The organism is Parabacteroides sp. MSK.9.14 (assembly GCF_019041495.1).
GTDB lineage: Bacteria > Bacteroidota > Bacteroidia > Bacteroidales > Tannerellaceae > Parabacteroides > Parabacteroides merdae.
The window spans coordinates 1-112,016 of sequence record NZ_JAHPXO010000016.1; the positions used below are offsets into that span (position 1 = coordinate 1).

The following is a 112,016-nucleotide window of genomic DNA, read 5'->3' on the forward strand; positions in this document are numbered from 1 at the left end:
TCTACACTTCTGCAAATGGAGAATAACAGGTAGCCGTATACGCCTTATTGTTTTTTCATCGTCTCCATTAATGGATTGAAACTTCTACACATCTGTAAATGGAGAATAACAGGTAGCCGTATACGCCTTATTGTTTTTCTTCATCGTCTCCATTAATGGATTGATATTTATACACTTCTGCAAATGGAGATTTTGAGATATCTATATCCGGAAGGATGCGTGCTCCCTTCGCTCCCGGCTATCCCTATTTTGATATCCGGCTATATCGCAATTCTGTGATAGCATTATCCGGATAGCGTATCATATGGCTATATACAAATATGGCTACACTATAATTCATGGTTGTGATGGAGATGGCTTTTCCTATCCGGTAACAGACCATGATGCCACGAGGAAAAAAGCGACAGCCGCAGAGAAAAAACGGATGGCAGGAACCATTATGGAATCTGGTAAATAGAAAATCCGGTACATGCGAATTCAGGCGATCATCCCGGATGGTAACCTGTCAAAGAGGCTTTTGAGACATTTGAAATACCGATAATAAAAAAAACGAGATCAGGTATTTTGGCGGATGGCGGCAGGATTGCCGCCTCCGGCCCTTCCGAGTTTGTACGCGTCCTGCGTGAGCGCAGCTGGTTTGACAGCGGGTGCACCGACGGGGAGTACATGGTGAATTTCTCCGGGCGGTACAGGGAACTGCACGGGGTGACGGTGAGGACCGACACGCCGGAGCATTTCATGGACGACCTGAAAAAGTACGGTTACATCAAGGGCTGAACAGTCCGTTCCTTTATTATTACACTCCCTGCCGGTTTGGGGTCGCTTCACTTCCGGTGGGGATTTTTCTTTTTTCATCGCCGTGACGCACCCGTCCTTCAGGTTTTCCAAAGGGGGGCGTGAAAACCGACCGGCTACGGAGTATTTTTCCTTCCCATATGACAAAAACCGACTATCCATGACTATTCCTGCCAGTGTACCGGTCGCGCTTGCCTCTCATGGTTTCTTCCCTTATATTCGCACTGACATTTAAACAAGTTGAAAAATATGGAAATATGCTACATCGAGGCCGGTGTCCTTGAGAGGATGCTGGCACGCGCCGAGAACCTGTCCGCACATGTGGACAGACTGTATGAGAGAAACCGCTGTAAGGAACCCGGAGAGTGACTGGACGGCCAGGATGTCTGCCTGCGCCTTGACATCTCGCCACGTACCCTGCAGACACTCCGCGATACCGGACGGCTGGCGTTCACCCGCCTCCAGCGCAAGTTCTATTACAAGCCAGAGGATGTGGAGAAGCTGATGGCCTACGTCGGCATCAGACGCAAGGAGAAGGCAATGAGAGAAGGAAGGAAGAACGGAAACCTTTAAAGAGCGGAAGAGATGGAAGGCATTATCGACAAGGAGAACGAACGTGTCCGCAGGTTCTTTGCCCTGCTGGACAACATGGAGAAAAAAGTGGAGCGTCTTGCCCGTGACAACCGTCCTCCCTTCAACGGGGAACGGTTCCTGACTGACAGGGAGCTTTCTGGAACGTTGAGGATCAGCCGCAGGTGCCTGCAGGATTACAGGGACCAAGGGCGGATTCCCTATATCCAGCTTGGCGGGAAGATCCTGTACAGGCAGTCGGACATCGAGAAGCTGTTGGAGGAGAACTATCACGCAGCATTGGTATAATATCGTATTCAAGTTTAAGGATTGCCGCCGGAATCGTAAATACAATTCCGGCGGCAATTTTTTTATTTAGCCTGCGGCTTCCTTGTCGGCCGCAGGCTTTCTTCTTTCCATCAGCCGGTCCATGTCCGAGGATATCTTCCGGTCGGTGACCTGGGCGTAGACCTGCGTGCTGTCGATATTCGTATGGCCCATTATCCTGGCGATGCTCTCTATCGGAATGCCCGCGGTCAGTGTCAGGGTCCCGAACGAATGCCGGGCCATGTGGTAGGACAGGTTCTCTTTCATGCCTAATGCCACGCCCATTCCATGTACCTCGTACCAGAGGACATCGCGGACCGGCAGCGGGAATACCGGCCTGTCGTCATCCGTGGTGTTGTAAAGATCCAGTATCTGTCCGGCTATGGGATGCAGCGGGATGAACGCCTCCACGTCCGTTTTGGCGCGGCGGATGCGGATATACCTTCTTCCTTCCGAGGTCGTTCCGATGTGACGGGGATGGAGAGCCCTCGTATCCGCGTAGGCCAGACCGGTCAGCGAGGAGAAGATGAACGTCCTGCGCGCCAGCTCCATCATCGGGTCGGGCAGCGGGGTTTCCATCATCCGCTTCAGTTCACTGCGGCTGATATGCCTTAGTTTAGGTGCTTCTTTCCTCTCGTATGCCACGTCCTCTATCGGGTTGGCACGCAATACTTCCCGGTCCACGGCGATGTAGATGAGCCGGTTGAGCCAGCACAGGCAGTGGTTCACGTGTCCGTTCCTGTGTCCCAGCTCCTTCTTGAGAAAGACCTTGAACGATTCGGCGAACTCTTCGGTGATGTCCGAAAAGGCGATGTCCTTCATCCCGCGGGATTCGATGAACTGCCTGAGGTTAAGCTGCGTGGTCTTCGACTGGCGGTAGGTGGAGGTGGAATTGATCTCCTTGGAGCGGACCCTGAGCCGTTCGCGTTCCACCTCTCCGGCCTGCAGGAGGTATTCCGGCACGGAATTGGCACCGGATACGGTGGTCTTGAGCAGCTCGGCCGTGACCACTCCCTGGTTCCTTAGCAGGTTCCCGTACGCCTCTTCCAGCCGGCTTCGGAAGGCGGCAAGGCGGTTGTTCTCCCTGGCTGTTTTGATTTCACACTTCTTGCTGTCCCAGTCTCCGGGTTTGCAATAGATGCCTGTCGTGACAGCCGATTTCTTTCCGTCGATGCTGATCCGGCAGAGGACGGCGGTCGTGCCGTCCGATTTTACCTTGTTACGGTTGATGTAGAATAAAAGCTTGAATGTACTGCGCATGATAATGATTGTTTAAGGATTAAAGAATAAGTTTCAAATCGCGGGTTGCCTCGACGAACCTGTCCATGTCCTCGAACAGTCGCTTCGGGGTTACACGCGCGTATATCTGGGTGGTCTTTATGTTGGAGTGTCCCAGCATCTTGCTGATGGTCTCGATCGGCACCCCTTCCTCGAGCGTGACCAATGAGGCGAAAGAATGCCTTCCCATGTGGTAGACAAGGTCCTGGCTCAGCCCCGCCATCAGGCGCAGGGATTTCATGTTTGCCCTGAGCGTGTGGTAGTCCTGCGGCGGGAAGAGGGTAGTGCGGGTATCGTCACGGTACTTCTCGATCAACGCGAGTGCTTCCGGCAGCAGCTTGACGCGTCCGAGGTAGTCAGTCTTCTTTCGCAGGTATTTCAGCCAGAGGCTGCCCTCGTCATCCCGGAAGAGGTTCTCCCGGGTGATGCTTACCGCATCAGCATAGGCGGTGCCGGTGTAACAGGCGAAAAGGAAGAGGTCCCGGGTGATGACATGTGACCTGCGTTTTTCCGGTATCTCCAGATCACGCAGCTTCTCGAAATTCTCACGGCTGAGTGCTTTCGGTGTTGTCTCCTTCTGCTTGGGCAGCTTGAAGTGGCAGAAATGGTATTTCTCCGAGTGCCCCTCCTTGTAGGCGATGCGGCAGATCTTTTTCAGGATGGACAGGTAATGGCGCACCGTCTCCATCGCCAGTCTCTTCTTTTCCAGGCAGAAATCCTGATAGTCACGGATGAACTGCTCGTTGAGCTGTCCGAAGGCGAGGTCCGAGACCTTGAATTCCGTTTTGATGAATTCGGCAAGAGTGCGCCGGGTGTACACGTAGGTCGACATTGTCGTCGGCGCACGGTCCACGCCGACACGGGTCTTCATCTCCTCGTTGTGCCGGTCGAGAAGTTTGAGCAGGGTCATCTGCATGCCCGCGTTACCCTGGAACATGTCCCTGACCGCGGCGGCATCGAAATCCTTTTTCCTTTCCATGAGGGAATTGAAGGCCGAGTGTACGGCAAGCAGCAGCCTCTCTATCTTTTCATTGGTCTCCACCGCTTCCCGGCTCTTGCCATTCAATCGGCTCTCACGCGCGTTCCATAGCCCGGGGGTACAGGAAAGCTTGCAGCTGAACTGCACCATCGTGCGGTTGAGGGTGATCCGTCCCATGATCGGGGCCTTGCCGGTCTTGTCCGGCTCGCTCTTTTTCAGGTAGAGCAGCACCTTGAATTTTTCCACTTTCATAACGCTCTTTTTTAGGTTGTAAAAATACTCCTTTGAAAAGCGTCCTTTGGCATGCAAAACATTGATAAACAGTGAATACAAATCCGCTTTGTTCCTATCGGTAAAAATTCGGTTACCTGCCGTTGTTTCCGAAACAGGCGGCTAACAGTCTGGTAACTGAAACGTCGCAATATTTTGTTGTCTTTTGCAGGTATGTCTGTTCTGCAATTCTTGCAAAATACTTAATTATAAAAGTTTTACGTTTAATTCTCGTCATTCTGTTTTTTATTGCATTTCTAAATATTACTTACTGTGCCCGTCATAGCTATGCCACAAGCATTTGCCTTGCAAATGGCGTGAGTATGGAGAATGTTGCTAAGATGTTAGGTTATGCAGATACAAGCGTAACAAAACACTATGCAAGGGTATTGGATCAGAATATTTTCAAGGATATGCAAAAAGTAAATAGCTGCCTGTCGGAATTGGCTATATAATAAAAATAGTAGCTAATATTGAAAAAGGATTGGGAAGAATGAATTTCATTTTCTCAATCCTTTTCTTTTATAGTAAGTTTTCCAGAACTCAATATGAAGCATTGGCAAAGGTAAGTTCCGTATTTAGCTTGTTCAAGTCCGAGCCTTCGGTTTAGATGAAAATCTTCCTCTCACTATGTTCGAGCGTATTTTCATCTAAAGACTTGCACAGACTAAATACTTCACTGGAAAAGTCAATGATTCAAATTAAATTCCGAAAAACAATGTTTTTGGGCTTGGCAGGTTACTCTTTCCAACTTTCAAAGTAGTGCTTTTGAAGCAGTTTATCAATATCGATTTGGCGATAGATGATTTTACCTTTTATCTGGATAAAGGGGATTAGTCCTGTATCTCACCACACCTGCAAGGTTCGCAAACTGACATTCAGTTTCTTGGAAACCTCATTATTAAAAAGAAAACGTTCCCCGTTAAGGTGGGGCTTGTAATGCTTGACAATAGATTCAATGCTGTCCAGCATCGAATCGAGCGAAGAAATAAATTCTTTGACTTGTGGGGTATCTTTATTTATTAGTTCCATGATTGAAAGATTGTTTTATTGAAATATTGATTTCAAGATGGCTAGATGGCTGATTAGTTGCGCAGATAGTCACCCAACGATGAAATACTAAGTATATCTTTTGCCGAATCATAATCTATATAGAGCCGTTTAGACGCAATGGCAATAAAATACTGGCTACCATCTTGCTGTATCTCATAAGTAGCGGGTGAAGCCTGTTTGGTAGTTTCCGATACATATATAATAGAAAAGAGATACTCTTTGTCGCTCCGATAGATGATAACCGTGGGATTCAGATTAACACTTTCCCATGTGCCGACAATGGAAAATAGGTTGAAAGACGAGTAATCTTCTTTAGTTCTTTTCATAAGGCATAATTTGTTTGGGTGATTGATTTTGTGTTTCACTGTTCGCAATAATTCTTTCAATATCGGAAGACTTATAATATATTTTGCTGCCGATTTGAGAATAAGCCAGCCGTCCACTACTACGATAATATTGCAGTGTTCGTTTACTAAAGCCCAACAACAGACACACTTCCTGACTATCCAGCCAGTTTTCTACTTTCTGGATATGAGTGCTGCACAAACTTTCTATTGCAAACTCGGTAAATCGTTCGCAGACATACGAAAAGGTTCTCTTTTCAATGGTTACTACTTCCATACTTTTAATTTTTAATGGTTTATAAAACGTGTTGATTCTATTTTCATCGGCAAATGAAAATAGAATCAACACGTTTTATAAACTGTCTGAAAGTGGTATATCCTGTCTATCTCTGGCTCAATTCATTTAGAATATACTCATAGGATATTCGTTTTTTGAACGCATTTATTTAGAAAGTCAAAAGGAAATAGAGATACAAAAAGATTTATCGCTTATCTCTGCCGCATGACTACCAATAAGATAACTCCCGAAGAATTATGGGCAAGACAGCAGATCAGCCCGCTGGATGTGGACTATAATTTGTGGAATGAACGCAGAGCACCTATGGAGCGAATCAAGCGGACGGTTATTAATCGGAAGACGGGTGAGATACTTGCATCGGCAGTTGTTCCGGCAGACCAACAATTAACCAAGCGGGAAAAGGAAATACTCTTACTAATCCGACAGGGCTTTTTGAGCAAGGAGATTGCATCTAAACTGAACCTTAGTATTTACACGGTGCACAATCACCGCAAGAATATATTGGCAAAACTGAATGTCGATAATGTGATCGAAGCTATCAACCGGGCAGAAAGTTTTGGTATTCTCTATTGATTACGGCAGCCAATCCAAGCTATTTGTCAGCGGATTGGTTTTTCTCCATTGTTCCAGTTCTTCGTAATTGCGAACTCCACCCACGAAAACAGCATGATAGATTTCTATGCCGGGAATCTGTATCCCGTCCGGCACATCGAATTTTATTTGAAGGATGGTATTCTTGATTTCAGGAGTAAGTTGGTTCGTAATGGCAGCAGTTACTTTTTCAACCACACCATCATATTTTGAGCCTTTGCGAATATGAATCATATCAAACTTCCATGTATTCATGTCCTCATCTTCGTAAATGGCGTGCCATTCGATGCACTCTTCTTCTGTCTGAATCAGATTCTTAAATTGGACTTCCTTTAAAGATAGCCGTTCGGCAAGTTCCTGCATCACAGAAAAGCTGGCTGCAATATTTAGTGTATCGGTATAGATATGTAGGTCTATATCCCTACTCTTTGCCAGCAGACCGGATTTAAGCGAGCCTACCAGATGAACAGTTGCCCCAATACGTTCCCATGCCGGTATAATACCGGTATGTTCCAGTATATTCCAAGCGGTTTGCTGATTATGTAGGGCAAGTTCAAGAATATCCATATCGTTCATTTTGAGCATGCAAAGATACAAAACTTATGGATATATAGCTATAAATAGCCATTTCCTATCCTACTCGATTGCAGTAATTTTGCGCACCGTTTTGACTCTATTTTCATCCTTTAGCAATAAATTACTATGGTATTCAATCAAACAGAGAAGCAAGAAAGAAGCTATTTGCAGCAAATAATCAATCGGTTGAAGCAGATAATCAGCCATACAGATGTGTCCGTGAAAGACCATGTAGATACATTGGCGGAGTACAAAGACTACCTTTGGAGCAGTAAAGATATTGATCCGCATGAGATACGCTCCATGCGTGAAAGCATCCTGAATCATTTTGCCATAGGCGAAAGTGTAATTGACAAACGCCGACGGTTTGCCAAAATAGTGGATATTCCCTACTTTGGACGAATCGATTTTCAAGAGAAGAGCGAGAACTGTACGGTAATCCCTGTTTACATCGGCATCCACACATTTCACGATTCGGAAAGCCGAACAACCCTGATTTATGATTGGCGGGCACCTATTTCGAGTATGTTCTACGATTACGAATTGGGTGAAGCATCTTATCAATCCCCATCGGAAGAGATAAAAGGAGATATTTCATTGAAACGCCAATACCGGATTCGGGCTGGAAAGATGGAATTCATGATCGAAAGTGCGCTGACCGTCCACGATGATATTCTGCAAAAGGAACTGAGTGCTAATGCAGATGATAAGATGAAGAACATCGTTGCCACCATCCAGCGGGAGCAGAACCGGATTATCCGTAATGAGGAAGCCCGGACGCTCATCATTCAGGGTGTAGCGGGTTCGGGTAAAACTTCTATTGCCCTGCACCGCATCGCCTACTTGCTGTATGCTTTTCAGGGCAGTATCTCTTCAAAAGACATCTTGATTATTTCTCCGAACAAGGTGTTTGCCGATTACATCTCTAACGTGCTGCCCGAACTGGGCGAAGAAACCGTACCGGAATCCAGCATGGAACAGATACTTTCCGAAGTACTGAATCACAAATACAAATACCTTAGTTTTTTTGAGCAGGTGAATGAACTACTGACAAAACCAACACCGGACTTTATTGAGCGAATCGAATATAAATCATCTTTCTACTTCATCGCCAGTCTGGATCGCTTTATTCTGCACATCGAAAACCACTACTTTAGAGCAGAGGATGTGAAGCTAACTAAACATATCACCGTCCCGGCTGAATTTATCGAAGAGCAATTCCACCGCTTCAACCGCTACCCCATGCGCCAACGGTTCGAGGCAATGACGGATTATATTCTCGACATGATGAAAGTACAATATACTTTCACGGTGACGACTGCCGAACGGAATTTCCTTAAAAAAGAGATGAAGCGAATGTTTGCCGGAAACAATGATCTGCAAGTCTATAAAGATTTCTTCGCATGGATGGATAAGCCGGAACTGTTTAAAATGCGGAAGAACCGCACACTTGAATATGCCGACTTAGCACCATTGGCATATCTGCATATCGCTTTGGAAGGTGGTACAAAGAACTATGTTAAACATTTGCTGATAGATGAAATGCAAGATTATTCTCCAATCCAGTATAAGGTAATGCAAAAGCTATTCCCTTGTCGGAAAACGGTGTTGGGCGATGCCAGCCAGTCGGTTAATCCTTACGGTTCGTCTACTGCAGATATGATTCAGAAAGCTCTTGTCACAGGTGAAGTGATGAAGCTATTCAAAAGTTATCGTTCTACTTATGAGATCACTGATTTTGCACAGAAAATACGGACAAATACCGATCTTGAACCAGTCGCACGGCATGGAGAGAAACCGAAAGTATTACAATTTAATAATGAGAAAGAAGAACTATCTGCTATTAAAGAATTAATTGCCACTTATCAGGCATCCGCCTATAAATCGCTGGGGATTATCTGCAAAACCGAATCGCAAGCCCGTGAGATGGCAGATAAATTACAAATTCCTGATATTAATTTCCTATCAAGCCAAAGTTCGGCTTTTGTGCAGGGTATTGTTATCATCTCTGCCCACATGGCAAAGGGTTTGGAATTCGATGAGGTGATTATACCACAGGTGGATGATAGGAATTATCATTCGGAAATCGACCGGAGTATGCTATATGTGGCGGTAACAAGGGCAATGCACCGTTTAACGCTGACATATAGCGGAACAAAACACACGCCATTCATCTAAATTTTCGGCTTACTTTATTGTCATGCGGGAATTAACCTCTATATTTACCGCCATGCGCATAGCAGATTAACGAAATAACGATGAGAGAAAGCAAGATTTTATATCCGTCACCTGTACTTTCCCAATACATTAAATACTATTGGGCGTTAAAGACCGATGAAGTAGAGCCAGTATGATACAGACTATTCCATCGGGGTGAGAATCTAAATATCCAATCAAAAGGTTTACAGCCAAAGAATTTCATCCAGGGACAGTTCTCAACTTATGGAAGTTTGATTTCAGAGGGCAATATTGATATGATTGCCGTTATATTTCATCCTCTGGGGCTAAATCCATTTGTGCGGTGTTCTATGAGTGAGCTTTACAACCATTATATAGATGTAGAAGATTTGGAAGATATTGAACTGAATCACCTGAAACGAAATATTTCTGCCGAACCAGCCGTTGAAACCTGCATCCGGTTGATTGAACGCTTCTTTATGCAACGGTTGGTCGATGCAAATTGTAACTACCAAAGAACTCATCACGCTATCCGTCAAATCATCAATCAACCGCAAATTGACGTGAATACCCTTGCTGAAAGTGCTTGTTTGGGATATAGGCAATTCAAGCGAGTATTTTCCAACTATGTAGGAATGAGCCCTAAAGAATATTATCGGGTAGTTCGCTTTCAGCGGGCACTGTATCTGTTGCAGAATCATCCGGGAATGGAGTTCGTAGATTTGGCTTATTCTTGTGGCTTTTACGATCCTTCGCACTTGGTGAAAGACTTTAAAGAGTTTACAGGCTGTTCGCCTACTCAATATCTATCTTCCCGTTCTCCGTATTCTACATTCTTTTCCGAAGATTGTAGGCTGAATGTTATTAAATCGCATAGTCGTGCGTAGTCATCTGTGATAAAGTCAGTTTTTTACAAGTGGATGATAGGCAAAGAACTTACTTTTGCAGAAGTATTTAAAATTAGAAAGTTATGCAAGAAAGTAATTTTATACATATAACCGCTAGCATTGCACAGGTTATTGAAGCAGAAGAGAAATTGTTAAGTAGTCTGCCCGTAGAGGTTATCACACAAAGACGAAATGCGCAGAATCGCACCATCAAGCAGATTCTCGGTCACTTGATTGATTCGGCATCCAACAATCATCAACGCATGGTTCGGTTGCAATATAGCAAAGACCTACTTTTCTTCCCTGATTACACACAGGATAATAACTTGTGGATAGCTCTGCAAGATTATCAGAATGAAGACTGGGCTAACTTAATCCAGTTGTGGAAGTGTTACAATCTGCACATCATCCAAATAATTAACTCGGTAGATAAGAACAGGCTGGATAGTTACTGGTGCGACTTTACAGGAGTAAAGGTAACACTACAAGAAATGATAGAGGGATATTTGGGACATTTGCACTTGCATATAAAAGAAATCCATGAATTGATAGATTGAATTTATTAATTTTTCATACATTTGCGCTATATCAACTCACAAATAGTATTCACTTCTTATGAAACTCTGTATATAGCTACGCTCCTGCGAATAGCCCCATTCAAGAAAGCTATTCAGCTATTTGACAAATAACGATTTATTTGCCACAGAGATTTTATATCCTTTTATTTATGAATTTACGAGCTGGCAGACTATATGATGCAGTCTGCTCGTGTCGTGCTATTTTGCAGTTGAGCAATGAATTATACATATAAACAAATCTGGCTTATCAACTTTCCGGTAATGATGAGCATCTTAATGGAGCAGTTAATCAATATAACGGATGCTGTCTTTTTAGGTCACGTAGGCGAGGTGGAGTTGGGAGCATCCGCTATTGCCGGAATTTATTATCTGGCAGTCTATATGTTGGGCTTTGGGTTTAGCATCGGATTGCAAGTAATGATTGCCCGAAGAAACGGGGAGCTGAATTATAAGGCAACCGGAAAGACTTTCTTTCAGGGGCTATTCTTTTTATCGGGATTAGCCGTTTTGCTTTGCCTATTGATTCATGCCGTTTCTCCTTATCTATTGAAACGATTAATTTCCTCGCCGGAGATTTATCAAGCGGTAGTCCGCTATTTAGACTGGCGCAGCTTCGGGCTGTTGTTCTCATTTCCTTTTCTGGCTATCCGGTCTTTCTTCGTTGGAATAACGCACACGAAAGCCTTATCGTGGTCGGCTGTTACTGCGGTGGCGATTAATATCCCGCTGAATTACTTCTTAATATTCACACTGGAATTAGGTATTTCGGGAGCAGCCATCGCTCCATCTTTAGCAGAAATGGGTTCTTTGATTGTGCTTTGTCTCTACACAAAAGCGAAGATTGACAAAGAAAAATACGGATTGAAGCCCGTGTATGATGGACAGTTACTTATCAAAGTCCTGAATCTGTCTGTGTGGAGTATGCTCCATGCTTTTATCAGCGTAGTTCCTTGGTTTCTATTTTTCGTGGCAATCGAACATTTAGGGAAAACAGAGTTGGCTATTTCCAATATAACCCGAAGCGTATCAGCAATATTTTTCGTAATTGCCAATTCCTTTGCTGTCACTACAGGTTCATTAGTAAGTAATGCTATTGGAGCCAGGGCGAGAAATGAACTTTTCCCGATCTGCCACAAGGTTCTGAAATTAGGTTATGCCGTTGGCATCCCATTCGTAGTAGTAGCTTTACTCTGTAACCGTTGGATTGTCAGTTTCTACACCGATAATGAGCTATTGATAGAATTAGCATTTGCTCCTTTCGTGGTGATGCTATTGAATTACACGTTTGCACTACCCGGTTATGTATATCTCAATGCGGTCGGAGGAACGGGGAAAACCAAAATCACCTTTCTGTTTCAGGTAACAACCACCTGTGTGTATTTAGTGTACCTCTATTGGTTGAGCTTCTGTATAAAAGCATCTTTATCCCTCTACTTGACGGCAGAATACCTGTTTGTGATTCTGCTGGCACTTCAATCTATCATTCATCTAAAAAGTAAACACTATTAAAGCGAATCAAGTTATGATGACAAAAATATATCCTCGCACCGGAGATCAGCAAACAGTCTATCTGAATGCCGTGATTAAAGATCCACAAATTGAGGTAGGTGATTATACTATTTACAATGACTTTATAGCTGATCCCTTGCTGTTTGAGAAGAACAATGTGCTTTATCATTATCCCATCCATCGGGAGAAGTTAATCATTGGCAAGTTCTGTTCTATTGCCTGTGGCACGAAGTTTCTGTTTAATTGTGCGAATCATACATTGAAATCTCTGTCTACCTATACCTTCCCTCTATTCTATGAAGAATGGGAATTGGAAAAGTCGAATATTACTACTGCATGGGACAACAAAGGCAATATTGTAATCGGCAATGACGTATGGATCGGCTACGAAGCTGTGATTATGGCAGGGGTTCATATCGGTGACGGTGCTATTATTGCCGCACGTGCCGTAGTGACCAAAGATGTTCCGCCTTATACGATTGTGGGTGGAACTCCTGCCAAAGAAATACGAAAACGCTTCGATGCAGAGGTAATCGAACAACTGCTAATACAGAAATGGTGGGATTGGTCTACCGATAAGATACATCAGTGTTTGCCATATATTGCAGAGGGTAAACTAGATGAATTACTTGCCATGAAGAAATATAGATTATGAACTATATAAAGAAACGATTGACAAGGATTGATGCAAGTTTCAGTTCTTCTATATAGCTACATTTCGCTATTTTAGAACTCATGCCAGTGGATTATATTTGTAAGAAGCAGGAATTTGAAGTTCACCATTTCTGGAATTGCGACCAATAAGGCTGAATACCCCTTGAATCATTCTGATTAGCAGAGGAACTACAAACAAAACAAAAAATCATTCAGCATACAAAGCTAGTGCTTTGATATATATAATTTATTCACAATTAAATTTTATGCCTATGAATGATTTATTGAGAACGAGTTTTTTTCATCTTACTGGCTGATACCTCACAAGAAGTTATTAACACAGAAATGCAAGATGCTTATGAAGATTTTGTGAAGCAAATAGTAACAATTAGCCATTCGGAAGACTATACTCATGTCTTCCGGATGCTTAATCTCACCCGTATTGAGATAGCCCCTTTAAAGGGTTGTATCAGGATGGGCTGGGGGGGAAATACGCTTAAAAATCTATACATTCATAAAGCATTATCCTTAATTGGTGCAGAATTAGAGTTACTCAATCTGAAAACTACCCATCCCGAACAGTTTAATTCACCTGTGTCTACCGAGTTCAAGTCAGACCTATATGTACTCCCAAAGTCTAAAGAATTGGGGATTATAGGTATTGCTGAAATTGTACTAGCTCTGTTTCTACTGGGAAAAATCGTTGGGGAAAATGGAACGCCAGTCCCAAAAATTCAGTTGGCTCGTGGCTTTGAGCAGCTTTTCAATCTGAAATTTGGTAGTATCTACGATAAGATCGGTAAAGTGTTTACTCGTAAACCGTACAATCTTACTAAAACTTTGGACGCTTTGCGAAATACTATTACCAGAGAAGACCGTAAACGCAAGAACAAATAAAGATTAGAAAAGATAATTTTGCAAATCGTTTATTTATAGCAGTTTATAAACCATTTTTCGGGGAGTAGTTACCTACTCCTCTTTTTTTGCAACCTTGTTTTGTAAAACTTTGCTTCATCAATCGATTGAAAACAATAATGTTGAACTAAAAATTGAAGTAAAATGTATATAGACAACGAAAACTTCGAGAAGTGGATGGAGAAGCTATCCAAGAAACTCACCGAGATCGGGCAAGACTTGAAATCTCTTATTAGTACTGATACTGTATTCGATGAAAACGAAAGGCTGTTGGATAATCAAGACTTAGCCTTTCTGTTGAAAGCATCTTTCAGAACCCTACAACGCTCAACGCTATCGGGCGAAAAACGTATTATAAAGCCAGCGATATCCGGGCTTTTGTTCGTGAATAGGCCGATTCTCAAACCTACAAACAGTTCGAAAAAGCAAATCAGTTTGCTTCACCTATCGATTTAGCGTGTTACAAGAACACGCTATAATGACACCTGTAATAAGCATTTCCTTTTCAATGCTTATTATCAGGTATTGATCTGTTCATATTTCTATAAAAAAGTAATTACCGTGCCAAACAGCAGTCGAAAAACGATATTCACTACCATTTCCATAGACAAGGAAACGGTAGCTTTGGTAGAGAAGATATGCAAACGCTATTCCCAGAAAAAGAGAAAGTTGTAAAGTTGGCGTTCAGATATATAGATAAGGTACATATCAACCCATCCGAAGCCCCTAAATCCGTAAAATCGGAACTGGCGAAAATAAATAAGGGACAGGATGATATTATCCGATTCATCCGTCACTATGAGGAAGAACAACTGAATCCCATGATACGGGTAACAAATTCTATCGCTTTGCGTTTCGATGTCATCGGTAAAACTTTGGAAACTCTTATGGATAAGCAATTGATGAAAACGACTGTAAATGACGAGTTATCCTCCGAGAAAAATATGCCGGAAAGAAAAAGCGTTTTGAGACAGGAAAATTACTTAATAATCCCTTTGAAAACGTTTTTTGGAGACACTCTGGGGGGAGGATATGCATTTGCGTTTTGCAGTAAGCCGATACATAACAAGTAATCATGCCCCTTAAGATTGCAGACGAAGGAACGCAAGAAAGATAAAAATACACGCTATTTTCATCCGGACATATATAAACTATGAAGATATTTATGTAAGTTTGTCCACGAAGAAAAATGATCATATAAATACACACAATTTGAAACATGGCAGACGACAAGAAAATTATTTTCTCGATGGTAGGCGTGAGTAAAGTCTTTCCGCCTCAAAAACAAGTATTGAAAAATATTTACCTGTCCTTTTTCTATGGAGCAAAGATCGGGATCATTGGTTTGAATGGTTCTGGTAAATCTACATTGCTAAAAATTATTGCCGGCGTCGAAAAAGAATACCAAGGAGAAGTAGTATTCTCACCCGGATATTCCGTCGGATATCTAGAGCAGGAACCGAAACTGGAACCGGGCAAAACAGTAAAGGAAGTCGTACAGGAAGGCGTACAAAATATTGTGGACACCCTCAAAGAATATGAAGAAGTAAACGAAAAATTCGGCGATCCCGAAATACTCGAAGATCCAGACAAAATGGACGCACTGATCAACCGGCAGGCCGAATTACAAGATAAGATAGATGCAACTGATGCATGGAACCTCGACAGCCGCCTAGAAAGAGCGATGGACGCTTTACGCTGTCCTCCTGAAGATCAGGTGGTCGATACGCTGTCGGGAGGCGAACGCCGCCGTGTGGCTCTCTGCCGTTTGCTGTTACAACAGCCGGACATCCTATTGCTGGACGAACCGACCAACCACTTGGATGCTGAGTCGATCGACTGGTTGGAGCAACATCTACAACAATATACGGGTACGGTTATCTGCATCACGCACGACCGTTACTTCCTCGACCATGTGGCCGGATGGATTCTGGAACTGGATCGCGGAGAAGGTATTCCCTGGAAAGGAAACTACTCTTCTTGGCTGGATCAAAAGACCAAACGTATGGCACAGGAGGAGAAACAAGCAAGTAAACGCCGTAAGACACTGGAACGCGAACTAGAATGGATCAACATGGCCCCGAAAGCTCGTCAGGCAAAAGGTAAGGCCCGTCTGAATTCGTATGAAGCCCTTTTGAACGAAGACCAGAAAGAACGCGAAGCCAAACTGGAAATCTTTATCCCGAACGGTCCGCGCTTAGGGAACAAGGTGATCGAGGCCCAGCATGTAGCAAAAGCATTTGGCGACAAACTGTTGTTTGATGACCTAAATTTCATGTTGCCGCCGAACGGAATCGTCGGCGTGATCGGTCCGAACGGAGCAGGTAAGACTACACTGTTCAAGATGATCATGGGAATGGAAAGTATCGACAAAGGTTCTTTTGAAGTGGGCGAAACGGTAAAGGTCGGTTATGCAGACCAGACACATAAAGATATCGACCCGAAGAAGACCGTTTATCAGGTTGTTTCCGGCGGACAGGAGTTCATCCGCGTAGGCGGCAAGGAAGTCAACTCCCGCGCTTACCTCTCCAAATTCAATTTTGCGGGAGCCGACCAGGAAAAACTTTGCGGCGTACTCTCCGGTGGTGAACGGAATCGCCTGCATCTGGCTCTAACGCTGAAGGCCGAGGCGAATGTGTTGCTGCTCGACGAACCGACCAACGATATTGATGTGAACACACTCCGGGCACTCGAAGAAGGATTGGAGAACTTCGCCGGTTGTGCGGTCGTCGTTTCTCACGACCGTTGGTTCCTCGACCGTATCTGTACGCATATCCTTTCGTTCGAAGGGGATTCAAATGTCGTGTTCTACGAAGGTTCCTATTCGGAGTATGAAGAGTACAAGCGCAAATTATTGGGCGACGTGGAACCAAAACGTGTCCGTTACCGTAAACTTATTGTTGATTAATCGTATAAATAATTAATATTATAAGACCATGAAAAAAAGAATGTTATCGATGGCAGTAGTAGCTGCCGCCTTTTTGTGTTTCGGAAGTGACGCGAGTGCACAGAAAACAACCAAGCTGTTCAACGGAAAAGACCTTTCCGGCTGGAACTTCGTTGTCGATAAGAACTCCGTCCCAGCCGAACAGGTATATTCCGTGAAAGACGGTGTCATCAACATCACAGGACAGCCATTCGGATACATGTACACGAAAGAAAAATACGGAGATTATAAACTGCATGTAGAATATCGCTGGCCAAACGGCAAGGAAAAGGCGAACAGCGGTATCTTCCTGCTAATTGAAGAGCCGAAAAACCCGTTTCCGAACGGTATCGAATGCAACCTGATGCTTGATAATGCCGGCGATTTCGTCCTGCTCGGCGGTTCGGATCTGGCTGAATACCAGAATAAGCCAGGCCAACCCCGCCCCTCTTTCCCGAAAATCCAGAAGGCGAATCAAGACAGCGAGAAGCCTGCCGGTGAATGGAATGAAGCTAATATCTTCGTAAAAAACGGTGTCATCACGGTCTATATCAACGGCGTTTACCAGAACACCGGGACAAACAAGGTAAAGGAAGGTTACATCGGACTGCAAAGCGAAGGCAAGGAAGTACAATTCCGTAATGTGACAATCACTCCGTGGTAAACAACTATACTTATTTTAAAACACCTATGTTTTGCATTCAAAGCATAGGTGTTTTGCATTCAAATCATATATGTTTTGGAAAGGTGTTTCTTGGGTTTCCATAAAAACATATCGTTTCTTTGCTATCTTTACAACATTCTCACGGATATTCCGGTTCTTTTTTAAATTATATCACTATGGATAATCGTTTCTTGGACCTTATAGAGAGAAGCATAAAGGAGCATTGGGACCTCCCCGCCTTCTCCGATTACAATGGACATACCTTCCATTTCAAAGACGTCGCACGGCGGATAGAAAAGTTTCACATCCTACTGGAACATGCCGGTATCAAGAAAGGCGACAAAGTGGCCATCGTCGGACGCAACTCCTCCAACTGGGCAATCTGCTTTTTCGGAATATTGGCTTACGGGGCTGTTGCCGTGCCGATCCTGCACGAGTTCAAACCCGACAATATCCATCACATCGTCAACCATTCGGGAGCAAAAGCCGTACTGGCAGGCTCCAGCAACTGGGAGAACATGAACGAAAAGATGATGCCGGATGTCAAGCTATTCATGATGCTGGACAACTTCTCCATTATCGATTGCAAAAATAAGGAGGTACGCACCATACGCGATCGCATCAACGAATATTTTGGCAAGAAATATCCCCGTTCTTTCACCGCCAACGATGTGAAATATCATATCGAAGACCCGGAGGAATTGGCTGTTTTGAACTATACGTCCGGCACGACCAGCTTCTCGAAAGGAGTCATGATCCCCTACCGCAGTTTGTGGAGCAACACACAGTTCGCCTACGACCGTCTTCCTTTCATACATCCAGGAGACAACATCGTCTGTATGTTACCGATGGCGCACATGTACGGGTTAGCGTTCGAAGTGCTGAACTCCGTCAACAAAGGCTGCCACGTTCATTTCCTGACACGCACGCCGAGTCCAAAAATCATCGCAGAGGCATTTGCGACGGTTCGACCGGCGCTGATCCTTGCCGTGCCACTCATTATCGAGAAGATCATCAAGAACAAGGTCTTTCCCGAACTGGAAAAGCCATTGATCAAATTGCTGTTGAAAGTGCCATACATCGACCAAAAGGTACGCGAGAAGATCGCCCAAAAGCTGGAAGCCTCTTTCGGTGGGAACTTCAGCGAAATCGTGATTGGTGGTGCAGCCATCAATAAAGAGGTAGAGACGTTTCTCAAATCCATCGACTTCCGTTATACGGTTGGCTATGGGATGACGGAATGCGGCCCACTGGTTTCCTACGAACAGTGGGACACGTTCAAGCAAGGCTCGGTGGGCCGTGTCGTCGACCGCATGGAAATCCGGATCGACTCGAACGATCCGGAAAACGAAGTAGGCGAAATCCTGGTTCGCGGCATGAACGTGATGTTAGGCTACTACAAGAATCCAGAGGCAACAAAGGCTGTGATGCTACCCGACGGCTGGCTACGGACAGGTGACTTGGGAACACTTGACAAAGACGGTTTCCTTTACATCCGCGGACGAAGCAAAAGTATGATCCTAAGCTCCAACGGACAGAATATCTATCCCGAAGAGATCGAAGACCGCCTAAACAATATGCTGTACGTGGCGGAGTCGTTGATCATTTCTCAGGGAGGTAAACTGGTCGCCCTGATCTATCCGGACTGGGAACAAGTGGACAAGGCAGGCATCCAACACTCCGAAATCGAAGAGCTGATGCAGCAGAACATCGACCAACTGAACACTGAAATGCCCGCCTACAGCAAAGTATCTTGCTTCAAGCTTTATCAGGAAGAATTCGAAAAGACACCGAAACGGAGTATTAAACGATATTTATATCAACCCGCAGAGGAAAACTAAATAAATAAATCGTACCTTTGTTTTCTGTTAATTTACAAACAGCTCATATGAACAAAGGGAAAATTACTGTTGTCGGCATTGGACCGGGAAATCGCGATGACATAACGCCTGCGGCATTATCAGCCATCAGGCAGTCGGATGTGATCATCGGATATAACTATTATTTCCAGTTTATACAGGATATAATTCACCCGGATACCCAATGTATCGATACTGGGATGAAGCGCGAGAAAATACGTGCCGAAGAGGCCTACAAATACGCTTCGGAAGGTAAAACAGTGACAGTGATCAGTTCTGGTGATGCCGGAATCTACGGGATGGCCCCGTTGATATATGAAATGCGGACGATGAAAGAGGCGCCGCAAGTGGAGATCGAGGTAGTGCCCGGTATCAGTGCGTTCCAAAAGGCGGCTTCGCTTCTAGGGGCACCTATCGGGCATGATCTCTGTATCATCTCCCTCTCCGACCTGATGACTCCCTGGCTACGGATCGAAAAACGCATACGGGCCGCCGCTATCGGCGACTTCGTGACAGCCATCTACAATCCGAAAAGCGAAGAGCGCTACTGGCAGTTGCATCGTCTCAAGGAGCTGTTCCTCGAAGAACGTGCACCCGAAACACCGGTCGGCTATGTCCGTCAGGCCGGACGCGAAGAGCAGGTCGTCAACCTGACCACGCTGGCAGAGTTCGACCCTGAGCAGGTCGACATGTTCACTGTCATCCTGATCGGGAACTCGCAGTCATATGAGGCCGACGGTAAATTCATCACACCACGCGGCTATTACGGGGAGATCAAGATGAAAACAGATGTCGGGATCGGCCAGGACATCATGATCCGCAGCTTTCGCACCATCGAGAAAGAACTCAAGAACAAAGAAATACCGCTCGACAAGAAATGGGCTTTGCTCCATGCCATCCACACGACAGCCGATTTCGATATGGAAAATATCCTACGGATCGACGATCACGCGGTGGCTTCCCTTTACGGAAAATTCAGCCGGGGGGAGGTGCGCACCATCATCACAGACGTCACAATGGCTGCTTCCGGCATCCGCAAAGGAGCTTTGCAGCGTATGGGGATCGAGGTGAAATGCTATTTGCAAGACGAGCGCACCGTACAACTTGCAACAGAAAAAGGGATCACCCGCACACAAGCTGGCATCCGGCTTGCCGTACAGGAACATCCCAGCGCTTTATATGTATTCGGCAATGCGCCGACCGCATTAATGGAACTTTGTGACCTGATAAGGAAAGGGAAAGCCATTCCCGCCGGCATTATTGCCGCTCCTGTCGGTTTCGTACACGTACAGGAATCCAAACACATGGTAAAGCCGTTTGTCTCTATTCCTAAACTCATCATCGAAGGACGGAAAGGTGGTAGCAACCTCGCCGCGACTTTGGTAAATGCGATTTTATGCTACAATGATGCAAAACAATTAAAACCAGGTAGAGACGTATGAGAACTCAAGAAATTGTAGAAGCTTACGGCAAAACGCACATCTATATGATCGGGATGGACGACAATCCACAGCCTAAGCATATAGAAGTCATTATCAAAAATGTCAAACACGACAACATCTTCTCCGGAGGGAAGCGGCATTACGAAATTGTGAAACCATTCCTACCCGCCGATGCGGTATGGATCGAAATCAAGGCTCCAATAAATGCCGTCCTTGCGGAATACAGCCGGTTGATCCAGGAAGGCAAAGTGATCGTCTCCTTCGTTTCGGGAGACCCGTTCTTTTTCGGCTTCGCTTCCACCATCCGGAAAAACCTTTTAGGAGTAGGCATGAAAGTGTTTCCCTACTTCAACTCATTGCAGATGTTCGCACACCATGAACAAATTCCGTATGAGAACATGCACGCCGTGTCCGTTACCGGACGACCATGGCACGAACTCGACCGGGCGTTGCTGGAATACCGACCGCTGATCGGTGTGCTAACCGACCGTGTCCATACGCCCAGGGCTATAGCCAAGAGGATGATGGAATATCATCTGGACAGGGATTACACCATGTGGGTAGCCGAACATTTAGGCAACCCGAAGAAAGAGAAAATCTATAAAATCTACTCGATCGAGGAAATCAGCGAAATGAGTTTCACCAATCCGAACTGTGTTCTGCTAATGAAGGCTCCGAACTGCGCATTACAACGACCAGCCTTAGGCATACCTGACACGAAATTTATCTTGCTGAATGACCGGACAAAAATGATTACCAAAGCACCGATACGAGTGATAGACCTAAGCCTGTTAGAACTGCATAACAGCCGCTACTTCTGGGATATCGGCGCCTGTACCGGCTCGGTTTCAATCGAAGCGCGGCGCCAGTATCCTCATCTAGATATCCAAGCTTTTGAAGTGCGGAAAGAGTGCGAGAACATCATCCGGGCAAACACACGGCTGCACAGCGCTCCAGGCATAGACCTGCGTATTGGTAACTTCCTCAATCTGTCAATCGAAAAGAACACGATTGTCGATGCAGTCTTTATCGGCGGTCATGGTGGCAAGCTGAAAGAAATCATCCGCAAGGTAGCTTCCCATTTGAACAGTCTGAACGGCAAGATCGTTTTTAACTCCGTTTCAGAAGAAAGCAGCAAGCTGTTCCGGGAGGCGGTTGCAGAAAACGGTCTGAAACTACATTCAGAAATAAACATTACGCTCGATTCCAATAATCCTATTACAATCCTTTGCGCAACGGGTAAAAATTATGTCTAAAAATACACTGAACATTCTTGTGGTTTCGGCAAGTAGTCTGTCGTTAGCACGCAAAATCCGGGACGAATATCCGGGCAAAACTGTCATCTATTGTAGAGAAGCAGATAACGACATCGAACCAGTCACCTCTTTCAAAGAGCTGACTGGCAATCTTTTCGATAAATCGGAAACGATTGTGTTTATCGGGGCGATGGGTATCTGCGTACGGAGTATCGCTCCCTACATCAAGAGCAAGTACACGGACCCGGCAGTCATCTGCCTCGACAGTACCGGCAAATATGTCGTATCGGTACTATCCGGTCATATCGGTGGGGCGAACGAACTGACACATGAATTGGCCCGCATACTGGACGCCGAAGCGGTTGTCACGACACAGAGTGACAACCAGGGACTTTGGGCACTGGACACCTTCGCGAAACAATATGGCTGGGAACAGGATGTCTACAACCCACAAGAAGGCATAATCAGTTTCTTCCAAACCGATTTCGAGAAGATAGACGAGGAAACGTTCAATGCATCGAGGGAAAAGGCCATGAACGAATGTGTCGCCCGTTTCGTCAACTGTCGACCGACCGCCCTCCTGCTCGATATTCGCACGAAGGAGACGGACTATATGAAGGAAACCTGTCCCCCGCACGTCGATGTCTTTTATAAATATAAAGATATCGACCTCGAAAAATACGAGCTGCTGATCACGGTCAGTCCCACTTACTACCACAAATCCCCTATCCCCTGCCTATCATTCTTCCCGAAAGTGCTTCACTTAGGTATCGGATGTAAAAAGGGATTGACAGACATGAAGTCCGTCCTCACGGACCTGTATATCTGCTCCATTTTCTACAGGTTCAACCTGAAGAGCATAGCCAACGTCTCCTCCATCGACCTAAAGAAAGAAGAACCGATATTAAAGGAACTGGCAGACACCTACCTGCGCAGCCCGTTCAAGACCTATCCGGCAGAGGTACTGGACAAAGTCCCCGTACCCCATCCTTCTTCCACAGTAAAGAAAGCCACCGGGTCGGGAAGCGTCGCGGAGGCAGCGGCCATCCTGAGTGCGGAAGGAGGCCCATTATTGGTGGGAAAACAAAAGGGGCAGACGAAAGACTTCACTTATGCGATAGCCATCAGCAAATCGGCAATACAGGACGAAGAAGATAGTCAGCAAAAAGGGAAACAGGGACATGGACATATCGAAATTGTCGGAGCCGGACCGGGCGATCCAGAACTGATCTCCATCCGGGGCCGGCGGATGCTGGAAAATGCAGACCTGATCCTCTATGCCGGAAGCCTCGTCCCCAAAGAACTCACCCTATGCGCCAAGAAAGGATCGACGATTCGCAGTTCTGCCGACATGAACCTGGAAGAACAATTCGCCCTTATAAAAAAGTTCTATGACAAAGGGAAGTTCATCGTACGCTTGCACACAGGTGACCCCTGCATCTATGGGGCGATACAAGAACAGATGGCATTCTTCGACCGCTATGGCATGAGTTACCATATCACACCGGGAATCTCCTCGTTCCAAGCTGCTGCTGCAGCTCTCCGTTCCCAGTTCACTATTCCTGAAAAGGTGCAAACCATCATCCTGACGCGTGGTGAAGGACGTACCCCCATGCCGGAGAAAGAGCAGCTGCATAAACTAGCCGCCAGCCAAAGCACAATGTGCATCTTCCTGAGCGCCGGCATTGCCGGACAAGTCCAGAAAGAACTTCTGGAACATTACCCGCCAACGACACCGGTAGCCGCCTGCTACAAGTTGACCTGGAAAGACGAACGCATCTACCGAGGCGAATTGAAAGACCTGGAACAGATCGTAAAAGAAAACAATCTGACACTGACGACCTTGTTAGTCGTCGGTGATGCCATAGACAACCGTACGGGGGTATCACGTCTCTACGCCGAGGAGTTCAAGCATCTGTACCGCCGTTAGCGAGGGACCACCTCCTACCTATGAGGCATGAAACCTCATAGCTGCCAGGCAAGTACTCACCAGAGAGGATGCCCCCCTGCGATATTACCGGTAAAGACAAGAGAACAACAGAAGCATTATGATACTGATCTTAGGAGGAACAACCGAAGGCCGCAAGGCTGTACAAGTCGTCGAGAGCGCTGGCAAACCCTACTACTACTCGACGGTCGGCAACGAACAGGCGATAGAAGCCGTTCATGCCATTCGCCTCACCGGTGGTATGGACGAAGAAGAGATGGCACAATTCTGCCGCGAGAAAAAAATCTCGTTGCTAGTCGATGCCGCCCACCCTTTCGCCATCCGGTTGCATCGGACGCTTGCAAAGGTTTCCTCCCGTCTCCGGATTCCGGTCGTCCGGTTGGAAAGGCAATACCCCGCACATGACAAGCGGTTGATATGGTGCACGGATTATGCCGCCGCCATCGACCGCCTACGTGCGGACGGGATCTGCAACCTATTGGCCCTGACAGGCGTCAAGACCATTGCGAAACTGCGTCCTTACTGGGAGCAGACGCCCTGCTGGTTCCGTATCCTGAACCGGAAAGAGTCTCTTTCGCTGGCTGAATCCGACGGATTCCCAAAGGAACGGATTATTTTTTTCCATGAAGGAGAAGACGAGAAGAAGCTGCTGGACCAGCTTCATCCAGATGCCGTACTGACAAAGGAAAGTGGGGAAAGCGGATATTTCAAGGAAAAGGTCGAAGCAGCACAAGCCTGCGGCATTCCCGTTTATGTCATACAACGCCCTCCCCTGCCTGACAGTTTCACTTTTGTGCAAGGCATGGAAGGACTTCGTAAAGCCATCGAACGCCTCGCTCCCGGCTTCTTCCCGCTCCGGAGCGGTTTCACGACCGGCACATGTGCTACGGCTGCCGCCAAAGCCGCCTTAGTCGCCCTCCTGAACCGAACGGAACAAACCGTTAGTTGCATCACGCTCCCTTCCGGGGAAAAGATCATGCTCCCTGTCGCCGCTACCGAATGGGCGGACAACGCCGCCCTATGCACGGTTATAAAGGACTCCGGCGACGATCCGGACGTGACAAACGGCTGTTCCGTTATCGCCCGTATCGAGTTACAGGCTGGGCAATCCCCTACCCCCGCCTTCCTGTTCCGGGCTGGTGAAGGAGTAGGAACGGTGACGCTTCCCGGCCTCGGCCTCGAAATTGGAGGACCAGCCATCAACGCCACTCCCCGCCGTCTGATTACTGGAGAATTGACAACAATACTGGAGGAAAACGGCCTGTCCGGCAAGATAAAGGAGGTGGTCGTCACGATCTCCGTTCCGGGAGGGAAAGAGTTAGCTGCCCGGACATTCAATCCGAAGTTGGGAATCATCGGCGGAATCTCGATCATCGGGACATCCGGCATCGTACGCCCTTTCTCGAACGATGCCTTTCTCGCCTCGATCCGGAAAGAAGCCGAAGTAGCAAAAGCAATAGGATGTTCTCGCCTCGTCATCAACTCAGGAGCGAAAAGTGAACGTTTCCTGAAAGGCTACCTGTCGGAACGGCTGTCGGAAGAACTTCCTCCGCAAATGTTTGTGCACTACGGGAACTTCATCGGAAAGACACTGAAAATAGCTGCCGAACTGCAATTTGACGAAGTCGTCATGGGAATCATGATTGGCAAAGCCGTCAAACTAGCGGAAGGAGCACTGGATACGCACAGCAAAAAGGTCGTCATGAACAAAGCCTTTCTGAAAGAATTGGCTGCAAAGGCGGGTTGCAAACCAGAGTCCGTACAAAAAATAGATTCCCTGACGCTGGCCAGAGAACTATGGGAACTGTTCAGCAAGACCGAACAACAAAGTTTCTTCCCACTTCTGTTACAGAAATGCCGAGAGCATTGTACCCCCTTGCTTCCCAACGGGAAACTATCCGTTCTGCTGATTTCGGAAAGTGGGAAAATAACCTTTCAAGCGTGATTATTCAAATGTAACATCCTTGTTCTGCACGTAGGAGACATCGATTTTTCCTCCCGCATCACCGTTGCTCTCCTGTAAAGGAAGTTCTCTGACACGGCTCAAGAACAGGGTTCCTTTGGTGGCAGAAGTCGGATTCGTAAAGTTTAGCGTGATGGAGGTCGCGCCTTCCTGCGTATTGTTGATATCATAAACACCGCCGCTGTAGGTCAGGTGCACCTGGACATACTCGTCCTTCCCGATCGGCTTTCCTACCCAAGTGATAATGGTTGCGCCATTGCCTTTGACGGATGTCAGGGATTCGGGAAGAGCGATTGGATCGACATCGTCGATAGAGGCCTTGTTTGTATAGACCTGGTCTTTCCAACGGGAAAAGGTGAACGTGACCGGGTCCAGCCCGGATTCCGACAGCATATACATATAAGCTCCCATTCCTAAAAAGTCCGGCACTTTTCCGTTAAAGAGAATACCTTTGGCCGGCAGGCGCAGATTGGCCCCTTCGCTGTTATATTTATTGAAATTTGCTCCTATATGGGTATGGTTCTGCGTAACATTATATTCGACACCCAAATTCTGATAAAAAGGGATCGAGGGGTCGATCCCGTCCGAATCATCGTTATCGCAAGCGGTAAACACGCCAGCGAACAACAGGCAAGCATAAAGGAAATACTTTCTCATATCATTTAATTTTATCCGAGTTACGGAAAGTATAGGATAATTTACCAATTGCTTCTCCGAGGACTCTATTATTCTTCTTTGATAGAAATAACAAATGAAGTGGGAAAAGTTTTTCCTTTTAGGCTTTTTTGTCAAACAGAAAGCTCCTGCAAGAGAGATTCTATGGTATCGGCCGCCAGCGTACGTCCGTCAAGATGGTGGATCAGGAATGCGGAACCGACAGACAGATCGCCCGTCTCGATCCATACAGGCGACTCCACATGCCGATCGGCACGTATACCGTTCCGCTGGAGTGCCTTGCGGACCATCGCATATTTCTGTCCATGCCCGATCAGGCGTATTTCTTTCGAATACCGGTTATCGATGCGGAACAAGCCGGTCTCCGTGTCGAACACGATTCCCTTGCGGGCGAAGAAACCGCTCAAGTGGCCGCTCAGGGCGAGGTCTTCGGGCGTACCAGGCGTAATCCCGTTCGTCCGGTCCATCAGCCAAATCTTGTCGGCGATCTGGAGCGCCAGTTCGAGATCGTGCGTGGAGAGGAAAATCGTCTTGTTCGTGCTTCGCGTCAGATGGTGGAGCAATTGCATGATCTCCACCTTGCTCGGAAAATCGAGGAAAGCGGTCGGCTCGTCCAGAAAGATAACAGGTGTTTCCTGAGCCAGTGCCTTGGCGATCATAACCTTCTGCCGTTCTCCGTCCGACAGGGTGTACACCATGCGGGAGGCCAGGTTCTCAATCCGTACCAAGGCGATCGATTCTTCCACGACCTGCTTGTCCTCCTTGTCCAACCGTCCCCAGAAACCGGTGTAGGGACTGCGTCCCATCTCGACCAATTCCCGCACGGACATATTCCGGATGTCACACTTCTCCGTCAGGACCACACCGATCGTCGTGCTCAGTTCCTTGTCCGAATAACTGTCCATATCACGTCCCAAGACGGCGATCTCGCCTCCCAGCTTCTGCTGGAAAGCCGACAGCGTGCGCAGAAGCGTCGACTTCCCGACTCCGTTCGCCCCTAAGAGGCAGGTTAATTCTCCGCTATAAATCCGGGCTTGTATATGACTCGCCACCAACTTGGTATCGTTTTTTGTCCGATAACCGATAGAGAGATCGTTTATATGAATCGTATCTTGTCTCATCATTCGTTCAGTTCGTTTTTACGTTTACGGAATAGAACGGAGGCCACTACCGGAGCACCGATTAGGGCAGTCACCGAATTGACCGGCAAAGCCCCTTCGAAGCCGGGCATCCGGGCAACCAGGTTGCAGACGAGTGCCAATGCGGCACCGGCAAACAGGACGGCAGGCATCAGGACCCTATGGTCGGATGTTTGAAAAATGGCCCGGCACAGGTGCGGGACGGCCAGGCCAAGAAAGATGACCGGTCCACAATAGGCCGTCACGATCGCCGTCAGCACTCCTGCCGAGGTGATCACCAAAAGACGTGCCCGCTTGATGTTCAATCCCAAGTTACGGGCATAGCCGTCGCCAAGCAGCATCAGGTTCAACGTCTTGATCAACAGGAACGACAAAGGGATCAGAATCGCCATGATCGCAACAAACAGCATCATCTGGTTGCCGGAAACACGTGAGAAGCTGCCTAACCCCCAGATCACATAGGCGCGAATATCCTCCTCCACGCTGAAGAACTTCAGCACGCCGATCACCGCATTCGCCACGTAGCCGATCATCACGCCGATAATCAGCAGCGTCACGTTCCCCTTCACCTTCTGCGACACATATACGATCAACGCCATCACCGAGAGCGAACCGATCACGGCTGCTATCGAAAGCGCAATTTCTCCCATAAACCCCAATTTACTAAGCGCAACCCCTCCGAGGCTACCGCTCAGCAGTACCACAAAGGCCACGCCCATGCTCGCACCAGAGCTGATCCCCAGCACAGAAGGTCCCGCCAGTGGATTCCGGAAAACAGTCTGCATCTGCAAGCCGCTTATCGCCAGGCCCGCTCCCGCCACCAAAGCAGTCAATGCCTGCGGAAGACGTGATTTCCAGACGATATTCTGCCAGGTCACCGGCTCGTCTCCCAGTCCGCAAATAATGTTCCAGACAGACTTCAACGGGATAGACACCGATCCTAACACCAAATTCAGGAACATCAGGACCAGGATAGACGCTACGATGAGCGACATCAGAAAAGTAGTGGAATGTCTCATTCGTGCAGCCTATTTGAGCCGTGCATAATAAACAGGTGTATGATCGGGCAGCAGGTCCGGATGGAATATATGCAGCAGGTCGGCCAGTACGACTTCCGGCTCGGTCGGCATACTTTCGTAAAAAGGCGTATCTTTCATGTTGCAATAGATGATCCCTTTCTCTCTGAAGGCACGGAAATCGGCATAACGCGGGTCCTGCTCCTTCAATGCCTCATAGCTGAACGTACCCGGATAGCTGTTCACAATGCGCCAGTAATCGGCTTCGTCACCCTGGTTGTAGACAGTTTCGAAATCAAGTGTCACACCTCCCGAACGTTTGTCGTTTTTGAGGAAATAGTCAGCACCGGCGTCCTTGAAAAGTTGGGCGAGAAAGCTCTCCCCTCCTACGGCATACCAGTTACCGCCCCGCATCTCGCCGCTCAACACAACTGGACGTTTCTTCACTTTTCCCTCCGCCGTCAGCTCCTTCAATTCATTGTAACGGGCCGCGATGGCGTCGAATATCTCGTTTGCCTTTTGCTCCTGTCCCACCAACAGGCCGACGAACTTCACCCATTCCGCCTGTCCCAACGGCGTCATCTCCTTATAGCCTAAATGTGGGATCAATGGGATACCGACATCCTTCAAGGTCTCATATCCGCCCCGTTTAAAAGGCGAAACAAGGATCAGGTCTGGGTTCATACTCATGATCACCTCGTTGTCGAAATTCCCTTCTATGCCGATTTTGGCGGTCTTCCCACTCTTGAGACGTTCGTTCATCTCCCTATTGAACAGATGCCGGGTACTGGTCACCCCTACGACCTTGTCCAGTTCGCCCATCTCGATAAAATTGGACAACTGCAAAGATGTCATACAGATAACACTTCTGATGGGTGTCTCGATCACAGTATACGATCCAGGGATGCCGGCCGGTTTCGTTCCTCTCCTGACAAGCGCATAATGAAAAGTCGTACTTTCCTCATTCTGCGGGTCCTGGATATCCAGCAAGACATACCCGCTCCGATAGGATAATTCGAAACCACGGGCATACTCGGGTACAATATGGACACCGGAAAACGCGCTTTCTTCCGTCGTTTCCACCTTATCGGTCCATTGATTGTTTTTGATCGTACACGAGGATGCGACACACAACGACATAAGCAGGCAGCACCCTGCCAGGCATTTTTTCATATTCAATATTATTTTATTATAACCGAGCGAGCGTTGTCCACCCCACGAGGACGAGACTCTTCAAAACCGAAACGGCAGGTCTTCTGACTTACTTCCATCCCCGGACACCTTCCCGATCCCCCGATCAGTGGCATTGAGTATTGCCGGTATGTTACCGAAGTTTCACAGCAGCGTGGTCTGTCCGGGATTCCCACCCGGTTCCCTTTTCATCCCTGTCCTGTAAGGAGGACAGGGAAACCTGTTTCAAAGGGCAAATATAATAATATTACTTTTTCTTTCAAGAGAAAAGTGGCAGACAAATCAGTTTTTCTTACGAACCGCCAGATATTCGTCTTCCGGCATGACTTTCAGCACATGGCCGCTTTCGTCGAAAGCGACAACCAGATTCCGCTGGTCAGTCGTCTCGAGAGAGACCTTATACTGGATAGGGCTGCCGCTACCATTCGACTTGTACACCTCTTTGATCAAGCAATTTTCATAAGCGTCGTAAATCGCTTCCTGTGCGGCAAGGTCCACATCGACGATATCGATCGCATAGAAATTTTTCATACTCAACATATCGATATCCGTATTCCCATCCCGTCCAGTCTGCGCATGACTGTTTTGAGCCATACAGACACACGAAACCACCATAGCCACCATCAATACAAACTTCTTCATAACCTAAAATCTTAAACAATCTATTTACCTTTTTCTAATCGTTCCATCAAGTACAAATTGCATGCCAAAGAATAAAAAGCGGGCTGTGGAAAAGGCAGTGTGGAAATTATCCCCACAATTGTGGAATGCAGATTTGGAAAGTTCCGCAATTTTCCTCACTTTTGCGCACCAAATAATTCTAACGCACATGTCGTACCCCATCTGCTTCGTATCGCTCGGTCCGGGAGACCCCGAACTGATCACCTTGAAAGGCTTGAAAAAACTCCGACAGGCCGATATCATCTATTGCCCCGCCACCATAAGCAAAAGCGGACAACTACTCTCCCGTGCGGCCCGTATTATCGAAGAACTGGAAATCGAGAAATCTGTAGTCCAGTTCTTCACGCTCCCGATGAGCAAAGACCGGACCGAAGTCTGGAAAGTCTACGATACCTTGTATGAAAAGGCCATATCCGCCAGGGATAAAGAGAAAAAGGTGGTCATTGTGGCGGAAGGCGATGCAGGGTTCTATTCTTCCATACAGTATATATACGACAAATTCAAAGAGAACCGCATCGAAGTGGAACGAACCGCCGGAATACCAGCTTTCATTGCAGCGGGTGCTTTAGCCGGCTTGCATATTGTCAAGCAGGAAGAACAAATCATCGTCATACCCGGAATGCTGACGGCGGAAGAATTGTCGAAAAAGATCAAGACCGGTAATGTGATCGTCATCATGAAGCTGTCCCAATGTGTGGAGGCCGTCCATACCTGCATCCGGTTGCATCCGGAAACGAACTTCCATTATTTTGAGAATGTCGGGACCGGAGAAGAGTTTTACACCTCCGACCGGAAACAAATCCAGAGGAAAATATTCCCATACTTTTCCCTTATGATCATCCAATAGTATCTAAACTACCAGACTTTTCATTTTGTTATTATACAAAAATATATTTACTTTTGTTTTCCACTTAAACTCACATAAGACATGAAATCAGACATAGAAATTGCAAGAGAGGTTTCTCTGCGCAAGATAAAAGAAATCGCGACCGGATTAGGTATCCCTCGTGAAGAAGTTCAGAATTACGGCAGATACATCGCCAAGATACCTATCCATCTGATCGACGAAGAGAAGATCAGACAACACAATCTTATCCTGGTTACAGCCATCACTCCTACGAAAGCGGGTATCGGTAAGACGACCGTTTCAATCGGGCTGGCTTTAGGATTGAACAAAATCGGTAAAAAGGCGGTCGTTGCCTTGCGCGAACCATCATTGGGTCCATGCTTCGGCATGAAGGGCGGAGCTGCCGGAGGCGGATACTCGCAGGTGTTGCCGATGGAAAACATCAACCTGCATTTTACGGGGGATTTCCATGCGGTTACTTCTGCCCACAATATGATCACGGCATTGCTGGACAATTACATCTACCAGACGCGTAATACCTGTGAAGGTCTGAAAGAAATCAAATGGAAACGCGTACTAGACGTGAACGACCGCAGCCTGCGCAACATTGTTTCCGGCTTGGGCGGATCGGCCAACGGTGTACCGACGGAGACAGGTTTTGACATCACACCCGCTTCGGAAATCATGGCGATCCTTTGCCTGGCAACGGACATCGAAGACTTGAAACGCCGTATCGGCAACATCCTGTTGGGATATACGAACGATGACAAGCCTTTCACTGTAAACGATCTCGGTGTGGCCGGAGCGATCACGGTATTGCTGAAAGACGCTCTCCTGCCCAACCTGGTGCAAACAACCGAAAACACGGCCGCATTCGTACACGGAGGCCCATTCGCCAACATCGCACACGGCTGCAACTCCGTTCTGGCGACCAAGATGGCGCTGACGTATGGCGATTACGTCATTACAGAGGCTGGCTTCGGTGCCGACCTAGGAGCTGAAAAGTTCTTCGACATCAAATGCCGCAAAGCCGGACTGACACCGAAACTGACAGTTATCGTGGCGACAGCCCAGAGCTTGAAGCTGCATGGAGGCGTACCGGAAAACAAGATCAAGGAACAGAATATCGAAGGGATGAAAAACGGTTTCGAGAATCTGGACAAACATGTCGAGAACATGAAACGCTTCGGCCAGGAAGTGATCGTGACTTTCAACAGGTACGCATCCGATACGGACGAGGAAATCGCACTGGTCGCAGAACATTGCCGCGAGATCGGTGTTGGTTTCTGTATGAACAACGTATTTGCTGCCGGTGGCGAAGGAGGTGCCGAACTCGCGAAACTGGTGGTCGACACGATCGAAAAGAAACCTTCCACCCCGCTAAAATACATCTACGAGGACGACGAACCTATCCGTAGCAAGATAAAAAAGGTGTCCGAACAGATCTATGGAGCAGCCTCTGTTGTCTATACGACATTGGCGGACAAGAAAATCAAGCAGATCGAAAGTCTCGGAATCTCCCACTATCCGATCTGCATCGCCAAGACGCAGTATTCGTTCTCTTCCGATCCGAAAGCCTACGGGGTAGCCAAGAATTTCGAGTTGAAAGTGCGCGATATCATCATCAACAACGGTGCAGAGATGATCGTTGTCATCATGGGCGAGATCATGCGCATGCCGGGACTGCCGAAAGACCCGCAGGCAAAACGTATCGACATCGTGGACGGCGTGATTGAAGGGTTGAGCTAAAAGACAAGCCACCATATCCCTATATATGCAAAACACCGGTGTTTTGAAAACGAATCACCGGTGTTTTGATACTAGGCTATACCAGCCTAATTCTTTCCCTTGTTTTTATCGAAAAATTTCTTAAAGAACAGGATTTGGTAGTCGATCGAGTTCTTCCAGTATTCACCGTTATGTGATCCAGGACGAACAAGGAAATCATGGTCGATCTTATATTTCAGCAGCTTCTTATGGAAGTCGTTATTCACTTCGAAAAAGAAATCGCTGTAACCGCAATCGAAGATAATAGCCAGTTCACCGTTCTTGATACGGTCAATTTGCATGATTGCCGTATGAGTGTTCCAAACCTCCTGATTGTCGCTCTCGTTTCCGAGCAGCTTGTTCATCTCCCAATTATTGGGGAACGGTCGGATATCGACTCCGCCACTCGTACTACCGGCCGCACCAAACACATCCTTATGACGAAAAGATAGCCACATGGCTCCGTGTCCGCCCATGCTCAACCCAGTAATAGCACGACCGGAACGATCTTTCACTGTCGAATATTCAGAATCGATATATTTGACTAATTCGGAGGAAACGAATGTCTCATAACGGTAGGACGGATCTTTCGGGCTGTCCCAATACCAACTATTCTTGCCATCGGGACAGACAAAGATCAGGCCGTCGCGATCTGCAATATCTTTCAACTCCGGCTTCATGGAAAGCCAGGTTTTCGCATTTCCTCCATATCCGTGCAACAGGTAGACAACCGGTTTCGGCACATGATTATTCTCCGGAGAAACGACAACGACTTGGACATTCTTTTTCATCGCCTCACTGTAAACGGCCAACGTATCGACAACTGCCCCCTTCACCGATATGGCAACCAGGATAAAAAGAGCTAAAATGGATAATTTAAGTTTCATGGTATCAGACTCTATAAACGCTATTTTTTGTTCTTTTCCATTTTAAGTATATCGCTGTCGAGGAGCTTGTCAACTCCGTTCTTCAAATTCGAAAGTCCTCTACGGGTTACATAGGTTGCTTTCAGTTTGGTAATCTCTATCTGCTCATCTATTGTCAGTTCGGAACTGAACTTCTCATAACGGTCACCAGTAAAAGTTTCGAACTTTTCATCGGCTTTCTTCCAGTCTTCTTCTGTATAATCGCTTCCGGCTGCTTCCACCTTTTCGATAAACTTCTTGAAATCTTTCACATACGATTCTTTGGAATCGCTGCAACCATTAAAAACAAACAAGGCGATAACCGCCACAAACATCATCAATCTTGTTTTCATATCTTTTTTATTTTTATTACAATGATAGCAAATATACGAATAAATCTTACACTATACAGCAGGACTTCAGGGCAACTGCACCAAAATCACAATCAACAATCTTCTATCGGCAGCCTTGCAAACAACAATTTACTTTTTCAGAATAACAGGTCATCTTTTTCTTCGCTTTTCATCGCTGCCATGGCATATGGAGACAAGTCAACTTTTCAAATGGACGTCATCTCCTTCCATCGATTACCAAAACTTGTTATTCTCTTGGCTATACTCGAATCCTGCACTCTTCAGTTTCTGGACAAGCATCTCTTTTTGAAGATGCATATCGTCACACAGTTCATCAAGAGAAGAATAATTATCACGTAATTTCATATTGATGAAGCTGAAAAGCATCATCGGATCTTCCGGAAGTGTCATAGTTCATCATTTTTTCTAAATCAGGTGCAAAGATAATGGCTTATTCCATAATCTCGCCTTCCCGATTTAAAAAAACAGACATTTGTATCCGACTTTCTTTTGAAAGCAACTAATCCGGAAATCACCAGATGGAACACTGTACAGGAGGTTCAAAAGAAATTAAATTCAATATCACCTATCGTGATAAGTTGTTCCGCGAAAACATCACCAGAACCGTCCTGCAAAAAGAGGACAGCCACTCGGACGACAAGACGGAAAAACAGCAAACCCCGACTGCCGCATGGAAAATGGGCTGTCGGGGTCATTATCATAATCAGGGGAATTGCGGAGTTCGCAGGCCCAACCGGTATTAGCGGTCTGCAATAGGGAGATACGACTGCTCTTCGAGGACGTTCTTGTAGGCCGGACGGATGATGCGCTTGCCATCGAAGTTCAACTCTTCGATGCGGTGGGCGGTCCATCCGACGATACGTGCCATCGCGAACAGAGGTGTATAGATTTCCTGCGGCAATCCGATCATTTCATACACGAAACCGGAATAGAAATCAACGTTCGAGGAAACGCGTTTCTTCGTCCCTTTATGCTTGGCGAAACACTCGATGGCACGTGATTCGAGCAATTCGAGGAAAGCAAATTCCTCTTCACGCCCTTTTTCTTTCGCGAGATCACGTGCCAGTTCTTTCAAGACGACGGCGCGGGGATCGGAAATCGTATAGACAGCGTGTCCGATACCGTAGATCAGGCCGGTCTTGTTATAGGCTTCCTTGTTCAGCATCCGCATGAAATAGGTATCTATCTCGTCTACATTTTTCCAGTCGGCTATGTTTTCTTTCAGATGATGGAACATATCAACCACCTGGATATTGGCTCCCCCGTGCAACGGACCTTTCAGCGAACCGATACCGGCGGCTATGGAAGAATAGGTATCCGTACCGGTCGAGCTGGTCACGCGGACTGTGAACGTCGAGTTGTTACCTCCTCCATGTTCGGCCTGGAGAACAAGCAGTAAGTCAAGCGTACGAGCTTCCAGATCGGTAAAATCTTTTTTCAGCATATGAAGGAAGTTTTCGGCGATCGAAAGATTTTCATGCGGGTGGCGGATATGCAGCGAACGACCTTGCTGGCTATGTCGGTAAATGTTGTAAGCATAGGCGATGATGGTCGGGAAACGTGAGATCAGCTCGATCGACTGGCGCATCAAGTTGTCGCGAGAGGTATCATCGGGGTTCGGATCGAACGTGTACATTTCGAGGACGCTACGGGCCAGGATGTTCATGATGTTCTGTCCCTCCAGATCCAGGATGTTCATCTTCGTCTTCTGTTCGAGCGGCATATTGTCGCAGATCAGTTCCTTGAAACCTGCCAGTTCTTCTTTATCTGGCAATTTACCGGACAAAAGCAGGTAAGCGACCTCTTCGAAACCGAAACGTTTCTCCTTGATCAACCCGTGTGCGATGTCTTCCACATCGTATCCGCGGTAAAACAGTTTTCCAGGGATCGCTTTCAGTCCGCCTTCAGGCAGACGCTCGTAACCCACCACGTTACCAACCTTCGTCAGTCCGACCAACACTCCTGTACCGTCTTCGTTACGAAGCCCACGCTTCACATTATACATTGGGAACAGTTCGTTGTCGATCTTGCATGCTTCTTTGGATGCATCGGACAATTTATAAATAATATATTCTTTTTTCATGACAGTAAATTTTAATTTATTCAACTCCTATGCCGTTACAAGATCGACATGACATATTCACCAAACTCCTTAGTGCCGAGAGGCTGTCCATTCTGCATAAAGCGGGCCAAGTCACGAGTGGCCTTCCCTTCGGAGAAAGCGTGTTCGAGTGCGGCGGTTATCAGCCGACCGGCCTCGTTCCATCCCATATATTCGAGCATCATGACGGAAGAAAGTAAAAGCGAGCAGGGATTCACGACGTTCTTGCCGGCAATGTTGGGTGCCGTCCCATGTGTCGCCTCGAAGATCGCATAGCCGCTGTCGTAGTTGATGTTGGCTCCCGGCGCGATACCGATACCGCCAACCATAGCCGCCAACTGGTCGGAGACATAATCACCATTGAGATTCAGCGTGGCAATCACCGAATATTCTTCCGGCACAAGGAGGGTGTTCTGAAGGAAAGCGTCGGCAATCACATCTTTGATGACGACCTTTCCGGCAGCTTCGGCATCCAACAGAGCGGTAGCGGCGGCATCCTCTCCTTTTTCCTTTTTGATCTTCTCATACTGGGGCCACGTAAAAGTCTTATCGGGGAATTCACGTTCGGCCAACGCATATCCCCACAGTTTGAAGCCGCCTTCCGTAAACTTCATGATGTTTCCCTTATGCACCAACGTGACACTGGGCAAGCGGTTAGCCAAAGCAAATTCGATGGCAGCGCGAACGAGACGTTCCGTACCTTCGACCGAAACGGGTTTCACGCCGAAGGATGAAGTTTCGGGAAAACGCACCTTCGTCACACCCATCTCTTCCGTCAGGAACTTGAGGAATTTGCGAGCTTCGGACGTCCCTTGCTGCCATTCGATGCCGGCATAGATATCTTCAGTATTCTCGCGGAAGATATACATATCAACTTTTTCCGGCTCTTTGACAGGTGTCACAACTCCACGGAACCAACGTACCGGACGGAGGCAGACATAGAGGTCGAGGGTCTGCCTGAGTGCGACGTTCAACGAACGGATGCCACCGCCGATAGGCGTTGTCAGCGGGCCTTTGATCCCGATCATATATTCGCGGAAAGCCTCCATCGTCTCGTCGGGCAACCAACTGCCGGTCTGCTTGAAGGCTTTTTCGCCTGCCAATACTTCCTTCCATTCGATCACTCGCTGGCCGCCATACGCCCTGCCTACCGCTTCATCGACAATACGCTGGCAAACTGGTGTAATCTCCGCACCTACTCCATCTCCCTCTATAAAGGGAATGACGACTTTATCGGGGACAAGGAGGGTCCCGTTTTGTTTTGTTATCTTATTCATAATCTTATTCTTTATTTTTACAAATGATGATTTAACAGCCTTGTTCCCGCGTCAAGTGCGGGAACAGGACAGTTTTAATTCGCCCATAAATCAATAATTTATCATCGGGCTGCATTCAACGCTGCTCCCGCTTTAAACCATTTTATCTGCAACTCATTATAGGTATGATTCACCGCGAACGATTCTTCTGTGCCGTCGGCATGGTAAAGGATTGCCGTCAGCGGCTTTCCGGGGGCGAACTCTTTCAAGCCGACAATCGAAATCTTGTCTTCCTCGCGTACTTTCTTATAATCATCCTTATCGGCAAAAGTGAGGGCAAGCATACCCTGCTTTTTCAGGTTCGTTTCATGGATGCGGGCGAAGCTTTTGGCAAGGATCACTTTTACATTCAGGAAACGAGGCTCCATAGCGGCATGTTCGCGAGACGATCCCTCACCATAATTTTCTTCTGCTACGACGATAGATGAAATTCCCTTTGCCTTATACTGTTTGGCGACGGCTGACACAGCCTCATACTTGCCGTTCAGCTGGTTCAATATGCTGTTTGTCTTGCCGTTGAAAGCATTCACAGCCCCCATCAACATATTGTCCGAAATATTCTCCAAATGGCCGCGGAAGCGAAGCCACGGACCAGCCATCGAGATATGGTCGGTCGTACATTTGCCTTCAGCCTTCAGCAACAGCGGCATTTCGATCAGCTCTTTGCCGTCCCAAGCGGCGAAAGGCTTCAAGACCTGTAAACGGTTGGAGCCGGGATTGATTACCACTTCGGCGTCCTTCCCCGTCGGGGCAACATACCCGTTGTCTTTCACTTCGAATCCTTTCGGCGGGAAGTCGGTGCCTTCCGGTTCTTTCAGTTTCACTTCGCGGCCGTCGGCGGTTTTCAGTGTATCAGTCAGTGGGTTGAAACAAAGGTCTCCGGCGATGGTCAGCGCGAGCGTCAGTTCCGGGGAAGCAACAAAGGCATGCGTGTTCGGATTGCCGTCTGCTCGTTTGGCGAAATTACGGTTAAAGGAGGTAACAATGGAGTTTTTGCGCGTATTGTCGTCGGTATGCCGTTTCCATTGCCCGATACACGGACCGCAGGCGTTGGCCATAACTGTCGCGCCAATTTGCTCGAAATCTCCGAGGATACCGTCCCGTTCGGCCGTATAGCGTATCTGTTCGGAGCCGGGGTTGATAATCAGCGGAGCTGCCACCGGTATCTTGTCTTCGGCTGCCTGGCGGGCAATTGAAGCGGCACGGCTCAAATCCTGGTAGGACGAGTTCGTACAAGAACCGATCAGTCCAACTTCCATCTTGCGGGGCCAACCATTCTCCTTCACTTTGGTAGCAAATTCGGAAATAGGCGTTGCCGCATCCGGCGTGAACGGGCCATTGATATGCGGTTCCAATTCGGACAAATTGATTACAATCACACGGTCATAAAAAGAATCCGGTTGAGCCTGCACGTCCATATCGGCTGCCAAATAGTCGGAAACGGCTGTTGCCCACTCGGCCACATCATCACGTCCCGTAGCACGCAAATAAGTGGCCATGTTCAGATCGAACGGGAAAAGGGAAGTCGTGGCACCCACCTCGGCTCCCATATTACAGATCGTCGCTTTCCCCGTCGCAGACAAGGATGCGGCACCGGGACCGAAATATTCGATGATGGCATTCGTCCCACCCTTCACAGTGAGGATTCCTGCCAGTTTCAAGATCACGTCCTTCGGAGATGCCCATCCGCTCAGGCTACCAGTCAGTTTTACACCTATCAGTTTCGGCATTTTCAACTCCCATTCCATACCTGTCATCACATCCACAGCGTCAGCGCCGCCTACACCGATGGCAATCATCCCCAGACCACCCGCATTTGGCGTATGCGAGTCCGTACCAATCATCATACCGCCGGGAAAAGCATAGTTCTCAAGCACTACCTGATGGATAATGCCGGCTCCCGGTTTCCAGAAACCGATACCGTACTTGTCGGAAACGGATTTTAGGAAATCATAGACCTCGCTATTGCTCTGCGTAGCTGTTGCGATATCCGTCTTAGCTCCCATATTCGCTTGGATCAAGTGATCGCAATGCACGGTGGCAGGAACGGCCGATTTGGATTTTCCTGCATTCATGAACTGAAGCAACGCCATCTGCGCGGTCGCATCCTGCATCGCGACACGGTCAGGACGGAAATTCACATAATCTTCACCACGGCGAAAAGGACAGATGTCCGATTCTTCATACAAATGTGCATATAATATTTTTTCAGCCAGGGTCAACGGACGGCCAACCTGTTCGCGAGCTGCATCCACCCGCTTCGGGAAATTAGAATAAAAGCTTCTCAGCATGTCAATGTCGTACACCATATCTATTCTTTTTATTAGTTAGCAATGTAGGATGGGATAAAAATAGTATTTATATAAATACCTTTTATTCAATAATTTCTATCGGCTGATAAAGGGTATCTATGAGAACGGGTCCCTATACGTTCAATAATAGAACGTAGCGGGAGCCCGTTTTGTTCAAAGGCTTTGTTTATTCCTTCAACGATTCTTTCCATTTATCCGCATAGCTGTGCAAAATGGAAGCGATTCCTTCTCCGATACGGACATAATCTTCACGTTTCAGATTGGCTAGCGAACAGCGGATGGACCACTCTGGCGCATCGAATCCGCCACCGTTGAGCAATACCAGTGAAGTTTCTTGTGCCAGGCGGAACACGACGTCTACCGGCTCGTAATTTTCCTGTAAGTAGACAACGAAATCATCTCCGTAAAATTTCTTCGCCCAGACCAACATATCAATCTCGCTATAGTAGCCGGCACGCAACGGATCGTCGAGCAATGTGAAACCGGTGCTTTCCCAAAGCGTATGAAGGCGGTCGTGAATGATCTGCTGCATCTTCGCCTTATAAGCATTCTCGCGATCCAGCAGGGAGAAGGAGGCAAAGAGCGCCATTTGCGTCTGTTGCGGCAGCGAAAGCCCGGCGGTATGGTTCAAGGCGACCTGACGGCTGTCGGCAACCATACGGTCGATGAAACGGATTTCCTCTGGATGGAGCGAAATACTGCTATAGCGTTCGTTCAACTGCTCTTTCCGCTCTGCCGGCAATTCCTTCAGCATCCGGTCGTATATATTCTCTTCGTGCAACGCGACAACGGCCAGGCGCCAGCCTGTCGCTCCGAAATATTTGGAGAAGGAATAGACGCAGAGGGTGTTCTCCGGCAATTCCGCCATGATCGAACGGAAATGGGGAATGTAGGTCGCATAGACATCATCGGTAATGATCATCAGGTTCGGATTGTCATTACGTACGATATCTACAATACGTTTCATCAAACCATCTGTCAAACCGTACGAAGGCGGATTGCTCGGATTGACGATAAAGGCGGCCTTGACAGAAGGGTCTTTCAGAATGTCCAGGTCTTCTTCCTTGTACTGCCAGGTATGATAGCCGTCTTTTGTCATTTTACAAGCGTGGATTTCGGTTACATCGAACAAGTAGCGGGCTTGTTCCGGTATCTCTATATAAGGAGTGAATACCGGGGCGAACAGGACGATCTTGTCACCTTTACCAAGAAGGAAATTTTGTTGCAGAGAATCGAATATATAGCACATCGCGGCGGTTCCCCCTTCGGTAGCAAAGAGATCGAACTTCCCTTTGGGCGGGCGGTTGTCGCACAATTCCTGCTTCAGGTAGTCTTCGACCAATACTTCCGTATATTTCAGGATGCGGTCGGGAACGGGATACTGGTCCCCGATGACGCCTTCCGCCCATTCGTATACGAGGTCGTTCTCATCGACTCCTTTCTCATTCACAAGATAATCGTAGGTGTCTTTCAGCAGTGCCATACCGGGAGAGCCGGCGTGCTTCATCAGGAATTGCGTGAAACGGGTGGCGATACGTTTCTTTTCGGGGATACCGGCCAGTCCGACCATTTCCTCGCCATATTCGGAGGAACGGGCGCATTCTTCCAGTCCGAACTGGCCGAGCAGGAAAAAGGCTTCGCGGGGTACAGTACTGATCCAGTTCGGATTGCCACGCCCTGCGTTCAGCATGATATGCGTACTCTTACGGGCGCTTTCGTCCGCAAGGTCTATCAGGATATTTTTCAGTTCGAAAGGACTGATTTCTGACATTTTCTTTTCGTATTCACGAGTGATTTTGTGTGTCATAGAGAAATAACTTAATTGAATATAATGAGTATATAAAAACAATGCTTCCAATACCCTTCAGGTCATCAAGAGGACGATCACGACTCCCCAAATGATCAACAGGGTATTACCGACCGCGTATGTCACCGTATAGCCTAATGCGGGTGTCTGGCTCTCAACGGCATCTTCCACAGCACCCAAAGCTGCTGTGGTCGTACGCGCTCCGGATGTACAGCCCAACGTAATGGCCGGGTGGAACTTAAAGACATATCTTCCCAACAGCACACCGACGATCAATGGGATAGCGGTAGCCAACGCACCGATGAAGAAGAGGCTGACGCCGACCTCCTTCAAGCCGGTGACAAAGCTCGGTCCGGCCGTAATACCGACAACGGCGATGAACATGTTCAACCCGACGTTGTTCAACACCCAAAGGGATGGTTCCGGAATTCGTCCGAAAGTCGGATGCTTGGAACGCAACCAGCCGAAGACCAATCCAGCAATCAATGCCCCTCCACTCGTACTCAAGCTGATAGGTACACCTCCTAAATGGATCGCTAAGGCCCCCACGACACCTCCGAGAAAAATTCCGAGGCCGACGAAAATCATATCCGTCTGGTTCGTCGGGCGGTCGGCATAGCCTAATGTATCGGCAGCCGCATTCACCTCCAATTTTGTACCAACCAACTCCAACATGTCGCCGGGATCGATCGTCGTCGCGGCTAAAACCGGAATGTTGATACCAGCACGTTTGATGCTCTTGATACTGACACCGTGCATAACTGGTAATTTGCGTAGTTTAGCGACTGTCATGCCTGCATATTCTTTGCGGGAGATCAATACGGGCAGGGTTTCGGCCGGAAAGTCCAACAATTCGATATCATTTACTTCATCGCCGATCCAGTCCTCCTCTCCGATCACAAATTCACGACGTCCGCTGAGCACGACTTCGTTTCCTTTCAAAAGCATTTGGTCGGATTTCGCATCCCGAATCACACCATCGATACGGACCCGTTCGACGAAAAGGCGTCTTCCTTGTCCCTCCAAATAATCTTCCAGCTCTTTCACGGTCTTTCCCGCGCCGAACCAGCCATTGTTAATCTTGTAGGCGCGGAACGTGATCGGACGGGCGGCAGGCATGAAGCCGGGTTGCTCGCTTTCGTCGTCCGAACCCATTTTGGCTTCCAGTTCGCGACAGGCTTTCTTGACCGATTCGATCCCTCCCAACAGACGGGGAGCAATATCACTCATGATCCAAGCGGAACCAGCCGTACCGAAAATATAAGAGACGGCATAGGCTACCGGCATGACATTGATCATATCCGTTTTATCTGCCACCGGTATTCCTAATTGGTTAATCGTATCTTCAGCCACACCGAGTACGGCTGATATCGTCTGCGAACCTGCCAACAGACCGGCTGCCTCTCCGGCAGAATAGCCCATGATCTTTGCCAGCACAAACGGGGCCAACAGGCAGAACAGGCACATCACGACGGCAAACAATACCTGTGGCAATCCCTCTTTTTTCAATCCTCGGAAGAATTGCGGACCGACACTATACCCTACGGCAAACAAGAACATCAGAAAAAATACCGATTTCAACGGAGCTCCGATATCGATATGCAATTGTCCGATCAATACACCGACCAGCAAGACGCTGGTTACCGTTCCTAACGTGAACTTTTTAATCTTGAATTTACCGATCCAGAAGCCGAAAGCCAGCGTGAGAAAGATAGCAAGCTCCGGGTAATGCCGGAGCAAATTGGCAAACCATTCCATATATCTATTTTTTTGGCGTTAATAAAATTGATAATGAAACACGGCAGACGAAAGAGTTGTTGTGTTAAACCGACTGAAACCGGAGTTAAATTTATAGTTGGTATATCAAAACATATTATCCATCTTTTAGGACAACCGCATCAAAATTTTCCAAGGTTGTGATCTTCATACGAAGTTTTCTACAAATCCTCTATCACTCTATCACTAAGAAGGTTGTAGCTATTAACATTCAAGCGTTAGAGGAGTGATACAGGACGTTTTCCTGTATCACTCCTCTATCACTTCTGAAACATGGCATTTTTGTTTATGAAACAAGCACATAATTCCGTAAACACCCCCATGTTGCCATCCTTTACATCCGGGTGTAGGGAGCCGGTACACCCGGATGTAAAGGATGGCAACATGGGGATGTCCGGCAACTAAAGTACCTTGCCGAGCAATGAAAACCACCCGGTTTTACCTATTTTATAGCCGTTTTTACATAAAATAATCGAGTGATTTGTAGGGATGGGAATAGGGTGTTTATCGTTTATATCATTTATAATATACTTATATACAGACACATACAAGCAAAGCACCTATTATTTATCTGAATTGCCAGTGATAGGGTAGTGATAGAGAAAACAGGCATATATCACAAATAAAACAAGCTGAATATCAATTGATAAAAAGGAATCAGTGATACAGTGACAGAGGAAATAAAAGACCTTCAATTATCCCCCGATCGTCGTTTCGATCCCGTAGCAGGCGAATATCTCCCGGCAACGTCCGAGTGTCTCGTCCGAAGGGGCGGCGAAAGCATATCGATCCGGATTGTAGACCGTACCTAACTTCTCGTGTTTGCTCTTGCCGATGTCATGATACGGGAGCAGGTTCACAATCCGGTGCTCCCACGGCAACGAAGCCAGGAAAGCGGCACTGCGTGTTATATTTTCTTCATCGGCATTCACGCCTTCGATCAAGGGAATACGAAGATAGAAATCGTGTCTGGCTTCTGCAACCATCCGGAGATTGGACAGGATCAATTCGTTCGGGACACCGCAATATTTCGCATGCTTGGCCGAATCCATCTGCTTCAAATCGACAAGGAAAAGCTCGCAATTATCCATCACGTCGCGTACGATCTCCGGCCGGGCGAACAGCGTCGTATCGACAGCCCGATGTATCCCCCGTTCCCCGCAACGGCGTAACAAGTCCAGTAACGGTCCGGGATGCAACAACGGCTCTCCTCCGCAAAACGTCACACCTCCCTCCGAACGATCCATGAAAACGATCTCCTTCTCAATCTCCTTCATCAAGGCTTCAGCCGAATACTCCGTGCCCGATATCTCCATCGCCAAAGCCGGACACACCTCGGCACAGATTCCGCACAGGGTACAACGCGCCCCATCCGTCACGATCCCCTCCGGCGTGAGTGTCAATGCCTGCTCAGGACAAGCCTCGACGCATGTCCGGCAACCGATGCATTTCTTTTTCGTATAGAGTTTTTGCTTCCGGCTGGAAATTCCTTCCGGATTATGGCACCATACGCACGACAGGGGGCATCCTTTCATAAAGATCGTAATCCGGATACCCGGCCCGTCGTTGATGGCATATCGTTTTATATCGAAAACAAACATCTTTTTTCAATTGCTAAAACGTTTCCTGTTCCGTCCGCATGATCACGTCCGCCTGCAGATCGGCATTCATGTCATTGAAATAATCGCTGTAACCGGCTACGCGGACCAGAAGGTCGCGATAATCTTCCGGACATTTCTGAGCAGCATAAAGCGTCTCCATATCGACGATATTGAACTGGATGTGATGTCCGCCCAAAGCGAAATAGCTGCGGATCAACGAAGACAACTTGGAGATATCCTCCTCACGCTTCAGCAGGCTCGGCAGGAAACGCTGGTTCAGCAATGTCCCCCCGCTCTTCACCTGGTCAAGCTTGCCAAGCGACTTGATGACGGCAGACGGCCCGTGCGTATCGGCACCATGAGACGGAGATGTGCCGTCCGAGATGGCACGCCCGGCCAAGCGTCCGTTAGGAGTCGCCCCCATCACCTTGCCGAAATATACGTGACAGGTGGTAGACAGCATATTCAGATGGAAACATTCGCCTTTCGTATTCGGCTTTCCTTCGATCGTATCATAGAGATCGTCGAACACCTTCACAGCAATACTGTCGGCATATTCGTCATCGTTTCCGAAGAATGGCGTGCGGTTCAGGATCGTCTGTCTCATCGCCTCGGCTCCTTCGAAATTATCGGCCATCGCTTTCAACAGTTCGTCCATCGACCAGCGTTTATCTTCGAATATATGTTTTTTCAGCGTTGCCAGGCTGTCGGTAATCGTACCGAGCCCCGTACACTGGATATAGGTCGTATTATAGCGCGGACCGCAGTTGTAATAATCCCGTCCTTTCGCTATGCAATCGTCGATGAAGAGAGACAGGAAGGTGGCCGGTGCATACTTGGCAAACATACGGTCGATATAGTTGCTGACACGCACCTTCATATCCACAAAGTAGCGGACCTGCTTCATAAAAGCGGCATATAGTTCGTCATAATTGCCGAAACCGCGCGGATCACCCGTTTCCAGTCCGACCTTACGTCCGGAAACCGGATCGACACCGTTGTTAAGCGTCACTTCCAAAATTTTCGGCACATTCAGGTAACCGGTCAATACGTATGCCTCCTTGCCGAACGCTCCGACCTCGATGCAACCGCTGCAACCGCCTTCACGTGCATCCTGCAAAGATTTTCCCTGGCGCATCAACTCCTGGATATACACATCCGGATTGAAAACAGACGGATAGCCATGCCCCTGGCGGATCACCTTGCAGCCGGCACGCAGGAAACGTTCCGGTGTACGGGCACTGATATGGATAGCACTGCCGGGTTGCAGGATATGCAGTTCTTCGATCGTTTCGAGCATGACGTAGGAGACCTCGCTCACCCCGTCGCTGCCATCGGCTTTTACACCGCCGATATTCAGGTTCGTAAAATCATTATACGTACCGCTTTCCTTAGCCGTGATGCCGACTTTGGGAGGAGCCGTGTGGTTGTTCACTTTGATGAAGAAACAGGACATCAATTCTTTTGCCTCGTCGCGTGTCAACGTACCGTCGGCAATCCCCTTTTCGTAGAACGGAGCCAGATGCTGGTCGAAATGGCCGGGATTCATCGCGTCCCAACCGTTCAGTTCGGTGATCGTTCCTAAGTGGACGAACCAATACATCTGGATCGCCTCCCAATAGTCTCGGGGAGCATGTGCCGGAACCCAACGGCAAACTTCGGCGATACGGCGCAACTCGGCCGCCCGTTTCGGATCTTTTTCCGTCAGCGACATTTCATCGGCGAGATCCGCATGTCGTTCGGCAAACAGGATGGCGGCGTCGCACGAGACGGACATGGCAGTCAGCTCCTCCTGCTTGTCGGTCGCTTCGGGATCGTTCATGAAATCGAGCCCGTCCAGTTCTTTCCGGATACGTTCTTTCAAATCCAATAATCCGTACTTATACACCTTTCCGTCCAAAGCGGTATGTCCCGGAGCACGTTGTTCCATAAATTCGGTAAACATCCCCACCTCATAGGCCTCCTTCCACTCCTGAGGCACATGGCTGAAGATACGTTCTCGCTGGGTACGCCCTTTCCAATAAGGGATCACTTCGCGTTCATAGGTGTCGATGTCTTCCTGGCTGATCGTATAACGCTGCAATTCACGTGTGTTCAAGACATGCAGGTCCTCCACACTATGGCAGGTCAGTTCCGGGAAAGTCGGCACACATTTCGGTTTCGGTCCGCGTTCGCCCACGATCAGTTCGTCCTTGCCGATATAGATCGTCTTCTGCTTGCAGATCTCATAAAAATTCATGGCCCGAAGAATCGGAATCGGATATTTTCCGTAGTTTTCCTTGTAGAAACGAGTTTCTATCAAAGCGCGTTCAATAGACAGGGAGGGCTCGGCTTCGAACGTCTCTTGTCGAAGACGTTTGATCCGGTCATTCATTCCATAGGCATTTGCCTCTACTGTGGGGGCGAAATTAGATGCACTGTGCGGTGCACGCTGAGCTGTGATTATAGTCATATTATATAAAAGGCTATTTTTATTCAATTATTTTAATCTGATAAATTCCGGACAAAATGATGCAGAGATAAAACCACCGACCCAAGCCAATGACTTCAGATACTAATGCAAACCGAAAGAGCTCTTACCCGAAAACGGTAAAAGAGAAAAGGGAAGAACACCTGTCAAGAAATCAGGCAATTGAATAGTCGTCTATAAGATTTAACGAACATATCGTAACAATTTAAAATCAACACTCGAAATTAAGTGTATGATTGCAGCAAATATAGACATTTTTCCATAAAAACAAAAGAAATCATATTTATTTAATAGAAACCAAGCCCCCTATCTTGTAAAAAGATCAAGCAATCCCATACGCTTTCAACTTATTATAAAGCGTTTTGCGATCAATACCCAACAGTTGGGCTGCTCTGGTCTTATTGTTACCGGCTTCTTGCAGGGCACGTTTGATCATTTCGCATTCGTGCGATTCGTTTTTCAACTGGATATTGACCGGAGCGGAAATCGGGTCGGCAGTCAGTTCTTCTGGAAGCTCGTTAGGGGTAATATAGCGACCGGTCGCTAACAGGGTAGCATACTTGATGGCGTTCTTCATCTGACGCAAGTTACCCGGCCACGAATAAGACTGGAAAATCCGGATCACGTCATTATCAAAGCCAATAATATCTTTCTGCAATTCTATATTGGCTTGATCCAGGAAGTTGTTGGCAAACAGCAAAAGGTCTTCTTTCCGCTCCTTCAGATCAGGGATACGGACGGTAAACTCGTTGATACGATGATATAAATCTTCACGGAAATCTCCCTTATCAATCGCAGAACGCAAGTTCTCGTTTGTCGCGGAGACAAGACGGACATTGATCGCGATCTCCTGATTGCTACCGATCGGTTTTACTTTCCGCTCCTGCAAGGCACGAAGAAGCTGTACCTGTACCTCATAGGACAAGTTGCCGATCTCATCCAAAAAAATCGTACCACCTTGGGCGGCAACAAAAGCACCTTCTTTATTATCGATAGCTCCGGTAAACGAACCTTTCACATGCCCGAAAAATTCGGATGCGGCCAAGTCTTTCGGGATCGCTCCGCAGTCAACAGCAATAAAAGGGGCTTTCTTACGATTGCTCTGTTCGTGAATACGGCGAGCAACATACTCTTTCCCTGTACCGCTCGAACCGGTAATCAACACAGACATATCTGTCGGAGCAACCAGACGTACATGCTCGTAGAGCTGGCGGGCAGCTTGGCTCTGTCCCTCCACATACTGGCTACGCGTTCCTCCCGACGGTTCGGGACGTTTGGCTGAACGCGTAGGGCGTTCCAGTTCGGTGGCAGAAGCAACCGAACCTGTTTCCGTCTTTATCACATCCTTGATTTTGCCTAAAAGTTCTTCCGGGTTCAACGGTTTGGCAATATAATCGGACGCTCCTAACTTGATGGCTTGCACGGCGGTTTGTATCTCCGCATAGCTGGTCATCATAATCAGGGGAATTACAAAATTATTTTCTTTTATCCATTTCAACAGATCGATTCCATCCCCGTCCGGCAAACGCAAATCAGACAAGATCAAATCGAAAGAGGCATCCTCTATCCGGCTTCGTGCATCCGAAACCGATGATACCGAACTGACTTCGAAGCCTTTCCTTCCCAGCCAGGTTTTCAGCATCAACGAGAATGTTATATCATCTTCTAAAATCAGGATAGACGGCATATTATTCTTTTTTGTTTCGTACACAAAGATAACTAAGAATTGATAATTGACAATGGACAATGGACAATTAAATACCGCTTGCCGCAATTATCAATTGTCCATTGTCAATTCAAAATGCCCAAGTTGCCTTTTTCCACGCCCCCTCGAACGGACCTTGCTTGAATTTCTTCAACCACCAATGGCAGAAACCTAACTGGAGGATGAACAACAGGACGCCGACTCCAAAGCTGGCTGTCGTGCCTAAAACATTATAAAGTGACAAACCGTAACCGAAATAGATAAACGATCCTATAATAGACTGTGTCAAATAGTTAGTTAAACTCATCTTTCCATACGGCACCAAACCGTGCAGCATTTTATGGGTCGAAACTTGTTGCCACAGGAAGACAAAACAAGCGACCAACACACACATGAAAGAGAAATTGCGGAAAGAGGAAACCACCGTGTTCATCGGAGTCAGCATCGCCTTGTTGGAGATCATATCCGGAAGGGAAGCCGTAATGAAATACAACGGGACAAAGCAAACCGCACCGATAACCAGCGTCCGCATCCAGAAAACCCGATGTTCGGACAGGTTGGCAAACAACTGTCTGCGTCCCATCAGCATACCCAACAGGAACAAAGAGGCAGTCTGGAAAAAACGTCCATACCCCCATGCCCACAACAGGCTGAACAACTGGCCGTCCCAAAGGTTGGACTTAACCATCGCCCAGAAATCCGGCTGCGAAAGGAACGGATACATACGTTGGCTATGAACACGCCAAACGCCGGCTGCCGGCACATAGTCAGGATTTATCATCGCATAGAAAAACTTGCCGAGTTCGAGAGGCTGGAGCATCAGGATAATAGCGGCAATGAGGATCGCTCGGTCGCTCCATCTGCAGACTAACACGAGCACCACGCCAATTATAGAATAAAGGACTAATATGTCGCCGGGGAAAAACGCCCCGTTGAAACAGCCGATAATGAACAAAAGGAAAAGCCGCCACAGGAAACGCAGACGGAAGTCTTTACCTTTCTTCGCCTGATTGTTATATTGAATAAAAAAGCTGAATCCGAACAGCAGGGAGAAAATCGCGTAAGCTTTCCCGGAAAAGAGGAAAAACAATGTTTCCCATATTCCTTTATCCATCGCCTCCATAAAAGCCGAAGAAGCTGTCGGGAAGTCATAAAAATTAAAATGTTCGATGTTGTGTAGTAACATAATAGCCATAACGGCAAAACCGCGTAATGCATCCACCACCTCGATACGAGGCGACTTAGCCAAAAGTCCATGCTCCATTGATAATGATTTAGATTTTTAATTTATGATTTTACAAAAGACAAAAGTAGATAAAGAAGTCATATAAAACAAAAAAAGCACCATTTAGGCGCTCTTTTTGTTTGCAGACTTAAAATAGATACTCGAACATACTTTAAAACGGTTTTTTTAATGTAGAAACGTCCACTTCCGCTTCTTGCTATAAAAGAAGCGAATATCGTGCCAAACTCAGCCTGACACACAGCCTGTTTTTGTAAACTCTTCTATTCTAACAGAGAAGTCGCCCAGAATGTTTTACTGAAGCTATTTATTACAACGTCACGAATGGGGAATTGTGGACATATATGGGGAATTTTTCTACAGATACCGTTCCACAGCCTGGCCCACAACAACACCCGCCTGCCGGATCACTTCAAATAAAAGCCGCTTCCAACCTTCGTCTGTCAGTGCCTCGTCGTTCTTCTCAAGGATTCTCAGTTGGGCTACCAAATCGGAAGCTCCCAACATGGTGAAAAGCGGGATTAGCTTATGGGAGATTTTGGCAGCCTGTGCACGGTCGGTCTTCTCCAAAGCTTGTTGTAGCAACGAAACGCTCTTGTTCGTCTCCTCGGCAAAAGTCCGGATAATGGAAGCGGAAGCTTCTTTGTCTTCGCCAGCAAAAGCAGTAAGCGAATCAAAATTGAATTCAGGCGACACCTCGGCTTGTATATCCGCTTGCAACAGGTTATTCAACAAAGCGATCAACTGCTTAGCCGTGAAAGGCTTATTTAGGAATCCGGTAAAACCGACTTCCAAATAATGTGTATTCTCGTTTTCCACACTGGCTGAAAGCGCGATGACAGGCACAGTATCTGTACCGGGGACACCCGACGAACGAATGACGTTAAGCAGGCCGTACCCATCCATGCCCGGCATCTGTATATCGGTTATGATCGCGTCGAAAGAACTATTACGCAAAATATCGACCACGGCAAACGGATTTGAACAACTGGTGACCTCCACATGGTTCCGTTTCAAAAACTCTTCCGTCAGTGCCAACTGCAACGGATCGTCATCGACCAGCAAACAAAAGATTTCGCGCCCTTCGAACCCCCCGGTCTCCGTTTCGTCTTCCTCCTCTATGGCAGGTGTGGCATGCAACGTCTGCACTTCCGATTCCCGCAAAGGCAGGACAATCGTAAAATCACTTCCTTTTCCCGGAACACTCTTTAGCGACAAGGTTCCTCCCATCAGTTCAATCAGCTTGCGGGTGATGGAAAGTCCGAGACCGAAACCTTCTTCCTTTTCGGTTCCCGACAGACGGGCAAACTCGCCGAAAATTTTTTCCTGTTCTTCTTCCGGAATCCCGACACCGGAGTCGGAGACAGTAATTGTCAATTGAGAATTGAGAATTGACAATTTGACTATCAAAACGATACGACCTTCATGAGTAAACTTGACAGCGTTAGACAATAGGTTGCTGACTATCTGGCGGAGGCGTATCGGATCACCTGAATAGATGCGATCCATCCCTTCCTCCTTCATATTCAGAACAAAAGCAAGTCCTTTCGCCTCGGCTATCGGGCGGAAGCTCCCGTATATTTCATTAAAAAGCGTACGTACGCTGAAAGGCACGTTCTGTATCTCCATCTGCCCCGATTCCAATCGATGAAAATCAAGCAAACCGTTCACCAGAGAAAGGATATGATTGGCCGATCCAGTCATATTTTCCAAATAATAACGTTGCCTTTCGTCCGGACGACGGCGCAGCAGCAGTTCTATATAACCGATTATGGACGAGAGCGGCGCACGGATATCGTGGCTGATCGTCAGCATCAACTTCTCCCGGCTATGGAGCAGGTCTTCAGCATATTGCTTGGCTTTCTCCAATTGCAGCCGATAATACTGGCTCCTGGAGATATCACGCGTGATCAGAATGATAAAGACCACCACGATAATCAGCGACAGGATAGCGATGCCGCCAATGAGATAAGAGGTTTCGCGCAGCACCTCCTGTTTCTTCACAACACGCTCCATCGACGCGTTCATCTCCTCTTCTTCTATATCGCGCAACATCTGGTTGATTCGGCTCGTGATGATGCTATTATTATAACGCAAGTTAGCGGCACGCTCTAAAAGCTGGTCGACAAGCTGTTTACGCTGATCGGCCACACTGTCCTGCAAATTTTTCAGGACCGTCACGATCGTGTCTGCCGGGTTGAAGGAATTCACCAACGTATCAGTCACGATCTGCCGGGTCGTATTCACGATAACAGTCGAATCCTCTTTAGGCGGTGAGAATGCATCGGCGAGCCGGCGGAAAAAGCCACGGTGCTTATGGGGCTGAGGAGTTTTCACGGAATCCTGGTGCACGATCACGCGCTCCTGTATTTCGACCTGCCGGATCATCGTATCTTGCCGGGCGATCACCTTCTCGATGTTTTGGGTATACAGATGTTCCGCGTTCGTCTCACGCCAGGTTTCCAACAGGCGGCGCGTGTTCCAACGCTTCTGCTCGATCAACATATCGATCGTGTCGATCTTGGGATATAGTGCGGGATTCGACACTAATGTACGCAAGGAATCCATATTCTGCAAAGCCTTGTTCAGCGTGCGGTTGAAATGCTTGATTTCCCCCTGTGGAAACCCGACCATTTGTCCGAGCGCTTCGCTTTCGTAGAGTAACGACAGAGTGTTGGTCACGAGATAAACCTTCTCCCTCGATTTGTTGTTCGGGTCGTCTTCGCCAGCAAACTGTTCGATAATGTTATAAATATAAACGACCGAACACACGGCTATCAGGATCAATAACAGGTATCCCAATATGACTTTACTTGTAATATGTCCATTCTGTGCGCTCATTAGTCTTTTCTATAAGCTATTTTCCATTTGTCCAACATAACGAAATCCGCTTTCTTCAATCCAACCTTCCAGAACGGGACAGGTTCGTCGTGATCACCGAGAAACATACGGTCACGAACGGCAAAAGCTGGGTTGGTCAGGGCCAGTGTGGAATCGGATACCGAAGTCCGGACACCGGCAATATCCAATACCGTATGGAACACACTGTTCGTGCTGACCGGATAAGCCCCGTGAGAGATCGCCATCCGGTATTTCTCCGGAAAAACGGTCCGATAATCGTCCGAGAACCAGATGATATACGGGATATGGAGCTGATAATAAGTCGGTATAGGCGAAGCATGCAGGTAACGAGCACGTGCATCATCGAAAATATCTTCTCCGTGATCGCTCAGATAAAGCATCGACGCACAAACCTCCTTCTTTTTCAACATGTCGACGATTTCTCCCAAAACATAATCCGTATAACGGATCGAATTGTCGTAAGCATTACGCAGTTCCTTCTTATAGGATTGGCGGATGCCTTCGGCCTTATCCGGCGTATAAATCCGGAACTCAGCCGGATAACGCTCATGATAATTGAAATGCGACCCGTATGTATGGAGGACGATAAACATATCCTCGTCCGATTTATCCAGTTCCTTTTCCAAATACGGCAAAAGGGCGGCATCATACAATGAGGTCAGATACGATCCGGTGTTGAACGTGCTCATATCGATAAACGTATCAGCCTCCCGGTAGAAAGCCCCGATCATCGAAGTAGTCAGTTTCTGATTGGCAATGACAAGCGTACGGAAACCTGCTTCCTTGAAAGCGGTAACGATGCTTTTCTCGTCATATATCACGCCATAGTTTTCCGCACTAGCGGCAGACAGGATGATCGGAACACTTTTGTGCGTATTGTTGGATTGCGTCACAACATCCGTAAAATGTATCAGACCATCGAGTCCTTCCATACGCGGAGTCGTATTGCGTTCATATCCATACAAGCTCCATTCCATAGCCCGCGAAGTCTCTCCCACCACAAGCACGTAAATCTCGCGCTTGCCATCCGCCTGTCCCGTCCGGACCGAGTTGAACCTGAAATCGGCAGAAGAGATGGAATAGTTGGCGTTTTTGTTCGATTTGGTAATCGCAAAATAGAGATTATAAAGCGCATTGACCGGATAAACATCGTTCTTGAGCGAGAAACTGTGCTTTTGCCAAGAAGGCAGGAAACAGAGCAGCACCCCCACTCCGAAAAGCCCCAAGCTTCTGGACGCCCACCGCTTGCGGAACACGGCGGTCAGCCTGTCTTTCATGCGGATTGAACGCGTGGCCAGCCACAAGGTAGGAAGCGTATAAAAGAAAAAGACGCAAACGATGACAAGAAAAATATTTCCTAATAATTCGCTTGCTTCGGAAGCATTCGAACTTGTCAGGTTCAAGAACATGTCCACGGCTATCACCGACTCGCCGAAAAGATACAACAGGACCAACTGGCCTCCGTCCAGTATGATTTTCGGCAACAGACACCAGACCACCACTCCGGGTTTACGCGCCAGCAGCAGAACTCCCATCCAGAACGCCAACGGCATGACGATAGAAGCAAGGCCCACCGGAACAGGTAAAGGCTCTGTGAACAGAAAAACACAGTTCGGAATGATGAAAAGCAAGCCGAACAAGAAATATAAGTGTTCCTGTGAAGATATCCAACGCAAAATATTAGTAAAGTACCTCATCGATTTTTGCCTAAAAAGCCTAATTTTATCAACTATTCTTATCACTATTCCACAACAGCACTGCTGTAACCGACAAAAATAAACGTTATCCATCACATACACATACAGAAGAAGCACAAAAAAAGTTATTTCAAGGTCTCCCGTAGAGGCGAGGTTCTACTCCGCCCATGAAAACAATGTCTGCCTTGCCCGATATCATTTCGTCAGCAAAACAGCCACTCCCCAGTTTAAATAGAAACGTTAAAAAATATCACCCGCTATAGTAATTCCAAATATATGGGGTACTAATCCGATTTACATGGGGTCGTAATGACATTTTGATATTTTAAAAATCATGCAAATGCTTTCAATAATCTTGCAATATGCCGGTAGCAGAACTTTGTTGCTTCCGACTATCGCTTTTTATTTTTAATTTCGGGCAACCGAAAAAGGGAAAGATTATTTAAAATCATCAATAATAATTAAGGTAAAGACAAAATGAAAAGACAAATCATGCTGCTATCGGCTTGTACGGTCGCTTTGCTGAGTGCTTGTTCGTCGAACACGCGTATCGCAAACGAAGTATATGCCCCTGCTGCCAAAAACGAATTACGGGCGCCGGCAACACCGCTGGTAACGATCGACCCGTACACCAGCGCCTGGTCGTTTGCCGACCGCCTGAACGAAGAAAGCGTGCGCCACTGGACCGGCCGTAACTTCCCGCTATTGGGAAGCCTGCGTGTAGACGGTGTTTCATACCGGTTCATGGGAGCGGACAAAGTAGAGGTGACGCCGGTTATCGGTACGGCGGCTTCCGGCTTATGGGAGGCGACCTACACATTCGAGCTGCCGGAGGGAGAATGGACCGCCGTCGATTACGAGACAAAAGGCTGGAAAACAGGCAAGGCGGCATTCGGGACAGACGATAATCCGTATCGCTCCACTCCCTGGCAAGACGGCGACATCTGGGTACGCCGCTCGTTCGACTGGCCTGAGGGGACGGATAAGGAAGATCTGTTCCTGCTATATTCGCACGACGACAACATCGAGTTGTACATCAACGGTAAGCAGGTGGCCGTAACCGGCAACGGGTTGGATTACGACCTGCTGAAGGAAATCCCGCAGGAAGTGGCCAACACGCTCAAACCGACGGGGAACATCCTGGCTGCCCACTGCCGCAACAACGGAGGAGGTGCATACGTGGACATGGGAATCATGAAGAAGGTAAAACGGGGAGACACGTTTGACAATAAAGCGGTCCAGACGGCGACCACCGTCATGCCGACACAGACGTACTATACGTTCGAATGCGGCCCTGTCGAACTGGATTTGATCTTCACTGCTCCGATGCTGATGGACGACCTGGAGGCCATGACCGCCCCGTACAATTATATCACGTATCAGGCCCGTTCGTTAGATGGTCGGACACACGAAGTCCAGTTATACCTCGAAGCGACCCCTCAATGGGCTGTAAACACGACAGATCAACCTGTCACCTTCGAAAAGATCGAAAAAGACGGGTATGTCTATCTAAAGACCGGCTCTGTCGACCAGGAAGTTTTGGGCAAGAAGGGAGACGACCTTCGCATCGACTGGGGCTATTTCTATCTTTCAGCCGCGCAATCTCCGGACGTGACAGTCGCCATTGACGAATATTACGCTGCCAAGAAAGCATTCATGGCCGACGGCAGACTGTCCGGCAAAGCGGAGAATGTGTCTCCGGATATGGAAAAACAGATGACGGTCCTCGCCTACTCCGACAACCTGGGCAAGGTAAACGAAAAGACCGTGTCAGGGCACTTGTTGATCGGATATGACGATCTGTATGCGATCCAGTATTTCAATGACAACCGGATGGCATACTGGAAGCACGACGGGCAGACGGACATTTTCGATGCCTTCGCCAAAGGCCAGAAAGAGTATGCCGGAATGATGAAACGGTGTGCGGACTTCGACGGACGCCTGATGCAGGAAACAGCGGCCGCCGGCGGACAAAAATATGCCGAGCTGTGCGCCCTGGCCTATCGCCAGGCCATTTCCGCCCATAAGTTAGTGACAGACAAGGAAGGCAACCTGCTATTCCTGTCGAAAGAGAATTTCAGCAACGGTTCGATCGGGACGGTCGATATCACCTACCCTTCGGCGCCGCTGTTCTTATGCTATAACCCCGAGCTCCTGAAGGGGATGATGAACCCGATCTTTTACTACAGCGAAAGTGGCAGATGGAACAAGCCTTTCCCCTCACACGATGTCGGCACGTATCCGCAGGCTAACGGACAGACCTACGGCGGCGATATGCCGGTCGAAGAATCCGGCAATATGCTGATCCTCGCAACGGCCATCGCGATAATCGAAGGAAATGCGGATTATGCGGCCAAACATTGGGATGTGTTGACAACCTGGGTCGATTATCTGAAGAAAGAAGGTCTCGACCCGGACAACCAGTTATGCACGGACGATTTCGCCGGTCATTTCGCTCACAACACCAACCTGTCCATCAAAGCGATCATGGGGATAGCCGGCTACGGCAAGATGGCCGGAATGTTGGGAAAGAGGGAAATAGCGGATTCTTATCTGGCGACAGCTCGTGAAATGGCTGGCAAATGGATTGCGATGGCAAAAGACGGGAATCACTATAAGCTGACCTTCGATAAGTCCGGTACATGGAGCCAGAAATATAATTTGGTTTGGGACCGCTTGTTAGATCTGAATATATTCCCTTCGGAAATAGCTGAAACAGAAACAGCTTACTACAAGACCAGACAAAACAAATATGGTCTGCCGCTGGACAACCGCGAAGATTATACCAAATCCGACTGGATTCTGTGGAGTGCCTGCCTGACCGGCAATACGGCCGATTTTGAAACGTTCATGCTTCCGGTCTGGAAATACGCCAACGAAACGACCTCACGCGTCCCGTTGAGCGACTGGCATTACACTTCTGACGGAACACAACGTGGATTCCAGGCCCGTTCAGTCGTCGGCGGCTACTATATGCGATTGCTGGAAAAACGGCTGAAGAAGTAATTATGATGGTAGCGTGTCGAAACTATCCTGTTCCCGCGCTTGACGCGGGATCGCATTAAAACCGGCCCTATAAAAATCTGATTGATAAGGTCTGTCCTTTTGCGTCCCCGCATCAAATGCGGGGATAAGGAGGTTTCGACACACTTCCATCATAATTCTCCTCACTTCCTCGCTACCTTCTGTATGATACCAAGAAACTCTTCATTCGTCATCCGGATATCCGGTTCCTTATAATTCACGTAATCTTCAAAATAATCGCTGGCGATATCTGCCACGATCTCAGAGCCGTCCAACCCGAAAGAACTCACCAACTTCTCCACCTTGCCACGAATCTGGCGGATCACCTGCAAGCGGTCTTCGTAACGGTCCGGTTTTTCCAGCTCCGTCACATGCTCGTTTCGGGCAATCAGATAAACGGTCGTATAAAACTTGTCCACATCTCCGAAAGCCGGGATAAACAGAGCTTTCTTTTCCTCTGGCAACGCAACCAGTGTTTCCTGAATTTTTGTCATTATTGTGTTTATTTTAATTGGTTGGCGAAGATAGTACATTCCGTTCATAGATAAAGTCTATCCCGCGATAAATAATATGCATTTCATTCTATGAACAAATTTCGAGCAGGGAATGTTAGAATAGTAGAAACAACATAAAACAGATTGATTATGCTTACATTATGTCTCAGTTTATTATTGTTGATAACAAATAATAGTAATAATAGTCAAATAACAGATAAAAAAGAAAAAGTTATGAAATTTGAATTAATCCAGTTACCCTATGCAGCCAACGCGCTGGAACCGGTTATAAGTAAAGAAACGATTGAGTTCCATCATGGCAAACATTTACAGACTTATGTAAATAACCTGAACAACCTCATTCAGGGAACCAAGTTCGAAAACGCTACATTAGAACAGATCGTGGCAGAATCCGACGGTGCTATCTTTAACAATGCTGGACAGACGCTTAATCATAATTTGTACTTCACCCAGTTCTCCCCCTATGGCGGTGGCAGACCGACCGGCGCCCTCGCCAAAGCGATCGACGCGACTTGGGGATCGTTCGAAAACTTCCAGAAAGAATTCGTAGCTGCAGGAACCGGTTTATTCGGTTCAGGATGGGTATGGCTGGCTAAAGATAAAGACGGAAAACTCTCAATTACCAAAGAAGCTAACGGTAGCAATCCGGTTGCTCACGGATTGAAACCGATTCTGGGATTCGATGTGTGGGAACATGCCTACTATTTGGATTACCGGAACCGCCGTCCCGATCATTTGAACGCTTTATGGAAAATCATCGATTGGGATACCGTTGGCAAAAGATATTAAAGCTCTTTAAACTCCAGATAAAAGCCGCCCGGCAACATACCGGACGGCTTTTTTATTTACAAAATGACTGGAACTCAAGCAATATAGTAATATTTCCAATTATAAGGGAAAAATGTTCAATAACGGAATGGAATAAATAGCATACCTTTGTTATATAATCAATAAACAAGAATATAAACCTCAATTAATAAGGAGAATAAACATGAAAGTACAAGAATTGACAAAAACGGAATTTCTGAAAAAAGTAGCGAACTACGAAGCCAGCCCCAACAAGTGGGTGTACAAAGGAGACAAACCTTGTATCGTGGATTTCTATGCCACCTGGTGCGGACCTTGTAAGATGGTCGCTCCTATCTTAGAAGAATTAGCAGAAGAATATGCCGGAAAAATCGATATTTATAAGGTAGATACGGAAAAAGAAGAGGGATTGGCCGCCTCTTTCGGTATCAGAAGTATTCCCTCCCTCCTTTTCTGCCCAATGAACGGGCAACCGCAGATGGCAAAAGGGGCAATGGGAAAGGCCGACTTCAAAAAAGCTATAAATGAGGTACTTTTGAAGAAAGAATAACAATATCCCAACATAAACAGAAAGCCCTCTCCGAGTTCCGAACAGAGTTCGGAGAGTTTTTAGAAAAAAATATTACACATTATGCCCCCAAACTATTGCATATTAAAAAATAATACGTACCTTTGCACCCGCAATCGAGAGAGATTGATACTGATAAAAAATGAATGCCTCTTTAGCTCAGTTGGCCAGAGCACGTGATTTGTAATCTCGGGGTCGTTGGTTCGAATCCGACAAGAGGCTCAAAAGGGCAGTTACCAGAGTGGCCAAATGGGGCTGACTGTAACTCAGCTGGCTTTCGCCTTCGGTGGTTCGAATCCATCACTGCCCACAAAAAAAAGACTTGAAAGGAAATCTTTCAGGTCTTTTTTGTTTTTATACTCATTTCATAGCCTCATAACTTTCATTCCATCCTTCACCTGAAAGGTTTCATTTTTGGGCAGGCGCAAATCATTTTCAACAGAATCTCGACCCCTTGGATTAAAATAAAAAAGTCTTTGATTCACAATGAACCAAAGACTTTTGTTTCTGGCGGTCCGGACGGTACTTTAACCTGCAATTTTACAAAATATCATAAACTTGTAACTATCTACTAATAAACAGCTTATTACAATTGGTATATATCGTAAAATATCACCTAAAATCTTTTGTTATCTCAATAATTGGGTGTATATTTGGGTGTTAATTTAATTACACCCGAATATGAATATCAAGAGAAACATCATCTTTTCTTTGGAAAGCCGGAAGAAGAACGGCGTACCAATCGTGGAGAATGTGCCTATCCGTATGCGTGTGATATTTGCCAGCCAGCGCATCGAGTTTACAACGGGCTACCGCATCGACGCAGCCAAATGGGACACAGACAAACAACGTGTAAAGCCGGGCTGCACCAACAAGCTGAAACAGAGCGCATCCGAAATCAATACCGACCTGCTGCGCTACTATACGGAAATACAGAACATCTTCAAGGAGTTTGAGGTTCAGGGAACCATGCCTACCACCGCACAAGTAAAGGAGGCTTTCAACAGCCTGCACAGCGAAAAGAGGGAGGAAGAACAGCAGAAACCCCTGACGTTCGCCCCTATGGAGGTATTCGGGGAGTTCATCAAGGAATGCGGGACACAGAACGGCTGGTCTGACGCCACTTATGAGAAGTTCGCCGCAGTGAGGAAACACCTTGAGAAGTTCGACAAGGAACTGACCTTCGAGGCACTGGACGAACCCAAGCTGACAAGCTATGTGAATTTCCTCAAGGACGTGGAAGGCTTGCGCAACACGTCCACCATGAAGCAGATAGCCTACCTGAAATGGTTCCTACGGTGGTGCACTAAGAAAGGGTACTGCATGAACAACGCCTACGAGAGCTTCAACCCGAAGCTGAAAAGCGTCCAAAAGAAGGTGATATTTCTCACATGGGAAGAACTGAACAAGCTGAAAGACTACAAAATACCCCCGACCAAGCAATATCTCGAACGGGTAAGGGACGTCTTTCTGTTCTGCTGTTTCAGCGGGCTGCGTTATTCGGACGTGTACAACCTCAAACGGAGCGACATTCGGGACGGGTATATAGAAATCACCACCGTAAAGACTGCCGACCGCCTTGTCATCGAACTGAACAACCACAGCAGGGCGATACTTGACAAATACAAGGACGTGGAGTTTGAAGGACACAAGACGCTCCCGGTTATCAGCAACCAAAAGATGAACAACTACCTGAAAGAACTGGGAGAACTTGCGGAAATCAACGAGCCGGTAAGCGAGACCTACTACAAGGGCAGCGAACGTATAGACACCATCACACCCAAATACGCGCTGTTGGGCACCCATGCCGGAAGACGGACATTCATCTGTAACGCTTTGGCATTGGGCATCCCCGCACAAGTGGTGATGAAATGGACGGGGCACAGCGACTACAAGGCGATGAAGCCCTACATAGACATAGCCGATGACGTGAAGGCGAACGCAATGAGCAAATTCAACCAACTGTAACTATCACACTATGGACGAAAGAATAACATCAATGATACCCCGCTACGGGAAACTCAACAAGATATACACCGAAATAATGTCCGGCGGCAGTTTCTCTTTTGAGAAGCAACAGTTCATTTCTGATTTTTATAGAGAGTACGGGGACACGCAGACCTTTGAAACCGCACTTATCAGCCTCATGCTTGAAGCGGACGCCGCGCACTTCTCCATATTGCTGAACAGTCTGAAATGGGAGATTGAGAGCAACATCTCGACTTACAGCGCCTGCAAGGAGTTTTTTGACCGTCTCGATACCGGATATGTCTGCCGACAGCATGAAGAGCGCTTCGACTGGAGCATCGACAGACAGATGAAAGTCACAAACGGATATTACCGGGAACTCATGGCAGCTAACGGCTCTTTGGAAGCAGTAGGTTTCAGGGAACACGACCGTCAGGAAGAGGAACTGCTGGAAAGAAGGTACGACCGGTGCAAACGGGAATACGACAAGGAGAAAGCCAAACTGGATGAACTGTACAGGCAGAAGGAGCAGGCAAGGCGGGAAGCCCTGCAATGCCTGCAAAACCGTTGCGGGGACATTTGCAGGCTGGGAGGCTCGCTATTGGCAATCCTTGATAAATACCTGACCGACCAAAAGAAAAAGGAAGAGGAAGAAAAGGAAATTCCCTCATCCGGTACCACCCCGGCAAGCCCACCCGCCTATTTCCCCATGCGACTGCTGTCAGCCATTTATGAGAAATGCAACGACAAACAGTTTGAAGCCGTTCCCGAAGCCGATTTCTACGCCGGAATGAACTTGCAGCCATGCAGGAACAGGCTGAAGATAAGACCGGGAGAAAAGGCGCGTGTATGCTACCTGATATTCCTCATGGGTGAGACCCTCTCCAATCAGGACAGAGAGAAGTGGAAGGATGAAATCATGAGATTGCTGGATATAGACATAAAATATTACAAATCCAAATACAAGGCACCCGTTCCCCGTACAGATTTAGCCAGTGACAGCAATCAGGAATTTGCCAAGGAAATGTGGTTAATATTCCGATAGCCGGTGATATGTCCCGACATTCCACGGCACGACCACTTTTACCACTCAAAATAATTTCTACTACTTTTTATTACTTGTTGATAATTAATGAGATAGCGTGACACCCCAATCACGCTATCCACATCCTTACCACCCATACCCGGAACTAACTTTGCACTGTTCGAACGAAATAAAAAGCCCATGCGCAGGGCTTACAGTACAAACGTTAATTCATTCTGACATGGAAATTAGAGACCTTTTATCAAAGCCCGTATGGCAGATGACGGGCGAAGAGTTCATATTCCTGAACCGACATGCCTTGCAGGGAAGCGAAACGAAGCCAGCCCAGCCAGCAGCCGACAAGGACAAGAAATACGTGTACGGGATAGGCGGCATAGCCCGTCTGTTCGGGTGCAGCATACCCACTGCAAACCGCATTAAGAAAAGTGGGAGGATAGACAGAGCCATTACGCAGATAGGGCGCAAAATCATCGTCGATGCGGACATGGCACTGGAACTGGCAGGACGTAAAAGCGGGGGACGCAGATAGGGAGGTGCCATATGGAAAACAAGGAAAGAAACATCACGCCCGAAGAGGCGATAATCCTATGGCATGCCTCGCGGCTTGACCTTTCGGAAGACTACGAGCAGGCACCTGAAATCCTGAAGGTGCAGGGCTCCGTCATTGGCACGTTGGGAAACTTCAGCGCATCAATTGGGAAAGCCAAGAGCAAGAAGACATTCAACGTCTCCGCAATCGTGGCTGCTGCGCTGAAAAATGGAACGGTACTGAACTATACGGCGGAACTGCCCGAAAACAAGCGGAAAATACTCTATGTGGACACCGAACAGAGCTCCTACCACTGTGCGAAAGTGGCAAGGCGCAGCCTGCGCATGGCGGGACTGCCGACAGGCAGCAACCATGAGAACCTTGAGTTCCTCGTCCTGCGGAAATACACGCCCGAAGAGCGTATAGCAATCGTGAGGGAGGCAATCTACCGGACTGAAAACGTCGGGCTGGTAATCATTGACGGAATACGGGATATGGTGTACGACATCAACAGCCCCGGCGAATCCACGAAAGTAATCTCCCTGCTGATGACATGGACGGGAGAAAGGAACATCCACATCCATACCATACTGCACCAGAACAAGGGGGACGAGAACGCAAGGGGGCACATCGGAACCGAGCTAAGCAACAAGGCGGAAACGGTGCTGCAAGTGGAGAAGGACAGCAAGAACCCCGACATAAGTACGGTCAAAACCGCACATATCAGGGCGGTGGACTTCGAACCGTTCGCATTCCGCATCAATGAGGAAGCATTGCCCGAACTGCTGGAGGACTACCAGTTCAAGGACAAGGATGAGACAAAAGGAAATAGGGAGAAGTTCGACCCGTACAAGGACATCACCGAGCGGCAGCACCGCATCGCACTGGAAGCGGCGTTCACCCTGAAAGACGAATACGGCTATCAGGAACTTGCGGAAGCCTTGCAGGAAGCATACGCCTCTGTCAGTGTCACGCTTGGAGACAACAAGGTGGTAAAACTCATCACCATGCTCAAAAGCAAGCGGATGATAGTGCAGGAGAACGGCAGGAAATACACTTTCAACCCCGACTTCCACTATTAGCGGCACAGGCAGGAAACCACTTTACTTTAGTCAGGGTATATATATGTCAGAGTAAAGTGAAGTGTTCCGGTTGCTGATAAAAGCACTTTACTTTATTCCCGTACCATATATATACGGAAGTAAAGTAAAGTGGATACAGCCCGTAATATACGGAAAGGTACGGGCGAAAAGAAAAAACAATATCCACTTAAACAGAAACCTACATGAATACGAATGAAGCGAAACAGATACGCATAGAGGAATATCTGCACAGTCTCGGCTACGACCCGGTAAGGAAACAGGGCGACAGCCTATGGTACAAGTCACCATTCAGGAATGAACGGGAACCGTCCTTCAAGGTCAACACGGAACGCAATCTATGGTACGATTTTGGCACAGGCAGGGGCGGGAACATCATCGCACTGGCGCAGGAACTCTACGCATCCGACAGCCTGCCCTACCTTTTGGAACGGATAGCGGAGCAGGCGCCCGGCGTGCATCCGGTCTCCTTTTCTTTTGGCAAGCAGGCACTCTCAAAACCGAGCTTCCAACAGTTGGAGGTGGTGCCGCTCTCTTCCCCCGCCTTGTATTCCTATCTGCGGCAGAGGGGGATAAATACGGAGCTGGCGAAAAGAGAATGCAGGGAAGTGCGCTATCTGACCGACGGCAAACCATACTTTGCCGTCGGCTTCCCCAACCGTTCGGGAGGCTACGAGATACGCAACAAGTTTTTCAAAGGGTGCATCGCACCGAAGGACATCACCCACATACGGCAGGAACAGCCGAGGGAGACCTGCTGCCTCTTCGAGGGCTTCATGGACTACCTCTCCTTCCTCACCCTGCGGCTGGAAAGGTGTCCTGACTGCCCCGACCTTGACGGGCAGGACTACATCGTGCTGAACTCGACTTCCAACCTATCCAAAGCAATCCGACCTTTGGGCGGTTACGGACGCATCCATTGCTTCCTTGATAACGACAAGGCGGGAATGGAAGCTGTTCAGGAACTGCGGGAGGAATACGGGCTGCGCGTCCGGGACGCATCGCACATATACGGAGGCTACAACGACCTGAACGACTACCTTTGTGGTAAACGGTCAGAACAAGCGGAACGGTGGCAGGAGAAACCGGAACCGGAGAAAAGCCAACAGAAGACAGAGCAACCGGAGAGGATAGGCAAAGGTATCAGGATGTAACCGTACATGCCAACGGAAGGCTTTGAAAAAAGCCATAGCTCATTAGGGCTTTTTCTTCACGCAATGCACGCATCGCTAAAAAAGCCCCAATGAGCAAAAGGGACGCCGCCCCTTTTGAAACCCCGGAGCCATGCGGCATGGGAGCAAGGCAGGGGAAGTATTAACCGAAAAAATGTATTACAGTTATGGGATATGCAGTTTTGCATTTGGAAAAGGCAAAGGGTGCGGACGGCGCAATGTCCACACACATAGAGCGCACCGTCCACCCGAAGAACGCGGACAGAAAGCGCACGCACCTGAACCGGGAACTGGTGCAGTTCCCCGAAGGAGTGAAGAACCGTACGCAGGCGATAGCACACCGGATAGAGACGGCAGGCATCAAACGTAAGGTGGGCACCAACCAGGTAAAGGCAATCCGGGTACTACTCACCGGAAGCAACAAGGACATGAAACAAATGGAAGCGGACGGGCGACTGGACGACTGGTGCAACGACAACCTGAAATGGCTCCGGGAAACATACGGGGAGCGGAACATCGTGTCGGCAGTCCTGCACATGGACGAGAAGACACCGCACATACACGCCACTATCATACCGATAGTGACCGGGGAGCGCAGGAAAGCCAGAAAGGAAGAACAGAACGGGAAAAAGAAATACCGCAAGAAGAACACGCAGGATGTACGGCTGTGTGCCGATGACGTCATGGCAAGGCACAGGCTGAAACACTATCAGGACACCTACGCACAAGCCATGAGCAAATACGGCTTGCAAAGAGGAATAGACGGTTCACTGGCAAAACACATCTCCACCATGCAATACTACAAGGAACTGGTAGAGCAACAGGACAGCCTGCAGGAGAACATAGAAACCCTGCTGGGGCTGGAAGAGGAGGCACAGAAGAAACTGAAAAAGGTCAAAGGGGAAATCAACGTGCAGAAGATGAAGGGGGCGGCGGTGAACGCCACCACAGCCATAGCGGACGGGGTAAGTTCTCTTTTGGGCGGCAGCAAGGTCAGGAGGCTGGAAGCGGAGAATGAGGGCTTGAAGCAGGACGTTGTGAATCTGCAAAAGCAGGTGCAAGCCGAACAGAGGGAGCAGAAGAACATGGAGAACCGCCACAACAGCGAGATAATCAGAATAGACCGGAGTTACCAACAGAAAATTACAGGGTACGACAATAGGCTGAAACAGATAGACGCCTATTTCCCTATCGTAACGGAACTGCTGCCCATAGCCGAACAATGCCGGGAAGTGGGGTTTACCGAGGAACTGACAAGGCGAATCGTCAGCCTGCAGCCCGTAGGGTTCAAAGGCAGGCTCTATTCGAAGGAACACAAGGAGAAGTTCAGGACGGAGCACTCAACGGCTACCGTAGAGAGAAACCCACAAGAGAAAGGTAAATTCCAGCTGTGTATTGACGGTATGCCGATACTTGAATGGTTCAGGATGAAATTCAAAGAGCTCAAAGAAAAGCTGGGTGTAAGCCACACCCAAAAAGAAGAAAACAGACCGAAGAGGGGATTAAGGTTATAAAACACAAGAAATGAGAAAATAAGAATGGCTTTTACAGAGTTTATTTGATTATTTTTCATACTTTTGCATCGGATTGAGCACACACTCTCTCCAGACATATTAGTAAAGAAAGAAGCGTTATGCTTATCTTGTAGATGAAAACGTAGGAAATTTTCAAAGAGTACAAGGGATAGCATAGTGGTTCTCACGCTATAGCGTGGGCTGCTATATCCATATCTGTACTCAAGGTATTTTTCCTACGACCTTCATCTAAGACGTGGCATTGCAGTTCCACGCTTCGTGTTTTTATAAACTTCTTCATGGAGCTGGGAAGAATAAAAAATATTGTAGTACATGACTAAAAAGTTACTATGTTTTGTATTTCTTACGGTTTCAATATTTGCTAATGCACAAAACCGTTATGACACTCCCGCTAACGCAACATTTACTAACACTTATGTTCCGATGACACATGAAGAAATGATGTTAAGAGCGGCGGCAGAAGTGTATAGAGAGAAGCGAGCTCGAGAAGATTTTGACAAGTATTCACGGACTGCTTATGAATACCTACAAAAGAAACAAATTGGATATTTTACGAGTTATGCCAATGCTGCTTTAAGTACTGGCTATTACAATAGCCAGTTATACTACAATTTGGGAATATCATACTACTTGTCTGGACAAAAAAGAAAAGGAAAGAAATTTCTAAAAAAGGCTTTAAAAAAAGGCTTTCTTGAAGCAAATCGTGCATTGTTCGCGATAAAGAAAAAGGAGATATTATCTTATTCATGGTTTATATATTAAAAATTACAATTATGAAAACATTATTTACAATCGTTCTTTTATGCATTTCTACCCTATTATGGGGACAGAATTATACGCAAAAATACAATGAGCTATATGATAGAACAGAGTTTTACAATTCCTATGGCAATCTCATTGGATATGCCAAATATAACTCATTATATGACCGCTTAGAGTATTACAATGCAAACGGAGATTTGTTAAAAACAGAACAATATAATAGCTTATATAATAGAAAAGATATCAAAGATCAATACGGAAACCAGCAGGGTTATGAGAAAAGAAACAATCTTTATAACCAAAATGAAGAATATGACTCATATGGCAATGTAAAATATAAGAAAAAGTGGAATGACTTATACCAACGATATGAGATTTACGATACTTATGGGAATATGGTAGGTTACTATAAATGGAATGAGTTATATAGACGGTGGGAGTTTATCTCCAAATAAATAGAATGTTATGAAAAATATACTTTTACTTCTTTCGTTTTTAATGAGCATATTTACTATGCACTCTCAAAATATTCAACAATTGGAAGCTAAACCTTCCTTTAAAGGGATAACTATCGGAATGCCAATATCTGAAATATCTAATAAATTGAGTTTTGAGAAAAGTTCAAATGGTTACTCTATTTACAAAGTGACAGATGCTTATTATTATAGCATTTTTAATGTAACTATGAATTATGTAAGAGTTATCGGTTTGAATGGAAAGGTACATGCTATAGAAGTGATAAAAATGGTTAAAGATACGAATGAACATGCTACAGTATTTGACGCAAGTGAACTGGATGTTATTCAAGCAGGTCTGACCAGATTATATGGTGACCCCCAATATAAGCTAACTGAAAACAATTCCCAATATAATAGAATAGGAGTACAGTGGATTTCTAATAGCAAGGAAGCTAACTGTTTTATTGACTTTTATGGAACTTTTGTCGGATATAAACTACAGTTCTCTTTATGTGAACATAGTGAGGATTTTTAGTATTAAACATACGTTTTATAGTAGCGGGACGAGGATGTTTTCTTGTCCCGCATTTTTACCCTACGTGTAGTTATTAAAGTAAGTAATAACAAATATTTGAACAACTAAAATTGGAGTTAAGACGTGTAAATGCTAAACAATACAAAAACACCCAATTTTACATTAACGGGTGTAAAATTGGGTGTTATTTTTGTAAACTATTGATTTTCAATGTTTATTGCGGTGCGTACGGGACTCGAACCCGCGACCCCATGCGTGACAGGCATGTATTCTAACCAGCTGAACTACCGAACCATAACTTTTATCCTGCAATCTCTCTCGATTGCGATGCAAAGGTATATATTATTTTGAATCTTGCAATAGTTTCACGGCAAAAATTTACGTCGGATAGATTATTTTTCTACTTTTGCCTTTCATATAAATAATAACAATCATGAAGAATACTCCGGTAGATTATCAGACAGCCAGAAAGATTATAGATGGCTACGGACTTCCCGATTTCGGGAAAGCGACGATCCGCGAGGTCGTTGCCATATCCACACAACTTGAACAAGAGACTAAAACAGAATTTATCCATATGGAAATGGGTGTTCCCGGACTGAAAGCAGCCCAAGTCGGTGTCGATGCCGAGATCAAAGCTCTTCAAGATGGCGTCGCCTCTATCTATCCGAATATCAATGGCACATCCGATGTAAAAGCGGAAGCATCTCGTTTTATCAAGGCATTTATCGATATCGATATTGCGCCGGAAGGCTGCGTTCCCGTAACCGGCTCCATGCAGGGGACATATGCATCGTTTCTCGTTTGCGGACAATGTACGCCGGGAAAGGACACGATTCTCTTTATCGATCCGGGGTTCCCTGTCCAGAAGCAGCAGATCACAGTCATGGGCTATAGATACGAATCGTTCGACGTGTACGAATACCGGGGCGAAAAACTCCGGGACATACTGGAACAATATCTCTCCAAAGGCAACATCGCAGCCATGATCTACTCCAATCCCAACAATCCGGCCTGGTTCTGCCTGACGGAAGAAGAGCTGAAGATCATCGGAGACATGGCAAACAAATATGACACGATCGTGATCGAAGACCTGGCCTACTTCGCTATGGACTTCCGGAAACCGTTGGGAAAGCCGTTTGAAGCACCTTTCCAGGCAACAGTTGCCCGTTATACGGATAATTACATTTTGCAGATTTCGGGATCAAAAGCATTCAGCTATGCCGGCCAGCGTATTGGGGTCACGGCAATCTCCGACAAACTATATCACCGAGCCTATCCCGGACTGACACAGCGCTACGGAGGAGGAACGTTCGGAACTGTATACATTCACCGCGTATTATATGCCCTGTCGTCCGGCACGAGCCATTCGGCGCAGTTCGCATTGGCAGCCATGTTCAAAGCTGCGGCAGACGGAACGTTCGATTTTATTTCGGAAGTAAAAGAATACGGACGCCGAGCAGAAAGATTAAAAAAGATCTTTACCGATTATGGTTTCCGGATCGTCTACGACCATGACCTAGACGAACCGATCGCAGACGGATTTTATTTCACGATCGCCTATCCGGGAATGACAGGAGGAGAACTGATGGAAGAACTTATTTATTACGGTGTAAGCGCCATTTCATTAAGCACGACAGGTAGTAACCAAGAAGGCCTACGCGCTTGTACATCTTTTATCAAACCGCATCAATATGCCCTGCTCGAAGAGCGCCTGAAGCTATTCAAAGAGAATCACACCGCATAATTAACACAGGCCGGGCTTTTATTTATGACTCATTAACATGAAAGCTCGGCTTTTCATTTGTTTGTTTAAACCAAAAGCTATATATTGTCGCTGTTTTATTAACCAGCAAGTATCCTCTGTCATGGCAATGTATAACAACATATTCAAGATAACTCATAATGACGTGCTTCCGGCCCAAGGAAGCATCTTGATATCAGAACCTTTTTTACAAGACGCCTACTTCCAACGTTCCGTCGTACTATTGGTAGAACATACTCAGGAGGGTTCGATGGGCTTTGTATTAAACAAGAAAACAGAGCTATCAGTCAACACCTTTTTTGCCGATTTACAGGGATTTCCGGAAATGCCGATCTATTTAGGCGGTCCAGTCAGTGCCAACCGCCTGTTCTTCATTCATTCTTTAGGAGATCTAATCATCCCTAACTCCCTTAAGATAAACGACCACCTCTATTTCGACGGCGATTTCAGCGCATTGATACATTATATCCAGAACGGACACTCTGTCGACGGGAAAGTGAAATTTTTCTTAGGCTACTCCGGGTGGCAGGAAGGACAACTGCACAATGAAATAGATCAAAATTCATGGGTCGTAAGTCATGCATCCAACCGGAATGTGCTACTTGCCGAAGGTGAAGGCTTCTGGAAAAAATCGCTCGAATCGCTCGGAAGCCAATATGAAACGTGGACCAAATACCCGAAAGAACCCTCGCTGAACTAGAGATTTATGATTTACATGTCGATAATAAATTATAAATCACAAATTCCTCTCATTGATTTTCTGCATCGTCAAGACGTCCGAATAACCATTTTTAGTCGTTATCCAGTCTGTCAGTATACCTGTCACGGTAAAGCCGCAACGGGCAAAAAGGGCTTTGCTGGGTTCGTTACCTATCGGGATATGCACAAAGAGTTGATGCAACTTCAAATAAGAAAAAGCATATTCGGCCAATAACTCCAGCGCTTCTGTCGCCAGTCCGTTCTTCTGGTAAAGCGGATCGACCAGTATGCCGACTCCCGCCCTGCGATGATGCGGATCGAAATCATACAAATCCAGCATACCGACCGTTGCGCCCGTGGAACAAAGGTCGATCATCAGGCGCAATTGCTTCAAATCAAATATACCCCGGTGAGATTCTGCTATATATTCTTTCAACAGATAGCGGGAATAAGGCGCCAACGTGTTCCCAATCTCCCACCATTCGGGATTATTTTCCCACGAATAGAGCAATTCCAAATCTTCCGGTTCCGGGGCGCGAAGGCAGACTGTCTTGTTTTGAAGTAAGTTCATTTTTTATTAACAATTAACAATTGACAATTAACAATAAGAAATCGCTCAACGCAATTTTCAATTGTCAATTATCAATTCTCCATTAATAACTATATGATAGTTGATCCTTTTATCGGCCACCTTGTCCATCAATAAGAGCATCTGCTCGAAACGGGCATCCGGGTAGCAGAATACCAAATCGGTAAAGCGCTTCATCTGATTGCGACGACAGATAGCATCCATCACACGCTCTTCATTCAGATTCCAAAGATTGACATATTCCAGATCTGGCATCCGTTTCACACAGGCTGCTTTCACCTTTTCAAACTCTTCTTCCCGACAAAGCACCAGTAGGCGACGATGTTTCGCCCGGGGTTTTCGTTTCAACCCCAACATACCGCCGGCAACGGAAAGGGATGCTTTCAACAGAACAGCCAAACGGATGAGCATGCTCATCAGCCAACCGGAATGCGGATAATATTTCCGGTAGAATATCAGCATGGCCCCATAAAAGGCTTTCACATATTTGATATCGCCATGCTTCGTGCTCTCTCCTTTATAATGAAGGATACGTTCAGGAATATAATAATTCACATAGCCTCCCTGCACGATCCGGTAAGACAGATCGATATCTTCGCCATACATAAAGAAAGACTCATCCAACAGTCCCACTTTATCTAACGCCTTACGGCGAAGAAACATGAAAGCGCCCGCCAGAACTTCGACCTTATGCTGCTTCTCCTTATTCAAATACGGCAGGCTGTAACGGGCAAACAGGCGTGAAGAAGGAAACAATTTCGACAATCCGAATATCTTGCAAAAAGACACCCAAGGAGAGGGAAAACTCCGTTTACTCTCCGCCAAGAAAACACCGTGCCCGTCCAACATCTTCACCCCGATTCCTCCCGCCTCCGGGTGTTCGTCCATAAAGAAACAAAGAGAACGCACGCTTTCTTCGCCTATCACAGTATCGGGGTTCAGCAGAAGGACATATTCTCCGCTACTGATCCGGATCGCCTGGTTATTCGCTTTGGCAAACCCCGGATTATCCTTATTCTCGATAAAAGTGACTTCCGGAAAACGCGGGCGAAGATATTCGACCGAACCGTCGGCCGAATGATTATCGACAACCAGTACTTCCGCCTCCATCCCTGCTATGGCAGCACGCACGGAACAGAGACACTGTTCGAGAAAATATTTTACGTTGTAGTTAACAATTATAATTGAGAGTTTCATGGGGATTTATGATTTATCAATGCTGCGTAAATCTTAAATTATAACTCTGTTATAGTTTGATGGAGTCGTTGAAGCTGGTGCGGTTCACGATGGAACGCCCCAACGTTATCTCATCGGCATATTCGATTTCGTCGCCAATAGAGACACCGCGGGCGATGACCGATATCTTCACATCATAGGAAGAAAGCTTGCGGTAGATGAAAAAATTCGTCGTGTCGCCCTCCATCGTCGTACTGAGTGCCAGAACGACTTCCTTCACTTCTCCTCCGGCAACCCGCTGTACCAAGCTGTCGATCTGCAAATCACCTGGACCTATCCCGTCCATCGGCGAAATAATACCGCCCAAGACATGATAAACACCGCGGAACTGCCCCGTGTTTTCGATCGCCATCACTTCCTTGATATTCTCGACCACGCAGATCGTAGAATGATCACGCTGGCAGTCGACACAGATAGCACACACGTCATCGTCGCATATATTATGGCAGACCTTACAATATTTGACATCACGACGAAGTGCCAACAGCGCGGACGCAAACCCTTCCGTGTAACCGACATCACGGCGAAGCATATGGAGCGCCAGCCTGAGTGCTGTTTTCCGCCCCACTCCCGGCAATGACGACAATTCGTTCACTGCATTTTCCAATAAGACTGATGGATATTTTTGATTCATTCGTTTGTTTATCTTCTTCCACCGCAAAGATAAGTAAAATCTCCCTTATATATTGGCTTTTTCTCTATATTGCATAAGTTGTCCGCTTAATGGCAAACGATCGTCCGCCACCAAGCGGACAACTTATAAGATGAAATTCTACCGTCAAATGTTCCTATACCGGCAGCTACTTCCTCATAAACAATGCACTTGTTTCTTACCAAGAAATAATGTAGCTTTGCGATGATATATCCGATAATTCTAACTAAATATAAACACCGTGAAGAAAGAAGATGAAGAAAAGGTGAGCGGGCTACCGGAAAACGCCTACAGAGAACTGAAAGAAGGTGAGGTATATAAACCCATCCTATCACCCGACAAACAGTATCGGGAAGTAACCCCTTGGTCCGTATTCTGGGGACTCGTCATGGCCGTCCTGTTCAGTGCGGCAGCGGCTTTCCTCGGACTGAAAGTTGGACAGGTATTCGAAGCCGCCATCCCGATCGCGATCATAGCAGTCGGATTATCCAGCGGGTTCAAACGTAAAAACGCGCTGGGCGAAAATGTCATTATCCAGTCCATCGGGGCAAACAGCGGCGTGATCGTGGCAGGCGCCATATTTACGCTGCCCGCCCTTTACATCTTGCAGGACAAGTATCCAGAGATCACGATCAATTTCTTCGAAGTATTCATGAGTTCGCTCTTGGGCGGCATCCTCGGTATCCTGCTCCTGATCCCGTTCCGGAAGTATTTCGTATCGACCATGCACGGCAAATATCCATTCCCGGAAGCGACTGCCACCACACAGGTATTGGTGTCCGGCGAGAAGGGAGGCAACCAGGCAAAGCCGCTTATCTATGCGGGTCTGGTCGGAGGTCTGTACGACTTCATCATCGCGACTTTCGGCTGGTGGAGCGAGACAGTCAGCACGCGCATCGTCGGTGTCGGCGAGATGCTGGCTGACAAGGCAAAAGTCGTGTTCAAGGTGAATACCGGTGCAGCAGTGTTGGGTTTGGGCTATATCATCGGATTGAAATATTCGGCCATTATCTGTGCCGGCTCATTCCTAGTATGGTTGGTAATCATCCCGTTGATGTCTGCCATTTTCGGCTCCGAAGTACTGACATTCGGCAATGACGCCATTACGCAGACGGTAGGAAGCATGAGTGCGGAAGAGATTTTCACCACCTACGCCCGCCACATCGGTATCGGAGGCATTGCGACTGCCGGTGTGATCGGGATCATCAATTCATGGGGGATCATCAAAGGAGCCGTAGGGTTGGCAGCCAAAGAGCTGAAAGGAAAAACGGGAATCGTGCAAACGGAAGAGATCCGTACACAGAAAGACCTTTCGATGAAAGTGATCGCTATCGGCATCTTCGCAACGTTGATCGTGACGTACCTGTTTTTTCACTTCGGCGTGCTGGACAACTGGTACTACGCGTTGATCGGGCTGTTGATCGTCGGTATAATCGCTTTCCTTTTCACAACCGTTGCCGCCAATGCGATTGCCATCGTCGGGACCAATCCCGTATCAGGCATGACATTGATGACCTTGATCTTGGCATCTATTATTCTGGTTGCCGTCGGGCTGAAAGGGACAGCCGGCATGGTATCGGCACTGATTATAGGAGGTGTGGTATGTACGGCGCTTTCCATGGCCGGCGGTTTTATCACAGATCTGAAGATCGGATATTGGATCGGCAGCACACCAGCCAAGCAGGAAAGTTGGAAATTCCTCGGAACCCTGGTATCGGCAGCAACTGTAGGCGGTGTAATCCTGATCCTGAATCAGACATACGGTTTCACAAGCGGGCAACTCGCCGCTCCGCAAGCCAATGCAATGGCGGCGGTTATCGAGCCATTGATGAGCGGCTCGGGTGCTCCCTGGGCACTGTATGCCATAGGAGCCGTACTGGCCATCATCCTAAACTTCTGTAAAATTCCGGCATTGGCATTTGCATTAGGCATGTTCATTCCGCTGGAGTTGAACACGCCGTTGCTGATCGGAGGCGCCATCAGCTGGTATGTAGGAAGCCGTAGCAAAGACCAAGCTCTGAACAGTGTACGTCTGGAAAAAGGAACTCTGCTGGCATCCGGTTTCATCGCAGGCGGAGCCTTGATGGGAGTCGTCAGCGCAGCCATGCGTTTCGCCGGCATCAACCTAGTCGATATCAAATGGATGGAAAGTAATTCAGCCGGGGTACTGGCCATCGTGATGTACATCCTGCTAATCGCCTACTTGGCAATTAGTTCGTTAAAAGCAAAGGAAGAAAAATAATAATAATTTCAGATTTATGAATTATGCGTCGATGATAAATCATAAATCTGAAATCATAAATCATAAAAGCATTGGAAGCACCAGTAGTCAACGTCGGCATTATGACGGAAAAGGCCGTTTCGTTTGTATTTCATGGAGAGTATGTACATACGGAAACCGGAAAGTTCCTGACTGGGGAACAACGCGCGTTATTTGTAAACGGCAATATCGTTTACAACGGGAGGTTGTTTAAAGAAATATTCTTTGAACCGGCTTCCCCTTCCTCGTCTTTCGAATTGAAGGCAGTCACCATAGGCCGTAACTTCCATTGGCAACGGCAAGAAGACCAATGTTTCAAAGGGGCTTTCAACCTGGTGACTGGCGAAAATGGAATTGTAGTCATCAACCAAGTGGATGTGGAAGAATATCTGACCAGCGTCATTTCTTCAGAAATGAGCGCGCAGGCTTCGAAGGAACTGTTAAAGGCACATGCCGTCATTTCACGCAGCTGGCTGCTCGCACAGATCGAAAAGAACTTCCGCCTGGGAAGGAAAGAGGAGAAGCAGCAAAACTGTTACCGAGATAACGAGCAACTGATACGCTGGTACGACCGCGAAGACCATAACATTTTCGATGTCTGTGCCGACGACCATTGTCAGCGCTACCAAGGAATTACCCGTGCTTCCAACCCGATCGTCCAAGAGGTGATCCACGAAACAAAGGGAGAAATACTGGTGAATGGCGAAACGATCTGCGATGCCCGCTTTTCCAAATGTTGCGGAGGTGTGACGGAACAGTTCGAACATTGCTGGGAACCGATCCCCCATTCTTACCTGACAGCATTGAGGGACAGTCGGGAAACAACTTTTCCGGACCTCACTCAGGAAGAAGAGGCCCGGAAATGGATTCACTCTGCTCCTAACGCTTTTTGCAATACAGCCGACAAAAAGATCCTCTGCCAAGTGTTGAACAACTACGATCAGGAGACGACAGATTTTTATCGCTGGAAAGTATTCTACAAGCAGGAAGAATTAGCCGAACTGATCCATCGTAAAAGCGGTATTGATTTCGGTCAGATTCTGGATTTGGTTCCCGTCAACCGAGGAACTTCCGGCCGTATTGAAATGCTGAAGATTGTCGGGACACATCGGACCTTTACCATCGGCAAAGAATTGGAGATACGCCGGACCTTGTCCGAAACACATCTGTACAGCTCGGCTTTTGTCGTGGACAAAGAAGATATACAATTCGATATCCCCGGACGTTTCGTCCTGACCGGCGCCGGTTGGGGACATGGCGTAGGGCTATGCCAGATCGGGGCCGCCATGATGGCAGGCGAAGGATATGATTACCGGCAGATTCTCTCCCATTACTTTTCTGGAGCTTCTATTGAAAAACGATATTGAGGGATTTCAGATTTATGATTTATCATCGACACATAAATCAAAAAGGCTGCATATCCGAAGATCGCAGCCTTTTCTTTATTGTGTTTACCTATTTGTCTCCGGTTTTGTAAACCGGTCGCCTTGACTCTCCCGAGCTCCAGCTGATACAAAGGAACAAGAAATTAATAACATACGCAAAACAAAATATACAAAAAGCCCAAATTTTCCTACGAAAACAAAAATTTCACCGATGAATCGAGAAATATTACAGATCGTTTTCATTTTTTATCCGCATCTTTGCCTAAAATTAAGAACAAATCATGAATAGCTATATCATCCTCTTTATTATAGTCGCTTATTTCGGAATCCTTCTACTGATTGCCTGGATCACAGGGCGGAAGAGCTCAAGCAATGAAGCGTTTTTCCTTGGTAACCGTAAATCACCTTGGTACATCGTATCAATCGGAATGGTCGGGACATCGCTTTCAGGTGTCACATTCGTTTCTGTTCCGGGGATGGTACGCAGCATAGACATGACCTATATGCAGACGGTTTTAGGGTTCTTTTTTGGATATATACTGATTGCCAAAGTGTTACTACCACTTTATTATAAGCTGCAACTAACTTCCATCTATTCGTATTTGGATGACCGGATCGGGCAGCATAGTTATAAAACAGGGGCTTCCTTTTTCCTTCTGTCCAAGATCGTAGGGGCGGCGGCGAGGCTCTATTTAGTTGTGTTGATCCTGCAACATTATGTTTTCGCGTACTGGAACATATCTTTCGCCGTAACAGTCGTTATCAGTATTTTCCTAGTCTGGCTCTACACCTATCGGGGTGGTATCAAAACAATCATCTGGACAGACACACTTCAGGCTTTATGCCTAGTCGCCATGCTAATCGTAATTATCTGGCAGGTGAAAGACAAGATGCAACTGGATTTTGCAGGCATGGTGCAGACCTTGCAAGCCAGCCAGCACTTCCGTATCTTCGAGTTCGGAGACTGGCACAGCACACAACATTTCATGAAACAGTTTTTTAGCGGCATCTTTATCACCATCGTAATGACTGGCCTCGATCAAGACATGATGCAGAAAAACCTTTCCTGCAAGAGTTTGAAAGACGCACAAAAGAATATGTACACTTATGGCTTTGCTTTCACACCGGTTAATTTCTTGTTCCTTTCGCTTGGCGTCCTATTGCTGACGCTTGCATCGCAGCAACAGATCGAACTGCCCGCATTGAACGACGATATCCTCCCAATGTTCTGCACCTCCGGCATATTGGGACATTCGATCCTGATCTTCTTCACAATCGGTATCATCACGGCAGCGTTCAGCAGTGCAGATTCTGCCTTGACAGCCCTTACGACCTCTTTCTGCATTGACATTTTAGGGGTCGAAAAGGAAAAGGCACAATCTGCCAAACGTACCCGATTGGTAGTCCATTTAATGATCTCCATCCTTTTTGCTATCATCATACTTGCATTTAAGGCAATCAATAACCGGAGCGTGATCGATGCCATTTATATGATCGCGTCCTATACATACGGTCCGCTACTCGGCCTTTTTGTATTCGGGTTATTTACAAAAAAACATCCTCGTGACAAATTTGTTCCTTACATTTGTATCGTCTCTCCTTTGCTCTGTTTCCTGACAGATTATTTAGTGAAACAGCATACGGGATATGCTTTCGGCTATGAGATGTTGATGCTAAACGGAGCTATCACGTTTGGGGGATTGTGGCTTAGTTCAATTGGCAATGGACAATTGACAATTAGAAAAAAGAGTATTAACACATGACAAGCGACGATGGCAAGAGACATTCAATTGTCTATTGTCAATTGTCTATTTAAAACACCGTTTCAATGGAAATCAAAAGTGCAGAATTTGTTATCAGTAACACAAACGTAAAAAAATGTCCCACAGGTGACCTGCCGGAATACGCTTTTATCGGGCGTAGCAATGTTGGCAAATCCTCCCTTATTAATATGCTAACTGGAAAAAAAGGGCTTGCCATGACCTCGCAGAAACCAGGAAAAACGTTGCTTATCAACCATTTCCTCATCAACGGACAATGGTATTTGGTCGATCTCCCTGGCTATGGTTTTGCCCAGCGGGGAAAAGAGGGACGCGAAAATATCCAACGGATCATCGAAGATTATATCTTGGAACGCGAACAACTCACGAATCTGTTTGTCCTGATCGACTGTCGCCACGAACCGCAAAAGATCGACTTGGAGTTTATGGAATGGCTCGGGGAAAACGAAATCCCCTTTTCTCTCATCTTCACAAAGATCGACAAAATCAGTAAAGGTCGTTTGCAGGAAAACCTGAAAGTCTACCAGACGAAATTATTAGAATCATGGGAAGAACTTCCCCCCATCCTCCTCTCCTCTTCCGAGAAGAAAGAAGGAAGGGATAAAATCCTTAATTACATCGACGAGATCAATAAAAGTCTATAGAATTTAGAACGCTCAATCGCAACTTGGGGTGATAAGAGGTACGGGTGGTATGGAAATCGCCAACAACTTTACCGAAGCCGGCATAGCTATACCAGCTTCGAGGGGGCAACACCCCGCTGAGTACAGTTGACCAGCCACCGTACTACTATCTCCACGCTTTAACGGTCCCATCAAGTCAATTTGCTATGAAATAATTTCTTTCCTGCTGAAAAAGAGCTACATTTTTGAACATTACAAAACCTAAATAAATAAAAATATGAATAATACATTGAATTTACAAGGAGAACGTCTCGGGCTGTTCAACCCAATTACCGGTCTTGACAACAAAAGTTTTGCCAAGGTAAAAAAGAATGTCAAAAGGCTTATCCACGATCTCCAACGAGGAAAGATGGAATCGGACAGCAAGAAAAGAAGCACGAGCAATCTATGCCTGGCATAAGAAAAATATAGGAATAAATACAGCGGACAAATTCGTCAACGGGATTCTGACAAATGATCGAAATAAAAAAGTCCGGTAAAGACACCAAACCCTTACCGGACTTTTCTTTTTTCACCGTTTAATAGCTGATTTTACACCCCACAAAATAACTGCGCGGCATTCCGGGACCGTAGATATATTTGGAGTCACGGTCCTTGCCTTGATCGAAATCACTCTGATAGGCCTCGAATATGTTTTGTACTCCGGCATTCACCTGCAAAGTCACCGATTTATACAAAGGAAAGTCGTAAGCGACCTTCATATTCAAATCAAAGAAATCAGGCGTTTTCTCTTCCCGGTCTTCCGGAATATAGCCGGCCAGATGTTGAACCAGCATGGTTCCCGTATAAGTACCAGTGAAAGAAATAGCCAGACGTTTGACCGGAGTAAAGGTGGAGGTAAAATAACCGTACACATCCGGCGTACGGAACATTTTTTTCTGTGCCGGCAGATCCGGGTTTGTCTCACTCCAAGTAACGGCTTCTTTATAACGGCTGCGCTGGATGGTGGCACCCGCCTGAAGTTGCAGCCAGGCATACGCCATCTTTCCTTCCAAATTGACTCCCATCACGCGGGCTCCATCCTTATTGCGACGTTCCATAATCAGGTTTCCCTGATCGTCATGCCCTTTTTCTTGCAAGAAGAACACATCGCTCAGATCCGTATAAAAACCTTCCACCAACAGGTTCAACTGAACCGGACCGAAACGATGATAGAAATCTGCCGAGGCACTGATACTCTTGGACTTCTCCTCTTTCAAGTCCTCAGCAAGCTGGATAATCGCCACTTCACCACCGACGGCCGCCACATGCAAATCTTCGTCAAACGCCTGCGGAGCACGGAAACCGCTCGAATAAGATAAACGAAGATTGATGTCCTCGGTCGGATTGAAACGGACATTCGCACGCGGACTAAAGATCAGATGATCGATCAGATTATGTTTGTCGAAACGACCGCCGATCAGAAAGCTCCATTTCTCATTCTTCCACTCGTTCTGCAAAAACAGGCTACCGATATGAACCGTCTGGTCCACGATACGATTATATCCTAACATTTCGTCCTTTAGCTCGTCAAAATTATATTCCAGGCCGCCGGTAAATTCTGCTGGCATAAACAAACATTTATCAACCGAATAGGAATACTGCGAACCGGCAACAATCGTCATGTCCGTCGTATGCCCGTATGCATCCGGATTACGATTAGTCCCGTAATAACTCTTCCGGTTCGTATGCTGCGCAGAAGTATAGACGTTCAGGCGATGTTTATAATCTTTGGAGAACAGATCGAACTTCAGACCACCGCCATTGATACTGTGATCTGTCTGTTCTGCCACCCACGCTTCATGAGGCGGTCGGTTAATCTGGTCGCCACCACGACGATATTCGCTTATATTATGATATTCGAAACCCAGTTTAGAATAGGTGCTTGTCTTCAGATAAGAACGGAAACCGACTGTTCGGGCTTCCAACTGGCCAAGTTCGGAGAAGCCGTCTCCGTCATGATCGTAAGCTGAACGATGACGGCTCTGCCCGAAAAGATAGACGCCGGCTTTATGGTCGTCTGTCACCAAAGAAGCATTCAAGGTCGTGTTATTGTCCGGGCGACTTCCTCCGATCATCGTCAGCGAATGGGCAATCTGGGCTGAGTTGCGCAAAGGCTCTTTTGTAATGATATTGATCGTACCTGCAATCGCCGAAGAACCAAAAAGAGCGGAACCGCCACCACGCATGATCTCGACACGCTCGATCATATTGGCCGGAATCTGTTCGAGGCCGTACACACCCGTCAGTGCACTGAATATGGGACGACTATCCACCAATATCTGCGTGTAAGGACCTTCCAGTCCATTGATACGCACCTGTTGGAAACCGCAGTTCTGGCAATTGTTTTCCACCCGCACGCCCGGCTGGAAGTTCAGCCCGTCGGCAAGCGAAGTGGCATGCGTCGTCTCGAACATTTTCGAATCCAGCACGTTCACAAGCGACGGAGCCATACGCCGAGTCGTCTCGTTCCGGTTGGCCGAAACCACGACTCCATCCAAAGACAAGGCTTCTTCTTCCACCTCAAAGTTAATTTCCAGCGTCCTACCTTTTTTCAACATCACGGGCGTCTCGATCGTTTTATAGCCCATCGTCTTCATCACGACCGTAAACTCTCCTTCCGGCAGGTTCTTCAGATAATAATGCCCCGTGCCGTCAGTCGAAGTCCCGATAGTCGTCCCTTTCAAAAAGATCGTAATAAAGGACAAATGTTCGCCGGTTTTCCGGTCCACCACATGACCGACAATGTTCGCGTCCGATGGATTCAAGGCAGGACCCTCCTCCGCCCGCGCGATCGTAAAGGCACAGCACAGACACAGTATAAGTATAATAATTTTATTCATTTCGTTTGTTTTGATAAAATAATGATTAAAAAACAAATACACACCTTATGCATCTGCCGCTGGAAAGCCTTGCAGACAACAGCTGTTTCCATTGCACGAAAATTTTGTTTCATGCAATGGAAAATAAAGTTTCCTACCAGGGAAAATAAAGTTTCACCTATATGAAACAAACTGAAACTTTATTTTTACTATCTTTCAGAAGGTGAAAGCTTTTTGATACTCCACTAACGGACAGACGCTATTTTATCAGACAAAAGGAGGAGCGCGGAGAGACAGTTTCCCTAAGACAGGGACCAAATAATCCGGATAGACCGGATTATCAATTATTTTATAATTCGGTGTAACATAAATTTGTAGAAGCAGCGAATGGATGGCTCCATCCTGCACATGAACAGTCGTCAGCAAATGGAACAACTGGATTTCCGAAAGAGACGAGTGATGATGGTAGGTGCCGTCTGCCGCTCTCTCGAATGGATGCGAATGGACAATCGTCGTGCCATTCTCGACATGGACGTGCATAAATAAAGAAATACTACTGTAGTACACTATAAAAAGTGCCGGCAGCAGCCATTTCATATATTTAGCCATTGTCTGTTTCACATTCCCCCCCTATTAAATTAAAGGTGCGAAGATAAAACAAATAGCCGAGACCAGCAAACACACAAAATTCGAGCAACTAAATGTAAGCGACCGACACCATATTCATAATAATTTGTTACTTTTGTGTGCAATTTTCGAAAGACAAACAACAAATTAAAAACTATAAAATAATCTATGGCTAAGATCACTAAAGAAGAAGCACTTCGCTATCATGCGGAAGGCAAGCCGGGAAAGATAGAAGTCGTTCCCACCAAGCCCTATAGTACCCAGATGGATTTGTCGCTGGCTTATTCGCCCGGCGTTGCCGAACCCTGTCTGGAAATCGAAAAGAATCCGTTGGATGCTTACAAATATACTTCTAAAGGAAACTTGGTTGCCGTTATTTCGAATGGTACCGCCGTATTAGGATTAGGAGATATCGGTCCGTTGGCCGGCAAGCCGGTGATGGAAGGGAAAGGACTGTTGTTCAAGATCTTTGCAGGTATCGACGTATTCGATATCGAAGTGAACGAGAAAGACCCTGACAAATTTATCGAAACGGTAAAGGCCATCGCACCCACTTTCGGAGGCATCAACCTTGAAGATATCAAAGCTCCCGAATGTTTCAAGATCGAAACACGCCTGAAAGAAGAACTGGATATTCCAGTCATGCACGACGACCAGCACGGGACAGCTATCATCTCCGGCGCAGGCTTGATCAACGCGCTGGAGATCGCAGGGAAGAAGATCGAGGACGTGAAGATCGTGTTGAATGGCGCCGGAGCCGCTTCCATCTCTTGCACGAAACTATATATAATGTTGGGGGCAAGGAAGGAAAACATCATCATGTGCGACAGCAAAGGGGTTATCTCCACACATCGCACGGACTTGAACGAATCCAAGAAATTCTTCGCTACCGACCGCGACATCAAGACATTGACGGAAGCCGTCGTCGGAGCTGACGTGTTCTTAGGATTATCGGTCGCCAATGTGTTGACTCAAGATATGGTCCGCTCCATGAATACGAACCCGATCGTGTTCGCTTTGGCCAACCCGAATCCGGAAATCTCGTATGCCGATGCAATGGCCTCACGCGACGATATTATTTTTGCCACAGGCCGTTCCGACTATCCGAACCAGATCAATAATGTATTAGGATTCCCTTATATTTTCCGCGGCGCATTGGACACACACGCCAAAGCAATCAACGAAGAGATGAAATTAGCAGCCGTTTACGCAATCGCCGGACTTGCCAAAGAACCGGTTCCCGACGTCGTGAATGCTGCCTACAAACTGAAACGGACGACTTTCGGACGCGATTACATCCTGCCGAAAGCGCTCGACCCGCGACTCCTGACTCGTGTCTCCTGTGCCGTTGCCAAAGCAGCCATTGACTCGGGCGTATCCCGCCGGACGATCACCGACTGGGAAGGATATGCCAACCACTTGCGCGAAATGATGGGATATGACAACAAGCTGCTCCGTTCGTTCACCGATATGGCTAAAGCCAACCCGAAACGGGTGGTATTTGCAGAAGCCAACCACGGCAATATGCTGAAAGCCGCTGCCGAAGCGAAAGCCGAAGGTATCTGCATCCCTATCCTTTTAGGCAACGAAGAACGCCTGCAAAAGATCGCAGCCGAAGAAAATATCAGCCTCGAAGGGATCGAAATCGTCAACCTTCGTCACGACCGCGAGACAGAACGCCGCCATCGTTATGCCAAGATCCTGTCTGAGAAGAAAGCCCGCGAAGGTGTCACGTATGCGGAAGCCTGCGAAAAGATGGTCGACCGCAACGCATTCGGTATGATGATGGTTGCGACAGGCGATGCCGATGCTTTCGTGACAGGCGTTTACAGCCGCTATTCCGAAGTGACCAAAATGGCAGAGCAGATCATCGGTATCCGTCCGTCTTACACACATTTCGGTGCTTTGAATATCCTGACTTGCAAGAAAGGTACGTTCTTTATTGCCGACACGCTGATCAACCGCCATCCGTCGACAGAAGTACTGATCGATATCGCCCGCCTGACTCAAGATGCTGTGAAATTCTTCGCGCACGAACCGGTTATGGCGATGTTGTCCTACTCCAACTTCGGTTCCGACAAGCAGGGTAGCCCGCTGAAGGTCCACGACGCGATCGACTATCTGCACAAAAACTATCCGGACATGATGGTAGATGGAGAAATGCAGGTCAACTTCGCTCTGGACAAGAAACTGCGTGACGACATGTATCCGTTCAACAAGTTGAAAGGCAAAGATGTCAACACGCTGATCTTCCCAAACCTGAGTTCTGCCAACAGTGCTTACAAGTTGCTCGACACACTCGGCATCAGCGAAACGATCGGCCCGATCCAGATGGGTTTGAACAAACCGATCCACTTCACCGACGTGGAAAGTTCTACGCGTGACATCCTGAACCTGACGACTGTCGCTGTCGTAGATGCGATCGTACAGGAACAGATCGAAAAAGGAGAATAACTCGATTAAGCTTAATAAAAAAATAGCGATGAGGCATTGAAGTTTCATCGCTATTTTTTTGCTATCTGTATACGCTTATCGGAACAACTTCCCATCCTTTTCTCTATCTTTGTCTCCCAAAATTGTTTAGGTATCACATTTATGGCAACTACTACTAAAGAAATGACGGAGGGTGCTCCCCTGCCGCTTATTCTCAATTTCACCTTCCCCCTGTTGCTTGGAAATATATTGCAACAAACCTACTCGCTTGTGGATGCCGCTATCGTTGGAAAATTCTTAGGGATCAATGATCTGGCAGCAATCGGGGCAAGCACTTCGGTCGTATTCCTGATTTTAGGATTTTGCAACGGGTGTTGTTGCGGGTTCGGGATTCCGGTGGCACAGAAATTCGGGGCGAGAGACTACAAGACAATGCGACGGTACGTGACGGTCAGTTTACAACTGGCAGCCCTGATGTCGATCGTCATTGCGGTTCTGACAAGCGTATACTGTGCAGATATCCTGAGAAGTATGCAGACTCCGGAAAATATTTTTCACGGAGCTTACTATTATCTGCTCGTAACGTTTATCGGAGTACCTTGTACGTTCTTCTACAACTTGCTGTCCAGCATCATACGTGCACTCGGCGATAGTAAAACACCATTTTGGTTCCTGCTGTTCTCTACCGTATTGAACATCGTACTCGACCTGTTCTGTATCCTCGTGTTGGGATGGGGCGTGTTAGGAGCTGGTATCGCCACCGTCGTGTCACAAGGTGTGTCGGCACTTCTCTGTTATTTTTATATGTACAAGCATTTTCCAGTCCTGAAAGGGACGGCTGACGACCGCAAATTCCGCTTTCCACTGGCTAAAAATCTTTTATACATCGGAGTACCTATGGGACTTCAATTCTCCATTACGGCAATCGGCAGCATCCTGCTCCAAAGTGCCAATAACGCTTTGGGAACAGCTTGTGTAGCCGCATTCACAGCAGCAATGAGAATCAAGATGTTCTTTATCTGTGCCTTTGAAAGCTTAGGTATAGCGATGGCTACCTATACGGGGCAAAACTACGGAGCCAGAAAACCCGAACGCATCTGGCAGGGGATCAAAGCCAGCTCGCTGCTGATGATGATCTATGCCGTCTTCACTTTTACAATACTGATGTCGGCCTCCGACAAGATATCATTGCTGTTCGTAGACGCTTCGGAAACGGAAATACTTAAAAACACGGTACTCTTCCTACACGTTTCTTGCTATTTCTTTCCGATCTTAGGGCTGCTCTGTATCCTGCGCTACACCATACAAGGCGCAGGATACACCAATCTGGCGATGCTTTCCGGAGTTTCCGAAATGATCGCACGCACACTGGTCAGTATCTATGCCGTACCGATATTCGGATTCTTAGCTGTTTGCTTTGGCGATCCGACCGCCTGGATAGCAGCAGACCTCTTCCTCGTCCCGGCATTCATATATGTCTATCGGAAACTGAAAAAGAGCCTTAAGGAAAATTATGCAATCCCCAACAGTTCGACTTCGAACAGCAGTGTGGAATAACCGGGGATCGGACCGGATGTACGTGTCCCGTAGCCTAATGTATACGGGATATAAATCATCCAACGGTCTCCCACATGCATCCGCCGGAGCGCTTCCTGCCATCCTTCGATCACCTGATTGAGGCGGAATGCCTCCGGACATCCCCGTTTCCAGGAATTATCAAACTCGCGTCCGTTGGCCAGCGTTCCACGGTAATGGACAGAGACGACATCCGTCAGTTCCGGTGAAACCACACCGGTCCCTTTCTCTATCTCCTTATACAACACACCACAAGGGAGCTTGACGACTCCCTCACCGGTAGCCACCTCTTCTAAAAACCGTAGATTCTTTTCTTTATATTCTTCTTTCTTTCCCATTGTTATTCTCATTTCATTTCGTGGCAAAGATACAAAGCATCCCACGTATAAAATAAACAGAAAGAAATAAAAAGAGGCAAACAATTATACGGCAAGTCTGTTCTTTAATGGCTAAATCTAAACAAAAAATTATGCACATACGTACATGGTGTTATGCTGTGCTCTGCCTGTTCCTGCCGATAACGCTGCCGGCGCAGAAAGAGCACAAATACCTGGATCACGCATTACCGGAAGCGTGGCAGGAAAACGACAGTGATTTTCAACAGACATTACCGGTAGACGACCAGTGGTGGAAAAACTTCAATGATCCCACCCTGGACTCGCTGATTGAAGTAGCCGTAAAGCAGAACTACTCCGTACTGATGGCGGCAGACCGTATCGCTATGGCAAAAACCAATCTGCGTATACAACAAGGTAGCTATTCGCCAACCCTGGGACTCGCTGCCGGCTGGACCCGGCAACAAAGTAGCGGGCATACAAGCAACCTGCCGCAGACGATAACCCAATACAGCGATGCCGCCCTGTCTATGAACTGGGAAATCGATGTATTCGGAAGCATCCGCAACCGCGTAAAGGCCCAAAAGGAGAACTTTGCAGCCTCCAAAGAGGACTACAACGCCGTGATGGTCTCCCTTTGCGCCCAAGTGGCATCCGCCTACATCAACTTGCGGGAACTGCAACAGGAAATGGAAGTTGTCAAAAAGAACTGCCTGTCACAACAGGCGGTCGTCAAGATCACAGAAAAAAGGTACGAAACAGGGCTTGTCTCAAAATTAGATGTCGCACAGGCCTTATCCGTCTACTACGACACAAAAGCCTCTCTCCCCATGTTGGAAGCCGGAATCATCCAGTACACAAACGCTTTGGGCGTACTGATGGGACTTTATCCCTGGGACGTCCGGGAAATCATGGAAACACGGAAGCCATTGCCGGAATACATCGAGACAATCGGCATCGGCATTCCCGCAAACCTGCTACTACGCCGGCCGGACATCCGGGCGGCTGAACGCCTGGTAAACGCACGGGCGGCATCGCTCGGCGCCTCCAAATCAGACTGGTGGCCGAAAGTTTTCGTCAAAGGGTCGGTGGGCTTCGCATCTCATGATTTGGACAAACTGGTAAACCATAACAGTTTGACCTACGAGATCGCCCCGGCCATCTCCTGGAACTTCTTCCAGGGAACGAAGTTGGCGCAGGTGACACGGCTGGCAAAAGCCCAGCTCGACGAGTCGATCCGACAATTCAACCAGGATGTACTGACAGCTGTCCAGGAAGTGGACAATGCCATGAATTCCTACAAGAACTCGATCAAACAAATTGTCGCGCTCCGGGAAGTCGTCAATCAGGGGAAGCAGACATTGGAGCTTTCGCTCGACCTCTATAAACAGGGACTTACTCCTTTCCAGAATGTCCTGGACGCACAACGCTCCCTCCTTTCCTATGAAAATGAGCTGACACAAGCCAGAGGCTCCTCCCTGCTAAGCTTGATCCAGCTTTATCAGGCGTTAGGCGGCAGTTGGGAAAATGAAAATTGATAATTAAGAATTAAAAAATAAGAGAGATGAAGACTGCTATTAAAATAGGGATGATGGGATTGTCCATCGTCCTGCTTGCCGGATGTAAAGAGAAAAGTCACCAGACGGAGATGCCGGCTCCTTCCATAAGCGTCGCGATGCCGGTCGTGCGAGATATCACGCTGACAAAAGACTATCCGGGCTATTTGAGTTCCGACCGCATGGTCAACCTGGTAGCACGCGTGAACGGATATCTGCAATCCTCGCAACTCGTGCCGGGCGCCAAAGTGAAGAAAGGCGACCTGATATTCGTGATCGAACCGGAAGTCTACCAAAACAATGTCACCCAGGCGGAAGCCGCGCTAAACACGGCAAAGGCCCAAGTCAAATATGCCCGCAGCAACTACGAACGCATGAAAGAGGCGGCCAAGAGCGGAGCCGTCAGCCAAATACAGGTCTTGCAGGCCGAATCGACCGCAGCGGAAATGGAAGCATCCGTACGCAACGCCGAAGCGGCTTTGAAAACAACCCGGACCAATCTGGGCTATTGCTATATCCGGGCTCCCTACGACGGGCGTGTCACCCGGGCAAGCTATGATGTGGGCAACTATATCAACGGCACTGTCCAACCCGTCACATTGGCTACATTATACAAAGACGACATCATGTACGCCAACTTCAATATCGAAGACAACCAGTTCATGCGGATGAAAATGATTGCCGACCAGAACGATCCGAACGTCAAGATGCCTACCCATGTTTCCATACGCCTCGGACAGGACGGACGGCAAAGTTATACCGGGACACTCGACTACCTCTCTCCCAACGTCGACCTGTCGACCGGTACGCTGAACGTCCGCGCCAATCTCGAAAATAAAGACGGCGAATTGAAAAGCGGGCTGTATGTTACAATCACCTTGCCCTACAGCGAACAGAAAGACGCTGTCCTCGTGCGCGACGCCTCTATCGGGACCGACCAGTTGGGAAAATTCCTCTATATAGTGAACGATTCGAATATCGTACGATACCGCCATATCGAACCCGGACAGTTGGTGGACGATACGCTCCGGCAGGTCATCAGCGGTATCCGCCCCGACGAACAGTATGTGACAACCGCCCTGCTGAAAGTCAGAGACGGTATGAGTATTAAGCCTATAAAATAAAAAGCTATGGTAAAATTCTTCATAAACAGACCGATATTCGCTACCGTCCTCGCCCTGATCCTGGTGGTAGCCGGATTGGTCACGCTACACATACTTCCCATCGCGCAATATCCGGAAATCACGCCGCCGACCGTACAGGTATCGGCTTTCTACCCAGGTGCGGATGCGGAAACAGTAGCGCAGACCGTAGGATTGCCCATCGAACAACAGGTAAACGGTGTAGATGGAATGCTTTATATGAGTTCCAATTCATCCAGTTCCGGAGCCTATTCACTAACCATCACGTTCGCTGTCGGTACGGATATCGACATGGCGACCGTCATGGTGCAGAACCGTGTCAGCATTGCACAAAGCAGTCTGCCGGAAGCCGTGATCGTACAAGGCATCACCACCAAGAAGCAATCGTCCAACATCGTTATGATGCTGACGCTAAGCTCCCGTGACTCCACTTACAGCGGGCTGTACCTGAGCAACTACGCCAGCCTCAACATGACGGACGAACTGACGCGTCTGCCGGGTGTCGGCTCCGTCAGTGTCATGGGAGCCGGAAGCTACAGCATGCGTATATGGCTCGACCCGAATGCCATACGCATCCGCAACCTCACGCCGGATATGATCTTCCAGGCGATCTCGACACAGAACACACAGGTTTCGGCCGGTTACATCGGGCAACCGATAGCCAAAGCGGACAACCCGTTCCAGTACACACTGACGGTTAAAGGCCATCTGACGACTCCGGAAGAATTCGGGAACATCATCCTCCGTACGGAAGAGGGCGGCAAGATACTCCGCTTGAAAGATGTCGCCCGTATCGAATTAGGCAGTTCTTCCTACAATGTCACCTCCAAACTGAAAGGACAGCCGAGTGCCGCCATAGCCATTTACCAACTCCCCGGTTCCAATTCGCTGGAAGTGGCCAAAGGGGTACGGGCCAAAATGGAACAGTTGGCAGACAACCTCCCGGAAGGCGTCGTCTATGATGTGACACTGGACACGACACAGGTAATCAATGCCTCCATCGACGAAGTGCTCGTCACTTTCCTGGAGACGACAGCCCTCGTCATACTGGTTATCTTCCTGTTCCTCCAGAATTTCCGTGCCGTTATCATCCCCTGCATCACCATCCCCGTCTCCCTGATGGGAACACTGGCGGTCATGTCGGCCTTAGGATTCTCGATCAATACGTTGACCTTGTTCGGGTTGATCCTGGCCATCGCGATCGTGGTGGATGATGCGATCGTGGTGGTGGAAAACTCGTCGCGGCTGATGGATACGGGGAAATATACCGCCCGTGAAGCCGTGACCGAAGCTATGGGTGAAATTGTCGACCCGATCGTAGGCGTCGTGCTGGTATTGCTGGCGGTCTTTATCCCGACGACCTTCATCAGCGGTATCTCCGGCCAATTATACAAACAATTTGCCCTGACAATCGCTGCCGCCACCGTCTTAAGCGGGTTCAACTCGCTGACGCTTACGCCGGCCCTGTGCGCCCTGTTCCTGCAAGCGAACAAAGAACCGAAATTCTTTGTATTCAAAGCCTTCAACAAGGTGTTCGGCAAAACCCAGAAAATATATGACGACATCGTCGGCCGCATGCTGAAGAACCCGTTTGTCACGATGGTGATATTCGGGATCATAACGGCCATTGCCATCGTCATGTTTATGCGCTGGCCGACCACTTTCATCCCGGAAGAGGATGACGGTTATTTCCTGATATCCACCCAGCTCCCGCCGGCAGCCAGCCTGAACCGTACGGAAGCAGTCGGAAAGCAGATCGACAAGATCCTCGACAGCTATCCTGAAATCAAGACCTATATCGGAGTAAACGGTTTCTCTATCATGGGTGGCGGCGAACTCTCGAACGCAGGGACCTATTTCGTGATCCTGAAAAACTGGAACGAACGAAAAGGCAAAGAACATACCGCCTCGGCTGTCGTAAACCGCTTCAACCGCGAAGCCTACGGCATCCAGGAAGCACAGATATTCGCAATGGTCCCCCCTGCAATCCCCGGATTGGGAGCTTCGGGAGGCCTGCAACTCCAATTGGAAGACCGTAATAATCTGGGCCCGACGGAGATGCAGCATGCTATCGAAACACTGCAAGCCACGTACCGGAGCAAGCCGCAATTGCTCAACCTTTCGAGCATGTACCAAGCCAACGTCCCCCAGTATAACCTGGCTATCGACCGCGACAAGGTGCAATTGCTCGGCCTGCAGCTTAACCAGGTTTTCTCGACTTTAAGCTACTATATGGGGGCTACTTATGTAAACGACTTCGTCGAATTCGGGCGTATCTACCAGGTAAAGATCGAGGCCAACGACCAAGCTCAAAAAGTTATAGACGATGTGTTGCACCTGAGTCTCGAAAACAATTCCGGCAAAATGGTTCCTTTCTCCGCTTTTACAGAGGTGAAGGAGCAGTTGGGACTGGATCAGATCAACCTGTATAATATGTATAAGTCGGCATCCATCACCTGCATAGCCAATCCGAAATATAGCTCCGGTGAAGCGATCCAGGCTATGGAAGAGCTCGTACAAGAGCAGTTAGGCAATAATTTCGGATATGAATGGACATCCGTCGCTTACCAGGAAACGAAAGCAGGCTCCACCACCATGCTCGTCTTTGCAATGGCTCTTTTGGTCGCCTTCCTGGTTCTTTCGGCCCAGTATGAAAGTTGGACAAGCCCGATCGCCGCCATCATGGGACTTCCGATCGCCCTGTTAGGGACCATTTTGGGTTGTTTTGTCATGGGCGTGCCGGTCAGCATCTATACACAAATCGGTATCATCCTGCTGATCGCCCTCTCTGCGAAGAACGGCATCCTGATTGTCGAATTTGCCCGTGACTACCATAAGGCCGGCAATCCGATACGCGAATCCGCACTCGAAGCCGGCCATATCCGTCTGCGTCCGATCCTGATGACTTCATTCGCATTCGTCTTAGGGGTGATGCCTCTGCTGTTTGCAACAGGAGCCGGAGCGAGAAGCCGTCTATCCTTAGGAGCGGCAGTCGTATTCGGCATGGCGGTAAACACCATTTTTGCAACGATGTTTATCCCCAGCTTCTACGAGTTGATGCAGTTATTCCAGGAAAAGGTATTGGACAAATTCAGCCGGAAACAGAAATAAGCCGGGATACAGGTAACACCGAACATAGGGAGATGTGTCGAATTCACCCTTTGTTCCCACATTGAGGGCATAGCCGTCAAGCGCGGGAACAAAGGGGCTTTCGACACATCTTCCTTCTTTTATCAATCGACTTTATATTCTCCTATCTGCTTGAACCCGTTCAGGAAGTCCGTAACAGGCAAACGTTTCTTACCTGCCAACTGAACCGACAGCAGGCGCAGATAGCCGTCTTCCACCGCGATATCGATATAGCTTTTACGGTCGGTCCGGATGGTTCCGACGGGAAGTTCATGTGCGGCAGGGCGCTTCTCTGCCTGATAGATTTTCAGCGCGGTGCGCACGCCCTCCGGAGAAACGATTTCAGTCCAGGCAGCCGGATAAGGAGACAGACCGCGGATGAAGTCATAAACCCTTTTCACCGGCTGAAGCCAGTCGATACGGCAAGTTTCTTTGAAAATCTTCGGAGCAGGACGGAGTTCGGAAGGATCTTTATAAAATTCTTCCTGAGGAACGGCATCTGTTTTTCCTTCCAACAACAAATCGACGGTTTCCAGTACTAGCCCGGCTCCCATCGTCATCAAGCCGTCATGGACGATCCCCACATCATCCGTATCGGCTATAGGCAAATGCTTCTGGCGGATGATCTTACCTGTGTCGATCTCGTGAGTCAGGAAAAAGGTGGTCGCACCGGTTTCCGTATCTCCGTTGATCACCGCCCAGTTGATAGGAGCTGCCCCCCTGTATTGGGGAAGCAAAGAGGCATGGAGGTTAAACGTTCCCAGACGCGGCATATCCCAGACAACCTCCGGCAGCATACGGAAAGCGACGACGATCTGCAAGTCCGCTTTCAAAGCCCGCAGCTCGGAAAGAAAAGCCTCATCTTTCAACTTTTCGGGCTGGAGTACCGGTAATCCCTTCGACAGGGCATATTGCTTCACCGGGCTTGCCTGTAAGACACTGCCATGACGGCCGACCGGTTTGTCCGGCATCGTAATCACCCCTACTATATTGTATCCGCCTTCAACCAAGGCACGCAGGCTCTCCACCGCAAAATCGGGAGTGCCCATATAAACGATTCGTAAATCTTCTTTCTTCATTTTTTAATCTCCTGAAAAGTTTTCAACCAGCACTTCGCGGTATGAATTAAATATTTTCGATTTGGACATAAAGCCGATATACCGTCCTTCCTCGTCTACAACCGGCAGGTTCCAGGCCTTCGTATCGTCAAAGATACGCATGATCTGTTCCATCGGCGTCCCTACCTGGATCTTGGCAGGTGCCGAAACCATGAACTTGGAGACGTGAAACCGATTATATAACTCAGGGCGGAACATAATGTTCCGGATATTGTCCAACAGAACAAGCCCCAACAGGATACCCCGTTCGTCGATAACGGGGAACATATTTCGCCCGCTCTTGGCAATCACCTTCACCATATCTCCCAAGGACATTTCGGGAGAGACAGTCAGGAAGTCGCGCTCGATCACACTGTCGGTATTCAGCAACGTCAACACGGCACGGTCTTTATGATGGGTAAGCAACTCCCCTTTCTGGGCCAGACGCATCGAATAGATACTGTGTGGAAGAAACATCTTAATCGTGATATAGGAGCTCACAGATACGATCATCAGTGGAAGGAAAAGAGCATACCCGCCGGTCAGCTCGGCAATTAGGAAGACACCGGTCAGCGGCGCATGCATGACACCGGACATGATACCCGCCATTCCCAACAAGGCGAAGTTCTTCTCCGACAGATACATCGTAAAGGGAAAATAGTTGGACGCATGCGCAAACACGAATCCGGCAATGCATCCTAAATACAAACTGGGAGCAAATATACCACCACAACCGCCTCCAGCATTCGTCGCGCTCGAAGCAAAAACCTTAAACAACAAGATCAGCGTAAGGAATATCTGCAATCCCCAATAGGTATCGTTCAGACTATAGAACATACTCTTATCCATTATATGGGAGAACTGCCCGTTCAACAAAGACGAAATCGTATCATAACCTTCACCATAGAGCGGAGGAAATATGAAGATCAGCACACTCAGCATGATCCCCCCAACGACGAATTTCTTCCAGTAATTATTCAAGTTCCGGTACATCCCCTCGACCCGGTTCATGACTTTGGTAAAATAGAGAGACACCAAACCACAGAAAACACCTAGTAACAGCACATAAGGAATACGCTCGATCACAAACGCTTCGGTCTGGGAAAACGGAAACATTGCTTCCGTACCCGTAAAAATATAGGAAACAGTCGCAGCCGTCACCGAAGTGATAAGCAAAGGAAGTACCGACGTCATCGTCAGGTCCAACAACAGCACTTCCACCACAAACACCACCCCAGCAATCGGAGCTTTGAATATACCGGCAATCGCCCCGGCAGCCCCACAGCCGACCAGCAACATCAAAGTCTTTTGCTCCATGCGGAACAGACGGCCCAAGTTGGATCCGATCGCAGCCCCTGTCAACACAATAGGTGCCTCTGCCCCGACCGATCCGCCGAAACCGATGGTGACGGAACTGGCGACAATGGAAGTCCAAGCATTATGAGGCTTGATGCGGCTCTTCCGCTGGGAAATGGCATAGAGTATCTTCGTCACCCCGTGGCTGATATCATCCCGTACGATATATTTTACAAACAAACCGGCAAGCAGGATACCGATCACCGGATAAAGCAGATACAGGTAATTCGCCCCATCCTGATTAAAATTGCCGGTCAGAAGATGTTGTATAAAATGAATGATCGACTTCAGGACAATAGCTGCTGCTGCCGTACAAATACCGACCAGAAAACTGACGATCAATATGAAATGCTTCTCTTTTATATGCTTGTCCCGCCATAACAGGAACCGATAGAAAAGTTGAAAATTGAAAATTGAAAATTGAAAATTATCCTTCATAATCAACACCTCTATTTTTTAATTCTTAATTCCTCAAACGCCTTTACCAGTAATTACTGTTTTAACTGTATAGATCAGAATTGTCAGATCCAGTGTCAGCGACATATTTTCGTAATATAATATATCATATTCCATACGCTCCACCATTTTGTCCACACTTGCCGCATAGCCGTACTTCACCATCCCCAACGAGGTAATGCCCGGACGGACATTGTGCAACAGATAGTAGTAGGGAGCCGTTTTCACGATCTCGTCGATAAAATATTTCCGTTCGGGGCGCGGTCCGACCAGCGACATATCCCCTTTCAGCACGTTCCAGAACTGCGGCAATTCGTCCAACCGGTATTTCCGCATGATACGTCCGAACGGCGTTACACGCAGGTCGTCTTCCGACGAAAGCGACGGGCCGTTCTCTTCGGCATTGACATACATGGTGCGGAACTTGTACATCCAAAACGGCTGTCCGAGATAACCGATCCGCTCCTGGCGGAAAAACACGGGCCCCGGAGAATCCTTCTTCACCCGCCATGCGATATAGGCGAATAAGGGAGAGAGCAACAGCAGTGCAACGACAGAACAGACTTTATCCAGAAAAAGCTTTATGTTCTGTTCGGCCGGTGAAAAGTTGTTATCCGTCACATCGACCAACGGGATTCCCCGTATCGTCCGAAGCTGTATTTTCGAAAGCATATTGAACCGGTCCGCCAACACCTTTATCGGACGTTTATACCGGTAGAGCGAATAGAGGATTCCTAAAAGCGCCTTATTATTCTTCGACTCGACAGCTAAAACGATTTCATCCACATTCTCTTTTTCCATCAAGACCGGAATATCTTCCACCGTCCCCAGCACCTGATTCCGGTCGGCCTTGACCGGCGTCCTCTCGTCTTCCGAGACAAAGCCGCAAATATCATAGCCCAGGCGATACAAATCGTGGGCGATGCGGACAGCCTTCCCTCCCGCACCGATAATCAGCACCTTCATCGCCCACTCCCGGTTCTTTATCTTCCTCATCCCGCTTTGCGTAATCAGCAGACGCGGGATATAGGTTATGAAAAACTGCAATCCGAACATTCCGAAGAACAGTTTATAATAGATATCGATCGAACGGGGAATATCGTCGAGCAGCAATGCAAAAAAGACGAAAACCGTCCCGATCAGCACGGTAATGAATGTCGAGAAAAGTTCGGTGAGGCGGGACTTCCCGAACGGCTTGTTATAATATCCCGAAAAATAATAAAGCACCAGCCAGAAAAGAGGAATGACTACCTGGCCGCCAAGCACACCCGGATATTGCAAATAATCAAGCAGACTATCTGCTCCCTCATCGATGGCGAACACCTCATAGCGAAGGATATTGAATAGCAACCACGCTACCGAAGCCGATATAAAATCCGATAATATGTATTTTCCAGCCTGCTTGCTCTTCTTCATTTTTATCTGATTACCTGGATAACGCCACCGTCTCCTAATTTGATGATATTGGAAGGCTTGGCCTTGCTCATATCATCCTGGCGATATTTCACAATATAATCGACCCCGTTCTTAATACTGTCCGACACCTCGCTGAAATTACCCGGAGAAGGCTCGCCGCTCACGTTCGCAGAGGTGGAAACCAACGGCCTGCGGAAACGTTCGCACAGTTTACGGGAAAACTCTTCGTTCGTCACCCGGATGCCGACACTTCCGTCTTCACCTAAGAGATTGCTCGCCAGATTCTTTGCATGAGGATAGATAATCGTAAGCGGTTTATCGGCCACTTCGATCAGGTCCCAAGCTATATCGGGCATATCCGACACGTACATGCTCAGTTTTGCCGAACTGTCGGTCAATACCAGCATAGCCTTATTGTCCGTTCTCTTCTTCAACTCGTACACTTTTTGTACGGCTTTCTCGTTGGTCGCATCGCAACCAATTCCCCAGATCGTATCTGTAGGATAGAGTATTATGCCTCCCGCCTGCATAATTTCGCAGGCTTTTTGAATATCTTCCGTCATTGTTTTTTAAATAATGTCACAAATGTACAAATCATTCGCGGACTTGGAAAGCGGTTTGGACTTTTTTCAAACAGTTTCCAAGAATCGCCACTCCCGGAATCTGCCATTTTGCTTCCTCCAAACAGGCAAAACGCTTCTTTTTATTATGTTAAAAATATTACCCGCTATATTAATTCATAGAACATGGGGTACTAATCCGATTTACACAGGGTGGTAGTGACATTTTGATATATCAAAAAAGAGTGGCGATGTGCCACCCTTCATTCACCAAAAACATCTACTGAGCCGTTTTTTTGTTACAAAAATTCCCGGCACTAAAGTATCATCTGTCGGAAATACTGGTTCACCGACTGTTTTTCGGACTGTATCACATTCAGCATAGCGAAAGATACAGATTTGCACGACAGTCAGCCGTTCCCCTCGTCCGGTAACGTTTTTTTATATTTGCTCAGGGAAACGCTTTATATAATATTTAATATATTGATCCCCAAAATCTTTTTCTGATTCTGGATACTCAATTCGGATTGTATAATAACTACCGAAATCTTTTTTTACAGTTTTCTGATAATAAATAATCCCGTCCGAATTCTTTCCGGATAAAAAATAACCCGTCTTTGAACGATGTTTGTAAGTCGTGTTCCACCCATGTTCTTCATTATATTTTATTCCATTCTGATAATGAATATCCAATGATTCACTTTCATTGGAAAAATGCTTCGATCTTTATTCCATTCTCTGAAAGGAATACCAAATTATTATCATTCTGGGCCATACACTGTTCAGGATAGTAAATATAATAATCTCCTTTTTCAATATATTCGCAAACCATTACAACCTCTTTATCTTTGGCATCTTTCTTTTCTGAAGCAGATGGTTTCGCATTTGCCTTTACTTGTTCAGTAACTTGTTCTGTTTCATTATTCTTATTATCCTCCATTAAAAAAAGAAAGATGGAAAAATAAATTGCCCCAGGTAAAAGGAACGCTAATATTCCTTTTCTAAGAGTATAAATTAAAGAAAATGAGAATATACTCACATTGCTGTTCCCCCATATAAAACGGCAAGAAAGAACTTCCTCGATATTACAATATGTATAAATCATAACTATGATGGAAAAAATACCCCCACAACCAAATACTACAAAATAATCCCAAAAAGAAAAACAATTCATTCTTAGCCCTAAGCCTCCTATAGCAAAATAACAACTTATAGCTACGACGTAAGGCAACACATTCGCAATCAACCAACAATTAAACGTTTTCATTTCTTTCTTCTAATTTTGATTTCAACATTTCATCACATTCGACAAATTCAAGTATCTTCTTTACAGAAGGAATAATATACTTCTTGGCAAATGAACCATCAGCCATCTCCACCCATATATGATTATTTGTCAACCAGTCATATTCACAAATATATCCATAGCCATAAGGATCAAACGCATCTATTCCTTCTTCAAATAAATGTTCCAGATATATTTCCGGCTTAGCCTTCCCATCCAGAGACTCTTTTGTTTTAATTGCATAATAAACTTTACCTTTATCAAATCCAAAATAAATAGAAGTTCCTTCTTTCCATGATTCCTTATAAAAATAAAACTCACGCTCCTTTAGGTCTGTCCGTAATCCACCTTTCACGCCACATTCCAAGGCCACAGATTGAATCATTTTTGTCATAATGGCATCTTTCACGGCTTCTATATAGGTCGGTATTTGCAAAACAGACTCTATATTTTCAGCTTTCGAAAGCAAATTAATAATTTCAGATTGAACTATCGTGCTCATATCTTGTCCTGTTAATTGTTTTAAATAATTTATATATTGATTTATTGTTTCACGGACCAACGGTCGGTGAACTGCAATCCCGACACATTGTCCCAGCCACTCTATAATAGTTTTTTTATAAGAAATACATCTATAATCAACTCCTCTCCCACTATCATCAGAGGCATATCTGCCGTCCGGTGTTAAATATAGAATCATATAATTTCCTACGCCATATTTCCCTATTGCATATTCATTATAACGTTTTAACTGTTCCGGCTGATCCTTGGCATAAAACTTATTTTCGATAATAACTGCCCAATTTGAACTTTCTATAAGAATGTCAATTCTTCCATATTCAGAAACTGCGACTTCTGTCCTTACCAACGCATTCCGGGAGTCAAAACCTTCTATCTGATTTATATCCAAAAACAGCTTTAAGAATGAGTTATGTAATCCGTGTGTTCCTTCAGGATTCAAGAGTTCTGCCAGAATAGTAGAATGAGTATTTTCATAATGGCTCACTCCTAAAATATGAAATATATTAAAACGAGTACCCATTATTTCCAAAATCTCATTATTCTTTTTTGACAATAAAGATATTTGAGATAAGAGGGTTTGTATTTTGTCCATAATAATAATATAATGAAGGGAGATGTACGAAAAACAACCTTACCCCCACGCTTGACCATACATAATAAAAATCCTATGTACGCTGTGTACTTGGCAATATACAATAAAAAAAACTATCTTGCCTTATCTCTCATAAGCAAAACGTGGTTTTATAATTCAATGTTGCCAATGATCATCCATAATCAGCCATTTCACCCCCTCCAAACAGGCAAAAAACAGCCGGAGAGCAGCTTGAAAAAATTAAAACAGCTTCTAATTAATAAAAAAGCAAGCCACCAAACAGAAATATCCATTTATATTATCTAACTTTACGGATTCAAATATATTGGAGGTTTTATCACCATAAACCCGCATATCCGATATATCAGAGACGATAAAAAAGAAAAAAACAATATATAATGATTACAAAATGGAACTTTCAAACCCCAACAGAAGAAGAGTTACATAAGAGAGACAGGCTGGCAAGCCAACTGGGACTCAGTCCGGTCGTATGTCTTTTGCTCGTTCAGCGAGGACTCACCACTGTTGAAGAGGTGAAGAAATTCTTTAAACCCAGCTTGAACGACCTGCATGATCCATTCCTCATGCCAGATATGGAGAAGGCGGTCAAACGCTTGAATAAAGCACTGGGTAATAAAGAAAAGATTTTGATTTACGGAGACTACGATGTAGACGGTACGACTGCCGTCTCATTGGTCTACAAGTATTTGCGTCCTTATTCATCGGCATTGGATTATTATATTCCGGACCGGTATGACGAAGGATACGGGATTTCGTACAAAGGGATCAATTACGCCCGGGAAAACGGGATCACGCTAGTGATCTCGCTCGACTGCGGCATCAAGGCCATCGAAAAGATCGAATATGCCAAGCAGTTGGGGATCGATTTTATTATCTGCGACCATCACATGCCGGACGACACATTGCCCGATGCCGTCGCCGTACTGGATGCCAAGCGGGTGGACTCGGTCTATCCGTACGAACATCTGTCGGGATGCGGCGTCGGGTTCAAGTTCATGCAGGCATTCGCCAAAAGCAACAACTTCCCGTTTGCCGACCTGGAGAAACTGCTGGAGCTGACGGCGGTCAGCATCGCCTCGGACATCGTCCCCATCACCGGCGAAAACCGCATATTGGCTTACTACGGCCTGAAGCAGCTTAACAGCAATCCGAGCCTCGGCCTGAAAGGGATCATCGATATCTGCGGCCTGTCGGGCAAAGAGATCACGATCAGCGACATCGTCTTCAAGATCGGACCTCGCATCAACGCTTCCGGCCGTATGATGAACGGAAAGGAAGCGGTCGAACTGCTCCTGGCGAAGGATGTCGACGTGGCCCGCGAAAAGAGCGAGAGCATCAACCAGTATAACGAAGAACGCCGCGAACTGGACAAGAAGATTACAGACGAGGCGAACGCCATCATCGACGAATTCCAGAACATGGAAGACCGTAAGGCGATCATCGTCTACAATCCGGGATGGCACAAAGGGGTGATCGGCATCGTCGCTTCCCGCCTGACGGAAAAATACTACCGCCCGGCAGTCGTCCTGACGAAATCGTCCGAACTGATCACTGGTTCCGCTCGCTCGGTCACGGGATTCGACATATACAAAGCAATCGAAAGCTGCCGCGACCTGTTGGAAAACTTCGGTGGCCACACGTATGCCGCCGGCCTCTCCCTGAAAGAGGAAAACCTGGACGCTTTCACCCAGCGGTTCCTCAAGCTGGCCGCCGACGAGATCATCCCCGAACAGATGACGCCGCAGATCGATATAGATGCCGTGCTGGACCTGCAAGATATCAACGCCAAGTTCATGAGTGAGTTGAAAAAGATGAATCCGTTCGGCCCGGACAACCAGAAGCCCGTATTCTGCTCGCTCGGAGTCAAGGATTACGGGACCAGCAAGCTGGTAGGGAAAGACTTGGAACATATCAAACTGGAATTGATCGACGACAAGTCGAACACACCGATACACGGCATTGCTTTCGGCATGCACCAGCACAATACGCATATCAAGAACATGAAGCCTTTCAATATCTGCTACACCATCGAGGAGAACACCTACAACGGCAACACGTCGTTGCAACTGATGGTGAAGGACATCAAGGAGAACGATATATGAAGGGATGCGGTGGATGTCTACCATAAGATCTTAGGGAAGTATTGGGGATACCCTGCTTTCCGTCCCCTACAGGAGGATATTATCCATTCCGTCTGTGCCGGAAGAGACACGCTCGGCCTGATGCCGACGGGAGGCGGCAAATCGGTCACCTTCCAGGTTCCGGCATTGGCGATGGAAGGGATTTGCTTTGTCATTACCCCGCTTATCGCTTTGATGCGCGACCAGGTCGACAATCTGCGCCGGGTCGGGATCAAAGCTACGGCTGTATATTCGGGCATGGGCCGGCAGGAAATCGTTGCGGAATTGGAGAATTGCGTTTCCGGACAATACAAGTTCCTGTACGTTTCGCCCGAACGGCTTGCCACCGGATTATTCAGGGAAAAGCTACAGGCCATGAACGTCTGCCTGTTAGTGGTGGATGAAAGCCATTGTATCTCGCAATGGGGCTATGACTTCCGCCCTTCCTATCTCCATATCGCCGACATTCGGGAGCAACTGCCCGGCGTGCCGGTACTGGCACTGACGGCGACTGCCACGCCCGAAGTCGTGGACGACATACAGAGACGATTGCTTTTCAAGGAGAAGAATGTGTTCCGGACAAGCTTTGTCCGTCCGAACCTTGCCTACATCGTGCGCCGTACGGAAGACAAGCTGGGCACACTGGCCTACATACTCGGAAAAGTGCCCGGCACGGCTATCGTCTATACCCGGAGCCGGAAACAGACAAAAGAGGCAGCTCTCTTCCTGCAACAAGCCGGAATATCTGCCGATTTCTTTCATGCCGGACTGAACCGGGAAGAAAAGGCGATCCGGCAGCACCGTTGGAAAAATAACGAGTGCCGCGTAATGGTCGCCACGAATGCTTTCGGGATGGGGATCGACAAGCCGGACGTGCGGTTGGTTGTCCATCTGGATATGCCGGGATCATTGGAAGAATATTTCCAGGAGGCAGGCCGCGTCGGACGAGACAGCCGGAAAGCCTTTGCAGTAGCTCTCTGTACAGATACGGATAGTTTTCATCTGAAAAAGCGGATAGACGATGAGTTTCCCGAAAAGAAGCTGATCGGAAAAGTATATGAAGCGTTGGGCGATTATTTCCGAATTCAGGAAGGGCAAGGAAAAGATATCGTTCATAACTTCGAACTGACAGATTTTTATTCCATTTGCCAGCTTCCTCCGCTACAGATACATCATGCATTGAAGTTGCTAGAACTGTCCGGCTACATTGAATATTGCGAAGCAATAGACGAATCATCCTTCCAGACCGCCCCCCAAATCACATATACGCATCCACGTGTGCGAACAAATGTCCTTATTATCCCATCTTCCGCTTATGAGGAACGTCGGGAAAGAATGAAAAAACGCATTTCGAAAGTGGTGGAATACATGAACGGGATACATATATGCCGGAGTCGCCTGCTACTCTCCTATTTCGGGGAAAAGAATACGGAAGATTGCGGATGTTGCGACGTCTGCCTTTCCAAGAATGATTCCGGCCTGAACAACCGGGATTTCAACGCCATACGCGACCTGTTACTCAGACTGCTTTCCACCCGGCAACTGCTTCCTGTCACCACCTTGCTCCCCTTATTACCTTTTCCGGAGGAAAAAATCGTCACCACCATCCGCTTCTTAGCCGAGCATGACAAACGGTTTTATTTGAAAGAGGGAAAGGTGGGAATTTTTACGGATATCGGAAATGCCAGATAACGCACTTTAGCGACTTATCTTTTATTACTCTCGTTTTTTGTTGTTATCTTTGCCCCTAAATAATCCAAATCAGCAAATGAATAAGATTAACATATATGTACTGACGTTCTTTCTGAGTCTGGCTGGTGTATCTATCTATGCACAAAACAACCGATCACAAGTGGTTATTACAAGCGGACAAGACAATAATGTATTTTTTCATACAATAGAAAGAGGACAAACTGTTTACGCAATCGCTACCATGTACGGGGTTACACCCGATGATATTTACCGGCTGAATCCAGATAGCAAAGAGGGGATCAAAGCAGGTGCCACCCTTAAAATACCGCAACGCGACATAGTTGGAGGTACTGCTAAGAAGCAAGATGGAAATTATATTTTCCATACCATACAGCCCAAAGAAACCCTGTATTCATTATCCATCCGGTACACCGTTCCCGCTACCGCCATCGTAAAAGCGAACCCCGGATTGTCTACTTCCACTTTTACAATTGGCAAGACAATCCGCATTCCGGCGACGCAAGTGGAAGATTTACCGACGACGGAGCTCAAGACCGTTACCAAAGAAATTGAATATACCGTCCAGAAAAAGGAAACCATGTACCGGATCTGCCGGAAATTCAATATTTCCAGCTACGAGTTGATCAAGCTTAACCCGAAATTGAAAGAAGGAGTTAAGGCCGGTATGACTATTAAGATACCCGTACAAGCCGAAGAGAATATGACAACCGAACCTGCAACCACCATGCTTTCGGAAAGAGATGTCAATGCGTTGCTCTCAGAACCGAAAAGCATCGAGCGCGTCAACAGCGTCAAAGTAGCCTTGTTATTGCCGTTTATGACAAATGAGACTATCCCGTCTACGGAGACACAACGCTTCATCGAATATTACGAAGGTCTCTTGCTGGCGGTGGACAGTCTTAAAAACACAGGCTGTTCTATCGATCTGTCAGTTTATGATACAGGAAACGGAACGAAGAAACTGAAAGAGATCCTGAAAGAGGATGCCTTGAAGAATGCCAACCTCATCATCGGAGCCGTACAAAACGACCAGATCGGCCCGGTTGCGGAATTTGCCCAGAAGAACAACATCAAATATGTGATTCCTTTTACATCGAAGAACGACGATGTGTTGTCAAACGCATATGTTTACCAGGTAAATACGCCCCACTCCTACCTGTATGCCAAAGCGGCTCAAGGCGGATGCGACCTATTTGCCGAAGACAATATAATCCTACTGAACATCAGGGACGGCAAGGATAAAACCGAATTTATCAAGGCATTCAAAGCCGAGATGAAACAACGGCAGATCCCATTTACCGAAATCAATTATAATGCCGAAACCCTAACTGCCGATGTCGACACGCTCCTCAGAACAGACAAACGGAACGTGATCGTACCGACTTCGGGCACATTGGAGGCTCTAAACAAGATCAAGTCTCCGTTACGTATGCTGGCGGAAACAAAACCCGAATGCGGACTGACCTTGTTTGGCTATCCTGAATGGCAGACATACACGCGTGACTGTCTGGAAGATTTCTATGCACTGAACACATATATATATAGTAACTTCTATGCTGATAACCTGTCGAAAGAAGTGGCAGACTTCTATACCAAATATAAAAACTGGTATAGTAAAAACCTGATCAATATATTCCCTAAATATGGTATTTTAGGATTCGACACCGGTATGTTTTTCATCGGAGCAATCAACAAATATGGTTCCAACTTCGAGAATAATCTGGATAAAATTCATTACCAGGGTGTACAGACCGGATTCGATTTCCATCGCGTAAATAACTGGGGAGGTTTCATTAATACGAACATCTTTATTGTTCATTATCAAAGTGATTTCAATGTAACACGGAACGAAGTAAGATGATCAGGAAAGTTATTACAACAGTTATTATAAGCCTTGTCACCCTGAACTACATTCAGGCGCAGGATAAGTTCAAACGGGAATTGTCTTTGGGTGCTTCCTTCGGTACGACCTTTTCCAAAGTCAGTTTTGCCCAGACGAAAGTGCAGCAGAAAATGAAAATGGGCTACACGGGCGGTCTCACGCTCCGGTGGATTACGGAAAAAAATCTAGGATTGCAGGCTGAACTGAATTTCATCCAACATGGATGGGATGAAAAGTTCGAGGACCAACCTCAGTATAAATACAGCCGGACAATCAACTACTTTGAACTTCCGATCCTGACACATATCTATTTTGGCAGTAAACGTTTCAGGGTATTCGTCAACCTAGGACCCAAAATAGGATATGCTTTCGGTGAAAAGACAGACGAGAATCTGAACGGAGCCAAGCCGAACACCGAAAACGAACAGCACGATATGCCAATCGAAAAGAAATTCGACTGGGGATTATGCGGTGGTCCGGGTATCGAACTTCGTACAGGAATTGGCTCTTTCCTCCTGGAGGGCCGCTACTATTATGCCCTCGGCGACATCTTCAACAGCCGTAAAGAAGATTATTTTTCCAAATCGTCTTCGCAGGTAATCTCGGCTAAGATCACGTATATGATTCCGGGATTTTAAGATTTATGATTGAACAATCTTAGGCAATATAGAAATCAAGGCTTACAATAACTTTGTAACAAAGACAAGCCAAGAATGGGCAGTAGGCTCCTCCCAAAACAAAAACGCCGCCTTTCCCTTTTTAAAAGTCTAAAGCTCTACTACATGGTTAGTTTTGCATTAGAAGTATTAAGAATTTATCAATGCTAATAGAGATAATATAGTCTTTAGGCTATCAGATTTAGGCCAAAAAAAGAGGATATCCCAGTGATGAGATATCCTCTTTTTTTTATATACTCCGAAATGATTATCTCAAGCGATCCAAAGAACGCACCAGTGCTTCGTCTGCCCCGATATTACGTATAGCCAAATAATCCAGAATCAGGCTGATTAACGGAAAAGAAAAGGCGATCTTCAAACTTAATGAGAATATCTCCTTTTGATTACCCAGATCCCAGTAAAAGAATGCAAAGAGACCGTAAAAACCTAACATCAAAATTGCATTAAATACGCAAATCCGTATCTGAAGGATTCTTTTCTTAAACAGGAAGATAGTCAAAAGAGCCAGCAAAGAGATCACGATTGTCAAAGCAAACAATCCCCATGTGGGATAAATAAGTTCCGGCTGAGCGGCCATTGTACTGATACCGGTCGCATCAAATGTAAACAATTGATCACCCGACTGCAACACGGCAAGCGGTAAAAACAGAATGGCAATCGTCAATGCCATTATAATAAGCAAATAAACCGTTTGTATTCTCTGTAACATAATAAAACAATTGACAATTAACAATTAACAATTGACAATTATTAGATGATACTCACCTAACCGTCAATTGTCAATTATCAATTGTCAATTAATTAAAGGTTATTCTTTTCTTTTGCAGGGTTCTTATAATACACCTTACCATCTTCATACTCCTTAGCTGCGATCAAAGTCGGTTTTGGGAGTTTTTCATAGTAACGTGAAATCTCAATCTGCTCTCTGTTTTCAAAAACTTCTTCCAGATTATCATTATAGGAAGCAAATTCCTGAAGTTTCTTTTCCAGATCCTGTTTCATCTCAACAGCAATCTGATTAGCACGTTTACCAATGATTGCAACAGTTTCATACACATTGCCCGTGTCTGATGACAGCTTCATCATGTCGCGGGTAACTGTATTCGACGGAGCGTTAGTCTTTCTGTAATCCATACTTACTTTATTGATTAGTTGTTTCGTTAATACGTATCTGTTATTCGCTTGCTGGCATAGTCGTAGAACTTCTGAACCTGTTTTACATACTTGCCTTCGGGATACTCGTTCATGTAATTGTAATATTCATCTACAACCTCACGGTAACGTCCCTGCAACTTTTCTTCCACACTAACCACAGCCAATTCGTATTTGGCACGAATGGTATAGAACATAAACTCTTCCCTATATTTTGAATACGGATAGTTCTTAAGTGCATTTTGCGCGGTAATCACACATGAAAGATAGTTGTTTCCCATATAGGTACCCAAGTTGAAATACAACCGGACTGCTAACAGTTCCTTATAGGCGAGCTTTTCCTGCAATTCGAACATAATGTTCTGAGCTTCTTTAGCACGTTCGCTTTGCGGATAATACTCCAAATATAATTGCAACTGGTTAATGGCTTCATACGTTTGCGCCTGATCCAAGCGGGGGTCCGGTGAATCCAGATACAATCCATAACCCGAATAATAACGGGCCAACTCGGTAAACTCGCCTTTCGGATAAGTCGTATAATAGGTATTAAAGTATTGCGAAGCAGTCTGGTAGTCTTTTTGTCCATAATAACTTTGCGCCAGCAGATACAAAGATTCTTCAGCATTAGCTGTACCTTTAAAAATAGGCACCAGTTCATCCAGCAAAGTGGCAGACTTCGAATATTGTTTTGCATTGAAATATTTCTTTGCATACGAATATTTCAATTCGTAGTCTGTACTTTTCAGTATCTTGTTATACTCCCCACAGGAAGATAACAGAACCGTAATCATCATCAATAAAAATACAACCTTTTTCATTCACATACTTTTAGCGCGCAAAGTTAAAGTTTTCCAACAAATAAACGAAGCGCTTAACGTTAATATTTACAACTTATATAAGTCACTGGCCGCAATCAGCTCCAGTTTATTGGCTTTCAGAACCTCCGCACACTTCTCCACATTGTCGGGACGAATGATCACATTGGCTGCCTCACCCTGAGAAAAAGCGTACATATACTCAATAAATATTCCGGCCGAAGTAATGATGTCCATCGCTTTAGCCAATGCTCCCGGCTGATTGGGGCAATGTAGGCAAACGACATCGGCCACGCTCACGGCATACAGGCGATCGCGTAAGACCTTGATGGCAGTATCCGTATCCGACACGATCAAACGCAAGATACCGAAGTCTGAATTTTCAGCAACTGTGAAAGCGGACATGTTTACGCCTGCTTCACCTAATATTTTTGCCACTTCCGTAAAACGGCCTTTCTTATTTTCCAGAAAGATAGATAACTGTTTAATTAACATGGGGGATAAAATTTGATTTATAACTAATTATTTATGATTTATGATTTATGAACTGTCGATAATTCATAAATCACAAATCATAAATCAGAATTCTTTCCTATTCCAGTTTACGATTATCGATCACATGTTTGGCTTTACCCATACTCCGCTCGATGCTGCGCGGCTCGACAATCCTTATATCGGGTTGCAAACCGATTACACTCTGCATACGGTTCGCGATTTTCTTCTTCAAGGCAATCATCTTGTTCATTTCGTCCGAATAAAACTCCTGACGCACTTCTACTTGAATTTGGAATGTGTCCGTATTGTTTACACGGTCGACCACAATCAGATAATGCGGTTCGAATTCCGGCATTTCAAGAATGACCGATTCCACCTGCGACGGAAATACATTCACACCCCGAATAATCAACATATCGTCACTACGTCCGAGAATACGTCCCATACGAACTGCCGTACGTCCACATTCGCATTTATCATAAATCAAATGCGTCAGATCGCGCGTACGGTAACGGATCATAGGCATCCCTTCTTTTGTCAATGTCGTGAAAACCAATTCTCCGTGCTGTCCAGGTTCTACCGGTTCCAAAGTAACCGGATCCACAATTTCAGGGAAAAAATGGTCTTCCCATAAATGCGTACCGTTCTGGCACTCGCACTCTCCTCCAACTCCCGGACCACAAATCTCTGTCAGCCCATAGATATCATAGGCCTTGATATTCAGCTTGCTTTCCAACTCTTTACGCATATTTTCCGTCCAAGGTTCAGCCCCAAAAGCACCGACACGCAACTTGAATTCTTCCAACGGTATGCCGGATGAGTGAATTGTTTCTGCCAGATACAACGCATAGGAAGGCGTGCAAGCCAACCCCTTAGCGCCAAAATCATGCATCAACTGAATCTGTTTCTGCGTATTGCCACTACTCATCGGAATTACCGTCCCGCCGATATTCTCGACTCCGGCATGTGCTCCCAAGCCTCCTGTAAACAAGCCATAACCGTATGAAACCTGCACCGAATCATTCTTGGTCAGACCATAAGCGGTCAGACATCGTGCCACCACTTCAGCCCAGATAGACAGATCTTTCCGGGTATAACCGACAACAATAGGCTTTCCCGTCGTTCCGGAAGAAGCGTGCAACCGGACAATCTCAGACATCGGCACGGCCATCAGCCCGAAAGGATAATTGTCCCGCAAGTCCTGTTTAACGGTAAACGGGAGCTTCACTATATCGTCAATAGAATGAATATCTTCCGGAGTAATCCCCATTTCCTGCATTTTCTTACGGTAGAAAGGAGAATTATGATAAGCGTGTTCAACAACCCGCCTTAAGCGGATACTCTGTAATCTCCGCATTTCCTCGCGGTTCATACATTCGATAGTCTCGTTCCAAATCATGGTATCAGTTCGCTGTCTTTTAATGTTAATAGTCTAAATCAGTTGCAAAGTAATAACTTTTTTGCAAAGAAACCTTCTTTTTAGTTCTCCTTTTATGCCACCTCGTGCTTATCTTACCGTTTTCATCCGTCTCCGAACTTGTTAAAACAGCATATAAACCTTTTTTATAGGGAGATTATTGTCGTAAAGGTATGACATAAAATGAAGCAGGACAGCAGACAAACTAATAAACAAAAGCACAAATGTTTGCATACACCCACATCTTGCGACCTTCTACATCCGGGTGTAGCGTTCCATAGACCCGGATGTTCAGGCCCCATACATCCGAATGTTCAGCCGAAAATCATACTACTTTGCTAATAATAAAATACCTATCTATCACAAATAGCCTATGTCTCGTCCTGAAATAGGTTGACTTCATAAAAGTCAACAAAGATGAAAAAAGAG

At 46.9% G+C, this 112,016-nt stretch carries 93 protein-coding genes, 3 tRNA genes, 5 pseudogenes and 1 riboswitch; of the genes and pseudogenes, 57 read left to right on the plus strand and 44 right to left on the minus strand.

What is annotated here, in order from left to right:
• Positions 1-304: 304 nt before the first annotated feature.
• The 4 genes from KTG12_RS09995 to KTG12_RS10010 all read left to right on the plus strand — a co-directional run bounded on the left by KTG12_RS09995 (position 305) and on the right by KTG12_RS10010 (position 1,674).
• Entirely contained in the window at positions 305-457 is a 153-nt protein-coding gene (locus KTG12_RS09995) for a hypothetical protein (protein WP_173022542.1), read from the plus strand.
• A gap of 107 nt (positions 458-564) precedes the next feature.
• The gene (locus tag KTG12_RS10000; protein ID WP_173022543.1) at positions 565-777 is read left to right on the plus strand and encodes a hypothetical protein; all 213 of its coding nucleotides are present in this window, start codon (positions 565-567) and stop codon (positions 775-777) included.
• A gap of 387 nt (positions 778-1,164) precedes the next feature.
• Positions 1,165-1,368 carry a helix-turn-helix domain-containing protein gene (locus tag KTG12_RS10005; RefSeq protein ID WP_074668675.1) on the plus strand — a complete coding sequence of 68 codons (204 nt, stop codon included), beginning with the start codon at positions 1,165-1,167 and terminating at the stop codon, positions 1,366-1,368.
• A 12-nt stretch (positions 1,369-1,380) separates the two neighbouring features.
• On the plus strand, positions 1,381-1,674 hold the full coding sequence (locus KTG12_RS10010) for a helix-turn-helix domain-containing protein (protein ID WP_005641696.1): 294 nt from the start codon (positions 1,381-1,383) through the stop codon (positions 1,672-1,674).
• 66 nt (positions 1,675-1,740) lie between these two features.
• On the opposite strand, the gene KTG12_RS10015 is transcribed toward KTG12_RS10010, so the two are convergent.
• Together KTG12_RS10015 and KTG12_RS10020 are read right to left on the minus strand one after the other, a co-directional pair.
• Entirely contained in the window at positions 1,741-2,952 is a 1,212-nt protein-coding gene (locus KTG12_RS10015) for a site-specific integrase (RefSeq protein WP_155144032.1), read from the minus strand.
• Positions 2,953-2,971: 19 nt separating this feature from the next.
• Positions 2,972-4,201: a site-specific integrase gene (locus KTG12_RS10020; RefSeq protein WP_155144034.1), complete on the minus strand. Its 1,230-nt coding sequence runs from the start codon at positions 4,199-4,201 to the stop codon at positions 2,972-2,974.
• Between the two features lie 206 nt (positions 4,202-4,407).
• On the opposite strand from KTG12_RS10020, the gene KTG12_RS21735 reads away from it, so the two are divergent.
• Positions 4,408-4,674, plus strand: coding sequence for a recombinase (locus tag KTG12_RS21735; protein ID WP_310591686.1), 267 nt, complete (start codon positions 4,408-4,410; stop codon positions 4,672-4,674).
• 283 nt (positions 4,675-4,957) lie between these two features.
• Here KTG12_RS21735 and KTG12_RS10025 read toward each other — a convergent pair.
• From KTG12_RS10025 to KTG12_RS10035, 3 genes and pseudogenes are all read right to left on the minus strand, one after another.
• A pseudogene (locus KTG12_RS10025) lies at positions 4,958-5,251 on the minus strand (helix-turn-helix domain-containing protein).
• A 53-nt stretch (positions 5,252-5,304) separates the two neighbouring features.
• Entirely contained in the window at positions 5,305-5,598 is a 294-nt protein-coding gene (locus KTG12_RS10030) for a DUF3876 domain-containing protein (protein ID WP_046452322.1), read from the minus strand.
• The gene (locus KTG12_RS10035) at positions 5,585-5,893 is read right to left on the minus strand and encodes a helix-turn-helix domain-containing protein (RefSeq protein ID WP_046452349.1); all 309 of its coding nucleotides are present in this window, start codon (positions 5,891-5,893) and stop codon (positions 5,585-5,587) included. Before KTG12_RS10035 ends, KTG12_RS10030 begins: the two co-directional genes overlap by 14 nt.
• A 225-nt stretch (positions 5,894-6,118) precedes the next feature.
• On the opposite strand from KTG12_RS10035, the gene KTG12_RS10040 reads away from it, so the two are divergent.
• On the plus strand, positions 6,119-6,487 hold the full coding sequence (locus tag KTG12_RS10040; protein ID WP_122116283.1) for a response regulator transcription factor: 369 nt from the start codon (positions 6,119-6,121) through the stop codon (positions 6,485-6,487).
• Here the strand turns inward: KTG12_RS10040 and KTG12_RS10045 are convergent, their stop codons facing one another.
• Positions 6,488-7,081, minus strand: coding sequence for a phosphoglycerate mutase family protein (locus KTG12_RS10045; RefSeq protein ID WP_173022545.1), 594 nt, complete (start codon positions 7,079-7,081; stop codon positions 6,488-6,490).
• A gap of 126 nt (positions 7,082-7,207) precedes the next feature.
• Here KTG12_RS10045 and KTG12_RS10050 point away from each other — a divergent pair, with 126 nt between their 5' ends.
• From KTG12_RS10050 to cbiD, 17 genes and pseudogenes are all read left to right on the plus strand, one after another.
• The gene (locus KTG12_RS10050) at positions 7,208-9,259 is read left to right on the plus strand and encodes a 3'-5' exonuclease (RefSeq protein WP_122116281.1); all 2,052 of its coding nucleotides are present in this window, start codon (positions 7,208-7,210) and stop codon (positions 9,257-9,259) included.
• Positions 9,260-9,456: 197 nt separating this feature from the next.
• Positions 9,457-9,627 (plus strand): annotated as a pseudogene (locus KTG12_RS22275) (DUF6597 domain-containing transcriptional factor); the annotation flags it as partial.
• Positions 9,610-10,146, plus strand: a complete 537-nt coding sequence (locus KTG12_RS10055) for a helix-turn-helix domain-containing protein (protein ID WP_227225934.1) — start codon at positions 9,610-9,612, stop codon at positions 10,144-10,146. The pseudogene KTG12_RS22275 and the gene KTG12_RS10055, both read left to right, overlap by 18 nt.
• A gap of 83 nt (positions 10,147-10,229) precedes the next feature.
• On the plus strand, positions 10,230-10,703 hold the full coding sequence (locus KTG12_RS10060; RefSeq protein WP_122116280.1) for a DinB family protein: 474 nt from the start codon (positions 10,230-10,232) through the stop codon (positions 10,701-10,703).
• A 237-nt stretch (positions 10,704-10,940) separates the two neighbouring features.
• On the plus strand, positions 10,941-12,233 hold the full coding sequence (locus KTG12_RS10065) for an MATE family efflux transporter (RefSeq protein WP_138273234.1): 1,293 nt from the start codon (positions 10,941-10,943) through the stop codon (positions 12,231-12,233).
• 13 nt (positions 12,234-12,246) lie between these two features.
• A complete protein-coding gene (locus KTG12_RS10070; RefSeq protein WP_122116279.1) occupies positions 12,247-12,888 on the plus strand; it encodes a CatB-related O-acetyltransferase in 642 nt (213 codons plus the stop codon).
• A gap of 265 nt (positions 12,889-13,153) precedes the next feature.
• Positions 13,154-13,387 (plus strand): annotated as a pseudogene (locus tag KTG12_RS22280) (hypothetical protein).
• The gene (locus KTG12_RS10080; protein WP_138273244.1) at positions 13,362-13,784 is read left to right on the plus strand and encodes a hypothetical protein; all 423 of its coding nucleotides are present in this window, start codon (positions 13,362-13,364) and stop codon (positions 13,782-13,784) included. Before KTG12_RS22280 ends, KTG12_RS10080 begins: the two are co-directional and overlap by 26 nt.
• A 162-nt stretch (positions 13,785-13,946) precedes the next feature.
• Positions 13,947-14,194: pseudogene (locus KTG12_RS10085) on the plus strand (DNA-binding protein).
• 169 nt (positions 14,195-14,363) lie between these two features.
• Positions 14,364-14,758 (plus strand): annotated as a pseudogene (locus KTG12_RS21740) (BfmA/BtgA family mobilization protein); the annotation flags it as partial.
• Positions 14,759-15,021: 263 nt separating this feature from the next.
• Positions 15,022-16,710 (plus strand): energy-dependent translational throttle protein EttA, encoded by a 1,689-nt coding sequence (ettA, locus tag KTG12_RS10095; RefSeq protein ID WP_005639431.1) that lies wholly within the window; start codon positions 15,022-15,024, stop codon positions 16,708-16,710.
• A gap of 28 nt (positions 16,711-16,738) precedes the next feature.
• Positions 16,739-17,392 carry a DUF1080 domain-containing protein gene (locus KTG12_RS10100; RefSeq protein WP_005643695.1) on the plus strand — a complete coding sequence of 218 codons (654 nt, stop codon included), beginning with the start codon at positions 16,739-16,741 and terminating at the stop codon, positions 17,390-17,392.
• Positions 17,393-17,568: 176 nt separating this feature from the next.
• Positions 17,569-19,233, plus strand: coding sequence for an AMP-binding protein (locus KTG12_RS10105; protein WP_046452319.1), 1,665 nt, complete (start codon positions 17,569-17,571; stop codon positions 19,231-19,233).
• Between the two features lie 47 nt (positions 19,234-19,280).
• Entirely contained in the window at positions 19,281-20,693 is a 1,413-nt protein-coding gene (cobJ, locus tag KTG12_RS10110; RefSeq protein ID WP_155144037.1) for a precorrin-3B C(17)-methyltransferase, read from the plus strand.
• Positions 20,690-21,949 (plus strand): precorrin-6y C5,15-methyltransferase (decarboxylating) subunit CbiE, encoded by a 1,260-nt coding sequence (cbiE, locus tag KTG12_RS10115; RefSeq protein WP_005639421.1) that lies wholly within the window; start codon positions 20,690-20,692, stop codon positions 21,947-21,949. Before cobJ ends, cbiE begins: the two co-directional genes overlap by 4 nt.
• Entirely contained in the window at positions 21,942-23,879 is a 1,938-nt protein-coding gene (gene cobM, locus KTG12_RS10120; protein WP_022322139.1) for a precorrin-4 C(11)-methyltransferase, read from the plus strand. The genes cbiE and cobM overlap by 8 nt, the downstream gene beginning before the upstream one ends.
• Positions 23,880-23,997: 118 nt before the next feature.
• The gene (gene cbiD, locus KTG12_RS10125) at positions 23,998-25,842 is read left to right on the plus strand and encodes a cobalt-precorrin-5B (C(1))-methyltransferase CbiD (protein WP_138273236.1); all 1,845 of its coding nucleotides are present in this window, start codon (positions 23,998-24,000) and stop codon (positions 25,840-25,842) included.
• On the opposite strand, the gene KTG12_RS10130 is transcribed toward cbiD, so the two are convergent.
• The 5 genes from KTG12_RS10130 to KTG12_RS10150 all read right to left on the minus strand — a co-directional run bounded on the left by KTG12_RS10130 (position 25,843) and on the right by KTG12_RS10150 (position 30,523).
• The gene (locus KTG12_RS10130; RefSeq protein WP_005649919.1) at positions 25,843-26,517 is read right to left on the minus strand and encodes a hypothetical protein; all 675 of its coding nucleotides are present in this window, start codon (positions 26,515-26,517) and stop codon (positions 25,843-25,845) included.
• 131 nt (positions 26,518-26,648) lie between these two features.
• Positions 26,649-27,656 carry an ABC transporter ATP-binding protein gene (locus KTG12_RS10135; RefSeq protein WP_046452347.1) on the minus strand — a complete coding sequence of 336 codons (1,008 nt, stop codon included), beginning with the start codon at positions 27,654-27,656 and terminating at the stop codon, positions 26,649-26,651.
• Entirely contained in the window at positions 27,656-28,693 is a 1,038-nt protein-coding gene (locus KTG12_RS10140) for an iron ABC transporter permease (protein ID WP_022322507.1), read from the minus strand. Before KTG12_RS10140 ends, KTG12_RS10135 begins: the two co-directional genes overlap by 1 nt.
• 9 nt (positions 28,694-28,702) lie before the next feature.
• Positions 28,703-29,863 (minus strand): ABC transporter substrate-binding protein, encoded by a 1,161-nt coding sequence (locus KTG12_RS10145; RefSeq protein WP_022322506.1) that lies wholly within the window; start codon positions 29,861-29,863, stop codon positions 28,703-28,705.
• A gap of 55 nt (positions 29,864-29,918) precedes the next feature.
• Positions 29,919-30,120, minus strand: a riboswitch (cobalamin riboswitch).
• 43 nt (positions 30,121-30,163) lie between these two features.
• The gene (locus KTG12_RS10150) at positions 30,164-30,523 is read right to left on the minus strand and encodes a hypothetical protein (protein WP_138273237.1); all 360 of its coding nucleotides are present in this window, start codon (positions 30,521-30,523) and stop codon (positions 30,164-30,166) included.
• A 187-nt stretch (positions 30,524-30,710) separates the two neighbouring features.
• Between KTG12_RS10150 and KTG12_RS10155 the strand changes: the two genes are divergently transcribed.
• Both KTG12_RS10155 and KTG12_RS10160 read left to right on the plus strand, forming a co-directional pair.
• Positions 30,711-31,409: a precorrin-2 C(20)-methyltransferase gene (locus KTG12_RS10155; RefSeq protein ID WP_005649923.1), complete on the plus strand. Its 699-nt coding sequence runs from the start codon at positions 30,711-30,713 to the stop codon at positions 31,407-31,409.
• 81 nt (positions 31,410-31,490) lie between these two features.
• Positions 31,491-33,158: a formate--tetrahydrofolate ligase gene (locus KTG12_RS10160; RefSeq protein ID WP_119216377.1), complete on the plus strand. Its 1,668-nt coding sequence runs from the start codon at positions 31,491-31,493 to the stop codon at positions 33,156-33,158.
• Positions 33,159-33,244: 86 nt separating this feature from the next.
• On the opposite strand, the gene KTG12_RS10165 is transcribed toward KTG12_RS10160, so the two are convergent.
• From KTG12_RS10165 to KTG12_RS10175, 3 genes are all read right to left on the minus strand, one after another.
• Positions 33,245-34,063, minus strand: a complete 819-nt coding sequence (locus KTG12_RS10165) for an alpha/beta hydrolase family protein (protein WP_005639402.1) — start codon at positions 34,061-34,063, stop codon at positions 33,245-33,247.
• 20 nt (positions 34,064-34,083) lie between these two features.
• Positions 34,084-34,434 carry a DUF6565 domain-containing protein gene (locus tag KTG12_RS10170; protein ID WP_155144039.1) on the minus strand — a complete coding sequence of 117 codons (351 nt, stop codon included), beginning with the start codon at positions 34,432-34,434 and terminating at the stop codon, positions 34,084-34,086.
• A gap of 234 nt (positions 34,435-34,668) precedes the next feature.
• The gene (locus KTG12_RS10175; RefSeq protein WP_005639397.1) at positions 34,669-34,845 is read right to left on the minus strand and encodes a DUF4250 domain-containing protein; all 177 of its coding nucleotides are present in this window, start codon (positions 34,843-34,845) and stop codon (positions 34,669-34,671) included.
• A gap of 128 nt (positions 34,846-34,973) precedes the next feature.
• Here KTG12_RS10175 and KTG12_RS10180 point away from each other — a divergent pair, with 128 nt between their 5' ends.
• Positions 34,974-35,198, plus strand: a complete 225-nt coding sequence (locus KTG12_RS10180; protein ID WP_155144040.1) for a hypothetical protein — start codon at positions 34,974-34,976, stop codon at positions 35,196-35,198.
• Here KTG12_RS10180 and KTG12_RS10185 read toward each other — a convergent pair.
• From KTG12_RS10185 to KTG12_RS10235, 11 genes are all read right to left on the minus strand, one after another.
• On the minus strand, positions 35,195-36,538 hold the full coding sequence (locus KTG12_RS10185) for a citrate/2-methylcitrate synthase (protein ID WP_055285068.1): 1,344 nt from the start codon (positions 36,536-36,538) through the stop codon (positions 35,195-35,197). The two genes, KTG12_RS10180 and KTG12_RS10185, sit on opposite strands and share 4 nt — an antisense overlap.
• Positions 36,539-36,573: 35 nt before the next feature.
• Positions 36,574-37,833: an NADP-dependent isocitrate dehydrogenase gene (gene icd / locus KTG12_RS10190; protein ID WP_005639392.1), complete on the minus strand. Its 1,260-nt coding sequence runs from the start codon at positions 37,831-37,833 to the stop codon at positions 36,574-36,576.
• A gap of 101 nt (positions 37,834-37,934) precedes the next feature.
• Positions 37,935-40,181: an aconitate hydratase gene (locus KTG12_RS10195; protein WP_155144043.1), complete on the minus strand. Its 2,247-nt coding sequence runs from the start codon at positions 40,179-40,181 to the stop codon at positions 37,935-37,937.
• A gap of 169 nt (positions 40,182-40,350) precedes the next feature.
• Entirely contained in the window at positions 40,351-41,991 is a 1,641-nt protein-coding gene (locus KTG12_RS10200) for a bifunctional aspartate transaminase/aspartate 4-decarboxylase (RefSeq protein ID WP_022322496.1), read from the minus strand.
• Positions 41,992-42,048: 57 nt separating this feature from the next.
• Positions 42,049-43,749 (minus strand): aspartate-alanine antiporter, encoded by a 1,701-nt coding sequence (aspT, locus tag KTG12_RS10205; RefSeq protein WP_005643731.1) that lies wholly within the window; start codon positions 43,747-43,749, stop codon positions 42,049-42,051.
• Between the two features lie 713 nt (positions 43,750-44,462).
• The gene (locus KTG12_RS10210) at positions 44,463-45,368 is read right to left on the minus strand and encodes a glycyl-radical enzyme activating protein (protein ID WP_138273240.1); all 906 of its coding nucleotides are present in this window, start codon (positions 45,366-45,368) and stop codon (positions 44,463-44,465) included.
• A 13-nt stretch (positions 45,369-45,381) separates the two neighbouring features.
• Positions 45,382-47,820 (minus strand): trans-4-hydroxy-L-proline dehydratase, encoded by a 2,439-nt coding sequence (gene hypD / locus KTG12_RS10215; protein ID WP_155144047.1) that lies wholly within the window; start codon positions 47,818-47,820, stop codon positions 45,382-45,384.
• Positions 47,821-48,160: 340 nt separating this feature from the next.
• Positions 48,161-49,525: a sigma-54 dependent transcriptional regulator gene (locus KTG12_RS10220; protein WP_138273245.1), complete on the minus strand. Its 1,365-nt coding sequence runs from the start codon at positions 49,523-49,525 to the stop codon at positions 48,161-48,163.
• A gap of 109 nt (positions 49,526-49,634) precedes the next feature.
• Positions 49,635-50,807, minus strand: a complete 1,173-nt coding sequence (locus tag KTG12_RS10225; protein ID WP_005649933.1) for a DUF418 domain-containing protein — start codon at positions 50,805-50,807, stop codon at positions 49,635-49,637.
• A gap of 336 nt (positions 50,808-51,143) precedes the next feature.
• A complete protein-coding gene (locus KTG12_RS10230; RefSeq protein WP_138273242.1) occupies positions 51,144-53,627 on the minus strand; it encodes an ATP-binding protein in 2,484 nt (827 codons plus the stop codon).
• A complete protein-coding gene (locus KTG12_RS10235; RefSeq protein WP_138273243.1) occupies positions 53,627-55,345 on the minus strand; it encodes a phosphoethanolamine transferase in 1,719 nt (572 codons plus the stop codon). Before KTG12_RS10235 ends, KTG12_RS10230 begins: the two co-directional genes overlap by 1 nt.
• Before the next feature lie 477 nt (positions 55,346-55,822).
• Between KTG12_RS10235 and KTG12_RS10240 the strand changes: the two genes are divergently transcribed.
• Positions 55,823-58,351, plus strand: a complete 2,529-nt coding sequence (locus tag KTG12_RS10240) for a glutaminase domain-containing protein (RefSeq protein ID WP_046452304.1) — start codon at positions 55,823-55,825, stop codon at positions 58,349-58,351.
• A gap of 161 nt (positions 58,352-58,512) precedes the next feature.
• Here the strand turns inward: KTG12_RS10240 and KTG12_RS10245 are convergent, their stop codons facing one another.
• Complete coding sequence (locus tag KTG12_RS10245; RefSeq protein WP_022322249.1) at positions 58,513-58,863, minus strand: hypothetical protein; 351 nt, start codon at positions 58,861-58,863, stop codon at positions 58,513-58,515.
• 150 nt (positions 58,864-59,013) lie between these two features.
• On the opposite strand from KTG12_RS10245, the gene KTG12_RS10250 reads away from it, so the two are divergent.
• The 13 genes from KTG12_RS10250 (at position 59,014) to KTG12_RS10310 (ending at position 69,363) form a co-directional block, all read left to right on the plus strand.
• Positions 59,014-59,673, plus strand: a complete 660-nt coding sequence (locus tag KTG12_RS10250) for a superoxide dismutase (RefSeq protein ID WP_005639364.1) — start codon at positions 59,014-59,016, stop codon at positions 59,671-59,673.
• A 154-nt stretch (positions 59,674-59,827) separates the two neighbouring features.
• Positions 59,828-60,241 carry a thioredoxin gene (gene trxA / locus KTG12_RS10255; RefSeq protein WP_370686463.1) on the plus strand — a complete coding sequence of 138 codons (414 nt, stop codon included), beginning with the start codon at positions 59,828-59,830 and terminating at the stop codon, positions 60,239-60,241.
• Positions 60,242-60,407: 166 nt separating this feature from the next.
• A tRNA-Thr gene (locus KTG12_RS10260) sits at positions 60,408-60,481 on the plus strand.
• 5 nt (positions 60,482-60,486) lie between these two features.
• Positions 60,487-60,569: transfer RNA gene (locus KTG12_RS10265), tRNA-Tyr, on the plus strand.
• 371 nt (positions 60,570-60,940) lie between these two features.
• The gene (locus tag KTG12_RS10270) at positions 60,941-62,227 is read left to right on the plus strand and encodes a site-specific integrase (protein ID WP_216945429.1); all 1,287 of its coding nucleotides are present in this window, start codon (positions 60,941-60,943) and stop codon (positions 62,225-62,227) included.
• A gap of 10 nt (positions 62,228-62,237) precedes the next feature.
• Complete coding sequence (locus KTG12_RS10275) at positions 62,238-63,272, plus strand: hypothetical protein (RefSeq protein WP_216945430.1); 1,035 nt, start codon at positions 62,238-62,240, stop codon at positions 63,270-63,272.
• Positions 63,273-63,492: 220 nt separating this feature from the next.
• Complete coding sequence (locus KTG12_RS10280) at positions 63,493-63,801, plus strand: DUF3853 family protein (RefSeq protein ID WP_007759946.1); 309 nt, start codon at positions 63,493-63,495, stop codon at positions 63,799-63,801.
• Positions 63,802-63,812: 11 nt separating this feature from the next.
• Entirely contained in the window at positions 63,813-64,883 is a 1,071-nt protein-coding gene (locus tag KTG12_RS10285; RefSeq protein ID WP_216945431.1) for an AAA family ATPase, read from the plus strand.
• Between the two features lie 203 nt (positions 64,884-65,086).
• Positions 65,087-66,055, plus strand: coding sequence for a toprim domain-containing protein (locus KTG12_RS10290; protein ID WP_216945432.1), 969 nt, complete (start codon positions 65,087-65,089; stop codon positions 66,053-66,055).
• A 185-nt stretch (positions 66,056-66,240) separates the two neighbouring features.
• Entirely contained in the window at positions 66,241-67,587 is a 1,347-nt protein-coding gene (mobV, locus tag KTG12_RS10295; protein ID WP_216945433.1) for a MobV family relaxase, read from the plus strand.
• Between the two features lie 333 nt (positions 67,588-67,920).
• Positions 67,921-68,370: a hypothetical protein gene (locus KTG12_RS10300; protein ID WP_008659974.1), complete on the plus strand. Its 450-nt coding sequence runs from the start codon at positions 67,921-67,923 to the stop codon at positions 68,368-68,370.
• An 11-nt stretch (positions 68,371-68,381) separates the two neighbouring features.
• The gene (locus tag KTG12_RS10305) at positions 68,382-68,825 is read left to right on the plus strand and encodes a hypothetical protein (protein WP_008659973.1); all 444 of its coding nucleotides are present in this window, start codon (positions 68,382-68,384) and stop codon (positions 68,823-68,825) included.
• A 10-nt stretch (positions 68,826-68,835) separates the two neighbouring features.
• Complete coding sequence (locus tag KTG12_RS10310; protein ID WP_216945434.1) at positions 68,836-69,363, plus strand: hypothetical protein; 528 nt, start codon at positions 68,836-68,838, stop codon at positions 69,361-69,363.
• A gap of 220 nt (positions 69,364-69,583) precedes the next feature.
• Here KTG12_RS10310 and KTG12_RS10315 read toward each other — a convergent pair.
• Positions 69,584-69,657, minus strand: a tRNA-Asp gene (locus KTG12_RS10315).
• Between the two features lie 139 nt (positions 69,658-69,796).
• Between KTG12_RS10315 and KTG12_RS10320 the strand changes: the two genes are divergently transcribed.
• Positions 69,797-71,110, plus strand: a complete 1,314-nt coding sequence (locus KTG12_RS10320; RefSeq protein ID WP_138273222.1) for a pyridoxal phosphate-dependent aminotransferase — start codon at positions 69,797-69,799, stop codon at positions 71,108-71,110.
• 121 nt (positions 71,111-71,231) lie between these two features.
• Positions 71,232-71,828 carry a YqgE/AlgH family protein gene (locus tag KTG12_RS10325; protein ID WP_005643750.1) on the plus strand — a complete coding sequence of 199 codons (597 nt, stop codon included), beginning with the start codon at positions 71,232-71,234 and terminating at the stop codon, positions 71,826-71,828.
• Between the two features lie 36 nt (positions 71,829-71,864).
• On the opposite strand, the gene KTG12_RS10330 is transcribed toward KTG12_RS10325, so the two are convergent.
• Genes KTG12_RS10330 through recR form a run of 3 tightly spaced genes read right to left on the minus strand, consistent with a single transcriptional unit; the run spans position 71,865 to position 74,286 of the window.
• Positions 71,865-72,398, minus strand: a complete 534-nt coding sequence (locus KTG12_RS10330; protein ID WP_022322252.1) for a GNAT family N-acetyltransferase — start codon at positions 72,396-72,398, stop codon at positions 71,865-71,867.
• Between the two features lie 57 nt (positions 72,399-72,455).
• A complete protein-coding gene (locus tag KTG12_RS10335) occupies positions 72,456-73,613 on the minus strand; it encodes a glycosyltransferase family 2 protein (RefSeq protein WP_122122297.1) in 1,158 nt (385 codons plus the stop codon).
• Between the two features lie 49 nt (positions 73,614-73,662).
• A complete protein-coding gene (gene recR, locus KTG12_RS10340) occupies positions 73,663-74,286 on the minus strand; it encodes a recombination mediator RecR (protein ID WP_005643753.1) in 624 nt (207 codons plus the stop codon).
• Positions 74,287-74,545: 259 nt separating this feature from the next.
• On the opposite strand from recR, the gene KTG12_RS10345 reads away from it, so the two are divergent.
• The 5 genes from KTG12_RS10345 (at position 74,546) to KTG12_RS10365 (ending at position 80,813) form a co-directional block, all read left to right on the plus strand.
• A complete protein-coding gene (locus KTG12_RS10345) occupies positions 74,546-76,546 on the plus strand; it encodes an OPT family oligopeptide transporter (RefSeq protein ID WP_138273223.1) in 2,001 nt (666 codons plus the stop codon).
• A 71-nt stretch (positions 76,547-76,617) separates the two neighbouring features.
• Positions 76,618-77,931 (plus strand): SpoIID/LytB domain-containing protein, encoded by a 1,314-nt coding sequence (locus KTG12_RS10350; protein WP_022322256.1) that lies wholly within the window; start codon positions 76,618-76,620, stop codon positions 77,929-77,931.
• A 299-nt stretch (positions 77,932-78,230) separates the two neighbouring features.
• Complete coding sequence (locus KTG12_RS10355) at positions 78,231-79,712, plus strand: sodium:solute symporter (protein ID WP_022322257.1); 1,482 nt, start codon at positions 78,231-78,233, stop codon at positions 79,710-79,712.
• A gap of 65 nt (positions 79,713-79,777) precedes the next feature.
• A complete protein-coding gene (gene yihA / locus KTG12_RS10360) occupies positions 79,778-80,374 on the plus strand; it encodes a ribosome biogenesis GTP-binding protein YihA/YsxC (RefSeq protein WP_005639345.1) in 597 nt (198 codons plus the stop codon).
• A gap of 256 nt (positions 80,375-80,630) precedes the next feature.
• The gene (locus tag KTG12_RS10365) at positions 80,631-80,813 is read left to right on the plus strand and encodes a hypothetical protein (protein ID WP_005639343.1); all 183 of its coding nucleotides are present in this window, start codon (positions 80,631-80,633) and stop codon (positions 80,811-80,813) included.
• Between the two features lie 118 nt (positions 80,814-80,931).
• On the opposite strand, the gene KTG12_RS10370 is transcribed toward KTG12_RS10365, so the two are convergent.
• The gene (locus KTG12_RS10370; protein ID WP_046452298.1) at positions 80,932-83,235 is read right to left on the minus strand and encodes a TonB-dependent receptor; all 2,304 of its coding nucleotides are present in this window, start codon (positions 83,233-83,235) and stop codon (positions 80,932-80,934) included.
• A gap of 246 nt (positions 83,236-83,481) precedes the next feature.
• Entirely contained in the window at positions 83,482-83,835 is a 354-nt protein-coding gene (locus KTG12_RS10375) for a hypothetical protein (protein WP_005649948.1), read from the minus strand.
• Positions 83,836-84,009: 174 nt separating this feature from the next.
• On the opposite strand from KTG12_RS10375, the gene KTG12_RS10380 reads away from it, so the two are divergent.
• Entirely contained in the window at positions 84,010-86,295 is a 2,286-nt protein-coding gene (locus tag KTG12_RS10380; RefSeq protein ID WP_216945435.1) for an NADP-dependent malic enzyme, read from the plus strand.
• Between the two features lie 141 nt (positions 86,296-86,436).
• On the plus strand, positions 86,437-87,831 hold the full coding sequence (locus KTG12_RS10385) for an MATE family efflux transporter (protein ID WP_005639330.1): 1,395 nt from the start codon (positions 86,437-86,439) through the stop codon (positions 87,829-87,831).
• Here KTG12_RS10385 and KTG12_RS10390 read toward each other — a convergent pair.
• Positions 87,786-88,187: an FKBP-type peptidyl-prolyl cis-trans isomerase gene (locus KTG12_RS10390; protein ID WP_005639328.1), complete on the minus strand. Its 402-nt coding sequence runs from the start codon at positions 88,185-88,187 to the stop codon at positions 87,786-87,788. The two genes, KTG12_RS10385 and KTG12_RS10390, sit on opposite strands and share 46 nt — an antisense overlap.
• 131 nt (positions 88,188-88,318) lie before the next feature.
• Here KTG12_RS10390 and KTG12_RS10395 point away from each other — a divergent pair, with 131 nt between their 5' ends.
• Genes KTG12_RS10395 through KTG12_RS10405 form a run of 3 tightly spaced genes read left to right on the plus strand, consistent with a single transcriptional unit; the run spans position 88,319 to position 93,993 of the window.
• Entirely contained in the window at positions 88,319-89,722 is a 1,404-nt protein-coding gene (locus KTG12_RS10395; protein WP_046452344.1) for an efflux transporter outer membrane subunit, read from the plus strand.
• Between the two features lie 26 nt (positions 89,723-89,748).
• A complete protein-coding gene (locus KTG12_RS10400; protein ID WP_138273224.1) occupies positions 89,749-90,864 on the plus strand; it encodes an efflux RND transporter periplasmic adaptor subunit in 1,116 nt (371 codons plus the stop codon).
• Between the two features lie 6 nt (positions 90,865-90,870).
• Positions 90,871-93,993, plus strand: a complete 3,123-nt coding sequence (locus KTG12_RS10405; RefSeq protein WP_138273225.1) for an efflux RND transporter permease subunit — start codon at positions 90,871-90,873, stop codon at positions 93,991-93,993.
• A gap of 122 nt (positions 93,994-94,115) precedes the next feature.
• On the opposite strand, the gene fmt is transcribed toward KTG12_RS10405, so the two are convergent.
• The 6 genes from fmt to KTG12_RS10435 all read right to left on the minus strand — a co-directional run bounded on the left by fmt (position 94,116) and on the right by KTG12_RS10435 (position 101,295).
• A complete protein-coding gene (gene fmt, locus KTG12_RS10410) occupies positions 94,116-95,090 on the minus strand; it encodes a methionyl-tRNA formyltransferase (protein WP_005639324.1) in 975 nt (324 codons plus the stop codon).
• Between the two features lie 3 nt (positions 95,091-95,093).
• The gene (locus tag KTG12_RS10415; protein ID WP_005639322.1) at positions 95,094-96,902 is read right to left on the minus strand and encodes a chloride channel protein; all 1,809 of its coding nucleotides are present in this window, start codon (positions 96,900-96,902) and stop codon (positions 95,094-95,096) included.
• Between the two features lie 33 nt (positions 96,903-96,935).
• Positions 96,936-98,336 carry a sugar transferase gene (locus KTG12_RS10420; RefSeq protein ID WP_005649953.1) on the minus strand — a complete coding sequence of 467 codons (1,401 nt, stop codon included), beginning with the start codon at positions 98,334-98,336 and terminating at the stop codon, positions 96,936-96,938.
• Between the two features lie 2 nt (positions 98,337-98,338).
• Positions 98,339-98,899 carry an L-threonylcarbamoyladenylate synthase gene (locus KTG12_RS10425; protein ID WP_005639316.1) on the minus strand — a complete coding sequence of 187 codons (561 nt, stop codon included), beginning with the start codon at positions 98,897-98,899 and terminating at the stop codon, positions 98,339-98,341.
• Between the two features lie 700 nt (positions 98,900-99,599).
• Positions 99,600-100,163, minus strand: a complete 564-nt coding sequence (locus KTG12_RS10430) for a hypothetical protein (RefSeq protein ID WP_022322265.1) — start codon at positions 100,161-100,163, stop codon at positions 99,600-99,602.
• A complete protein-coding gene (locus tag KTG12_RS10435) occupies positions 100,150-101,295 on the minus strand; it encodes a PD-(D/E)XK nuclease family protein (RefSeq protein ID WP_149936145.1) in 1,146 nt (381 codons plus the stop codon). Before KTG12_RS10435 ends, KTG12_RS10430 begins: the two co-directional genes overlap by 14 nt.
• 12 nt (positions 101,296-101,307) lie before the next feature.
• Between KTG12_RS10435 and KTG12_RS10440 the strand changes: the two genes are divergently transcribed.
• The 5 genes from KTG12_RS10440 to KTG12_RS10460 all read left to right on the plus strand — a co-directional run bounded on the left by KTG12_RS10440 (position 101,308) and on the right by KTG12_RS10460 (position 107,669).
• On the plus strand, positions 101,308-101,601 hold the full coding sequence (locus KTG12_RS10440) for a hypothetical protein (RefSeq protein WP_138273226.1): 294 nt from the start codon (positions 101,308-101,310) through the stop codon (positions 101,599-101,601).
• A gap of 92 nt (positions 101,602-101,693) precedes the next feature.
• On the plus strand, positions 101,694-103,418 hold the full coding sequence (recJ, locus tag KTG12_RS10445) for a single-stranded-DNA-specific exonuclease RecJ (RefSeq protein WP_005639311.1): 1,725 nt from the start codon (positions 101,694-101,696) through the stop codon (positions 103,416-103,418).
• A gap of 9 nt (positions 103,419-103,427) precedes the next feature.
• A complete protein-coding gene (locus tag KTG12_RS10450) occupies positions 103,428-105,128 on the plus strand; it encodes an ATP-dependent DNA helicase RecQ (RefSeq protein WP_138273227.1) in 1,701 nt (566 codons plus the stop codon).
• Positions 105,129-105,204: 76 nt separating this feature from the next.
• Complete coding sequence (locus KTG12_RS10455; protein ID WP_138273228.1) at positions 105,205-107,010, plus strand: LysM peptidoglycan-binding domain-containing protein; 1,806 nt, start codon at positions 105,205-105,207, stop codon at positions 107,008-107,010.
• Positions 107,007-107,669: a porin family protein gene (locus KTG12_RS10460; RefSeq protein ID WP_119216194.1), complete on the plus strand. Its 663-nt coding sequence runs from the start codon at positions 107,007-107,009 to the stop codon at positions 107,667-107,669. The genes KTG12_RS10455 and KTG12_RS10460 overlap by 4 nt, the downstream gene beginning before the upstream one ends.
• 286 nt (positions 107,670-107,955) lie before the next feature.
• Here KTG12_RS10460 and KTG12_RS10465 read toward each other — a convergent pair whose 3' ends face one another.
• The 5 genes from KTG12_RS10465 to KTG12_RS10485 form a co-directional block, all read right to left on the minus strand.
• On the minus strand, positions 107,956-108,417 hold the full coding sequence (locus KTG12_RS10465; RefSeq protein ID WP_005639306.1) for a DUF4293 domain-containing protein: 462 nt from the start codon (positions 108,415-108,417) through the stop codon (positions 107,956-107,958).
• A gap of 92 nt (positions 108,418-108,509) precedes the next feature.
• On the minus strand, positions 108,510-108,842 hold the full coding sequence (locus KTG12_RS10470) for a DNA-directed RNA polymerase subunit omega (RefSeq protein WP_005639305.1): 333 nt from the start codon (positions 108,840-108,842) through the stop codon (positions 108,510-108,512).
• 26 nt (positions 108,843-108,868) lie between these two features.
• A complete protein-coding gene (locus KTG12_RS10475; RefSeq protein WP_005639304.1) occupies positions 108,869-109,678 on the minus strand; it encodes an outer membrane protein assembly factor BamD in 810 nt (269 codons plus the stop codon).
• A gap of 66 nt (positions 109,679-109,744) precedes the next feature.
• A complete protein-coding gene (locus KTG12_RS10480; RefSeq protein WP_005639303.1) occupies positions 109,745-110,170 on the minus strand; it encodes a hypothetical protein in 426 nt (141 codons plus the stop codon).
• A gap of 97 nt (positions 110,171-110,267) precedes the next feature.
• The gene (locus KTG12_RS10485; protein WP_005643803.1) at positions 110,268-111,569 is read right to left on the minus strand and encodes a phenylacetate--CoA ligase family protein; all 1,302 of its coding nucleotides are present in this window, start codon (positions 111,567-111,569) and stop codon (positions 110,268-110,270) included.
• Positions 111,570-112,016: the final 447 nt, after the last annotated feature.

Coding starts and splice junctions, on each gene's coding strand:
- KTG12_RS10475 (WP_005639304.1), bottom strand. CDS start 109,678: ATGAAAAAGGTTGTATTTTTATTGATGATGATTACGGTTCTGTTATCT.
- KTG12_RS10160 (WP_119216377.1), top strand. CDS start 31,491: ATGAAATCAGACATAGAAATTGCAAGAGAGGTTTCTCTGCGCAAGATA.
- cbiE (WP_005639421.1), top strand. CDS start 20,690: ATGAGAACTCAAGAAATTGTAGAAGCTTACGGCAAAACGCACATCTAT.
- KTG12_RS10150 (WP_138273237.1), bottom strand. CDS start 30,523: ATGAAGAAGTTTGTATTGATGGTGGCTATGGTGGTTTCGTGTGTCTGT.
- KTG12_RS10460 (WP_119216194.1), top strand. CDS start 107,007: ATGATCAGGAAAGTTATTACAACAGTTATTATAAGCCTTGTCACCCTG.
- cobM (WP_022322139.1), top strand. CDS start 21,942: ATGTCTAAAAATACACTGAACATTCTTGTGGTTTCGGCAAGTAGTCTG.
- KTG12_RS10240 (WP_046452304.1), top strand. CDS start 55,823: ATGAAAAGACAAATCATGCTGCTATCGGCTTGTACGGTCGCTTTGCTG.
- KTG12_RS10370 (WP_046452298.1), bottom strand. CDS start 83,235: ATGAATAAAATTATTATACTTATACTGTGTCTGTGCTGTGCCTTTACG.
- KTG12_RS10220 (WP_138273245.1), bottom strand. CDS start 49,525: ATGCCGTCTATCCTGATTTTAGAAGATGATATAACATTCTCGTTGATG.
- KTG12_RS10325 (WP_005643750.1), top strand. CDS start 71,232: ATGGCAATGTATAACAACATATTCAAGATAACTCATAATGACGTGCTT.
- KTG12_RS10250 (WP_005639364.1), top strand. CDS start 59,014: ATGCTTACATTATGTCTCAGTTTATTATTGTTGATAACAAATAATAGT.
- KTG12_RS10300 (WP_008659974.1), top strand. CDS start 67,921: ATGACTAAAAAGTTACTATGTTTTGTATTTCTTACGGTTTCAATATTT.
- KTG12_RS10230 (WP_138273242.1), bottom strand. CDS start 53,627: ATGAGCGCACAGAATGGACATATTACAAGTAAAGTCATATTGGGATAC.
- recR (WP_005643753.1), bottom strand. CDS start 74,286: ATGAATCAAAAATATCCATCAGTCTTATTGGAAAATGCAGTGAACGAA.
- KTG12_RS10100 (WP_005643695.1), top strand. CDS start 16,739: ATGAAAAAAAGAATGTTATCGATGGCAGTAGTAGCTGCCGCCTTTTTG.
- KTG12_RS10015 (WP_155144032.1), bottom strand. CDS start 2,952: ATGCGCAGTACATTCAAGCTTTTATTCTACATCAACCGTAACAAGGTA.
- cbiD (WP_138273236.1), top strand. CDS start 23,998: ATGATACTGATCTTAGGAGGAACAACCGAAGGCCGCAAGGCTGTACAA.
- KTG12_RS10435 (WP_149936145.1), bottom strand. CDS start 101,295: ATGGACAAAATACAAACCCTCTTATCTCAAATATCTTTATTGTCAAAA.
- KTG12_RS10270 (WP_216945429.1), top strand. CDS start 60,941: ATGAATATCAAGAGAAACATCATCTTTTCTTTGGAAAGCCGGAAGAAG.
- KTG12_RS10170 (WP_155144039.1), bottom strand. CDS start 34,434: ATGAAAACAAGATTGATGATGTTTGTGGCGGTTATCGCCTTGTTTGTT.
- KTG12_RS10070 (WP_122116279.1), top strand. CDS start 12,247: ATGATGACAAAAATATATCCTCGCACCGGAGATCAGCAAACAGTCTAT.
- KTG12_RS10030 (WP_046452322.1), bottom strand. CDS start 5,598: ATGAAAAGAACTAAAGAAGATTACTCGTCTTTCAACCTATTTTCCATT.
- KTG12_RS10035 (WP_046452349.1), bottom strand. CDS start 5,893: ATGGAAGTAGTAACCATTGAAAAGAGAACCTTTTCGTATGTCTGCGAA.
- KTG12_RS10365 (WP_005639343.1), top strand. CDS start 80,631: ATGAATAATACATTGAATTTACAAGGAGAACGTCTCGGGCTGTTCAAC.
- KTG12_RS10395 (WP_046452344.1), top strand. CDS start 88,319: ATGCACATACGTACATGGTGTTATGCTGTGCTCTGCCTGTTCCTGCCG.
- KTG12_RS10390 (WP_005639328.1), bottom strand. CDS start 88,187: ATGGGAAAGAAAGAAGAATATAAAGAAAAGAATCTACGGTTTTTAGAA.
- KTG12_RS10440 (WP_138273226.1), top strand. CDS start 101,308: ATGAAGGGAGATGTACGAAAAACAACCTTACCCCCACGCTTGACCATA.
- KTG12_RS10285 (WP_216945431.1), top strand. CDS start 63,813: ATGGAAAACAAGGAAAGAAACATCACGCCCGAAGAGGCGATAATCCTA.
- yihA (WP_005639345.1), top strand. CDS start 79,778: ATGGAAATCAAAAGTGCAGAATTTGTTATCAGTAACACAAACGTAAAA.
- KTG12_RS10235 (WP_138273243.1), bottom strand. CDS start 55,345: ATGAGGTACTTTACTAATATTTTGCGTTGGATATCTTCACAGGAACAC.
- KTG12_RS10320 (WP_138273222.1), top strand. CDS start 69,797: ATGAAGAATACTCCGGTAGATTATCAGACAGCCAGAAAGATTATAGAT.
- KTG12_RS10245 (WP_022322249.1), bottom strand. CDS start 58,863: ATGACAAAAATTCAGGAAACACTGGTTGCGTTGCCAGAGGAAAAGAAA.
- icd (WP_005639392.1), bottom strand. CDS start 37,833: ATGAATAAGATAACAAAACAAAACGGGACCCTCCTTGTCCCCGATAAA.
- fmt (WP_005639324.1), bottom strand. CDS start 95,090: ATGAAGAAAGAAGATTTACGAATCGTTTATATGGGCACTCCCGATTTT.
- mobV (WP_216945433.1), top strand. CDS start 66,241: ATGGGATATGCAGTTTTGCATTTGGAAAAGGCAAAGGGTGCGGACGGC.
- recJ (WP_005639311.1), top strand. CDS start 101,694: ATGATTACAAAATGGAACTTTCAAACCCCAACAGAAGAAGAGTTACAT.
- KTG12_RS10195 (WP_155144043.1), bottom strand. CDS start 40,181: ATGGTGTACGACATTGACATGCTGAGAAGCTTTTATTCTAATTTCCCG.
- KTG12_RS10335 (WP_122122297.1), bottom strand. CDS start 73,613: ATGAAACTCTCAATTATAATTGTTAACTACAACGTAAAATATTTTCTC.
- ettA (WP_005639431.1), top strand. CDS start 15,022: ATGGCAGACGACAAGAAAATTATTTTCTCGATGGTAGGCGTGAGTAAA.
- KTG12_RS10130 (WP_005649919.1), bottom strand. CDS start 26,517: ATGAGAAAGTATTTCCTTTATGCTTGCCTGTTGTTCGCTGGCGTGTTT.
- KTG12_RS10480 (WP_005639303.1), bottom strand. CDS start 110,170: ATGTTAATTAAACAGTTATCTATCTTTCTGGAAAATAAGAAAGGCCGT.
- KTG12_RS09995 (WP_173022542.1), top strand. CDS start 305: ATGGCTATATACAAATATGGCTACACTATAATTCATGGTTGTGATGGA.
- KTG12_RS10430 (WP_022322265.1), bottom strand. CDS start 100,163: ATGAAAACGTTTAATTGTTGGTTGATTGCGAATGTGTTGCCTTACGTC.
- KTG12_RS10420 (WP_005649953.1), bottom strand. CDS start 98,336: ATGAAGAAGAGCAAGCAGGCTGGAAAATACATATTATCGGATTTTATA.
- KTG12_RS10310 (WP_216945434.1), top strand. CDS start 68,836: ATGAAAAATATACTTTTACTTCTTTCGTTTTTAATGAGCATATTTACT.
- KTG12_RS10405 (WP_138273225.1), top strand. CDS start 90,871: ATGGTAAAATTCTTCATAAACAGACCGATATTCGCTACCGTCCTCGCC.
- KTG12_RS10105 (WP_046452319.1), top strand. CDS start 17,569: ATGGATAATCGTTTCTTGGACCTTATAGAGAGAAGCATAAAGGAGCAT.
- cobJ (WP_155144037.1), top strand. CDS start 19,281: ATGAACAAAGGGAAAATTACTGTTGTCGGCATTGGACCGGGAAATCGC.
- KTG12_RS10140 (WP_022322507.1), bottom strand. CDS start 28,693: ATGAGACATTCCACTACTTTTCTGATGTCGCTCATCGTAGCGTCTATC.
- KTG12_RS10145 (WP_022322506.1), bottom strand. CDS start 29,863: ATGAAAAAATGCCTGGCAGGGTGCTGCCTGCTTATGTCGTTGTGTGTC.
- KTG12_RS10470 (WP_005639305.1), bottom strand. CDS start 108,842: ATGGATTACAGAAAGACTAACGCTCCGTCGAATACAGTTACCCGCGAC.
- KTG12_RS10455 (WP_138273228.1), top strand. CDS start 105,205: ATGAATAAGATTAACATATATGTACTGACGTTCTTTCTGAGTCTGGCT.
- KTG12_RS10225 (WP_005649933.1), bottom strand. CDS start 50,807: ATGGAGCATGGACTTTTGGCTAAGTCGCCTCGTATCGAGGTGGTGGAT.
- KTG12_RS10415 (WP_005639322.1), bottom strand. CDS start 96,902: ATGAAGGATAATTTTCAATTTTCAATTTTCAATTTTCAACTTTTCTAT.
- hypD (WP_155144047.1), bottom strand. CDS start 47,820: ATGACTATAATCACAGCTCAGCGTGCACCGCACAGTGCATCTAATTTC.
- KTG12_RS10380 (WP_216945435.1), top strand. CDS start 84,010: ATGGCTAAGATCACTAAAGAAGAAGCACTTCGCTATCATGCGGAAGGC.
- KTG12_RS10305 (WP_008659973.1), top strand. CDS start 68,382: ATGAAAACATTATTTACAATCGTTCTTTTATGCATTTCTACCCTATTA.
- KTG12_RS10055 (WP_227225934.1), top strand. CDS start 9,610: ATGAGTGAGCTTTACAACCATTATATAGATGTAGAAGATTTGGAAGAT.
- KTG12_RS10065 (WP_138273234.1), top strand. CDS start 10,941: ATGAATTATACATATAAACAAATCTGGCTTATCAACTTTCCGGTAATG.
- KTG12_RS10135 (WP_046452347.1), bottom strand. CDS start 27,656: ATGAGACAAGATACGATTCATATAAACGATCTCTCTATCGGTTATCGG.
- KTG12_RS10155 (WP_005649923.1), top strand. CDS start 30,711: ATGTCGTACCCCATCTGCTTCGTATCGCTCGGTCCGGGAGACCCCGAA.
- KTG12_RS10185 (WP_055285068.1), bottom strand. CDS start 36,538: ATGAAAAAAGAATATATTATTTATAAATTGTCCGATGCATCCAAAGAA.
- KTG12_RS10050 (WP_122116281.1), top strand. CDS start 7,208: ATGGTATTCAATCAAACAGAGAAGCAAGAAAGAAGCTATTTGCAGCAA.
- KTG12_RS10400 (WP_138273224.1), top strand. CDS start 89,749: ATGAAGACTGCTATTAAAATAGGGATGATGGGATTGTCCATCGTCCTG.
- KTG12_RS10040 (WP_122116283.1), top strand. CDS start 6,119: ATGACTACCAATAAGATAACTCCCGAAGAATTATGGGCAAGACAGCAG.
- KTG12_RS10275 (WP_216945430.1), top strand. CDS start 62,238: ATGGACGAAAGAATAACATCAATGATACCCCGCTACGGGAAACTCAAC.
- KTG12_RS10180 (WP_155144040.1), top strand. CDS start 34,974: ATGGAACACTGTACAGGAGGTTCAAAAGAAATTAAATTCAATATCACC.
- KTG12_RS10210 (WP_138273240.1), bottom strand. CDS start 45,368: ATGTTTGTTTTCGATATAAAACGATATGCCATCAACGACGGGCCGGGT.
- KTG12_RS10080 (WP_138273244.1), top strand. CDS start 13,362: ATGGGCTGGGGGGGAAATACGCTTAAAAATCTATACATTCATAAAGCA.
- KTG12_RS10385 (WP_005639330.1), top strand. CDS start 86,437: ATGGCAACTACTACTAAAGAAATGACGGAGGGTGCTCCCCTGCCGCTT.
- KTG12_RS10060 (WP_122116280.1), top strand. CDS start 10,230: ATGCAAGAAAGTAATTTTATACATATAACCGCTAGCATTGCACAGGTT.
- KTG12_RS10020 (WP_155144034.1), bottom strand. CDS start 4,201: ATGAAAGTGGAAAAATTCAAGGTGCTGCTCTACCTGAAAAAGAGCGAG.
- KTG12_RS10330 (WP_022322252.1), bottom strand. CDS start 72,398: ATGAACTTACTTCAAAACAAGACAGTCTGCCTTCGCGCCCCGGAACCG.
- KTG12_RS10010 (WP_005641696.1), top strand. CDS start 1,381: ATGGAAGGCATTATCGACAAGGAGAACGAACGTGTCCGCAGGTTCTTT.
- KTG12_RS10045 (WP_173022545.1), bottom strand. CDS start 7,081: ATGAACGATATGGATATTCTTGAACTTGCCCTACATAATCAGCAAACC.
- KTG12_RS10175 (WP_005639397.1), bottom strand. CDS start 34,845: ATGACACTTCCGGAAGATCCGATGATGCTTTTCAGCTTCATCAATATG.
- KTG12_RS10290 (WP_216945432.1), top strand. CDS start 65,087: ATGAATACGAATGAAGCGAAACAGATACGCATAGAGGAATATCTGCAC.
- KTG12_RS10280 (WP_007759946.1), top strand. CDS start 63,493: ATGGAAATTAGAGACCTTTTATCAAAGCCCGTATGGCAGATGACGGGC.
- KTG12_RS10425 (WP_005639316.1), bottom strand. CDS start 98,899: ATGACGGAAGATATTCAAAAAGCCTGCGAAATTATGCAGGCGGGAGGC.
- aspT (WP_005643731.1), bottom strand. CDS start 43,749: ATGGAATGGTTTGCCAATTTGCTCCGGCATTACCCGGAGCTTGCTATC.
- KTG12_RS10200 (WP_022322496.1), bottom strand. CDS start 41,991: ATGACACACAAAATCACTCGTGAATACGAAAAGAAAATGTCAGAAATC.
- KTG12_RS10355 (WP_022322257.1), top strand. CDS start 78,231: ATGAATAGCTATATCATCCTCTTTATTATAGTCGCTTATTTCGGAATC.
- KTG12_RS10465 (WP_005639306.1), bottom strand. CDS start 108,417: ATGTTACAGAGAATACAAACGGTTTATTTGCTTATTATAATGGCATTG.
- KTG12_RS10485 (WP_005643803.1), bottom strand. CDS start 111,569: ATGATTTGGAACGAGACTATCGAATGTATGAACCGCGAGGAAATGCGG.
- KTG12_RS10165 (WP_005639402.1), bottom strand. CDS start 34,063: ATGAAACTTAAATTATCCATTTTAGCTCTTTTTATCCTGGTTGCCATA.